Origin of the sequence: Bradyrhizobium sp. Ce-3, from assembly GCF_022835695.1 — a bacterium.
GTDB lineage: Bacteria > Pseudomonadota > Alphaproteobacteria > Rhizobiales > Xanthobacteraceae > Bradyrhizobium.
On record NZ_BQUV01000002.1, the window covers coordinates 1 to 110,230 of the forward strand.

Here is a 110,230-nt window from a genome sequence, read left to right on the forward strand (position 1 = left end):
GAACGGGCGGGAGACCGAGCCGGCTCACGGCGTCAAGCGCCAAGGACCCAACGGCTTCCCGCCCACCCCATCATGACAGACTTTCCAGACACAGGGACCCATAACCACGAATGGTTATCGTTGAACGACGTCGCGACGACGAATCCCGATCACAACACCCGCCGCGGAGTATGGGTCCCGGCTTTCGCCGGGACGACGGCGGAGAGAGTGTCGCGCGCCTCACTACTTCGCTGCCAGCGGCACGTAGTCGTATTCGCCGACGCCTTGCAAAATCAAAAACGTCAGCGACGTCGTGCCGGCGTTGGTGACGAGGTGAGGGCGGGTGGGTCTCACGGCATAGACTTCGCCGACCCTGAGGTTCACTTCCTCTTTCGGCTCCTGCAGGAACAGCCGCATCTGGCCTTCGAGCACGTAGAACGTGTCGGAGATGTTGCTGTGGGTGTGCCACGGCACTTTCTGGGTCGGCGACAACTGCAGCTCCATGATGCGGAAGCCGGGGCGGGCGGCGTGCTGGGCGCGGCGCTCGACTTCGTAGAGGTGGCTGGCATCCTTGAGCGGTTGTCCTGACTTCATGGCGGCCTCCCGGAGATGTTGTTGTGGCGCGATGGTAGTTCGGTTCGGCCGCTTGCGAAACGGCCCGAACAGGCATGGCGGGCAGGACGCGCGCGCGCAGGTCGATGCGATGGGCTCGGGTTCGCAGCGGAAGCGACGGCGTCGTGATGGTTGCGTGACATCACGACGTCGGGGCGAGTTCGAGTTCCGTCAAACGTGAACGCGCGGTTCAGCAAGCATTCACGTGGCGGCGAAAAAACTCACCGACTTGGTAAGTCCAACTCAGCAACAAAGGGAAACTCGCATGGAACGCCGGGATTTTCTGAAGATCGCGTTCGGTGTTGCCGCCTGCGCGGCCGCCTTCACAGCGACTGTCCAGGCCGCGCCGCTCGCACCGCTTCCTCTCACCCAGGACGCACGCTCGCCGGCAGGCAGCGATGCGCATCCGGCCGTCACCACGGGTGACGAAGTCGGTCGCCTGAAGCCCGAGGAGGTGCGCTGGCATCACGGTCACCGGGGCTGGCATCACTGGCACTGGCATCACCGGCATTGGCACCACAGGCATTGGGGGTGGAGGCATCATCACTGGCGCGGGCATCATCACTGGCACAGGCATCATCACTGGCGGCGCTGGTGATTGAACCGCCTGATATCCGCGCGAGACGTAGTTTCAAGTGCAGTGGTTCAACGGAAAGGATTGCTGATGAGAATTCTTGCTGCGTCCGTGGTTGCGTTCGGCCTTGGTCTGGCGGCGATGTCGGCGTCACATGCGATGCCGATCGCGCCGCTCGATCCGGCTCAGGCCGCATCCGACAACACCATTCGCGTTGCCGGCGGCTGCGGCCCGGGCTGGCATCGCGGTCCCTATGGCGGTTGCCGTCCGATGTATAATTGCCCGCGCGGCTGGCATTCCGGCCCGTTCGGCCGCCGTTGCTTCCGTAACTGGTAGGCCATCTAGCGCGGCAAGCAGCGTCGCTACGTCCGCCGCGCTGATCAAAAAAGAAAAACCCCGCGCGAAGCGGGGTTTTGTTTGTTCGGATGATGTCGCGATCAGATCGGGCGGCAACGGCCGTAGCGCCAGGCGAAGCCGTAGGGGCAGGCGCGCACGCGCGGCGCCACCACGACCGGGCCGGGTGCGACGACGACGGGGCGCTCAACCACGACCGCGCCCGGCGCGACGACGACCGGACCACGATTCCGGACGCAGCCGCCATAGGGACCGCGATGCCAGCCCGGGCCGCAGCCACCGGCAGCATCAGCGGCACTGATGCCGGCGAATGCGGTCGTCACCAAAACGGCTGCTGCAAAAAGATACTTCATGACTTCTCCTTTTATTTGGGCCGCGCTGCGGCACCGCAACAAACTTTCGCCTACCGATTCGCCCGGCCGGATCATTACAGAAGCCGTGCCCGATGTCGCCGACCATAATGTTGCGGGCTGAATGCGACATGAATGTTGCAGGCCTGCGTCAGCGCGCCGCAAGCACGCGCAGCATCAATTCGAAACATTTCGCAGGCGCGAGCAGAACAGAGCGCACCGAAGCGAAAGCGCGGAATGTATCGGGGAGCGAAACTAGCTGGTTCTACTCGCCGGCGCCGAACAGCGCCGCGAACCGCTTCTCGCCGTTGCGCGAGAAATTGACCACGCGGCTGCCCGGCGCAGCGTCGCGCGCGGCCCACTTCAGTTCGGTGAAGCGGTCCATCATCGCCGCGCCCAGCGTGCCCGCGAGATGGTGGCGCCGCTCGCTCCAGTCGAGGCACGCCTTGCACACCGGACGGCGCGGATGCGTCAGCGCGTCGGCGTCGATCTGCAGCTCCTCGGCCATGAAGCGCTTGCCTTCGCCGGTGAGCTCGATCGCCTGCTTGCTCTGGCGCACCAGCTTCTGCCGCCTCATGCTGTCGAGCATCTGCACGCCGAGATCGCCGGCGAGATGGTCGTAGCAGATCCGGGCGCGGCGCAGCGCAGGATCCTTCGGCCCGGTGCGCACGCGCATATGGCCGGCGCGGGCGGCGATGCCCTGCAGCCCCTCGAGCACATCGGCGACGTCGGGGTCGGAGAGGCGGTAGTAGCGATGGCGGCCCTGCTTCTCGGGCTCGATCAGCCCGCCGGCCTCGAGCTTGGCGAGATGCGAGCTCGCTGTCTGCGGCGTGATGCCGGCTTCCTGCGCCAGCTCGCTCGCGGTCAGCGCGCGGCCGGTCATCAGCGCGGTCAGCATGTTGCAGCGGGCGGGGTCGCCGACCAGAGCGGCGATCCGGGAGATGTCGGGTCCTGCTTTCATAGTTCGATGATAGCCGAAGCATCGAGGTCGGGCAAGGCGGTAGTCTTCAGCATCGGACGCATGTCGTCATCGCGAGCGAAACGAAGCGATCCATCGGGGCCATTCGCCGAGTCATGGATTGCTTCGCCGACGCTCGCAATGAGCGAAAAGCCAGGAGGCCATCAATGACCATCACCGTCTTCATCCGCTACCAGCTCGATCCGTTCAAGCGCGCGATGTTCGAGGAGTATTCGCGCAACTGGCTCTCGATCATCCCGCGCTGCGGCGGCGATCTGCTCGGCTACTGGATGCCGCACGAGGGCACCAACAACATCGGCTTTGCGCTGATCTCGTTCGAGAGTCTCGCCGCCTACGAGGCCTATCGCGCGCGGCTGCGCCAGGACAAAGAGGGCATGGCGAACTTCAACTTCGCGGAAGAGAACCGCTTCATCCTCGCGGAGGAGCGCACATTTCTGCGCAAGGTCGAGGCCTGATGCGGCCCCCGCGATTCACGAAACACACTGGCGTGCCGCCATGCGCATGCCTATCTCTGCGCGGCCAATGATTTTAGGGAGCGACCCATGCCACCACTGCCAACTGCTGACAAACGCGCCGCCTTCAAGAAGCTGCATGAGAGCGGGTGCTTCATCATCCCGAACCCGTTCGATGTCGGCAGCGCCCGCGCCCTGCAACATCTCGGCTTCAAGGCGCTGGCGTCGACCAGCGCCGGCTTTGCCTGGACCATTGCCAAGGCCGACAACCGCGTCACCATCGATGACGTCTGCGATCATCTGACCGCGCTGTGCGCGGCGGTCGATATTCCCGTCAACGCGGATTTCGAGGGCGGCTTCGCCGTCGAGCCCGACAAGGTCGCCATCAATGTCGCCCGCGGCGTCAAGACCGGCGTCGCCGGGCTCTCGATCGAGGACTCCACCGGCGATGCGGCCAACCCGTTGTTCGAGCACAAGCTCGCGGTCGAGCGGATCAGGGCGGCGCGCAAGGCCATCGATGCCGACAACAGCGGCGTGCTGCTCACCGGCCGCTGCGAGGCGTTCCTGTGGGGCAAGAAGGATCTCAATCTGGTGATCGAGCGGCTGCAGGCCTATTCGGAAGCCGGGGCGGATGTGTTGTATTCGCCGGGTATCTCGACCAGGGAGGAGATCACCGCGGTGGTGAAGGCAGTGGCGCCGAAGCCGGTCAATCTCTTGATCGGCGGAGCGTCCGAGCTGACGCTGCAGGCGGTTGGCGACCTCGGCGTGCGCCGGATCAGCGTCGGCGGCGCGCTGGCGCGGATGGCCTGGACCGGCGTCATGAAGGCTGCGAAGGAGATGGCCGAGAAGGGCACCTTCACCGAATTCGCCAACGGTTATCCCGGCGGTGAGCTCAACAAGATGTTCAAATAGACGTCACGCAAAAAAAGCAGCGGGCCGCTGGGGCCCGCTGCTCGCGCCTGGTCAATTGCGTCACGCGTTACTCGGCCGTTAGTTGCTTGGGCCGTTACTTGGTCGTTACTTGGCATTCTCGGCCGGCGGGGCCGCCGGCTTATTCATGTCTGACTTGTTCATGTCGGACGGCGGGTTGGCCGGTTGGGCCGGCGCCGCGCCCGTCGTCGTGCCGGGCTGGCTGTTCGGCTTCGGCGTTACGTCGCGCATGCCCGAAGGCGGCGCGGCCGGATTGGCCGGCTGCGTCTGCGCGGTCTGTGCCGGCGGCGTCGTGCTCGCCTCATGCACCGACGTATTGTTCAATCCGTAGAACAGCGCGCCCAGCACGACGGCCACCGCAACTGCGAACATCGCGACCTTGGTGCCGCTGGCCGGTCCCTCCTGGAGTTCCGGATCCGGCTGCAGCTCGTTGTCCAGGCTGTTGAAGCGCGTCTGACGGCGGACCTCGTCCTCGGTCAGGTTGGCGCGATACGGATCGTCAGGGTTGTAAGCCATTGCAAAGTTCCTCCGTTAGCACCTCAAAGCTAAACGCAGGGGACAATGGCTGGCGCGTGAGGATGTTCCGCGCCAATGTTGCAACCTGTTCATGCTGGAACCGCCGATCCCTGGAGCGTTTTCGAGCGAAGTGGATACCGGTCCGCGTGAAGAAATCGCGTCAAAACAAGAATCTAGAGCCCCATTCCGATTCAGTCGGAACGGGATAGGCTCTAGGTTCCGAACCTGTTTGATGAGGCCTTTTCAATGTGGACCATGCCGCCCACCGATTCGGTGCTGCACGTGCTCTCGTTCATCGCCGTTGCGGCGCAGTCGATGACGGCGGCGCTCGCGGCCGGCAGGCGCAGCATGGATTGGGCCGGTGTCTGCATGCTTGGGGCGATCACCGCGCTCGGCGGCGGCACCATCCGCGACGTGCTGCTCGGGCATTATCCGCTGGTCTGGGTGGCGCACCCGATCTATCTCGCGATCGCCGCAGCCGGTGCCTTTGCCACCATCCTGCTGGCACGGCTGGTGCACCGGCTCAACCTTGCATTCCTGGTGCTCGATGCGATCGGGCTCGTGATCTTCACCATGGCCGGCTGCGATGTCGCCTGGCAGGTCGACGCTTCGTTGCCGATCGTGATCGTCGCCGGCATGATCACCGGCTGCGCCGGCGGCGTGCTGCGCGACATCCTCTGCAACGAGGTACCGCTGCTGTTTCGCAGCGAGCTCTACGCCAGCGTCTCGGTGGTGACGGGGCTGTTCTATGCGACCGCGTTCGGACTGAACCTCAACCCACCGGCCTGGACCGTGCTGACCTTCGTGTTCGGATTGACGTTCCGGATGCTGGCGATCCGCTACAAATGGGAGATGCCGAAATTCGTGTTCTCGGGCGAGGAGCGTTGATCGGCTATTTCGTCGCCCGCGCCTTAGCGACCTCATCTGTCGTCACGGCTGGCGCCGCATTGCCCCAGGAATTGCGGATGTAGGTCGCGACATCGGCGACCTCCTGGTCGGTGAGCTTTGGATAGGCCGGCATCGAGCCCGCGTTCGGCGCGCGCGGCGTGGTCACGGTCTGCGCGCCGTCGAGGATAATGCGCAGCGTGCTCGCGGGATTGGCCGATTGCAGATTGGCGTTGCCGGGCAGCGGCGGATAGATCCGCGGCGCGCCCGAGCCGTCGAGCTCATGGCAGGCGACGCAGGCGCCGCGATAAATCCGCTCGCCATTGCTCATCTGCGCTGATGACGGCGGGGTGAGCGCAGGCTCCGGCGCGCCGGCGGGCAGGCTCTTGAGATAGACCGCGATCGCGCGCACGTCGCCGTCGCTCATCTTAGAGGTCGAATTGACCACCACCTCGGACATCAACGGACCGGCATGGCTGTGCCCGTTGCGGCCGCTCTGCAGATATTCGGCGATGTCGTCAGCGCTCCAGGACTTCAGCCCGCTACGCGGCGCGCCGTCGAGCCTCGGCGCGAACATGCCCTGGACCATGCTGCCACTGAGCGCCTGGTCACGCCTGTCGGCGCCGAAGGCGTTCTTCGGCGTATGGCAGGCGCCGCAATGGGCGAGGGCCTCGACGAGGTAGCGGCCGCGATTCCATTGCGCAGGCTTGCTCTGATCCGGCTGGATGATGCCCGATGTGAAGAACAGCGTGTTCCAGCCGCGCATCAGGACGCGATAGTTCAACGGCCAGCGCAGCTCGGGCGGCGGCGCCCTGTTGCTGACCGGTGCCAGTGTGGCGAGATAGGCGCGGATCGCCAGGATGTCGTCGCGGATAAGCTTGGTGAAGTAAGGGTAGGGGAAGGCGGGATAGTAATGCGCACCGTTCGGCGCGACGCCCGTCCGCAGTGCGCGCAGGAAGTCGTCGTCGCTCCAGCCGCCGATGCCGGTATCGCGGTCGGGGGTCAGGTTCGGCGAGAACACCGCGCCGAACGGCGTGTCGATCCGCTTGCCTCCCGCGAACGGCTTGGCAGGGTCGGCGGTGTGGCAGCTCGCGCAGTCGCCGGCGATCGTGAGCGCCTTACCGCGGGCGACGATGTCGTCGGTTGGCGCGGCAACGCATTCGCGGGCCGCGAACGCACCGCACAACAGCAGGCCGGCCAGAATCGCACCGGTCGTTCGAAATCGTCGCCGCATCCATTCACCCTCTGCACCTTCCGGTCCACAAGACGCGTTACGCCGTTTCGCCGCGGGCCTGTCCTGCGACAGAAACCGAAACGGCCTCGCAATATTCCCGGCACGAAATTGCGATTTTTGAGCGACCGGCGTTGTCGCCCAGAATTGTGCTGCGCGGGTCGGAAAATCCGACATAGACTGGTTCTAACAAGTTCGGATGACTAGCTAAAAAGCAGCCGTCGCGACCAGCGCAAAGAGGGCTAAATGGGAATCAACCAAGGGCCTATCAGCCTCGACCAGAAATACACCCAGGGCACCGGCCACGTCTTCATGACCGGCATCCAGGCGCTGGTTCGCCTGCCAATGGCGCAGATCAGACGCGACCGCGCCGCAGGTCTCAACACGGCAGGTTTCATCTCCGGCTATCGCGGTTCCCCGCTCGGCGGCTACGACCAGCAGCTGTTCGCCGCCCGCAAGCACCTCGAGCAGTACAACATCAAATTCCAGCCGGGCGTGAACGAGGATCTGGCGGCCACCGCGATCTGGGGCTCGCAGCAGCTCGGGCTCTCGGCCGGCGCCAAATATGATGGCGCGGTCGGCATCTGGTACGGCAAGGGCCCCGGCGTCGACCGTTGCGGCGACGTGTTCCGCCATGGCAATGCGGCGGGCTCCGCCAAGCATGGCGGCGTGCTCTGCCTTGCCGGCGACGACCACGGTGCAAAATCCTCCACCGTCCCGCATCAATCCGACCACGCCTTCATCTCCGCGCTGATGCCGTATCTCTACCCCTCCAGCATCCACGAAATGATCGAGATGGGCCTCCTGGGTATCGCGATGTCGCGCTACTCCGGCTGCTGGGTCGGCATGAAGGTGATCACCGAGACGGTCGAGACCACGGCCGAGATCGACCTCACCGACGAGATGACGCCGTTCATCATCCCGGCCGATTTCGAGTTGCCGCCGGGCGGGTTGAACATCCGCTGGCCCGACGACCGCTTCGAGCAGGACCGGCGCTTACAGGACTACAAGGGCTTTGCGGCGATCGCCTTTGCCCGCGCCAACAAGGTCAACCGCATCACCATGGATTCGCCGAACGCGCGCTACGGCATCATGGCGTCCGGCAAGAGCTATGAGGACATCCGCCAGGCGCTGCGCGAGCTCGGCATCACGCCCGACGTCGCCGCCAAGATCGGTCTCCGCCTCTACAAGATCGGCATGCCCTGGCCGCTGGAGCCGGAAGGCGTCCGCAACTTCGCGGTCGGCCTCGAGGAGATCTTCATCGTCGAGGAGCGCCGCGAGATTGTCGAGAACCAGGTCAAGCAGGAACTGTTCAACTGGCGCGACGACGTACGCCCGCGCATCGTCGGCAAGATGGACGACCACGACAAGCGCTTCCTGACTTTTGCCGCCGAGCTCAGCGTGGCCTCGCTCGCAAGCTCGCTCACCGAGCGGCTGCTTCGACTTAATCTCAACCCTGAAATCGCCGAGATGCTGCGCGCCAAGGCCGACTGGTTCAACGGCCGGCAGTCGTCGCAGATGCAGGCGACTGCGCCGGTCAGTCGCACGCCGTATTTTTGCTCGGGCTGCCCACACAACACCTCGACCAAGGTGCCGGAGGGCAGCCGCGCGCTCGGCGGCATCGGCTGCCACTTCATGGCGCTGTGGATGAACCGCTCCACCGAGACCTTCACCCATATGGGCGGCGAGGGCGTGCCGTGGGTCGGCATCGCGCCGTTCACCAACGAGAACCACATCTTCGCCAATCTCGGCGACGGTACTTACTTCCATTCCGGCATTCTCGCGATCCGCCAGTCGATCGCCTCCAAGGCCAACATCACCTACAAGATCCTGTACAACGACGCCGTCGCCATGACCGGCGGCCAGCGCCACGACGGCGACCTGTCGCCGCAGCAGATCACGTTCCAGCTCCACGCCGAAGGCATCCGCGAGATCTACCTGGTCTCGGAAAATCCCGCTGCCTATCCGGCCGATACCATTGCGCCCGGCGTCAAGCTGTTCCATCGCGACGAGCTCGAGAACGTCCAGAAGATGTGCCGCGACACCAAGGGCACCTCGGCGATCGTGTTCGTGCAGACCTGCGCCGCCGAAAAGCGCCGCCGCCGCAAGCGCGGCCTGATGGAGGATCCGGCGCGCCGCGTACTGATCAATCCCGCGGTCTGCGAAGGCTGCGGCGACTGCTCGGTGCAGTCGAACTGCATCTCGGTCGAGCCGCTGGAGACTGAGCTTGGGCGCAAGCGCACCATCAACCAGTCGACCTGCAACAAAGACTATTCCTGCGTGAAGGGCTTCTGCCCGTCCTTCGTCACGGTCGACGGCGGCGCACTCAAGCGTCGCGCGCCGACCGAGCTTGGCGATATCGGCGCCTTGCCGGAGCCGGCCTCGAAACCCGCGCTCGACAGGCCCTACAACATCGCGGTCGGCGGCGTCGGCGGCACCGGCGTGCTCACGATCGGCGCGCTGCTCGGCATGGCCGCGCATATCGAGGGCAAGGCTTCGATGATCCTCGACATGTCCGGCCTTGCCCAGAAGGGCGGCGCGGTGCTCAGCCACGTCCGGCTCTCCGAGCACACCGCCGACGTGACCTGCTCGCGCATCGTGACCGGCACGGCCGATCTGGTGCTCGCGGCCGACGAGGTCGTCGCGGTCTCCAAGGACACCATCACGCTGTGCGAACCGAGCCGCACCGTCGGCATCATCAACAGCCACATCATCCCGACCGCGGATTTCATCCTCAACCGCGACTTCAACTTCCAGACCCGCAAGGTCAACAGCGTGCTGGAGACCGAACTGCGCAAGGACTCAGCTTTCTTCGACTTCACCAAGCCGGCCGAAGCGCTGCTCGGTGACAGCATCGCCACCAACATCATGATGATGGGCTTTGCCTATCAGCGCGGGCTGTTGCCGCTGTCGGCGGACTCGATCCAGCAGGCGATCGAGGTCAACGGGGTCTCGATCAAGATGAACACCCAGGCGTTCCAGCTCGGGCGCCTGGCCGCGGCCGATCCGGCGCGCCTCGCCGCGATGATGAAGGGGCAGGATAGCGACGCGGCCCCGGTGAAGTCGCTGGACGCGATGTCGCTCGACGAGATCATCACCCATCGCATGGCGCTGCTGACCAGCTACCAGAATGCGCGTCTGGCAAAACGCTACCGCAAGCTGGTCGACCAGGTCCGCGACGCCGCCAGCAAGGGCGGCTATGGCGAGGCGCTGCCGCGCGCGGTCGCGATCAACTATGCCAAGCTGCTCGCCTACAAGGATGAGTATGAGGTGGCGCGGCTGTTCACCGATGGCCGCTTCGAGAAGCAGCTGCGCGACCAGTTCGAGGGCGACTTCAAGTTCAACTTCAATCTCGCCCCGCCGATCCTTGGCGGCGGGCTCGACGCGCAGGGCCGTCCGAAGAAGCGTGCCTTCGGGGCGTGGATGATGTCGGCCTTCAAGGTGATGGCACGATTCCGCTTCCTGCGCGGCACGCCGCTCGACATCTTCGGCTACAACGCCGACCGCAGGCTCGAGCGCGACCTGATCGCGGGCTACGAGAAGGATGTCGCGACGGTGCTCAGCCTGCTGTCGCCGCTCAATCACGACATCGCGGTCGAACTGCTGTCGTTGCCCGACCGCATCCGCGGCTACGGCCCGGTGAAGGACAAGGCGGTCAAGGACGCAAAGGTTCGCTACGCGCAACTCGCCGCCGACCTCGCCAACCCGCCGCCGGCACCGCGGCAGATGGCTGCGGAGTAGGGGTCTCCACATATTCGATGTCGTCCCGGCGTAGGCCGGGACCCATAACCGCCGCACTTCGTTGTTGCGCAACGCTGGGCCACAGCTGACTCCCACCACACGACCCTGTGGTTATGGATCCCGGCTTTCGCCGGGACGACACCGGTTTTGGGGCGCGCATATTCGCGCTCTTTGACAGTCTCGCCTGACGGAATATTTCCGCGCTTGCCAAGGTCGCGTCGCCGGTTCAGAAAAACGCTGGAGCGAGAAACGCCAGCGGAGAGCGATTTGACCATCAAGGGCAAGGCCTACATTGCCGGGATCTACGAACATCCCACCCGGCATGCACCCGATAAATCAACAGCACAGCTGCATGCCGAGGTCGCCAAGGGCGCGATCGAGGATGCCGGGCTCACCAAGGACGACATCGACGGCTATTTCTGCGCCGGCGATGCGCCGGGCGGGCTGTGGCCGATGGTCGATTATCTCGGTCTCAACACCAAGAAGCTGCGGCACATCGATTCCACCGAGACCGGTGGCTGTTCCTATCTGATCCATCTCGGCCACGCCGCCGAGGCGATCGCCGCCGGCAAGTGCTCGGTCGCGCTGGTCACGCTGGCGGGCAAGCCGCGCACCGGCCCGATGCCGCCGCGCGCCTCCGGCGCCGAGGCCGATTTCGAATCCGCTTACGGGGCTACCACGCACAATGCCTATGGCATGTGTGCCATGCGCCATATGCACGACTACGGCACCACCTCCGAGCAGCTCGCCTGGATCAAGGTCGCGGCCTCGCATCACGCGCAATACAATCCGCATGCGATGTTGAAAGAGGTCGTCACTGTCGAGGACGTCTTGAACTCGCCGATGATCTCCGATCCGCTGCACCGGATGGATTGCTGCGTCGTCACCGACGGCGGCGGCGCGATGATCGTCACAACGCCGGAGATCGCCAAGAGCCTGAAGAAGCCGCTGGTGCGCCTGATCGGCCACGGCGAGGCGGCGAAGGGCCCGCGCGGCGGCAAGGACCTCGACCTGACATACTCCGCCGGCGTCTGGTCCGGCCCGCGCGCCTTCGAGGAAGCGGGCGTGACGCCCAAGGACATCAAATACGCCTCGATCTATGACAGCTTCACCATCACGGTGCTGATGCAGCTCGAGGACCTCGGCTTCTGCAAGAAGGGCGAGGGCGGCAAGTTCGTCGCCGACGGCAATCTGATCTCGGGTGTCGGCAAGCTGCCGTTCAACACGGATGGCGGCGGGCTGTGCAGCAACCATCCCGTCAACCGCGGCGGCATGACCAAGATCCTCGAGGCTGTGCGCCAGCTGCGCGGCGAGGCGCATCCCAAGGTGCAGGTGAAGAACTGCGACCTCGCGATCGCCCACGGCACCGGCGGTCTGCTCGGCGTTCGCCACGCCGCCTCAACCTGTATTCTGGAGCGTGCGTGATGTCTGAAGCCAAGAAGTACAATGCCCCGGTGACCAATCCGGAGACCGCACCGTTCTGGGAAGCGGCGAAGGCGGGCAAGTTCATGATCAAGCGCTGCACCACCTGCGGCGAGGCGCATTACTTCCCGCGCGCAATCTGCCCGTTCTGCTTCTCCGACAAGACGGTGTGGGAAGAATCGAGCGGCGAGGCGACGGTCTACACCTACAGCCTGATGCGGAAGTCGCCGACCGGTCCGTATGCGATCGCCTATGTGACGTTGAAGGAAGGCCCGTCGCTGCAGACCAATATCGTCGATTGCGATCTGGAGACGGTGAAGATCGGCCAGAAGGTGAAGGTGGTGTGGAAGCCGACCGACGGCGCCCCGCTGCCGTTCTTCACGCCGGCCTAGAAAGTACCTTCTCCCCTTGCGGGGGAAGGTGGCAGCCGAAGGCTGCCGGAAGAGGGGTGTCTCTCCACGAATAGAGACTTTCCGCGGAAGCAACCCCTCTCCCAAACGAGTCTGCGTTTGATGCCGGTGCAGCCCTCTCCCGCAAGGGGAGAGGGCGCAATCACGGGCAGCGCTGAAGCAAGAAGGTTCGGGGAGAAACAACAATGCCGATCGTGTACGAACAACTGATGGCCCTGAAAAATCTCGGCCAGAAATACAGCTACGCCGACCGCGACGTGATGCTGTACGCCTATGGCATCGGCCTCGGCGCCGATCCGATGGACGAGAACGAACTCGCCTTCGTCAACGAGGGCGTGCTGACACCGCGCCCGCTCAAGGTGGTGCCGACGTTTGCCTCGGTCGCGGCCTGGGGCGCCGGCCCCGGCGAGATGAACCTCAACCGCGTGATGGTGGTCGACGGCGAGCGCGACATCACCTTCCACAAGCCGTTCGCGACCGCGGCCCAGATCACGGCCGACTCGACCGTGCTCGACGTGTTCGACAAGGGCAAGGACAAGGGCGCGGTGATCCGGCACCAGACCGTGCTCAGGGATGAGAAGGGCGACAAGCTCGCGACGCTGGTGGCCTCGCGCTTCGCCCGCGGCGATGGCGGCTTCGGCGGCCCGTCCGACGGCCAGCCCGAGCCGCACAAGGTGCCGGAACGCGCGCCGGACCAGGTGGTCGATATCACCACGCGACCCGACCAGGCATTGATCTACCGCTTGTGCGGCGACCGCAACCCGCTGCACTCCGATCCGGAGTTCGCCAGGAAGGCCGGATTCCCGCGGCCGATCCTGCACGGCATGTGCACCTACGGCATCACCTGCCGCGGCGTGCTGCAGACCTATGCCGATTACGATCCCTCAGCCTTCAAGCAGCACGCGGCGCGGTTCTCCTCGCCGGTGTTTCCCGGCGAGACCGTGACCATGGAGCTGTGGAAGGACGGCAATGTGGTGTCGTTCGAGGCCAAGGTGAAATCGCGCGGCGTCACCGTGATCAAGAGCGGCAAGACGGTGCTGGCGTAACAGACACCGTCATTCCGGGGCGCGAAGCGAACCCGGAATGACGGTGACAAAAACAACAAGGGAGAAACAACCATGGGATTGCTCGACGGCAAGGTGGCGCTGATCACGGGCGCCGGCGGCGGACTGGGTGAGGCCTACGCAAAACTGTTTGCGCGCGAGGGTGCGGCAGTCGTGGTCAACGATCTCGGCGGCCCGCGCGACGGCTCGGGCTCCGACAAGTCGATGGCCGACAAGGTGGTCGACGCGATCAAGGCCGAGGGCGGCCGCGCGGTCGCCAACGGCGCCGATATCTCGACGCTGGCCGGCGGCCAGTCGGTGTTCGACGACGCGATCAAGCATTTCGGCCGCGCCGACATTCTCGTGAACAATGCCGGCATCCTGCTCGACGAGACCTTCCACAAGGCCAAGGAAGCAAATTGGGACAGGGTGATGAAGGTGCATCTGAAGGGCACCTTCTGCTGCACCCAGCCGGTGTTCAAATGGATGCGCGACAATGGCGGCGGCGTCATCGTCAACACCTCCTCGACCTCGGGCCTGATCGGCAATTTCGGCCAGACCAATTACGGCGCCGCCAAGGGCGGCATCTGGGGCCTCTCCAACGTGCTGGCGATCGAGGGCCGCAAGTACAACATCCGGATCTGGACGCTGGCGCCGGGCGCGCTGACCCGCATGACGGCGGACCTGCCGCGCTACAAGGAGAACCCCGGTGCGGCGCTTGGGCCTGACGGCATCGCGCCGGCCGTGCTCTATATGGTCAGCGACCTGTCGGGCGACCAGACCGGCAAGGTGCTCGGCGTCTCCGGCCCGCGCGGCGTCCGCGAGATGCGGATGATGGAAATGGAGGGCTGGACGCCGCCATTCACGGGATGGAAAGCCGAAGATATCGTCACCCACGCCGAGGACATCTTCTTCTCCGAGGAGGAGATCAAGAAGTCGGCGCGGCGGTTCAAGTAGCCCGCGACCGGGGCTTGTGGCTTCCCCGATGCGCGATGGCGCATCGGGGAATGACGCTGTATAGAGGCGGAAACAGATGAGGCACCCATGACCAAACTCACCGCCCAGGCCGCCGGCACCTTTGCGATCGCGCCGACCCCGTTCCACGACGACGGCCGCATCGATGAGGCATCGATCGATCGGTTGACCGATTTCTATACCGAGGTCGGCTGCGACGGCGTCACGGTGCTGGGCATCCTGGGCGAGGCGCCGAAGCTCGATGCCGCCGAGGCCGAGCAAGTCGCCCTGCGCTTCGTCAAACGTGCCAAGAAGCTGCAGGTGATCGTGGGTGTCTCGGCGCCGGGCTTTGCCACGATGCGCTCGCTGGCGAAGAAGTCGATGGATGCGGGTGCCGCGGGCGTCATGATCGCGCCGCCGCCGCATCTGCGCACCGACGACCAGATCACCGGCTATTTCAAGCAGGCGCAGGAAGCTGTTGGAGACGACATTCCCTGGGTGTTGCAGGACTATCCGTTGACGCTGACCGTCCAGTTCACGCCGGCGGTGATCCGCAAGATCGTGACGGATTCGCCGTCCTGCGTGATGCTCAAGCATGAGGACTGGCCGGGGCTGGAGAAGATCTCGACCTTGCGCAACTTCCAGAAGGACGGTTCGCTGCGGCCGCTGTCGATCCTGGTCGGCAATGGCGGCCTGTTCCTCGATTTCGAGATGGAGCGCGGCGCCGACGGCGCGATGACCGGCTATGCCTTCCCGGAGCTACTGATCGACGTCGTCAATCTGTCGAAGGCCGGCAAGCGCGATGCCGCGCATGATCTGTTCGACGCGCATCTGCCGCTGATCCGCTACGAGCAGCAGCCCGGCGTCGGCCTCACCGTGCGCAAATACGTGCTGCAGAAGCGCGGCATCATCTCCTCCAGCGCCCAGCGCAAGCCGGGTTCCGTGATCACGCCGCAGGCGAGGGCGGAGGTCGACTATCTCCTGTCCCGTGTGGCGCGCGTCGACCGCCGCGCCAATCTGCAACCGCAATCCAGTGCAGCAGGCTAAGTATGACCGAGATCGTTGCTCCGCGCCTTGCCTCGACCGTGCTGCTGCTGCGCGACGGCAGCAGCCGTGAAATCGAAGTCTTCATGATGGTGCGCCATCACCAGATCGAGTTCAATTCGGGCGCGCTGGTGTTTCCGGGCGGCAGCGTCGACAAGAACGACAAGGAGATCGCCGCCGATCCCGCGCTCTATTCCGGCGGGGACGGGCTCGATGGCGACGCGCTCGGCTTCCGCATTGCGGCGATCCGCGAGACCTTCGAGGAGAGCGGCATCCTGCTGGCGCGGCCGCTGGGGTCGAAGGACCTGGTCGACGCCGGGCGCGCCAACGAGATCGCGACAGCGCATCGTGCGGCGCTGAACGAGGGCAAGATCAGCTTTCTCAAGGTGCTGACCGACAACGGCATGGTGCTCGCGCTCGACGAGCTCGTGCCGTATGCGCACTGGATCACGCCGGAGGGCATGCCGAAGCGCTTCGACACCTGGTTCTTCCTGGCCGCCGCGCCGCCCGAGCAGCTCGGCGCGCATGACGGCAAGGAATCGACCGACTCGATCTGGGTGTCGACGCGGGAGGCGCTGGAGGGCGGCGAGAGCGGCCGTTTCAAGCTGCCATTCCCGACCACCCGCAACCTGATCCGGCTCGGCAAGCAACCGAACGTCGGCGCCGCGCTCGCCGACAGCAAGGGCAAGCCGATTGTCGCGGTGATGCCCGTGATGACCAAGACCGCCACCGGCCGCCAGCTCCGCATCCCCAAGGAAGCCGGCTATGACGGCGAGGTGTTCGACGTCGGCGCGCTGGGGTAGTAGGTCGTCATCCGTCATCCTGAGCGATAGCGTGGACATGACTCACAGACCGCGCAACACGCGCGATGTCGTCCCGGCGTAGGCCGGGACCCATAACCACCGAACTGTATTGTCGCGCGACTCTGGGGCCACAGCTTCTTCTAACAACAGAACCCTGTGGTAATGGGTCCCGGCCTTCGCCGGGACGACGATGAATCGCTTCCTGCACACTTCGGCCTGTAGCGAAATATCGTCGCTTTCAGCGGAAGTAGGCTCCGTCTCCACATCAAGACGGAATCCCTCCCATGACGACCACAACGCCCCGCCAGCCCAGCATGGCCTTCGAGCTGGCCCTGCTGCTCGCGCTCGCCGCGCTCTGGGGCGGCTCCTATACTTTCATCAAGCTTGGGGTTGCGACCATCCCGCCGATCACACTGATCGCGGCGCGCACGGCGATCGCGGGGCTGTTGCTCGTCGTCATCATGCGGATGCGGGGCGTGACGATGCCGACCGATGGTGCGACCTGGCGCCGCTTCGTCTTCCAGGCCTGCCTCAACAGCGTGATCCCATGGACGTTGATTGCCTGGGGCGAGCGCTTCGTCGATGCCGGGCTCGCCACCATCCTCAATTCGGCCTCGCCGATCTTCACCTTCCTGTTCACCGCCGTGATCACCCGTCATGAGGCGGCAAGCCCGCGCAAGCTGTTCGGGGTCATCGCCGGGATGGCCGGGATCTGCCTGATCGTCGGCGTCGACGCCTTCCGCGATCTTGGGCAGGGGATCGTGGCCGAGGTCGCGATCGTCGCCGCCACCATCTGCTACGCCTGCGCCGCGATCTTCAGCCGCGGCTTCAAGGGGCTCGATCCGACGGCGCCGGCCGCGGGCTCGCTGCTCGCGGGCGCCGCGATCCTGATCCCGCTCAGCCTTGCCGTCGAACGTCCCTGGACGCTGTCGCCGTCGACCAGCTCGCTGCTCGCCTTGCTGGCGCTGGCGGTGTTCTCGACCGCGATCGCCTTCGTGATCTACTTCCGCCTGATCCAGACCCTGGGCTCGGTCGGCACCACCGCACAGGCCTATCTGCGGGTGCCGATCGGGGTTGCGCTCAGCGTCGCATTCCTGGGCGAACGGCTGAGCCCGACGGCGTGGATCGGGCTCGCCTGTGTCGTGCTCGGCGTCGCCGCGATGACGATTCCGGCGCGGAAGGCAGCGACCGCCTGAGGTCATCGCCGCGATAACGCTTCCGGCGCTGCCGGCATCATCAAGGCGGGCGTGGCGTTCTGGGCGGGGGCGTCGAGGAGGCCGGCCTCCCGCCGGACCAGGCCGGCGCTGCCTGTACCGGAATCGGCCACCGGCGCCCGAGGTGATGCCGGTCACACCGCCGGCTGGCTGGGCCGTGCAGCATGTTTCCCCAAAGCCCGTAAATTCCCGTATATTGGGGCGCATTGGACCCCGGCCTTGATGACATGACCGCTGAATTGCCGCCGAATTCGCAAGCGCCGCGTGCGTTCTCCCTCTCGATTGGCCAGCTGACGTTCGGCAGCTTCCTGCTGGTGCTGGCTGTGATCATCATCACATCCACCGCCAGCGTGATCGCGATCCGCCACATCGATACGACCTTCGCCGAGCTGCAGCGGCTGCAAAGCGTCGGCGACATCGCCGAGGATATCGACCGCCGCACCAACGAGCTGCGGCTGGCGGCGCGGGACTTCGTTACCGAGCCCGGGACCGGCAGCCAGTCGGCCCAGGTCGCCCAGGCGGCGCAGTCGCTGAGCGAGATCCTGAAAAAGACCCGGATCGAGCTGGCGCCCGAGCAGCAGGACATGATCGATGGCGTCACCCAGCGGCTGGCGACCTATCGCAGCGGGATCGAGCGCATCTCGGCGCTGCTCAGCCGCCGCGCCGAGATCGTCGCCGGGCTGCCGCCGCTGCGCGACGCCTTCGACAAGGCGGTCACCGACAGCAATGATGCGGCGCTGGCGAACACGCTGTCGCAGATCCAGAGTCGCATTGCCACCGCGCTGCTGGCGCACAACACCTCCGCCGCCGAGCAGGCGGCGCAGAGCATGCGGGCGATGACCATCGCCGATCCCAACCTGCGCGGTGCAGTCGACAAATATGCCGAGGCGATCAGCGCGATCTCGGTGCGCGAGGGCCAGATCGCCGACATCGACCGCGAGGTGCTCGGCGCGGAAGGCCGCCTGATTCAGAAGGTGACCGAGCTGCTCCGCGAGCTCAGCTCCCGCCGCGGCCACGTGCTGGCGCGCGATTTCGCCCGAACGCTGGCTGAAGCCAAGTGGCAGAGCATCGTGCTCGGCACCGCGGGCGTGCTGATCGGCCTGTTCGCCTCGGTGCTGGTGGTTCGCCGCACCGTCCGCCCGCTTGCCCGGATCGCGGGCTCGATCCGCAAGGTCGCGGGCGGCGAGAAGAGCGCGTTCATTCCCGGCGCCGACCTCGACAACGAGATCGGCGACATCGCGCGCGCCGCCGAGGTGTTCCGCCAGACCCTGGTCGACGCCGACAGCGCACGCGAGGCCGCGCTGCGCGCGCTCGCCGAGCAGCGGCTCGCCGAGGAGAGCTACCACAAGCTGTTCGAGGCGTCGGTCGAGGGCATCTACGTCACGACGCCGGGCGGCACGCTGCTCAACGCCAATCCGGCGCTGGCGCGGATGATGGGCTATGCCACGCCGCAGGATCTGATCAAGGGCATCGATGACATCGCCACCACGGTCTATGTCGATCCGGCGGCGCGCGAGCAGTACATGCAGTTGATGCAGCGCGATGGTACGGTGCGCGACTACGAGTATCAGGTGCGCTCGAGCGACGGCACCGTGCTGTGGCTGTCTGACTCCGCGACCGTTGTGCGCAACGACGAGGGCGAGGTGGTTCGCTACGAGGGCACGGTGCGTGACATCACCGACCAGAAGCGTGCCGAAGATGCGATCGCCGAAGGCCGCCGGCTGCTGCAGATGGTCATCGACACGGTGCCCGCCGTCATCAACGTCAAGGAGCGCAATTTGCGCTACGTGCTGATGAACCGCTACATGGCGGGCATCTTCGGCATCGAGCCGCAGGACGCGATCGGCCAGACCACCGCCGAGCTGATGTCGCGTTATGGCGCAGCCAAGACCGACGAGAACGACAAGCGCGTGCTGTCGGCGCGCCGCGAGCTCGGCTTCTATGAAGAGGAATACAAGGACGCCGCCGGCAACATGCGGCAATGGCTGGTCAACAAGCTGCCGATCCTCGACGCCCAGGGTGACATCGAGAACATCGTCACGGTGGCGCTCGATATCGGCGAGCGCAAGCGCTCCGAGCAGGAGATGCGCAAGGCGAGGGATTCCGCCGAGGCCGCCTTGCGCAATCTCCGGGAAACCCAGAATTCGCTGATCGAGGCCGAGAAGCTCGCCGCCCTCGGCCGCCTGGTGGCCGGCGTCGCCCACGAGGTCAACAACCCCGTCGGCATCAGCCTGACGGTGGCCTCCGCGCTGGAGCGCAAGACCGCGAATTTCGGCGCCCAGGTCGAGCGCGGCGATTTGCGCCGCTCCAGCCTCAACGATTTCCTGAACACGGCGCGGGACGCCTCGTCGCAGCTGGTCGCCAATCTCAACCGAGCCGCGGAGCTGATCCAGTCGTTCAAGCAGGTCGCCGCCGACCGCAACTATTCCGACCAGCGCACCTTCGATCTCGGCGACCTCACCGAGCAGGTGGTGATGAGTTTGCGGCCCGGCCTGCGCAAGCACAATCTGACCCTCAACGTCGATTGCGAGCCGAACCTGATCATGAATTCCTATCCCGGACCGTATGGCCAGGTGCTGACCAACCTGTTCCTCAACGCGGTCGCGCATGCGTTCCCGGACGGCAAGGCCGGCGAGGTCGAAATCCAGGTCCACGCCGCCGGCGGCGACAATGTCGAGGTGATCTTCGCCGACAATGGCTGCGGCATGAGCCTCGACGTGCGCCGCCGCGCCTTCGATCCGTTCTTCACCACGCGGCGCGACCAGGGCGGCACCGGGCTCGGGCTGCACATCGTCTACAGCATCGTCACCAACCGCCTCGGCGGCCGGCTCTCGCTCGATTCCGCGCCGGGCAACGGCACCCGCATTCAGATGATCCTGCCGCGCGTCGCGCCGCTGGAGCAGGCCGCGGAGTAGAGCGCGACGATGAGCCGGTGGCGCCGGCCGCTTATTTGCTCCCGTCACCCTGAGACGCGCGCAAGGGCGCGCTCCTCCAGCGACAAAGGCGAAGCCTTAGCGCGGGGGTGACGGGTCGAGCAGCGAGTCTCGAGAAGCTAATTGATATCCGCGAGCTTGTGCAGCGTTGCGCCGAAGATCAGGCTCGCTTTGCCGACCAGCGCGGTGCCGCTCATGGTGCCGCGGGTATCGGTGAAGGTGCCGGAGACGCCGATGCCGACCGGCGCGGGTCCGCCGAACAGCGGGTTGTCGGTGTCGCGCGGCGTAGTGTGGCGTTGCACCAGGACCTCGCCCTTGAACGCGTCACCCTTCACCGTGTAGCTGCCGGTGTAATAGAGATAGGCATCGCCACCGAGAATCTGCCCGTCGCGGAAAAGAATCACTCCGCTGCCCTTGCCGACGCGTCCGTCCAGCAGGGTGACATGGATTGAGTATAGCCCGTTCTTCATAACGTCCCATCGACCGGCTGCCGCGCCCGCAGCAATCCGGATTGGTTTTTTATGCCAAAGCGAGCAACCTCGTGCAATGCGGCAGGTTGATTCCGGGGGTGTCCGGAGTGACCGTAGACCCTCGGTTCCTGCCAGCCGGTGTGACGGCGCGATGACAGCGGACCGTGCGCGCGAATCGAACTGGCCCGCGAAATGCATAGCTCTGGTTGCACTGGCCGGTGAGTGCTGGAGCAACATACATGACAGACAGGATGGAAGCTGGCGGCCGCGTTGCGGGCCGGTATGACGATCCCGGAACCCTGGTCCGCCGTCGCCGCGGCCGGATCCGCGTATCTCTGCCGCTTGGTCTGGTCGCGCTGTTGTCGGTCGCCGCCGCGCAACTCGCGCAGGCGCGCGATCCCGACGGCCGCTACGCCAATTCGCCGCTCAAGGAATGGTTCGACGGTCTGCGCAGCGGCAAGGGGCCATGTTGTTCCGATGCCGACGGCAGCGCGGTCAGCGACGTCGACTGGGAGTCGAAGGACGGGCACTATCGCGTGCGCCTCGACGGAGCCTGGATCGATGTCCCGGACGAGGCCGTGGTCAGGGAACCGAACCGGGCCGGCCGCGCCATGGTATGGCCGATCAAGAGCTACATGGGCGTGACGATCCGCTGCTTCATGCCCGGCAGCATGACGTAGCGCGGCGCGCCGCTCGGAAGCTCACACGTATTTCTTGTCGCGCTCGAGCAGCTCGATCGAGATGCCCTGGGGGCCGCGGATGAAGCAGATCCGCACGCCGGGGCGGATCGTGGTCGGCTCCTTGGTGAACTCGACGCCCTTGGCCTTGATCTCGGCTGCGACCGCGTCGATGTCCTTCACGGTCAGCCCGAAATGATCGAGCCCCTGATAGGGCGTCACCGGCGGGGCGTTGACGCCGTCGCCTTGTGTCACTTCCGCGATGAACACCTTGGCGCCGCCGAGCTGGACGTCGATGCGGCCGGGGCCGCGGATGATCTCGCCGCCGAGAATGTCGCGCAGCCAGGTCGCGGTGGCCTCGGGATCGGGGCTGCGCAGGTGAACATGGTCCCAGGTGACGACAGGCATTGCGATCTCCTTGTTGTTCTCGCGCCGCTTCGATGCGCGGCACTCGCTCTCGGGCGGCGCGAACTTAGCGAGCGGGCGGCCGCGATGCCATCCCTCCAGCCTGGCTGTCGCAAGATTGTCGTCCCGGAAGGAAACCATTCCCTCGGTCAGCGATTGTTCTCACGAGGCCGCTCGACCTGCGGCCATCGCCCGGAGGGCGATCGGTGCGGGGGCCGGGTGGTATGCTCGGCTGTGTGGCGGCCCGATCAGGCTGCCAGGGTGAGGGCACGACGATGCGGATCGGCTTGGCGTCGTTTCGGAGGTTGGCCGCCGGACGTCTCGGTGAAGGCGGCTTCTACGCCAGCCTGTTGTTGCCGCTGATCGCGCTCGCCGGGATTGCCGCCTGGTTCATGCTTCCCGAACCCAGCGACGCCGGAGACCAGGACGTCTGGCCGGTGTCATCTGCCGCGATCCGCACCGCGCAGGATGTCGCGACCGGGCCGCAATCCGCCCGAACCGCAAGTCAACCCGCAAAGGACGCGCCGGCAGATGAGCCGGTCACGGTCGGGGCGGCCTCCGCCCCGCCGGTGGCCGAGGAGGCCGGCTCGCCCGGCCCCGGATCGGAACGGTTGCCGCCGGACAAGCTGCGGATCGCCTCGCAATCGTGGCGGCGCGGCGGGCTGGGTTCGAAGGCGCTGGTTACCCTGACCCTGCGCAATGCCAATGATTTCGCGGTCAAGGACATCGAGATCGCCTGCGCCTTCATCCGCCGCGACGGCAGCCTCGTGACCGAGCGCAAGCGGTTGATATCGGACACCGTGGCCATGCGGAGCCGCAAGACCTACCCGCAGATGCTGATCGGGTTCGTGAACGTGAACGCAAACAAGGCGAAGTGCACGGTCGTGACCGCCAGCCGCGTCTAATCCCGGCATCCCGAAAAAGTGACCGGGAATTGACTGGCCGGGTGAACCGTAACGGCCGGGCAGGAACTAACTAATAAGCCGACCGTTAGAGAACGACCCGGAAGCGCGGATGGCGACTGTCCGGGTGATCATGCGCAGACGATGAATTCGTTGCGCGATGACTGATGTCGTCGCGTCGAGATGAACCGCGCCCGTGGCGCGGGGGGAGCCACCAAATGCCTGTAGCGCGTTATTTCCTGTTCGTTGGTGGCGTGCTGCTTGCGCTGCTCTTCGTCGTCAACGCCGTGGTACCCCAGGAGGCCGCGATTCCCGGCCAAAGCCAGGCCATCTCGTCGCCGGGCGTTGACAAGACCATGGTTCGCATCAGGTCGACCCAGAAGCTGCCTGAGCGGGTGGTCTACGACACCAACCAGCCGATCATCGTTCCGGCGCAGCTGAACGCGGTTGCCGCGGCCGTTCCGCCGGCAGCCAGTGACGCGTCGGCGCAGGTCCGCGTCCGCAACACGTTCGCCCAGTTCATTCCGCCGGAGAAGGCCGACGCGCAGAAGGCCGTGGCCGAGGCGAAGCCGGCCGAGCAGCCGGCCCAGGCCCAGGCGCCGAAGAAGCGCAAGGTCGCGCGCTACCACAGCCATCCCCAGCAGCCGATGCGGCTGGCCCAGCCCGGCATGTATCAGCCCTACCGTGTCGCGCAGCAGCAGCCGCGCATGGGCTTCTTCGGCGGCTTCGGCACCTGGTAACCAGGCGGCCGCCCCAGCCGGCAATCGATCTGCCGCCGCAAGCACCTGCGGCGGCATTTTCATGTCCGCGGAATCCGACGCGTGCCAGGCGCGGGAAGCCGGCCGGCCCGCCTGATAAGCCTAGCGCCTATCCCGTTCCGATTGAATCGGAACGGGGCTCTAGGTTCTTGTTTTGACGCGTTTTCTTCACGCGAACCGGTACCCACTTCGCTCGAAAACGCTCTAGCGCGGCAGGCGCGGAATCTTGTCGGCGAAGCCGTTGTAGCAGGTCAGCCGCTCGTCCTCTTCCTTCACGAAGCGGCATTCGTTGACGCCCTTGGCGGGGGCGGCCTTCGGCTTCGGCTGCGGCTTGAAGATCTCGTCGTAGCACATCAGCCGCTCCTTGGTGGCGTCGTCGATGTCCTGACAGGCCTGGAGCTTCTGCGCGACCGATTGCGGCTTGCCGGGGGCGGGCTGCTTCTCGCCCTTCTTGGCGGCCGATTTCTTGCCGACCTGGACCAGCGGCTTGTCGCCGACCATCGGCTGCGCGGTCGCCGGCTTGTCGGCGGCCGCCGGGGCCGGGGTAGTGGTGCCTTGGGCAAGCGCGGCTGCCGGGCAGAGGAGCGCCAGCGCGAGGATGATATGTCTCATGTTGAAAATGTCCGAAATGGCGTGATGACCGGAAGGATGGCGCCGGGGATCGGAAAAGCCCGGCAAGCGCCGAGGCTTATCGCAAGTCTTGCCCGAATCCTACCCCCAGCGAGGGCCCGCCCGGCACCGATCCACCGGCAAAAGCAACGGCAATTCGTCGCTGCTCGGCCGCAACGGAGCGTGATTTGCCTTTGCCGGGCCTGGCGGCTATGACCACGCCATCTGCGCGACTGGCGCTTGGATGGACCACCATCGGGGAGCGCAGAGACTGAACGCCGCGCGCCTGGGCACCGCTTCGAAACGGAGGTGCCATGACGGCGAACATTCTCGATGGGCATGTCCATGCCCAGATTGTCATCGACAAGGTTGCAAGCGAACTGGACCGGCTGCCCCGCGCGCCGGGACTAGCGGTCGTGCTGGTCGGCTGCGATCCGGCGAGCCAGATCTATGTGCAGAGCAAGGTCAGGATGGCCGAGCGGCTTGGCCTGCGCGGCGAGGTCGAACGCTTGCCGGACGACGCCAGCGAAGCCGACCTGCTGGCCAGGATCGCCGCGCTCAATGCGCGCGACGATATCGACGGCATCCTGATCCAGCTGCCGTTGCCGGCGCACGTCGACGCCTTGCGCGTGATGGCGGCGGTCGATCCGGCGAAGGATGTCGACGGCCTGCACGCGCTGAATGCGGGCCGGCTGTTTCACGGCGACGATGCGCTGGTGCCGTGCACGCCGCTCGGCTGTCTGCGGCTGATCAAATCGATCCGGTCCGATCTCACCGGTTGCCATGCCGTGGTGATCGGCAGCTCCAACATCGTCGGCAAGCCGATGGCCGCGCTGCTGCTGCAGGAGCAGGCGACCGTGACGCAGACCCACATCCACACCCGCGGCATCAGCAGGATCTGCCGGCAGGCCGATATCCTGGTCAGCGCGGTGGGGAAGGCTGGCCTGGTGCGCGGCGACTGGATCAAGCCGCAGGCCATCGTCATCGACGTCGGCACCACCCGCGTCGAGAAGCCGGACGGCGGCTACGCGGTGTGCGGCGATGTCCTCTTCGACGAGGCGGTGCAGGTCGCCGGCGCGATCACACCGGTGCCGCGCGGCGTCGGGCCGATGACGATCGCCTGCCTGATGGAGAACACGGTGAAGGCGGCCAAGGCGAGGGCGGCGCGGCTGCAATAACGGAAGATGTTTCCGGCGAATGCGCGAACGGCCGGTGCCGCTCGCGCATGTCATCGTGCCACGAGCTCCCGGGCGCAAGGTTCATGACGTCCGGAGTAATGGAAAGCCCGCAGCATTGGCCTATCGTCCCGCGACGGATGGAGGCACGTGATGCTGTATGCGGAAGATCTCACCGAAGGCCAGACATTCAAGCTCGGCAGCTACACGATCGGCGAGGCGGAGATCCTGGAATTCGCCGGCAAATATGATCCGGTGCCGATCCATACCGATCCCGTCGCGGCGGCGGCCGGCCCGTTCGGTGGCCTGATCGCAAGCGGCTTCAACACCATTGCGATCTATCAGCGGCTGGTCGTGGAGGCGATCTGGAGCAAGGTGGCGGGGATTGTCGGACGGGGCTTCGAGATTCGCCTGCCGGCCCCGGTCCGCCCCGGAGCCACGCTGACCGGCCAATCTGAGATCCAGAAGATCACCATCAGGCCGGAGCGGCGCGACGCCGTCGTGATCTTCAGAACGGAGCTCGTCAACGACGAACAACGTCCCGTGCTTGTCCTGGTGCTCGATGCGCTGATCCACATGCGACCGGCGGAGCAGGGGCGGACATGACGTCCGTCGCGCGGATTGTCGGTCGAGCAATGTCCCGCATCCTCGGTTCTGGATTCCGTGCCGGCGACGCGCGGCACCCGATCTGGCCGTCACGCAATGCTACAGCTACTATGGCTACCCGGCGGCAGAGCAGCAAGTTATCGATGACGTGATCAGCTCCGCGCGGCTGGGCATCGGCTGAGACGGACATACACGCGTGAAACGCAGCAAGCAGACGCACGGGCAGATCGAGGCCAAGCGGCGCAAGGCCGAGGAATGGCGCCGCTTGCAGGCGCAGCGCGCCGCTGAACGGCAACATCTTCGCGACTACAAGATTGCGCTGGCGCGCGACCAGGTTCCGGTGGATACGGCGAGGCTGGCGCCATCGAACAGCTATTCGACCCCCGATTTCGTCGCGCGCGGAACCTATCGACCGGAGCCATTCGTCTGCAAGGACTGCGGCGTGGCCGAGGTCTGGACGCCGTTGCAGCAGAAATGGTGGTACGAGACCGCCAAAGGCGACGTGTTCACCAGCGCCGTGCGCTGCCGGGCCTGTCGCACCAGGGAACGTGCCCGCAAATCCGCAGCGCGCCGCGTCCATCTGGAAGGGCTCGCCAGGAAGAAGAAGCTTCCCGCATCGTGAGCGGCGCATATGCGCCGCATTTGGGGCATCGATGGATCCTGAACCCGCACACGCGCGGTCAATGCGTCGCGCCTGCGGAACGTTTCGCGGCCTGATCGGTTCGAGACTTCGAAGCCCCCGACGAGGGGCGCGGGCGGGGAGGAACCAGCCAAGGAAATTGCCAAGGAAACCTGTCAACGAAACCTGACAAGGCAACCACGCGGCCGGAACCAAAAAGAAGGAGCAGCGGATGAAGCTTAATGCCACTCAAGTCAAGCAGACCATGACGCAACTGAACGCCCAGGTGCTTCCGGACGATCACCCGGCGGTAGCGCAACTGAACACCGTGTTCGGTGACCACACATTCTTCGTCGACACCAGCGGACTCAAGGTCCTCGAGCCCGCCCAGTCCTCCGACATGTCGGGGCAGACGGGCGAGGTGGTGAGCCTTGCCGAGTGGAGCGATCCGGAGCTGACGTCGCTGCGGCCGCACGAGCCCGAACCGACCGGCGTGCTCATCACGCTTGAACCCAGCAAGCACTGAAGCGTTTTCGAGCGAAGCGGGCACCGGTTCGCGCAAGGAAAACGTACCCCAACAAGGGGATTGGAGCATGATCCGATTTCAATCGGATCGTGCTCTGATGGCTGCAACATTCACGGCCATCGGCCCTCTTGATGGCGACGGCCCCTAAGCGTCACGTCAAGAGGTGCCGAAAGTCACATGGCAAATCAGCGCCGCCTGCATATGCATTGGATCGAGGTGGGTATCCAGGGCGGTGAGGAGCAGATGGGGATCGTGCGGCGCTGGAGCTCTGACGAGGACGACAAGCTCAGAGAACTCGCCAGGGCCGGCAAGAATGCGCTCGAGATCAGTAACGAACTGACCCGCAGCGCTTCGGCGGTGCGCCGGCGCGCCGAGGTTCTGTCGGTCCTCATCATGGCGAAGGCGTTTCGCGCGCGGCCGTCCCATGTCGCCACCCATCTCGAAAGGGTCGCAATCGACGCGATTCGCAATCGCCGTCCGTTTCCCGCGGGCGTCGGCCCGAGCACCATTGCCGGAATGATCGAGAAGGGCTGGATCGTCCCCGAGATGGGGCGGAGATATCGTGTCACCGACGACGGCGTGGAGGCGGTGCGCCGCAAGATCCCGAGCGGGTGAACGGGCGGCGGCACGACGGCGATGGACGGACGCGCGATCAGCGGCGGAAGGCAAGATTCTCCGCCCGGGAAGGGCGTTCGCGCCGTTGAAGGAGGAGGAGACCTGCCGCCAGCGGTCTTCCGCCCCTCCAACCAGCCGGGCTGACCGCACCGATGCTCAACGTCCAGCAAGCTCCAGAAGACCGATACCAGCGTTTCGCCGACCTTGCGCCGTTCGTTCGTGAAGCGATCAGCACCATCGCCGCATTGACGCCGTCTCAGCGGCTCGATGTGGAATTCCTCGAACGTGAGTTCATCCCCGCGCTGGGGCTCAATGACGAACTGCTTCACGAGCAGCCGCCGGAGCTTGCGCCGAGTTTCGGCAAGGGTCTTCACCTCTGGCAATATCCGAACCAGCTCGCGCCGTATCTGGCCTGGCTCGCGCGCAACGCGTCCGGCATTTCCTCCTACATGGAAATCGGCTGCCGCTGGGGCGGCATGTTCATCCTGGTTGCGGAGTGGCTGAAGAACAGCGGCGCCGATCTCAGAACCGTCATCGCGCTCGATCCGATCGCGCCGACGCCCTTCATCTCGACCTATTTCGATCTGCTGCAGGAGCAGGCCGGCATCGAGCCGGTCTATCTCCAGGCCTATTCGACGTCACCGCTGGTCGGCGCCCATGTCGACCGGCTGAAGCCCGACTTCGTCTTCATCGACGGAGATCACAGCCTGCGCGGCGCGATGCAGGATCACCTGCTGGTGCGCTCCCATGCCAGCATCATCGTGCATCACGACATCCATTCGCAGGCCTGCCCGGATACGACGCTGCTCTGGAAGGCGCTCAAGCAGTTCGAGGCGCCGAGCTTCGATATGTTCGAATTCACCGGCCAGTATCCGTCGGTGAACGGTTCGTTCCTCGGCATCGGCGCGATGAAGCGGCGGCAGGCCTGAGGTGTCGTCCTAACTGACGCGCGGCGCCGAAGCCGACGTAGCGTTGACCGCGCGCGGCGAGGGACGGCGCGCCTCCAGATACGAATTGCCCCACACCCACAGCGACCGGATGACGGGCTCGAGCGAACGCCCGAGCGGCGTCAGCGAATACTCGACGCGCGGCGGCACCTCCGGATAGATCTCGCGGTGGATCAGGCCCGCGGTTTCGAGTTCGCGAAGTTGCCGCGTCAGCATCCGCTGTGAAATCCGCGACAGCCGCCGCCCGAGCTCGTTGAAGCGGATGGTGTCGCCGAGCAGGTGATAGAGGATCACGGCCTTCCACTTGCCGTCGATCAGGTCGAGCGTTGCCTCGACGGGGCAGCCGACCGCGCAGTCATAGCTCTTCGCATCAAGCCCCTTCATGGTTCACTCCCTGATACTACCGGACATTCCTGTGCGTAATTGTCAGCGCCCAAATTAGCGCGCAACGTCGATCCCGCAAAGCCGAACCTTGCCGATCACGGCCGGTCCGGTACGCAACGACACAACAACGACACAGGGAGGGGACCCGCGTGAAGCGAGGGATTTTGTTGATCGCCGCGATGACGGCGAACGTGATGCTATCAAGCGCGCGTGCGGACGAGGCGGTCCGCGCCGAGATCGTGGCGCGATTGCCCGAGTCGGTTGGCAACATCGCCATGACGCCGGACAACCAGCTGATCTTCAGCCATCACCCGTTCTTCAGTCCCGAGATCAGGGTCGCGAAGCTGACGTCGCCGACGACGTTCCAGCCATTTCCGAACGCGGAGTGGAATACGCCGCGGAAGGGCACCGACCAATATCTCGACAACGTGCTCGGGCTCCGGTCCGACGAGAACGGCGTGGTCTGGATCATCGACATGGGATTCCGCACCAACATCACGCCCAAGCTGGTGGGATGGAATACGCGCAGCGACCGGCTCGAACGCATCTATTACATGCCCGATCCGGTGACGCGACCGGGATCGCAGCCGCAGGACATCGTGATCGACCAGAAGCATCGCAAATTCTACATCGCCGACGAGAACATCGGCCCCGGCGGCGACGGATCGCATGCCGCGATCATCGTCATCGACATGGATACCGGGCGCGCGCGGCGCGTGCTCGACGGCGACCCCTCCACGATCCCCGAAGACCTGCCGATCACGGTGGACGGCAAGGATCTCACGGTGTCCGGCAAGGACGGCAAGCCGTCCATCATCAAGGTCGGCTGCGACGGTATCACCATGGATGTCCGCTCCGAGTGGGTCTACTTCGCGCCGCTCAGCGGCCGCTCGATCTACCGCGTGCGCGTGGCCGACCTGAACGACGAGAAGCTGACGCCGGCCGAACTCAGCGCCAAGGTCGAGCGCTATTCAGACAAGCCGAACAATGGCGGGCTCTCGATCGACTATGCCGGCAATCTCTATCTGACCGCGGTCGAGAGCAAGTCGGTCGGCGTCGTCGGGGCCGATCGCAGATATCGCACCTATCTGAGCGACGCTGAGATGGTCTGGCCCGACGGTATCACGGCGTCGGCGGACGGCTACATGTACGTGTCGGCGTCGCAGATTTCCGCGGCCGCGATGTTCCACGGCGGCAAGGGTGAGAACAAGGCCCCGTATCTGATCTATCGCTTCAAGCCGCTTGCTGCGGGCTACGTCTCGCGCTGACCGCGCATCGAGCGTAACCGCCCGGCCTGTGCTCGCAGGCCGGGCGACACCTGCAATCACGAAGCTGCCGGCCGTTCGCCCAGATTGAGCTTGCTCTTGTCGCCGTCGGCCCAGGCCAAGGTCTTCGGGTCCATCACGCGGAACCAAAGCCACGGGATCGCGGCGAGCCCGAACATCCCGGTGTAGCCGTTCGGCAGCCGCGGGAGTTTGTCGAAATCGCGCAGCGACTGGTAGGGCCGCATCGGGTTGGCGTGGTGATCGGAATGGCGTTGCAGATGGAACGTCATCAGGTTCGAGACGATGTGGTTGGTGTTCCAGGAGTGGCGTGGCTCGACCGCCTGGTAGCGGCCGTTCGGCAGCTTCTCGCGGAGCAGTCCATAGTGCTCGACATAATTGGCCTGGGTCAGCGCGTACCAGCCGAGGAAATGGTGCGCGACGATGAACGGCGCCACCTTCCAGCCGAACAGCGCAATCAGGACGGCCGCGACCACGAGCGTCAGCGCGAAGCCCTGCAGGATCTCGTTGTGGACCGACCAGACCGGCTCGCCGCGCTTGGTCAGCCGTTCGGCCTCGTTGCGCCAGCCGCGCTTGAAGGCGCCCGGCAGTTCGCGCGTCGCGAACGCATAGATCGATTCGCCGAACCGCGCGCTGGCGGGGTCCTCGGGGGTTGCGACCCAGGTGTGATGGCCGCGATTGTGCTCGACGCGGAAATGCGCGTAGCCGACCGCGCAGTTGGCGAGCATGCCGAACATGATGTTGAGCCGGTCAGGCTTGTGGCCGAGCTCGTGGCCGATCAGGAGCGCGCCGCCATTGATGGTGCCGACGCCGAGCAGCAGGGCGACGTAGGACCACCACGGCAGATCCTGCGTGCCGAAGAAGGCGATCAGGGCGACGTAGTTGATCCAGGGAAACACCACGGTGATGCGCGCCAACCGCAGGTAATAGGGATCGGCCTCCATCGCGGCGACCACTTCCGCCGGCGGATTGTGGGTGTCTTCGCCGAACACGACATCGAGCAGCGGGATCAGGATGAAGATGAAGACGAACGGAATCAGCGTCACCAGCGGATTGTGCGTCTGCAGAAACCACCAGTAGGACAATAGCGGGATCAGCGGCGGGATGAACGAGAGCATCCACAGATAGCGCTTGCCGTCCCGGTAGGTGATCGTTTCGCCAGCGGCATTGGTGCCCGTGAAGATCATCGTTTCCTCCAGCATCCCGTTCGAGCGGCATTCGCCGTCGTTCCGCCAAGCATGCCGCGAGGCGGGCCTGCGCCGCCAGTTCCCAACAGGCCAATTTTGTGGCATTTTGCGCCAAACCTGTTCGGCTGGACGTTCGCAAGGGAGGGGCGCCAACGCAATGCAGGGATCGGAGGCCGATGCCCTTCGCACGCCGGTGTCCGCAGCCTACGCGCGGGCGCTGGTGCGAGCCTTTGGCAAGACGCGAGGCGAGCGCGACGAACTGCTGAAGGGCACGGCAATCCGGCAGGATGCGCTCGACCAGCCGGGCGAGCACATGCCGGTGTCCGCGCTGGTGGCGCTGGCCGCCAACATCACGCGCCGGCATGGCGAGCTGTGGCCCTTGTCGGCTGCGGCGGTCTGGTCGACGTCGCTGCAGGGAGCGCTCGACGTCGCGACCCGCACGGCGCCGACCATCGCCGATGCGTTGACCACCGGCGCCCGCTACGGGTCGACCCGCGCACCGTTCGTTCGCAACCACCTGCGCCGGACCGCGCGCTCGATCCAGATTGAAATCTCGCCCGCGGTCACGATGGATCAAGCGCTGTGGCGCGCCGTGGCGCTGGCGGTCGGCCTCAACGTGCACGCGGTGTATGTGCAGTTGCTGGAGGATTCGATCGGCCAGGCGACGCTGCAGTTTCCCTGGCCGGCGCCGGCGGGCGTGGAGCTGCTGGCGTCGCATTTTTCCTGCGCCGTCGAATTCAACGCGGCCGCCTTCCTGTTCGAGGTGCCGAAGGAGCTGTGCGCGCGGCCGTCGCCGTTTGCCGATCCGGAGCTGCACGCCAAGGCGATCGAGGCGCTGGAGGCGATCGAGAAGCCGCGCTCGGACAACGCGGCGCTGGCGCGGACGGTCGAGAGCCTGATTGCGGCGCGCCTGCCGCAGCGGCTCGGCGAGGAGGAGGCCGCGCGCCTGGTCGGCACCTCGCGGCGAACGCTGGTGCGGCGGCTGGCGGAGGCGGACTGCGCCTTCCGGCCGCTGCTCGATGGCGTGCTGCGCGAACGCGCCCGGACAATGCTCGCGGCGGGCACCCGGTCGCGCGACGAAATGGCGGCGGCGCTGGGCTATACGGATGCGACGAGCTTCAGCCGGGCGTGCCGCCGGTGGTTTGGCGAGAAGGGCGCGCGATAGCAGCAGCCTGCACCGGCGAATTGCTTCGCCGTGCTTCGACCATCCGGCGGGCCGCCGCGCTGGAGAGCGCTAACCGTTATTGCCGCCGTTTCTCTGGTCCTCCGGTCTTCGCGCCTGTGCCGAGCGAACCTCTTCGGCATGCGCCTGGGTCTTGTTGCTGATGCTCTTGCCGAGGACGTAGCCGGCGATGGCGGCGAGCAACGTTCCGATCTGCTCGCTCCCCAACAGATGCATCACGCCCAAGATGGTCGCGGCAAAGATAATGACGACGATTGCCGTAAACTCCAGGACGAATTCCGGGCCGCGTCCGCGAAGCGCGGACAGATCGACGCTGATCGCCCGCTTTGCCTGTTCGCGGCCTTGCTCCCGAACACTCTCCAGATCTCCCTGATAGAGATTCCAGGCCTTTGAGCTCGCGCGCTGTACCCATCCCAGCACCTCATTCCGATAGGATTCCAGCAAGGCCTCGAACCTCTGTTCGTCTTGCCGGGCGGTTTCCGGAAACCCGTCGCCGGTGGGAGCTGCGGCGGCCACGTTCCTGCCTTGCGACGAGAGAAACGGCGGCGGCGTTTGCATCAGCCGCTTGACGTCGAGCAGCGCATAGGTGCGGTGGGGTCTTTGGCCTGCCAATGTCGTCAGCTCGGCACCGGGCTCAGGCTTGGGATTCTGATCGATCCATTCCTGACCGCGTGCACTCGGCCGGTCGGTGAGTTCGTACCAGTACTCGGCCTGATCCCATTTCACCCGGAATGGCTGGCTGAGCCGGGCCGTCTCGATGTCCGTGATGACGTCCCGGAAGATGTTCGCGAAGTAGCCGGCTTCCTCGATCCGTCGCTGCCAAAGGAAGATGATGAAGAACAGCGTCGCCATCAGGCAAAGCAGAAAGAAGACGATCAGGAAGCGATGAACCTCCTCCGAGAGCCACCACTGGCTTGAAGGCCCGGCGTTCGGTACCGGCGTCGCTTTCTGGCCCGGTGTCGGGGCCGGCGATGGCGTCGATAGCGGTGACGCTGTTGCAGAGGGTGATGAGCTTGGCGTCGGCGTCGATGGCAACGTCTGCTTGTCCGGCGCAGGCGATGCTTCCGCATGTGCCGTTCTGTCTCGTTTGTGTTGCGAGTGTGCCGCCGCTGTCGTCTCAAATTGCAATGAGCTCAGCGAAGCAACGAGTGCAAGGAGAAGCGCAAGGCGGACGCAACGCATGGATCACTCCTGCCGTTCTCGGGTTCGTCCTTCTTCGGCGATAGCCGGACCTTCAAGGCGGCCCGGCGAAATACTCCGCGATCTCCCTCAGCTAGGGCGCCGGCCTGCGGCCGAGCGACGAACTGAGTTGATTGGTAACGTGCTGACTGAGCGAGATGTCCGACGGCGTGAAGCCGTTGGCGCCGGTCGGTCCAAAGGTCAGGAGCAGCTCGTGGGTCCGCGTGCGGTTCAGATTCAGGATCGGCGTTCCGCCGCCCGACAGCGGGACAAGCTTGAATTGGGGGCTGATGCCGCCACTGGAGACGACCGCGAATTTGAGGTCGTAGCTGTAGACGTCAACCTTGTCCGGCTTCTTCGTACCCAACGGCGATGAGTGAAGATAATCGGCCGCTTCCACATTGTCCTTCAGGAACCGGGCGATACCGAGTTCGGAATTCAGGAACGGAGAGCTCCCCGGATCGATCGGCCAGCCCTCGCAAACTTCCTTGTTCTTGCCGGGGCCCGCGATGTTGCCGACCCTCCAATAGGTATAGGTCGCATCCGTGCGCGTTGCCGTCGACGATAGCTCGCCGGAAATACCGACGCCCCAGCTCTGTCCGATCGTAATGCCTGAATCCGTGCCGTTCGGAAGTGTGCGATTGTAGGTGAGGTTCGGCGTGAAGCTCGAACTCTCCGCGATCGTCAGCGTCAACTGCAGTTGAACGCCATAATCGTCCGGTATCGGCTTTCCGAGGCTGGTCCGAATCGTATTGACCTCGCGGATAGCAGCGATCGTCTCGCAGAAAATCTTGCGCTTGATGTCGAGCACCATCTTGGTGCCGACGTCCTGGGCCTCCCACGCCTCGGTAAGCCTGGGCGGAACGAGGCCGCAGCCGGCGAGGGAAAGAATCGATAGCAGAGCGGCCAGGCTCGCTTTGCCAAGCGGGTTGAGCAGGCGAGACATGGCTCAGTCGGGCAGCTTTGGATCATCCGGCTGGAGCCGCTTCACCAAATCGCTTGCGTCCCCATGAGGTACCGACGTGATCGTCACATTGAAGCCGGGGCTGGTCTTCTTGACCTGCACATGGGCCTGGTCGCCGGCCGATTCAGCGAGGTTGGGAAGCAAATCGCCCGACACACCGTTCAGCACAAAGGTGAAGCTGTCGCCGGTGTTGACGATCCGGATGGAATTGGGACGCGGAAGGCACACGTTGCCCCAAAGAATTTCGCCGGCATGGCAAGGAGGCGGATGGGGAGGCATGACTATCTCCTATTCACTATCTCCTAGTTCGCAATGACGCCATCACAACACGAAATTCGTGTCTTCTGCAAGCAACAGTAGAGTGAGCGCGGGCAGATTCTTTGTTTCGCGCGGCCGCCATCTGCATGCCTGACAAGCGAAGCGAGATCGGCGTGCGGCACATCGAGATGCTGGCCGCAGCGTTCGGCAGCGAAGGGACGAGCGGCGTCGGAATTGCCCGATGACGCCGAAGCGCTCGGCATCCGCCTCGCGGAGATCGGTCCGGAGTTCCGCGACCTTGGCAACTACATCGATCTCGGCCGGATATTCCGTTACCGCATCTAACTCGATCCGCTCGAGCGGTTGCCCCAGGCGACCATGCTGCAGTTGAACGGTCGAGCGGACGCCCATGGCCGCCATTGGCGCTTGTCACGTCCAAGTCAGAGAGCCAAACCATCGCCGCCGGCCCGGCGCGCGATCCATGCACGGGCGCGGTTCATCTACAGCGAGCAGGCGCTCTCGACATCGTATTCGACGTTGACGCAGGCGCCGGTTGCGTCGCCATGGGCCTATGCGGCGATCTGAGCTGGGGCGCGGCTAGGGGCCGTCGAGATCCTGCTGTCTGACCAGGTCCGTCATCAGGACGAGCAATTCGCGGCCCATTCGATCGCCGTCGATCTCGGAGGGATCGGCGAGCAGGCCTTCAATCTTCCGGCTCCAGTCCGGGCCGGCAGAGACGCCGGCATAGGCCATCGACCAATCGGGGAAACGCCGCGCTGGCGCGGGCCTGAAGGTCAGCAGGGTGACGTCCCGATGCCGCGGATCGCATTCGATCGCGCTGAAGATGTCCTCGACCGCGGCCGGCTCACCTTCGAGGGTCTGGCAAAAATAGCCCTCGCTGAACAGCAGGGCGCCGGTCACGCCGAGCCTGGCATTCTTCGATCGCGACTGCGCCAGGATGCTGCGGATGATCTCGCGCGCAGAACCGTCACGTACATTGCTGTTGCTGCGACTGACATAGATCAGGGCATGCACGGACTGCGACATCTTCTGCGTTGCCTCGGGGCGTTAACGGGAGAGGAGCTGCCCGACAGGGCACACAGCACAAATGAAAAGGGGCCGCGTCGCGCCAACGGCCCCACCGGGAAAATCTGCAAAAGGTGGTCTTGATCGAAATCAGCCCCGGTATCCGGGGTTGTTAGCGCGGTTCCCGACTAAAGCGGAATCCGGGGAAACACGGTGGCCCGACACCATGCTGGTTTCGGCCGTCGGTGCAGCAACGGCCTGCATCGTCTCGCGTCGCGTGCTTGCTCGACGTCGCTCAATCCTGCGGTGTCGGCGGCGAGGGGCTCCTGCCCATCCCGTCAATGCGTATGCAGGGCGTCGTATGCGTGGGCAAAAAACACAGCCGCGCTAAGGAGCAGCAGCGCGATGATCATCACTTCCATCATGACACTTCCCCTTATTTTGTTTGGGGAGAGGCTACCGGCCAAATGTTTCGGCACGGTTTCGCGCGCTGATGAAAATGGTTTCGCGGCTGCCCTGAGGGAAGGTGTCGATTTGGCAAGTCCCTAAGGCCGGCACAGGGGCGCAAGGGCCACGGAGACGTCTAAACGCTGGCGCGCTCGGAGAGATTCGAACTCCCGACCCTCGGAATCGAAATCCGATGCTCTATCCAGCTGAGCTACGAGCGCGTTGCGGGTCGATTATCAGACTTGGGCTGTCGGGGCCAGCCGGGACGCCGCGTCGCCCGCGGGGCCGGCCGGTCCGCCGCGCCGCTCAGAAGCAGGGATGCCGGCGGCGGTCCTGGCCGATATAGGCGGCCGAGCTCTGGTAGCACTTGTTGGTCGAGGGGCCGTCGTAAAAGGCGAAGGTGCCGGCGGCCGGGCCCGGGCCGTAATTGTGCAGATAGCTGATCTGGTAGGGCAGGCCCCAATGAGCGTGCCGGTGGTGGTGATGCCGGTGGTGCGGAGTGGCGGCCAGGTCCGCGGCAGCGGCCGGGACGGTCAGGGAAACGGTTACGATGAGGGCGGCGAAAAACTTGGTCTTGGTCATTGGCGGCCTCCGGGCATTCACGCTGGAATCGGCTTCCTGAGCCGGTCCAGAATCCGTCTGGGGGTCCATTTAACCCGGAATCCGGGCAAAAGCTGCGGGAAATCCGTCACAGCGCGCCAAATTTTGCCTTTTTGGGGATGCTTAACGGATTGCCAACACAGTCCGGCCAGAGTCTTGCGGTCAGGTCCGGCCGGGCCGCCTTTCCCTTGGTTTTGAACATTTCATGCGCATCACGCTCCTTGCCGCCTTGCTGCTCCCGGTTCTGGCTGCGACGCCGGCGCGAGCCGTGCTGCATATCACGCGCGACCATGGCGGCTATGTCGAGGAGTACAAGACCAAGTACAAGCAGATCCGCGACCGCCGCGAGCGCGTCGTGATCGACGGCATCTGCAACTCGGCCTGCACGCTGGTGTTCGGCATCGTGCCGCTGAACAAGATCTGCGTGACGCCGAAGGCCAGCATCGGCTTCCACCAGGCCTATTACGACAAGGCCTTCACCTTCGGCATCAAGGTCACCAGCCTCGAGGGCACCTCCGATCTGATGTCCTATTACCCCGATACGGTGAAGGACTGGATCCGCCGCAATGGCGGGCTGACCACCGAGATGAAGAAGATCAAGAACGGGATCGATCTCTGGAAGATCGTCGATCCCTGCCCGGAGGAGTGGTAGGCGCACCATTCCGCCGCCTGCGGTCTTGCACCTCAGGTTTTGGGCCTGACCTCGCCATCCGACACCAGCAGCACTGACGCCTTCGACTTGTCGAGCACGGCGGCCGCGACGCTGCCGAAATTCAGCCTGTCGCCCTGGATGCGGTCGACGCCGATCACGACCAGATCGGCCCGGCTTGCCGCGATCTCCTGCAGGATCGCCACCTCGGGTGCGGTGTTGGCGCGCAGCCGCGTCGCGACATTGATGTCGTAGCGCGCAGCGGTCGCCGCGATGTCCTTCAGGATCGCTTCCTCCGGCGCCAGCGACATGCTCGGGCTGGTGCGGCGGGCGCCCTTGTCGCGGGTGGTCGAGACATAGACCACCTGCAGCGGCTCGCTCGCGAGCCGCGCCAGCGCGATCGCAATCTCGGCGCCGCGTCGCGAGACGTTGCTGCCCGACACCGGCACCAGGATCTTGCGCGCATTCGCGGTCGGTTCGCTCCGGTGCACGCCCTTGGCGGCGGTGATCGCCAGCGGGCCGTCGAAGCCGGAGGTCAACTCGTCGATCCGCCGGTCGAAGCCGCCGTCGCGGCCTGCGACCTCGTCCATGCCGACCACGAGCAGGTCAAAGCCCTTCTTGGCCTCCTCGGCGATCGCCTCCGCCGCCGTCTTCTCGCTGATACGGCTGACGACGTCGACATTGCCGCCGCCGTCGGCATCGGCCTCGGCGCTGGCCTTGGCCGCGTTGGCGACCGCGGCCTCGGGGCTTTCCTCGTCGGCGCGGTGCTTCTCCTGCGGCCGGGCGTTCGCGCCGACATGCAGCAGCGTGATCGGCAGGCCGCGCCCGCCGGCGAGCAGCCCGGCGAGATGCGCGGCGAACGTCGCGTTGCTGCTCTCGTCGACCGCGAGCAGCAGCCGCTCGAGATTGGCGACGAAGCCGCGCTGCTCATATTCCTCACGCTCCAGCCGCTCCTTCTCATCCTTGCCGAGCGGCAGCCGCGCCAGTGCGCCGCGCAGCATCGGCGGCATCGCCATCGTGGTCAGGATCGCCATCGTCACGATCATCGAGAACATGGTCTGGCTCAGCACGCCCATCGACAGGCCGATGGTCGCGATGATCACCTCGGTCGAGCCGCGCGCATTCATGCCGCTCGCCAGCGCGTAGGATTGCTGCCGGGTCAGCCCGCCGAGCGCGCCGCCGACAAAGGCGCCGCCGAACTTGCCGATGCTCGCGATCAGGATCAGCGCGGCGGTGAGCCCCAGCACCGCCGGGTCCTTCAGCACGGTGAGGTCGGCGCTGAGACCGGCGAGTCCGAAGAACACCGGCATGAACAGGCTGGAGATCAAGCCGCGCAGCCGCTCGTCGATCTGCCGGGTCAGGATCGGGGATTCCCCGACCAGCACGCCGGCGATGAAGGCGCCGAGCACGGTATGCACGCCGATCAGATGCGTGATCATCGCCATCCCGCTCATCAGCAGCAGGATCACGGTGATGACCGCCGCCGAAGACACCAGATTGTCGTTGGCCCAGCGGATCAGGCGGAACACCAGCCGGCGGCCGATCGTGAAGCTGATGGCGAGAAAGGCGAGGGTGCCGAACAGCGCCTGGGCGATCGACAGCAGGTCGAGGCTGCCGCGCGAGGCAAGGCTGAAGATGACGGCGATGATGATCCAGCCGATGGTGTCGTCGATGATCGCGGAGGCGACGATGATCTGGCCGACATTGCGGCGCATGAAGTTCATCTCGCGCACCACGACGGCGACGATCTTCACCGAGGAGATCGACAGCGCGGTGCCGAGGAACAGCGAGGCGATCAGCCGCTGCTCGGGGTGCGGCAACAGGCTCTGGGGCAGGAATTCGCCGAGCACGAAGCCGCAGACGAACGGCACCGCGATGCCCGCGACCGAGATCGTGGCCGCCGCGCGGCCGACCTTGCGCACCAGCTTGAGGTCGGTCTCCATCCCGGTCAGCAGGAGCAGCAGCAGGATGCCGAACTGCGCGATGCCGTCGAGCAGCGCCTTCTGCTCGCCGGACGGCGGAAAGACGACGTCATGCGCCGACGGCCACAGCCAGCCGAACAGCGACGGGCCGAGCAGCAGGCCGCCGAGCAGCTCGCCGATCACCGAGGGCTGGCCGATCCGCTGCATCAGCTCGCCGAGGCCGCGGCCGACCGCGATCAGGAGCGCGATCTGGGCGAGCAGGATGAACTCGGAAGGTTTGCTCGCTTTGTCGCCCTCGGCGTCGGCTGCCGTGACGGTCGCAAACAGGATGATGACCGCCCAGATCGTCGGTTGAAGCCGCCGCCTGCGGATCAGCATCGCGTCTCCGATTCCAGATTCCAGCGCGGCTCGGCTCGCTTGCCGCACGCGGTCAACGCCCGGGTTCCGAAAGCGATCCACGGCGGTCGGATTTTGGAACCGAGGCCCGCGTCGTTCGTTTCGCTCATGATGCGTTCATCCTCATGATGCGATTGTCTCCATGAGCGAGGCCGGCCGCGGGAGCGGCTCCGTCTCGGCTCGCACGCACAGGAGGCTGCGATGGCAACCAGGTCGAATCTTTCGAAGGCTGAACTCGCGCGCAGCGTTGCCGGCGCCGCGTCAGCGTTGGTGCTGAGCGCGCTCGCTGTGTTCGTTGCCGCACATCATCTGAGCGGCGGCTAGGCCGGTCACTAAAGCAGGAAGGTCCCGATCAGCAGGCCGGCCGCAAAGGCCCAAAGCCCGAGGGTGCAGGCCGAGATGACCCGGGCGAAATTGCGCAGATCGACGTCTTGCATCGCAGTGCGGGTCTGATGCGGCACGTGGAGGCACCCCCGGCGGTGGCAGCCTTTGACCGCTGCCGCCAGAAGCCTGTTCCCGGGAGGTGCCCAAATGAAGGCAACCGGCAGTGCCGCCGATCACGCATTTGCGAGGAGTTGCCCTCAAACACCCAGTATGCCGGTCATGCCGCCCGCCGCTTGCGGGTCCGCCTGTCTATCCCTCGTCGTTCGGCTCAACGACCTCGAACCTGGACCGGCTGAAGCGGCCCAATCCGCCGAGCTCGTAATAGCCGTCTCGTTCGATATCCCTGGTCACTTCGTAGACGCGTCCGAGCGAGAGCGTGTCTCGCTGCAAGGTGTTGTCGACGCACCGAACGTGAAGAGTCTTGCCGGCCTCGGCCATGCGCTCATCCTGAATTGTTGGTCTGGTTCGGCGTTACGTATCGCGCAGCGCCGCGATCGCAACCGGTCTCCCCGCCATGGACCGATCACGAAATTTCGTTCGGCAATTTCCACTCCGGCGCCGGATCGCAGACTTCGCCGTCGCCGGGAATCTGCTTCATGTGGTAGCCGGCCGGAAGCACCATGCCCGGTGCCGCGTCCGCGACCGGAACATCGAAGACCAGCCCCGAGATCAGAGCATGCTCCCAGGCCTGCTTCTCCGTCGGAAAAGTCTGGTCGATTTGTCTGTCACGATCGAACAGCGCGTAGGGCATCTGGCATCCTCGCTGCAGGCGGCTCGTGTATCGCCTGCCTGCATGAAAAAAAAACGCCTGGCGCCGGGCGGCGTTCCTAAATCCGGCAGGACGAGAGCCGCTGCGGTCCACAGCAGCCATAGAATCGCTGTCCCATGCAGCCCAGGATCGCGAAGGCGGGGGAGTCACCGCCATGTCCGCGCTGCCCAGGAACCGGACGCCCGCGCAGGGAATGGATTTCGATCTCCCGAACCGCTACGTAGCTTGACGATCCCGGCCCTCACACCAATTGGCGTCACCTCATGCTGACCGCATTGCCCCTCGCTCTCAGTTTGGTCCTGCTGCTCGCGCTGTGCGGGTGGATGTCCTATCGATTAGGCTTTCGGGACGGACGCGAGCAGGGCTTGACCGATTCCTATGAGCTCTACGTGACCAAGGCGGGTGCGGCGACGGACGGGCGGCCCGGCAAGCAAGGACCCGACCAGATGCCGTTCAGGATCTCGTCCAGCGCGCGTGTCGCGATCGGATCAATGGTTTTTGCGCTGGTGTCGAGCGCCGTCCTTTATTTGGTTCCTGCGAGCCCGCTCGATCCGCACCTCGTCCGCGGTGCCTTCCGCCTCTACCAGGGACATGCCTATCTCATCCCCGTCAAATACGTGGACGGCGCGCTCGATGCCGCCCGGCTGTATGAAGACGACAAGCTGCTTGGGCCGGCGAACAGCGTCCAGCAGGAGATCATCGACAAGGGCGCCGGCCGCTTCTCGTTTTACCGGGATACCTGGAATTATTTCGGTCCCGCCCTAATGTTCTCGACGAGCGACAACAGCGACCCGAACACCAACGGCAGGAAGTACCGCCTCAGGTGAGGTGATCCGGAGGCGTCCGACGCCGCCGGACAGGGCGCATTGCCAAAACATCGAAAACAACCCCATGCACAGTAGCCGGCGGCGTGCCGGCATTCGACACGACGACTTGACATGTCGGGCAACTCAGCTGCATCATTCTATTATTCCGAAATAGCATAGCTCAGCGCCTCACCGGCTTGTGGGATGTGGCCGTAGCCATGCGCGCTTGCCCGGCGCTCGCAGGGACGACATTGGCTTGGGGCCTGCGTCCAGCAACTCCGCCGAACTTCGCGATTGCCGGCTGCCTCATCTTCGGGCAATGACTGCGGGCAATGAACAAGAGCTTCGAGGAAACTGCCGCTCGCCTGGCGCCGGCGATCTTTGTCGTGCTGTGGAGTACGGGATTCATCGGCACCAAATACGTCGTCAACAATGCGGAGCCGCTGACCTATCTGGCGATCCGGATGGCGTTGGTGGTAGCCGTGATGGCGCTCATCGCCGCGGTCGCACGGCCGAAATGGCCGGACCGCACCGGCATCTTCCACAGCGCGGTGGCCGGCATTCTGGTGCACGGCTTCTATCTCGGCGGCACCGCGATTGCGATCGCGCATTCGATTCCGGCCGGGCTCTCGGCCTTGATCCCGGGCCTGCAGCCGATCCTGACCTCGACCATCGCCAACCGCTGGCTCGGCGACCGCGTCACGCCGCTGCAATGGGGCGGGCTGCTGCTCGGCCTCGCCGGCGTCGTGCTGATCCTGCACAACCGGCCGATGACGGGCGAGGCGGGGTGGGGCTGGCTTGCCTCCGGCGTTTCGCTGATCAGCATCACCCTGGGCACGCTCTATCAGCGCCGCTACTGCAACCAGATTGATTGGCGCGCCGGCAATCTCGTGCAGTACGTCGCGGTGACGATCTTCTTCGGCATCGGGGCCTGGCTGTTCGAGAGCAATGTCGTGCATTGGACCAGCGAGTTCGTGCTGGCGCTGGCCTGGCTGGTGTTCGCGCTCTCGATCGGCTCGATCGGGCTGCTGTACTGGCTGATCCGTCACCACGCCGCGACCTCGGTCGCGAGCCTGTTCTATCTGGTGCCGGCGGTGACCGCGCTGATGGCCTATGTTCTGTTCGGCGAGAAGCTCGACCATGTCGCGATCGCCGGCATGGCTGCCTGCGCCGCCGCGGTGCTGGTGGTCAACCGCCGTGCCTGATCCTTGTTCTAATCCTTGCCGCGGATCTTGGCGTAAGCCGCAAGCGCGCGTTCGCGGCCTTGCTTGTGGTCGACGATCGGCTGCGGATAGGCCTTGCCGAGCTCGACGCCGGCGCTCGCAAGCTCGATCGGCGTCGCGGTCCAGGGCTGATGGATCAGGTCATTGGGGAGCTGCGCCAGCTCCGGCACCCAGCGCCGGACATAGGCGCCGTCGGGATCGAACTTCTCGCCCTGCAGGATCGGATTGAAGACGCGGAAATAGGGTGCGGCGTCGGCACCGGAGCCGGCGACCCATTGCCAGTTCGCCGGGTTGGAGCCGGCATCGGCATCGACCAGCGTGTCCCAGAACCATTGCTCGCCGGCGCGCCAGTCGATCAGCAGGTGCTTCACCAGGAACGAGGCCACCACCATGCGCACCCGGTTGTGCATCACGCCGGTGTGCCAGAGCTCGCGCATGCCGGCGTCAACGATCGGGTAGCCGGTGAGGCCGCGCTGCCAGGCTTTCAGCGCACGCGCGTCGCGCTTCCACGGGAACGCGTCGAAATGCTCCTGCAAATTCCGCGCGGCGAGGTCGGGCACGTCGAACAGCAAATGGCGGCAGAACTCGCGCCAGCCGAGCTCGCTGAGGAACTTATCGATGTCGCCGGCGAGGCGCGGGTGCTCGGCGGCGGCGAAACGGGCCGCATACCAGAGCTGGCGCGGGCTGATCTCGCCGAAACGCAGATGCGGCGAGAGGCGCGAGGTGCCGTCGCGGCCGGGCCGGTCACGGTCGTCGGTGTAGCCACGAATGCCGTCATCGAGGAACGCCTTGAGCCGGGCCTGCGCCGCGGCTTCGCCCGGGGTCCAGGTCTCGCGCAAGCCGCCGGCCCAGTCCGGCCTGACAGGCTCGAGCTGCCAATCGTCGAGCGTCTCGCTCGCGATGTCGCGGATCGACGTGAGCTTTTTCGGCGCCGGCAGCGGCTTGGGCGGATCGCCGAGGCTCTGCACGCGCCGCCAGAACGGCGTGAAGACACGCAAGCCGCGATTGTCCTTGTTGCGGATCGCCTTGGGTTCAACGAGCAGGTCGCCGGGGAAAATTTGCGAGTCCACGCCGTCACTTGCGAGCGCGGATTCAACATCGCTCGCAATCGTTTGATGCGGCGTCTGCACGATCTCGTTCCAGAACACGGCGCGCGCATTGGTCTCGCGCGCCACGGCGGCGATCACGGACGCGGCCGGACCTGTGCGCAGCACCAGCGTTCCGCCGATCGCCTCAAGGCTCTTGCGCAGTGCGCGCAGCGACTGCGCCAACCACCAGCGCGCCGCGCCCCCGAGGGGGCGCGCGGCCGGCGGCTTCAGGGCACGGCTTTCGTCGTCGCGGACATAGAGACCAACCACGGGCGCGCCGCGGCTGGCCGCTTCGTGCAGGGCCGGGTGATCCGACAGCCGCAGATCGTCGCGGAACCAGACGATAACAGGCTGTGCGCGGGCCACCCGGACGCTGTCTGCCGGCCGTTACTTCGGCTGCGGCACGATGCGGATGTAGGGCTTCGGTTCTTTCCAGCCCTGCGGATAGATCGTTTTGGCCTCGTCGTTGTTGACCGAGCCCGCGATGATCACGTCCTCGCCCTGCTTCCAGTCGGCCGGGGTGGCGACGCGATGCTTGGCGGTGAGTTGCAGCGAGTCGATGACGCGCAGGATCTCCTGGAAGTTCCGGCCGGTGGTCATCGGGTAGACCAGCACCAGCTTGATCTTCTTGTCGGGGCCGATGATGAAGACGTTGCGGACGGTCTGATTGTCCGCCGGCGTGCGGGTGAGGGGATCGCCGGAGGTCGAGGCCGGCAGCATGTCGTAGAGCTTCGAGACGTTGAAATCGGTGTCGCCGATCATCGGATAGTTCGGCGCGGCGCCCTGGGTTTCCTTGATGTCCTCGGACCATTTGGCGTGGCGATCGACCGGGTCGACCGACAGGCCCATCAGCTTGACGCCGCGCTTGTCGAATTCGGGCTTCAGGCGGGCGAGGGTGCCGAGCTCGGTGGTGCAGACCGGGGTGAAGTCCTTGGGATGAGAGAACAAAAGCGCCCAGCTGCTGCCGATCCAGTCGTGGAACTTGATCTTTCCTTCGGTGGTTTCGGCTTCGAAGTCGGGGGCGACGGCGCCAATCTGAAGTGCCATGATTTTACCTCATCTCTTTGATGTTGCTGCTAAAATTGTATTTGAGGTGGTCGGTTCCAGTATAGGACGCGAAAAGGCTTAAGTGAACGGCTTCTGAAAGAAGATGAAACATTTCTCCTTGAGGGTGGAATTCCAAGCAACTTGTTTTGATCCGTACCCCTGCGGCGAAATATCAACTGCGGCACAAAGGTTTGGAAAATGCCCAGATAATGCCGCTTATCGCCGTCATCACGCCGGACCCGGCTGCTATAGGACTGAACCGTGACAGCTTCCAAAGCGACCAAATAGCAACCATCTAAAAATCTCGGAACCCAAGTTCCGAATCATTAACCACTCGTTTACGCCCGCATGGAAAAGCTGGCCTAAGATAGGAATTGAAAGCTCCCACAATGTCTACCCCAAGTACCAAGACCGCTGAGGCTCTCAGCGGTGCGTTGCATCCGTCCTGCCGCAAGACCGCCGCCCATGCGCTGACCATCGTGCGCGACGGCGTCATCACCGGCGAAGGCCCGACCACCAAGGGCCGCATCCATTTCTCCCGATCGCTCGATGCCGATGACGCAGCCTGGTGCGCGCGCATCCTGACGGCGGCCGCGGTCGAGCATCAGCCGGTCAGCCGGGCCGAGATCGAGGCGCTGTTCGCGATCAACGAGGCGGCTGCCGAGCGCAGCGACGGCGGCCGGTTCGACGACCTGCTCGCCAAGGCCATCGCCCATCACGCCGCCTCCGAGTCGGGCCTGCCGGTGCCGCCGCGCACCGTGGCGCTGTCGGCGGACACCGACATCGGCCGCTGGGCGCCGACGCAGGGCACCAAGATGGACACCAAGGTTCTCGAGTGGATCGCCGGCCGAATGCGCGGTCAGCGCCGCACCGGTCGTGCGCTGGCGGCAATGGTCGCGACGCTGGTCGGCGCGACTGCGCTTCCGCTCGCGGCGCAGCTGCCCAACGTGTTCGACATCGGGATGATGTAATCGTGATCATCCGGGATGATGCCTGCATCATCCCGGACGAAACGGCTTCAAGCGAGAGCGGCGGGGATCACTTCCCCGCCGTTTTCTGTTTGCCGTCGCTCTCCTCGAGCCCGAGCGTCCGCCCCGGGAACCCGGCAACGTCGAAATAGCGGGTCGAGAGCACGCGCTGGAATTTCAGCACGGTGCGCAGGCCGTTGGCCGACGGTTTCTTCGACATCAGGGTGCCCTCGGCCATCTTCGGCACGATGCCGTTCGGCAGTGCCTCCGACATCACCCGGCCGATCAGCCCGCCATTGTTCGGCGCGCGCAGGCCGAGCAGTTGCGCCGCGGTCATGCCGACATCGGCATTGCTGACCGGCAGCGGATCAACATAGCCCGCCTTGAAGTCGGGGCCGATCGCCGCGGTGAAGTTGTAGGTGTCGCCGCGGCTGAAGCTGCCATGCATGCCCTGGCCCTGGCGCAGCACGGTGTCGGCGATCTGGACCGAGCAGTTGGTCGGGATCGGGCAGCCGCTCGACCAGGAGCGGAAGTTGACCACGATCGACGGGTTCGGCGTCACCGCCTTGCCCTTCAGATTGAGGTTCGACATCGGCAGCGTGCCGGGGAAGTTGCCGAGCTTGTCGTCGACGAAGAGACCGCTGACATAGTCCTGCTCGAGCAGCGCCTTGATGACGCGGTCGGCGAGCTTCTTGTCGCGGTTCGGCAGGTAGATCAGGTCCGAGCCGCCATTGGTCGCGACCACGACGTCGGGCTTGGTCGGATCCTGGCCGAGCACGCCGTTGCCGGCCTTCGGGTGGGCGTTGTCGGCGACCTTGGCGTTCTTGTCGTTGGGGTCGAACAGCGGCAGGTTCAGCGCCTTGGCGAGATCGATCGCCAGGAAGCCCATCGGGAGGAAATCCTTCGGCGTGTCGTCGTAACTGATCTTGGCCGAAGGGCTGGTCTTGCTCTCCTTCGAGATCGTCGAGAAGCCGTGGTCGGAGGAGACCATGATGTTGGTGGTGGCGGACAGCCCGAGCTCGTCGAGCGCCTTGCGCAGCTGGGCGAGGTTGTCGTCGGCATTCTTGATGCCGGCCATCGAGGTCGGGCCGTTGATGCCGGGGGTGATGGTGTTGAGGCTGTCGCCGGTGTTGTGCTGGCTGCCATCCGGATCGCGGGACCAGAACACCAGCACGAACGGCTTGTTGCGCGCCTTGAACATCGGAAGCACGACCTTGGTCGCGACATCGGCCATGTAGGCCTGCTGTGCAATGTTGGCGACGGTGGTGCCGGGCGTCTTGGCGTCGCCCGCCTTGGCATTGTCGCCGCGGCTCGGCGTGGCGAGCGGCAGGCCGGCCTTGGTCAGCGCGTCCTTCATCTCGTCGGAGAGCGGCACGCCGGTCTTGCCGCCGGTGGAATCGTCGACCACGATGGTGTTCTTGCCGCGATCGGTGTGGTCGAACAGCAGGGTCGGGCCGACCTTGCCGATGGCGGCGGTGCTGAAACCCTGGCCGCGCGCCATCTTCAGCAGCGTTTCCTCGTTGAGATAGTCGCCGTTGAAGTGATCGTCGATATCGGCGAGCACGGCGTCGTTCTCGATGAACGGCACCACGGTGTCGCCGGCGGGCACCGAGGTGTAGCCGGTGAAGATCGTGTTGGAGAAGGTGCCGGTGTCGCCGAGATAATGGCCGGTCGACAGCGCCGAGCTGTTCGCCATCGTGAAGGTCGGGAACAGGGAGTGCGAATTCTTGAAATGGACGCCCTTGTCGCGGATCTCGGCCATCGCCGGCGCGGTCTGCGGCGTCACGATGCCGCCGCGCAGGCCGTCAGGAACGAACAGGATGAGGTTGCGCGGCTTGGCGTTTTGCGCCGAGGCGGCGCCCGCTGATAGCGCGATCATGCTCGCGGACAAGAGTGTGATGGCTCGGCGCATTCTTTATTCCCCCTGATGATGCCCGCGACAGATCGCCGCCGCCTTCGTTTAGTTTTGCCACATGACAGAATTGTTACATGAATTTCTCCACGCCAAAACAGCTCGATTTCGGCTGCGGAATGCCGGTCAACATGCCGTCATTCCGCAGGCTGGGTCGCGGTTCTCTCATTCTGCGCGGCGCTGCCGGCATGCCCGTACCGTGCATAGAGCGCGGGCAGCACGGCAAGCGTCAGCAGGGTCGCGCTGATCAGGCCGCCGATCACGACGGTGGCGAGCGGCTTCTGCACCTCGGCGCCGGTGCCGGTGGCGAATGCCATCGGCACAAAGCCGAGCGAGGCGACCAGCGCGGTCATCACCACGGGCCGGAAGCGGGTGAGGGCGCCTTGCTCGATGGCCTCCCGCATCGGCACGCCCTGATCGCGCAATTGCCTGATGAAGCTCAGCATCACGAGCCCGTTCAGCACCGCAACGCCCGACAGCGCGATGAAGCCGACTGCCGCCGAGATCGAGAACGGCATGCCGCGCAGCAACAGCGCGGCGATGCCGCCTGTCAGCGCCAGCGGTACCGCGCTGAACACCAGGAGCGCATCGCGCACTGACCCCATCGCCGCCAGCAGCAGCAGGAAGATCATGGCGAAGCAGGCCGGCACCACGACGGCGAGGCGCTGGCGCGCCGCCGCGAGATTCTCCGACTGCCCGCCCCAGGTCATCCAGCAGCCGGGCGGCAGCTGCACCGATTGCGCCACCCTTGCCTGGGCTTCCTCGACCACCGAGCCGAGATCGCGGCCGCGGACATTGGCCGTCACCACGATGCGGCGCTTGCCGTTCTCGCGGCTGATCTGGTTCGGCCCCTCGGTGAAGGAGAATTGCGCGACGCGGTTGAGCGGCAGGCTCTGTACCGGCGAACTCGGCGTCGCCTTCGGCAAGGCGACCGGCAGATTGCTCAACGCCTCGAGATCGGAGCGCACGCTCTCCGGCAACCGCACCACGATGTCGAAGCTGCGATCGCCCTCGTACACGACGCCGGCATCCTGGCCGCCGACCGCGGCACCGATCACATCCTGGACTGCCGAGACACTGAGCCCACGCCGCGCAATCGCCGCCTTGTCGACCTTGATCTCGAGCACGGGCAGGCCGCTGGCCTGCTCGACCTTGACATCGGTCGCGCCCCGCACGCCGCGCAGCGCGGATGCAACCTGGTTGGCGGCCTTCTGCATCGGCTCGAACTCGTCGCCGAACACCTTGACCGCGATGTCGCCGCGAACGCCGGCGAGCAATTCGTTGAAGCGCATCTGGATCGGCTGGGTGAACTCATAGACGTTGCCGGGCAGGCGGCCGACCGCCTTCGAGATCTCCTCGATCAGCTGCTCCTTGGTCAGCGATGGATCGGGCCACTGCGCGCGCGGCTTCAGGATGATGAAGGTGTCGGACGCGTTCGGCGGCATCGGGTCGCTTGCCACCTCCGCGGTGCCGGTCTTGGAGAAGACGAATGACACCTGCGGGAAGCGGCTGACGGCCTTTTCGACCGAGAGCTGCATCGCCTGCGACTGCGACAGCCCCGTGCTCGGAATCCGCAGCGCGTGCATGGCGATGTTCTTCTCGTCGAGCGAGGGGATGAACTCCTGGCCGAGGCGGAAGAACCCGAACAGGGCGGTGGCGAACAGCACCACCGCCACGGCGATGATGGGCAGGGGCGTTGCCACCGCGCGCCGGAGCAGCGGGCTGTACCCGCGCTTCAGTGCGGCGACGAGCCAGTTCTCCTTCTCCTGCACGCGGCCGGTGATGCCGATCGCGATCAGTGCCGGCACCAGCGTCAGCGACAGCACGAACGCGGCCGCGAGCGCGAGGATCACGGTCAGCGCCATCGGCTCGAACATCTTGCCCTCGACGCCGGTGAAGGTGAGCAATGGCACATAGACCAGCAGGATGATGGCCTGGCCGTACAGGCTCGGCTGCACCATTTCGACGGCGGAGGCCCGCACGGTCGCCAGCCGCTCGTCGCGCGTCAGCACGCGGCCGAGCGCGTGCTGCTTCTCGGCAAGGTGACGCAGGCTGTTCTCGGTGATGATGACGGCGCCGTCGACGATCAGGCCGAAATCCAGCGCGCCGAGGCTCATCAGATTGGCGCTGATGCGCCCTTGCCACATGCCGATGGCGGTCATCAGCATCGCGATCGGGATCACCAGCGCCGTGATCAGCGCCGCCCGGAAGTTACCGAGAAGCACAAAGAGCACCGCGATCACGAGCAGCGCGCCTTCTGAGAGGTTGCGCGCGACGGTGCCGACCGTCGCATCGACCAGCTGGGTGCGATCGAGCACGGTCTCGACCTTGACGCCCGCCGGCAACGACGGCGTGATCGCGCGCAGCTTGGCGTCGACCGCGGCCGACACCGTACGGCTGTTGGCGCCGATCAGCATCAGGGCGGTGCCGACCACGACCTCGCGGCCGTTCTCGCTGGCGCTGCCGGTGCGCGTCTCGCCGCCGATCGAGAGCGTTGCGAGGTCGCGGATCCGGACCGGGACGCCGCCGCGCGTGGTGACGACGACGGCGCCGAGTTCCTCGATGTTCTCGAGCCGGCCGCCGGAGCGGACCACGAAGCCTTCGCCATTGCGTTCGATATAGCGTGCGCCGCGGCTGACATTGTTGGTCTCGATCGCCTTGGCGACGTCGGCGAACGTCAGCCCGAGCGCGATCAGCTTCGCCGCATCGGGATGGACCTGGTACTGCTTGAGGTAGCCGCCGATCGAATCGACGCCGGCGACGCCCGGCACCATCTTGATCTGCGGCTTGATGATCCAGTCCTGCACCGTGCGCAGATAGGCGTCCTTCTCGACCTCGCTCTGCAGCACCTGGCCGTCCGCCGTCAGGAAGCGGCCGTCGCTCTGCAGGCCCGGCGCACCGTCGGTCTGCACCGTCTGGCCGGAGTAATGCACGGTCCACATGTAGATTTCGCCGAGGCCCGTCGAGGTCGGCCCGATCCGCGGCTCGATGCCTTGCGGCAGGCGCGCGCGCACTTCGGTGAGGCGCTCGCCGACCTGCTGGCGGGCGAAATAGATATCGGTGGCTTCGCTGAACACCGCCGTGATCTGCGAGAACCCGTTGCGGGAGAGCGAGCGTGTGCTTTCCAGCCCCGGCGCGCCGGCCAGCGCCGTTTCGATCGGGAAGGTGATCTGCTTCTCAATTTCCGCCGGCGACAGCGCCGGGGCCACGGTGTTGATCTGGACCTGCTTGTTGGTGATGTCAGGCACCGCGTCGATCGGCAGCTTGGTCAAGGCGAGGCCGCCGAAGAACATCAGGATCGCCGCCAGGGTGACGACCAGCCAGCGCCGCTGGATCGCCAGACCGATGATGCGCTCAATCATGGCCGTGCTCCGCCTCGTCCTTCTCGACCTCGGCCTTCAGCGTGAAGGTGTTCTGCACCGCGATGGTCTCGCCGGCGGCAAGGCCGCTGACGATCTCGATATCGTCGTCGTCCTCGCGGCCGGTCCGTACCGACCTCGCCTCGAAGCCGTCGGCATCGCGCACGAACACGGTCGGTGTTCCCTTGATGGTTTGGATCGCCTGCTTCGAGACGATCACGGTCGACGCCGCGCCTGACAGTGGGACCTCGGCGGTCACGAAGGTGCCCGGCTTCCAGCGGTGATCCTTGTTGGGCAGGGTCGCGATCACGCGGGCGTTGCGGGTCTCGCGGTCGAGCAGGGGGCTGACGAAGATCACGCCGGCATTGGCTTCATCCTCGGTGCCGATGGCGCGGATCTTCACCGAAACGCCTTCGCGGACCGCGTTGATGTCCTCCGGCGAAACCGCCAGATCGACCCAGATGTCGTCGAGATTGACGATGACGTAGAGCTCGCTTTCCTGGCCTTCGCGCCCGATCAATCCGCCGAGATCGACGCGCCGCTCGGACACCCGGCCGCTGATCGGCGCACGCAGGAACTGGGTCCGCAGGCTTTCCGGCGGCTGGTTGGGCAGATCGGCGATCTCGCTATCCGACAGTCCGAGCGCAAACAGCTTCTGCCGCGCGCCGTCGAGCTTGATCTGGGCGTCGTTCGCGCTCAGCCGGGTGCGCAGGAACTCGTTCTCCGACACGATGCGGGTCTCGACCAGCGTCTTCTGCCGGGCGTACAGGGTCTGCTGCAGATCGTTGGTCAGCCGCGCGGCGAGGTATTCGCTCTTGGCGTCGGCAACCTCGCGGCTCTCGATCGCGGCGACGATCTCGCCCTTCTCGACCACGTCGCCGAGACGCTTGCGCAGTTCCGTGACGGTTGCGAGCACACGGACCGAGACGCGGCCGATATGGTCGGCGTCGGGGATCAGCGATCCCGGCGCCAGGAAATGCCGCTTCAGCATGCCGCCGCTGGTTTGCGCGAGCGTGATGCCGGATTCGCGAATCTGGTCATCGCTCAGCTCGATATGTCCAGGCGCTTCATGCTTGGCCCCGGATTTCTCTGGATCAGCGGTCGCAATCTCCTGCGACGCCGGGAATTTGAGCGGCCAGCCGATGCCTCCGGCGGCCAGAAAGACCAGTGCAATGCCGGCGGCGACGCCGGCGAAAAATAGAACAACCCGTTTCATATGCGCCTCTCCGCAGCGCCGGCCATTCGGCCGTGCGCTGTCGCGACATCGATCTGTGCGGAAGCGTGCGCGCTGCCCAATGGCAGTCGCGCACGGCCGGTCATGCCGACCGGATCAGGCGCGGGGTGGTTTGAAGGGAGAGAGGCGCTCGGCCGATGCCGGCAGCTCGATGCTGCCGTCCCCATAGCGATGCGGCGCATAGGCGATGGGGAACGCGGTTTCCTGCGCAGCGACCGAGGCGACGTGCGTCAGGCAATGATCGCCATGCGGCGAAGCCGGATGGGCGGGAGCCTTGCCGCCGGTGTCGTTGATCGACTGTGCGATCGCGAAGCCGGCAGCTGCATCGTCATCGCCGTCGAAGGCCCAGCCGTGGAAGAACGACAGCACGAGCGCAAGCGAGATCAGTCCCGCAAGCAGGCTGCGCCAGCGGCGCGATCCCGTTGCGCGAGAGGAAGACTGAATCATGCTGCGCGAAACGTCCATGGCGCCTACTTAGCGCCGTGGCCGCGTGCATTCAAGTTTGTCGCCGCGACACATTGGCCGTGGATGCTATAACATTACACGCTGTCGGCGGTTCGGCGCAGCAACCACCGGCGCGCGGCGACGACGGCCCAGATCGCTTCGACGAGGCCGAACGGCCACGCGCCCTGCAGGAAACCGTAGGCCGAGCCGAGAGCGCAGGACACCGCGAAGGCCAGGATGAACCACGGGCTGCGATCTTCGGCTGCGTAGCAGACCAGCATCATGGTGACGGCAAACAGGCCGAACAGCGTCAGCGCATCCATTCCGCAGCAGAACTCCGGTTTCAACGGTGTTGATATCTGAGCATGCCTGGGATGGAATATCCATCCAGCGTCGCCGTCGCCCGAAAGGACCGCCTCCATGAAGCGCATGCATGTTCACGTCGCCGTCAAGGACATCCCGCAATCGGTCGGCTTCTACTCGGCGCTGTTTGGCGCCGAGCCTTCGGTCGTCAAATCCGACTATGCCAAATGGATGCTCGACGACCCCAGCGTCAACTTCGCGATCTCGACGCGCGGCCGCGAGCCGGGCCTCGATCATCTCGGCATCCAGGTGGAGAGCGCCGAAGAACTCGGCGAGGTCTATGGACGGCTGCGCATGGCGGGCGGCGAGGTCATCGAGCAGGGCCAGACCGTGTGCTGCTATGCCAAGTCGGAGAAGTCATGGATCGACGATCCCGCGGGGATCGCCTGGGAGACCTTCCACACCACCGGCGAGAGCATCGTCTATGGCGACGGCAGCGGCGAGCGGACCGCACGCGTCGCGCATGAGAAGGACGGCAAGCAAGGCGCGTGTTGCGCCCCGCAGGGCCAGGCGGCAGCGCCCGAGGCTTCGGCTTGCTGCAAGTCGTGAGCGCCGCGCCTGCGCGCTCGCATGCCAAGGGGGCGAAGCACTTGTAGCCCGGATGAAGCGCAGCGAAATCCGGGAGCGCACCAACCGCTGAAATATTTCCCGGATTGCGCTTCGCTTCATCCGGGCTACGCATCACGAGTGGAGGCGCCCCGTCGGCGCAACCGGCTACCGCTGTAAGCAAAGGCTTAATGCCTGCGACATATTATCCCGGCGACTATTCCCCTCCGTGCTAACAGCCCCTTAACCATGCGGCTTTTGCCAATCAAGGACCCTGAGCGGTCCTGGCGTCTCATCAAGGCACAATGGAAGAAGGACGCTGAAGGCGTCGGAGAGGATTTTGCCACCTTCGGCGGCATCGCTGCCTTTGAAGCTCTGACCGCCAAAGAAGACCCCCAGGGACTCTATCACCTGATCGACGGGGAACGGGTCCATGCGGTCTGCCAGGTCAGGCGCCTGCTGATGAGCCGCTATTCGGCGCCGGCCCTCAGCGCGCGCTTCATCAATGTGTCTCCGATCTACGATCTGGGCCTCGCGAATACCGGCGACTATGCGCAGATGCTCGTGGCGCTGTTCTCCGGTGTCGTCTGGCTGTCGCGCGATGCGTTGTCGGCGAACCACATCCGGTTTCTCTTGAAGAGCCCGGGTGACTCCCAGTTCTTCGCCGCGCTCAAGGCGGTGACGCCGTTCTCGCCATTCTCGAAATTCACCATCGAAGGCGCGCTGATCGAGTGCAGCCTGAGGGAGACGACGACAGCGTCGCCTGCGGCGGTCGCGTCCTGAGCATTTGCCGCCGATCGCGTGCAGGTGCGCATTCACCTTAACCGTCCGATAACTGATTTTCCTAACGACCCCTTGGGTTGTGCTCCCGTACAAGGGCACGCGCAGGGGCAGGAAAATGTCGGTTGTTTCAACGAACAGCGTGATGCCGGAACACCGGCGGCTGTCGATCAAAGGTGTGTTGCGCGCCATCAGGATGGGTGCCGTTCAGTGGCTCGTCCTGAGTGCCGCGCTGCTGGTGCTCGCGATCACGCTCGGCACCGGCTATCTCGCGCTGCAGTTTCGCGAGCGCGCGCTGGAGATGTCCGAACGCGAGCTCAATAACACCGCGCTGCTGCTGTCACGGCATTTCGACCAGCAGCTCACCGACCTCCAGCATGTCCACGACGACATCGTGAACTATCTGCGGTCGGAGCAAGTCGAGACCGCCGATCAGTTCGAGAAGAACATGTCGCTGCTGAGCGCGCACGAGATGCTGCGCACGCGGCTGGCGGCGCTGCCGCATGTCGGCGGGCTCAATCTGTTCAGTGCCAAGGGATGGCTGATCAACTCGTCCGAGATGTGGCCGGTGCCCGACGTCAGCATCTCCGACCGGCGCTATTTCCAGGAGTTCACCTCGGGACGGCCGACGTCGCCCGTCATCGTCGAGCCGGCGATGAGCAAGGTGACCGGCAACTGGACCACGATCTTCGCGCGCAAGATCACCGGGCGCAATGGCGAGATCATCGGCTTTGCGAGCCGCGGCGTCGAGCCGAGCCATTTTGAGGATTTCGTCGCCTCGCTGGCGCTGAGCGGCGACACGGTGATTTCGATGATCCACCGCGACGGCACCATCATTGCGCGCTATCCGCAGGATGTCGACGTGATCGGCCGCAACATCATCGACCTGCCGGTGTTCCAGAAGGTCATCAGCTTTGGCGGCAACATGTCGGGGCGGTTCCTTGGCGCTTCAGGCGAGGAGAACGTCGGTGCGGTCAGATCGCTGTCGCATTTTCCAATCCTGATCCTCGCCACCACGAAGACCTCGAGCGCGCTGGAGGACTGGCGCGCCCAGACCAAGCTGCAATTCTGCGCGGCCGTGCTGGCGGTGCTGATCATCAGCTTCGCAGTCTTCCTGATCGTCCGCCAGCTGCAGCGGCAGCACGATGCGGCGCAGCGCCGGCTGTCCGAGAAGAGCCAGCATCTCGACACCGCCATCAACACCATGACGCAGGGGCTGCTGCTGTTCGACGCCTCGGCGCGGCTCGTGATCTGCAACCAGCGATACATCGACATGTTCGGCCTGTCGCCCGATGTCGCCAAGCCCGGCTGCTATCTGCGCGATCTGATCCTGCACCGCCAGGCGATCGGCTCGTTCGTCGGCGATGTCGACGAATACTGCACGCGGTTCACCAATCCCAAGGGTGACGAGATCCGGGACTCGGTCATCATGACGCCGGACGGCCGCAGCATCCGCCTGATCTACAAGCGCGCGCCCGACGGTGGCTGGGCCACCACGCTGGAGGACGTCACCGACGGGCGGCGTGCGCAGGCGCAGATCGAGTATCTGGCGCACTACGACGCGCTGACCGGTCTGCCGAACCGGACGCTGTTCCAGCGCCACGCGGAAGCGTTGTTGCGCGAAGCGGCGGTGCGCGAGTTCGCGATCCATTACATCGATATCGATGAGTTCAAGCGGATCAACGACACGCTGGGCCATCTGATCGGTGACGAATTCCTCCGGCGCGTCGCCGAGAAGCTGCGCCAGTCGGTCGGGTCGAACGATTTCATCGCACGGCTCGGCGGCGACGAGTTCGCGATCGTCCAGCACGACATCATGTCGGATGACGATGTCAGCGACCTGGTCGCGCGCGTCTATCAGTCGCTGCGCACGCCGTTCGATTGCCTTGGCCATTGGCTGTCGAGCGATGCCAGCATCGGCATTGCGATCGCGCCGCGTCACGGCTCCGATCTGTTCGGCCTGCTCAAATGCGCCGACCTCGCCATGTACGCCGCCAAGGCGGCCGGCCGCAGGACCTATCGGTTCTTCGATCCGGCGATGGAGAAAGAGGCCAATCTGCGCCGCGCGCTGGAGGCCGATCTGCGAACCGCGTTGGCCGGCGGCGGCTTCGAGCTGCACTACCAGCCGCTGGTCGATCTGCGCAGCGACGAGGTGACCGGCTGCGAAGCGCTGCTGCGCTGGCGCCATCCGGTGCGCGGCATGATCTCGCCGGCGGACTTCATCCCGGTCGCCGAGGAGACCGGATTGATCGAGGAGATCGGGCAGTGGGTGCTGCGCACCGCCTGCATCGAGGCCGCCTCCTGGCCGGCGCATGTGCGCCTCGCGGTCAACGTCTCGCCGATCCAGTTCAAGTCGGAGACGCTGGCGCTGAAGGTTGCGGGTGCGCTCGCCGAGAGCGGGCTCGACCCGCGCCGGCTCGAACTCGAGATCACCGAGGCGGTGCTGATCGCCGATGACGACGCGGCTTTGGTCACGCTCGGCCAGCTCCGCGCGCTCGGTGTCCACATCGCGCTCGACGATTTCGGCACCGGCTACTCGTCGCTGCAATATCTGCAGCGCTTTCCGTTCGACAAGATCAAGATCGACCGCAGCTTCGTCAAGGAAGTCACCCGCAACAGCGGCTCGGCCTCGATCATCCGCGCGGTCGTCTCGATCGCCGCCGACCGCAACATGATCACGACCGCCGAGGGCGTCGAGACCGATCAGCAGCGCGATACCGTGCAGATGCTCGGCTGCACGCAGATGCAGGGTTATTTGTTCAGCAGGCCGGTTCCGGCGCAGGATCTCCGGACACTGCTCGCGGCTGATGACGTTGAAGACGCCGCCTGAACGGCTGTCGCGCCGGTCAGGAACAATCCGCGCCGTCTCCGATTGGGAGTGAAGGCTCCTGAAAGGCGAGGCGGCGCAAATGAAGAGCAAGCTCGTATCCGATGCACCGAACGCGCAAGTTCATGTCGTCGTGCTCGACAGCGGCGAGGAGGCGTTCGCCGCGCTGACGAGATTCGCCAATGATGCGAAGCTGACGGCGGCATCGCTCACCGCGATCGGCGCGTTCGAGCGGGCGACGGTCGGCTGGTTCGATTTCGAATCCAAGAGCTACCGCAAGATCGAGATCGACGAGCAATGCGAGGTGCTGTGCGCGGTCGGCGATATCGCAACCGGCGACGACGGCAAGGCGAGCCTGCATACGCATATCGTGCTCGGACTGTCTGATGGCTCGACGCGTGGCGGGCATCTGCTTGCCGGGATCGTGCGCCCGACGCTGGAGGTCGTGATCACGGAAGCGCCGGCCAGCCTGCGGCGCCGGAAGCGGCCGGAGCTCGGCATCGCCCTGATCGATCCGGCCGCCGGGTAGTAATTCGGCCGCCTTACTTACCCCTCCCGTAGTAAGTTCCTAAAAATCGACCTGGCCGCCCTGACGGTGCGGAACCGAAGTCGTGGAACCGCGTTCCATGACGGGGCTCGACCGGCAGGCAATCAATGAAGACCGCACTAACGTCCGCGGCCATGCTGCTGTTTACCTCATGCATGGCGAACGCAGAGAGTGGCCTTGCGTCCTATTATCATGGCATCGGCAAGCGCGGCGAGATGACCTGCGCGCATCGCAAACGGCCATTCGGCAGCATGGTCACCGTGTCCTATCGCGGCAGGTCGATCCAGTGCCGGGTCAACGACCGCGGCCCGTTCATTCGCGGGCGGATCATCGATGTCTCGACCACGGCGGCGCGTGCGCTCGGCATCCTGCAGCTCGGTGTCGCACACGTCGTGATCGAGTAGAGGCGCTGGCGGACGCGCGGTCAGGGCTTCGAAGCGGTCGCCCGCTGCTCGGCGATCGCCTTGCGGAGCGTGCGCGACAGCGCTTCGACCGAATAGGGCTTCTGGATCAGCTCGAAGCCGCTATGCGCGTTCTCGGCGAGCACGTTGCTGTAGCCGCTGGTCAGCACCACCGGCAGGCCGGGAAAGCGATCGCGGATCACGCCGGCGAGCTCGACGCCGTTCATGCCGGGCATGATCACGTCGGAGAACACGAGGTCGGCGGCGAACTCGTTCTCGGAGAGGATCGACAGCGCGGCGTTGGCGTTGGCCGCGCGCTTGACCGAATAGCCGAGATCCTCGAGCAGTTCGGTGGAGAACTGGCCGACATCGTCGTTGTCCTCCACCACGAGGACGCGATAGCCGCGGCCGATCGAGGTCTGCTCGGTGCCGGCACTGGCCGCGACCTTGGTGTCCACGGGGCGCATCGCCTGCGGCAGGTAGATGGTGAAGGTCGCGCCGTGTCCCGGCATCGAGGTGACCTCGATGTCGCCGTCGGACTGCTTGACGAAGCCGAAGGCCTGGCTCAGGCCGAGACCCGTTCCCTTGCCGACCTCCTTGGTGGTGAAGAACGGCTCGAAGATCGCGTCGAGATTTTCCGGCGAGATGCCGGTGCCGGTATCCTGGAGCGACACCGTCACGAAATCGCCGCTGCGCGAGGCCTGGGCGCGCAGGGCAGGGATGTGCCTGACCTTCCTGACGCCGATGGTCAGCTGGCCTTCGCCGTTCATCGCGTCGCGGGCGTTGACCGCAAGGTTGATCAGCGCGGTCTCGAACTGCCCGATATCGGCGATCGCGAAACAGTCGGGATCCTCGATCCTGACCTCGATGTGAATCCGGGCGCCGACCAGCGGGCGGATCAGCTGCGTCACGCTGTCGACCTGGGTCCCGACATTGAACACTTCCGGATTGAGCGGCTGCCGGCGCGCAAACGCCAGGAGCTGCGCGGTGAGTTTCGAGGCCCGCTCCACGGTCTCGGAGATCGCGTCGATATAGCGGCGGCGGCGTTCGTCCGGCAGCTCGCGGCGGCGCAGGAAGTCGGTCGCGGAGCGGATGATGGTGAGCAGATTGTTGAAGTCGTGCGCGACGCCGCCGGTGAGCTGGCCGACCGCCTCCATCTTCTGCGATTGCCGCAGGGCTTCTTCGCCGCGCCGCCGCTCGGTGATATCGACGGCCTCCGGCACCGCGCCGACGATGGTGCCGTGCTGGTCCTGCAGCGGCCGCATCGCGAAATCGAAATAGCGCTCGCCGATCGGCAGCTGCAATTGCAGCTCGATCTTGACCTCCTCGCCGCGCGTCGCGGTCGCGAAGGCATTCTGGATCACGCGCGGCATGCCGTTGGTCGCGGCGAACCACGGCGTGTCCCAGAACGGCTTGCCGACGACGTCGGCGGCCTCGGCGCGGATGCCGGCCAGCGCGGTCTGGTTGGTGTAGAGCAGATCGCCGGCGCGGTTGAGCAGCATCTGATATTGATGGCTGGTTTCCAGGATCGCGCGCGTCTGGGCTTCGCGGGATTCGAGCTGCGCGGTGCGCTCCAGGATGCGCCGCTCCAGCGACTCGTTGAGCTTGCGCAGCTCGATCTCGGCTTCCTTGGCGGCGGTGATGTCATGGGCGACGCCGATGAAGCCGATATGCTTGCCGTTCGGGTCCCAGCGCGGCTGCGATTCCGAGCGTAGCCAGCGCCAGTCGCCGGCGGCGTTGCGATAGCGCGCCTCGAGCACGAACGGCTTGAGCGAGAGCTCGCCGGTGATCTGCTCCTGCAGGATGTTCGGCAGATCATCCGGATGCAGCGCCTTGCGCCAGTCGAACACCACCGCTTCCTCGAACGGCAGGCCGAGGAAATCCAGATAGGCCTGGTTGGCGAAGGAGCGGGTGCGATCGAGCTTGGTCACCCAGATCGGCACCGGCGCGCTGTCGGCGATCAGGCGGAAGCGCTCCTCGCTTTCCCGCAACGTCTCCTGCGCCAGCATCTGATCGGTGACGTCGAGATCGGCGCCGACCAGCCGCAGCGCGCGGCCGCCGCGATCGCGCTCGATCTTGGCGACGACGCGGATCCAGCGGCTCTCGCCGTCATTCGGGCGGATGATGCGGTATTCGGCGGTGTAATCCTCGCCGCCGGCCTTGAGCACGCCGAACAGGTGGTTGATGGTGCGTTCGCGGTCGTCGGGATGGATGCGCGCGACCCAGTTCTCGTAGGTCTCGTTGACCTCTTCGGGCGGCAGGCCGTGCACCAGCAGGTATTCGGGAGAGCGGCGGTTGTGCACGCCGTCGCGGAAATCGATCTCGAGCCCGCCGACCCGCGCGATGCGCTGGATCCGCGCCAGCTCGGCCTCGCGCTCCTGCAGCTCGCGATGGGCGCGGTCGCGTTCGCGCGCGATCTCCTCAAGGTGCTGCCGCAGCCGTTCGGCCGCCGCAGCTTCGGGAAGCACATCAGAGGGATCGGGTGGGGTCATACGCGCCGGCAACCTCTGAGCGCAGTTTCACACAGGAACCGCGGGCTTTTCCAGCTTGATTTATCGCGATCGCTTGACCTTCACTTGGTTTTGGGCGGACGGCAATTATAGGCCCGGCGGAACCCGGCCGCCTGCGCATCCTCCTCCGAGCAGAACCAGCGATCCGGATTGCCGAGGCCCGGGTAACTGCGGCACGCCTGCAGGTGGTAGATGCCGACATTGCCGGTGACGCGCGCGCGCACGGCGTACTTGCCCTTGATGTTGCAGCTTGCCGGCATCGGCAGCTCGTCGGGGAAGAGCGCATTGCGGATCTGCGTGTCACGATCGGCCGGGCAGGCGTTGCCGAGCAGGGCGCCATCCTTCTTGGCGTTGCGGAAATCGCGCGGGGCGACGAAGCAGCCCTTCCAGAGCCCGGCGCGGCCATCCTTGGCGGTGGCTTCGTCCGGCTTGAATCGGCCAGTGGCCGACCCCTCGACATTGAGGGCGTAACCCTTCTGGATCAGCACCTGGCTGAGGCTGGTCGGATCGCCCTCGATCTTGCAGACGCCGAGGCGGCGCTTCTTGAAGCTCGGATCGACGCCGATATCGTCGCAGTGAATTGGCTTGCCGCCGATCAGCTTGGTCAGCTGGTCGCGCGCTTCGATCCCGCAGGCCCAGACGTCGGCATGTTCGTCGATACAGAGCTGATCGACCGCCGGCGCGTCGATGCCGTCGAGCCGGTAGGTCGTGTTGCCGAGCTGAACCGTGCCGGCGTCCTTGATGACCGCTGATGCCGCAGGACCGGCGGTCGCGGGCTGGCCAGGGATTGCAGACAGGCAGGTCAGGAGAAGCGTCGTGGCGACCGGATTTCGAAACCGCATTTTTTCACTTCGGATATTTGGCGGGCAGCCGGTCTTCTAGCACAGCCAGGTACGATCCAACCAAGGCTGTTCACGCGAGGGGGCGTGCGCGCCGTCACATCGCGATCGGCATTCCGCGACGTAGAACGGCCGGACATTGCCGTCGATAAGGATGCTGACATGGCCGAGTTCATCATCAACCTCATTGCCGATGTCATTACCGACATCTGGACCCTGCAAAGCCTCGCGCGCTGGCGGCGGAAGAGGAAGGCCGCCCAGGAGCGCGCGTCCGATCAAAGATCCGATTGACTTGATGAGAACAAAATAGGAACATGATGCGCCACCTGAATCCCGGATACCGCATGATGTCTGCACGGCCCGAATCTGACGACGATGACGGGCTGGAAGCGGCTGTCGACCAGGCCATTTCCGCCTGCGGCGGCAATCTGCGCGCCACCATCCGGGCGCTGATCGTTGCCAATGAATTCCTCGAGAATGAGGTCAGCGAGTTGATGAAAGCGGTGGCGAAGGCGCATTCCCGCGGCCGCTTCAAGACCTATTCGGGCTGAGATACCCCTCAGGCTACCGCCAAGGACTGGCCAGGCACTGGCCGAGCACGGGGCTGGGTCTGCATTAGACCGTTGCCTCTGGGGCAATTTGCTGTACCAACGGAGTGGTTACGCCCAATCGCCCGTGCCAGATTGCGCGGGGAGGAATCCTGCCAAAAAGCCCAAGCAAGAAGAGCATGTTCAAACGAATTCTGATCGCCAACCGCGGCGAGATCGCCTGCCGGGTCATCAAGACTGCGCGCCGTATGGGGATTGAGACGGTTGCCGTCTACTCCGAGGCCGACCGCGACGCGCTGCATGTCGAGATGGCCGACGAAGCCGTGCTGATCGGCCCGCCCGCGGCAGCCGAGAGCTATCTTCTGATCGACAAGATCGTCGAGGCCTGCCGCAAGACCGGCGCGCAGGCGGTGCATCCGGGCTACGGCTTCCTGTCCGAGCGCGAGGCATTTCCGCGCGCGCTGGAAGCCGCCGGCATCGTGTTCATCGGCCCGAACCCCGGCGCCATCGCTGCGATGGGCGACAAGATCGAATCCAAGAAGGCCGCTGCGAAGGCGAAGGTCTCGACCGTGCCGGGCCATCTCGGCGTCATCGAGGACGACAAGCATGCCGTCCAGATCGCCGACGAGATCGGTTATCCCGTGATGATCAAGGCCTCCGCCGGCGGCGGCGGCAAGGGCATGCGCATCGCGCATTCGAAGGGAGAGGTCGCCGAAGGCTTCAACCTCGCCAAGGCCGAGGCGAAATCGTCGTTCGGCGACGACCGCGTGTTCATCGAGAAGTTCATCGTGGATCCCAGGCACATCGAGATCCAGATCCTCGGCGACAAGCATGGCAACGTGATCTATCTCGGCGAGCGCGAGTGCTCGATCCAGCGCCGTAACCAGAAGGTCATCGAGGAGGCGCCGTCGCCGTTGCTCGACGAGCAGACCCGCCGCAAGATGGGCGAGCAGGCAGTCGCGCTGGCCAAGGCCGTCAACTACGATTCGGCCGGCACCGTGGAGTTCGTCGCCGGCCAGGACAAGAGCTTCTACTTCCTGGAGATGAACACCCGCCTGCAGGTCGAGCATCCCGTCACCGAGCTGATCACCGGCATCGACCTCGTCGAGCAGATGATCCGCGTCGCCGCCGGCGAGAAGCTGGCGCTGGCGCAGAAGGACGTGACGCTGACAGGCTGGGCGGTGGAATCCCGCGTCTACGCCGAGGATCCGTTCCGCAACTTCCTGCCGTCGATCGGCCGCCTGGTGAAATACCGTCCGCCGGCCGAGGCCAGCCATGACGGCATCACGATCCGCAACGACACCGGTGTGCAGGAGGGCGGCGAGATCTCGATCCATTACGATCCGATGATCGCCAAGCTCGTCACCCACGCCCCGTCGCGCGCCGCCGCGATCGAGGCGCAGGCAACCGCGCTCGACGCCTTCTATGTCGACGGCATCAGGCACAACATCCCGTTCCTGTCGGCGTTGATGAACCATCCGCGCTGGCGCGAAGGCCGGCTCTCGACCGGTTTCATCGCGGAGGAATTCCCCAAGGGATTTTCCGCGCGCGCACCGGAAGGCGAGATCGCGCGCCGCCTCGCGGCCGTGGGCGCTGCGATCGATCACGTGCTGGGCGAGCGCAAGCGGCAGATCTCCGGCCAGATGGGCGGTCGCGTGGTGCAGCGCGAACGCCGCCGCGCGGTGTGGCTCGATCGCGCCGAGATCGCGCTCGATGTCGCCCGCGAGGATGACGCCATTGCGGTGCGCTTCATCGGCGCCGATGGGCTGCCCGGCAATCCGCACAATCTGGTGTCGAGCTGGGCGCCGGGCGAGCCGGTCTGGCAGGGCACCATCGACGGCAATTTCGTCGCGGTGCAGGTGCGGGCCATCAACAACGGCTTCCGCCTCGCGCATCAGGGTTTCGAGGTGCCGGTCTATGTCTTCACCGAGACCGAGGCGACCTCGGCGCGGCTGATGCCGGTGGTCTCGGCCGCCGACACCGGCAAGAAACTGCTATGCCCGATGCCGGGTCTCGTGGTCTCGATCGCGGTGACCGAAGGGCAGGAGGTCAAGGCCGGCGAGACGCTCGCGGTCGTTGAAGCGATGAAGATGCAGAACGTGCTGCGCGCCGAGCGCGACGGCACCGTGAAGAAGATCCACGCTGCCGCCGGCGCCACGCTCGCGGTCGATGCGCTGATCCTGGAGTTTGCTTAGACTCGTCACTGCGAGCGAAGCGAAGCAATCCATATCTCCTCAAGCCGTGGATTGCTTCGTCGCTTCGCTCCTCGCAATGACGCGGGTGGAGACTACACCATGGCCTTCCGCAAGCGCCGCGAAGCACTGCGATCGATCCTCAACGGATCAACCTGCATCCGCCCGGGCTCGGTCTACGATGCGACCTCGATCCGGATCGCGGAGGACCTCGGTTTCGAGCTTGGCATGTTCGGCGGCTCGGTGGCTTCGCTCGCCGTGCTCGGCGATCCCGACATTGCGCTGATCACGCTGACCGAGTTCGCCGAGCAGATACGCCGGATGTCACGGGCGTCGACGCTGCCCGTGCTCGTCGATGCGGATCATGGCTACGGCAATGCGCTCAACGTTCGCCGCACGGTTCAGGAGGTCGAAGCCGCCGGTGCCGCCGGCCTCACCATCGAGGATACGCTGCTGCCGCAGGCGTTCGGCCAGGCCAAGCCGCAGCTGATCTCGCGCGAGGAAGGCGTCGGCAAGATGAGGGCCGCGCTCGACGGCCGCAGCGATCCGTCGCTCGTCATCCTGGGCCGGACCGGCGCCGTCTCGATCACGGATCTCGACGATGCGATTGCGCGCGCCAGGGCCTATGAGGCGGTCGGTGTCGACGGATTGTTCTTCACCGGCATCAAGTCGCGCGGCGAGCTCGAGGCGCTGTCGGCCGCGACGACGCTGCCGATCGTGCTCGGCGGTGCGCCCGAGGAGATGACGGCGCCGGATTATCTGGCAAGCCGGCGCGTCAGGATCGCGCTGCAGGGCCACGCGCCGTTCGCGGCCGCCACCCAGGCGGTCTACGAGACGTTGAAGGCGCTGCGTGACGGCACCTCGCCGAAGCACCTCAAGGGCATCGCCTCATCCGAACTGACCGGACGCGTGATGCGCGAGGCGGAGACCAAAGCGCGCAGCGGCGAGTTCCTCGGCCTGAAGAAATGAGCGGCGTGATCCGCCACGTCACGATCAGCGGCCGCGTCCAGGGCGTCGGCTATCGCGCCTGGGTCGATGCGCAGGCCAACGCGCGCGGCCTCGAAGGCTGGGTCCGCAACCGCCGCGACGGCAGCGTCGAGGCGGTGTTCGCCGGTGCCGACGATGTTGTCGCCGACATGATCAAGGCGTGCGGCCGCGGACCATTCTCGGCGCGCGTCGATCGCGTGCAGGCCGATGCCGGCACGGCCGACCTTTTGAACCTGCGCGGGGCAGGCGAGCGGTTCGCGTTCCTGCCGACGGTGTGACGCGTGGCCTACGCTGCCGAGATCACCAGCGCCTGAATCTTCCCGTCGATAGGGCCATTGCCAAAGCGGCGTGCCAGCGCTTCTGCCACGCGCTCTGTTGCGGCCTCGAGGCTGGGTTGACCCTGCGCCTCGATCTCACCGCGCGTCGGCGTGCCTTGGCAGTAGGCGATGGCGGCGTCCCGTGCTGAGGCAGCGGGACTTCGTTTGGTGACCAGCTCGATGGCAATGTCGCGAAAGCCGGCAGCGGTCAGGTCGGCGCGGATCCGCGCGGGATCGTGATAGCCATGCGGCGTCCGCGCCATGAACTGCGGCGGGTCGCCCGGAAACACCAGGTGCATCGTCTGCTGCATGACGTCGGCGAAATCGTTCTCCTCGATCTTGTCCCAGACATTGAAGAAGAAACGCCCGTCGGGCCTGATCACCCGCCGCGCCTCGGCGTAACCCTTGACGCGGTCGGGGAAGAACATCGCGCCGAACTGGCAGGCGACGATATCGAAACTCCCATCGCCAAATGGAAGTGACAGCGCGTCGGCCTGCTGCCAGCTGATGTTCGCCTTGCCCGCGAGGTGGGTTTTCGCCTGCGCCAGCATCGGCTCGTTGAGGTCGGTCGCGGTGATCTTCGTATCGGGCAATTCCGTCGCCAGAACGGTCGTGACCGCACCGGTGCCCGCCGCGATCTCCAGCAGGTCACGCGGCCGATGGCTTTTGATGCGCTGCGCGAGGTCATTGGCATAGGGCGCGAAGATCATCGGCACCATGAGGCGGTCGTACAGCTGCGGGACCGAGCCCGCGAATACCTTGTCGGAAAGGGGGGCCGTCATATGCGTTCCCTCGAAAAGCGGAATGGCCGTCGTGGCCGTCGCGGGCTGAAGCCGCGTCTGAAGTATGGACCGGCGATCCGCACCGGCCAACGGCCCGAATGGTGCCCCAACGCCAATTTCGCGGCCGGCCGCAGCCCTTGACTTTCACTCCGAACAGTCTGATATTTCTGTCATGACAGAAATAACCGCCAAGAAGAAACTCCCTGCCGCCGTCGAGCGCTTCATCCTGCATTGGGGCGACATGGGCGACCAATGGGGCGTCAACCGCTCGGTCAGCCAGATCCACGGGCTGCTTTATCTCGCGGAAGCGCCGATGACGGCGGAGGACATCGCCGACACGCTCGGCATGGCGCGCTCCAACGTCTCCAATTCGATCAAGGAGCTGCTGTCCTGGGGGTTGATCCGCCGGGTGCCGATCCTCGGCGACCGCCGCGACCACTTCGAGGCCGAGACGGATATCTGGGAGGTCGCCGCCAAGATCGCGGCAGGCCGCAAGGAGCGCGAGATCGATCCCGCGCTGGCGGCCCTGCGCGCCTGCGTCTCCGACGCGGCCGACGATCCCGCCATCAGCCCGCTCGCCAGCAAGCGGCTGAAGGAGATGCTGACATTCACCGAGCTGGTCGACCGCTGGTACACGCAGATGCTGAACGTACCGCGGCCGCGTCTGGTCGCGCTGGTCAAGCTCGGCGAGAAGATCGTGAGTTTCCTGCCCACGGGCAGGGCCAAATAGGGGCTGCGGCGTAACGGGAGTGTGCGATGGCGTCAGCAAGGATATCCACCTTAAAGACAGCGCCGGCTTCCGATACCAAACTGCTCGACGATCACCGCTTCCGCACACTGCTGACGGATGAGGATTGGGGCCGCCTGCCGGTTGCGATCTGGCGCCGTTTCTCGAAGCGGTTCGAGGACGGCAACACCGTCGTCTATGTCGGTGAGGTCGAGGAGGCCTTCAGCAGCCGCGCCGGCTGGTGGCTGGCACAGGCCGCGCGGCTGATCGGCGGACCGCTTCCGACCGGCACCGAGACCGGCGTGCCGATGATCGTCACGGTCACCGAGGACGCGGCCAGCGGCGGTCAGATCTGGACCCGGATCTGCGCGCGCCGCGACGGCTTCCCGCAGGTGATTCATTCCGCCAAGCGTTTCGCCGGGTCGACCGGGCTCGAGGAATATGTCGGCTTCGGCGTCAGCATGGCGCTGCGGATCGCGGTCGAGCACGAAGCGCTGGTGTTTCGCAGCGTCGGCTATTCGTTGCAGCTCGGCCCGTTTCGTCTGCGGCTGCCCGATTGGCTCACGCCGGGCGATCTCACCGTGACCCATTCCGATCTCGGCTGCGGCGACTTCCGCTTCACGCTGGAAATCATCCACCCGCGTTTTGGCCGGCTGATCCGTCAGTCCGCCGTGTTCAGGGAGGCCTCGTCATGACGCCGCTGCTGTGGACCTTGGTCGCCATCCAGATCGCGATGGGCGCATTCGACACCTTCTATCACCACGAATTCACCGAGCGGCTCGCCTGGCGTCCCTCGCAGCGCCATGAGCTGCAACTGCACAGCGTGCGGAACGTGCTCTATGCGCTGCTGTTCCTGGTGCTCGGGTGGCTCGAGGTGCACGGCATTCTGGCGATCGCCATCATGGCCGTGCTGGTCGTCGAAATCGTCATCACGCTGATGGATTTCGTCGAGGAGGACCTGAGCCGCAAGCTGCCGCCGAGCGAACGGATCAACCATACGCTGCTGGCGATCAATTACGGCGCCATCCTGGTGCTGCTGGTGCCGGTGCTGATCGGCTGGGCGATGCTGCCGACCGCCGTCGTGCCGGCTTCAGCGGGCCTGCTTAGTTTGTTCGCGACGGCGGCGGCCTTCGGTGCCGCGCTGTTCGGCGCGCGGGATTTTGCCGCGGCGAGACGCCTCGGACGGATGTCGAGCGTGCCGCCCGCAACCCTGGTTGAGAGATTGCCGGCGCGGCAGACCGTGCTGGTCACCGGTGCGACCGGCTTCATCGGTAGCCGTCTCGTCACGAGCCTCGCCGCGTCAGGCCATCAGGTGATTGCGCTGATCCGCAATCCGGCGAAGGCCGACATGTTGCCGCCGCCGGTGACGCTGATCACGAGCCTCGACCAGTTGCCCGCGGACTGTCGGATCGACGCCATCGTCAATCTCGCGGGCGAGCCGATCGGCAATGGTCTGTGGACCGAGGCCAAGCGCCGCAGGATCATCGCCTCGCGTATCGACATGACGGCGGAGGTGGTCAGGCTGATCGCGCGGCTCGAACGCAAGCCGTCGGTGCTGGTGAGCGGCTCCGCGATCGGCTGGTACGGGTTGTGGCAGGACCAGGTGCTGACGGAGTCGGCGAAATCCCATGCCTGCTTCAGCCATGAACTGTGCGAGGCCTGGGAGAATGCGGCGAAGCCGGCCGCCGATCACGGCGTGCGCGTGGCTTACTTGCGGATCGGTCTTGTGGTCGGCACCGATGGCGGCTTCATCACGCGGATGCTGACGCCGTTCGAATTCGGGCTCGGCGGACCGCTCGGCTCCGGCAAGCAATGGATGTCGTGGATCGAGCGCGACGATCTGGTGCGCCTGATCGCGCATGTGATCGCCAAGCCCGAGCTGTCCGGTCCGATCAATGCGACCGCGCCGATTCCGGTCACCAACACCAAGTTCACCGAGGAGCTGGGACGGCGCCTGCATCGGCCCGCGATCTTCCGCGTGCCTGCCGCGCTGCTGCGCACGGTGGGCGGCGACTTCGCCAACGAGCTGCTGCTCGGCGGCCAGCGCGTGCTGCCGAACAAGGCGCTGAGCAATGGCTTCGTGTTCCGGCACGAGACCCTGCGCAGCGCCTTCGAGGCGATCTTGTAGAGGAAGGCGCGATGTCGAGCGGCACCTGTTCCCGTGCACTGGTCGGATGGCTGGCCGCGTGCGCCGCTGCAACTGTGGTCATGAGCGCTTTTGGAATCATGGTCATAGCGGTCGAGATGAGCCGCGATCCGAACTCGACGCTGCCTCTCGGAGACAGTCCCATCATTTTGCTTCTCGCATTGATCGACTTCATCCACGTTTGCGTATTCACCGCGATTCCTTCGGCCTTCGTCATCTGGCTGAGTAGAAAATACCAGATCCGTTCGGCCGTGTTCTTCGGCTGCGCCGGCGCCGCAATCGGAGCCGTGTGCATAGGTGTGCTCGATCGGTTTCTCGCGGTGACAATACCGGGGCGCGGCGGCCTGTTCGGCCAACTCGCTACCGTGTGGACGTCGGGTTTCGGCGGTCTATGTGTCGCGGCCGGGCTCGCGGCGGGCCTGACCTATTGGCTTGTCGCCGGAAAGCAGCTCGCAGCCGTGCACCCGGTGTGATCCGGTGTGCCTGCATGAGACCTCGCGCGGCGCGTTCGAGGGGATCTGGTGAGGAGGAGCGGATGTCCAGTAGCTGTTCCCGTGCATTCGGAGCCTGGCTTGCGGGCTGCGGCGCCGCGACGGCGGTGATTGCAGCCATCGGGCAGACCTGGCTGATGTTCGCTTCGCGCGGCGACGTCGCCCGGCTCCTCTACGGCATTGTGGTGCTCCTGATTCCCTCGGCCGTGGTGTTCATCATCACTTGTCTGCTGACCGCCATCCCGGCGGCGATCGTGATCTGGCTGAGCGAGGAGTTCGAAATCCGATCGGCCGGATTCTTCGCCGGCGCCGGCGCTGCGATCGGTGCGTTGAGCATCACGGTGCTGCTGCGGTCTCCGGTGGTGTGGACCTCCGGAGTTGTTGGCCTGTTCGTCGTGGCGGGATTTATTGCGGGCCTGACCTATTGGTTCGTCGCGCAGGAGCTGGAGGCGAACGAGCATTCGCCGTAATGCCACGGGGTCGTCTCGCATTACACGGCGGATGCCACGCTCCGGAACGTCGCCGCGAGTGTCCGCAACGCCGCCAGCTTGGCGGGATCGCTGACCTTGGAGTACAGCATCACCTTTGACGCGCCGAGCCGCGGCAGCTTGTACGCGGGACCGATGTCGATCAGGCCCGGCGGCGCGATGCGGCGGACGAGGGGCGCTGCGGCTAGGCCCGCAAGCGCGGCTGATACCACCGCGGTGACGCCGCCGCCGACGAAGCTTTCGCTCCAGGCGATGCCGGCCTTGTCCAGCGCGCGCACGGCCAGCGCCCGCACGCCGCAGGGTGGTGCCAGCGTCGCCAGCGGCAGCGCATCGCCGCGCGGCCAGACGAAGCGCTTGGCGGCGAACCAGCCGAATTCGTCTTCGGCCAGCTTCTCGCCGCCGCGCCGGCTGCCTTCCTGGCGCACGATCACGGCGTCGAGCTCGCCGGCATCATAGGCATCGAGCATCGCGCGCGAGAAGCCGATCGTCACGGATAGTGCAAGCTGCGAGGCCATCGCATGCAGCCGTTCCAGCAGCGGCACCAACTCGGGGCCTGCGGCATGATCGCTGATCCCGAGCGTGAGCTGCTGCCGCGCCGGCTTCTCGCCGGACAGAGCGCGATCATGCACCTCGATCAGCGCACGGGCGTGATGCAGGAACGCCGCGCCGTCGGCGGTGAGCCGCACCGCGCGCGGCGAGCGCTCGACCAGCCGCTTGCCGAGCAGGGTCTCTAACCGCTGCAACTTCATGCTGATCGCGGCCTGCGTGGTGCCGAGCGCCTCGGCGGCGCGGGTAAAGCCCTGCAGCTCGGCGACGAGGAGGAAGGCCTGCACGGTGTCGATATCGAGGGTCGCTGTCATGATCAATGATCGTTATCATTGCTATATACATAGATAAGATATCAAGATGGTGCGCAAAGGTCTAGCTAGATGAGGCGCGATTGATCCGCGCCAACCCAATTCAAGGAGACCGATCATGCCGCTCATCACCGTCACCTACGCAACGTCCCGCGAAAGGCCGTTACTGAAGTCAGACATCGCCGCCGCCGTGTCGGATCTGACGGCTGGGATCCTGCACAAGGATCCCAAGGTCACCGCGATCATCGTGAAGTCGACCGATGCCGCCGACTGGTTCGCAGGCGGCAAGTCGCTCGCCGAACAGGGGCTCGCGAGCTACTGGCTCGACATCCATGTCACCGAGGGCACCAACACCAAGGACGAGAAGGCGGCCTATCTCGCCGCGCTGTTCAAGCGGATGGGCGAGCTGCTCGGGCCGCTGCACACCGAGAGCTACGCCCATGTCGACGAGGTGAAGGGCGATGCCTACGGCTTCGGTGGCCTCACCCAGGAGCGCCGCTACATCGCCGGCAAGCTCGAGGTCGCGCCGCAGAAGGCGGCGTGAGTTCTAGCCGGCCGCCTCCGGCAGGCGCGCCGCGGTGTCGCCGAACACCTCGGAAAAGGCCTGCCGGAGCGCGATGTCGACATCGGCCATCGTGACCGGCAGTCCGAGATCGACCAGCGAGGTGACGCCGTAGCGGGGATCAACCACGCCGCAGGGCACGATCGCCTGGAAGTGGGAGAGGTCGGGCTCGACATTGATCGCGATGCCGTGGAACGAGACCCAGCGGCGCAGCCGTACGCCGATTGCGGCGATCTTGTCCTCGTGGCCGTGCCCCTTGTCCGGGCGTTTCACCCAGACCCCGACGCGGTCCTCGCGGCGTTCGCCGCGGACGTTGAAAGCGGCCAGCGTTCGGATGATCCATTCTTCCAGCGAGGCGACATAGGCGCGCACATCGGGTCGGCGCCGCTTGAGGTCGAGCATCACATAGGCCACGCGCTGGCCCGGGCCGTGATAGGTGACCTGGCCGCCGCGGCCGCTCTGGAAGGTCGGAAAGCTCGGGGCGAGCAGATCACCGGCCTTGCCGCTGGTGCCGGAGGTATAAAGTGGCGGGTGCTCCAGCAGCCAGACCAGCTCAGGCGCTGATCCGTCGGCGATCGCCGCCACCCTCGTGTCCATCGCGGTGAGGGAATCAGGGTAGGGCACCGGACGGTCAGCAATCCGCCATTCGACCGCTTCGCCGCCCGAGGGGCGCGCAAAGGTCGTTAGATCGAGGCTTTGGCGGTCATTAACCATTAGCTAACCCTAACGTGGTCAGGTGAACCCACAATTTAGTTCCCGTTCGGCGGTTCAGAAGTGCCCACGCTCGATAAAGTCAGCGTCGATCTCATGGTGGTCCTCGGTACCACCACCATGCCGATTCACCAGGTCATGCGGCTGTCCCGCGGCGCCATCATCGAACTGGATGCCACCGAGGCCGACGAGGTCAAGATCCTCGCCAACAACCTGCCGGTGGCCAGCGGCGTGGTCCTGGTCGACCGCAACCGGATTGCGGTCGAGGTCAAGCAAATGCTGCCGAAATCTCCCGGCGTTCGCAGTTAATTCCTGCATTAATCGCCTTGTCCCTGCATCGATGATTTGTTACATGGCCCCGTCGATGCGGCGGCGCCTCAGGGTTCCATCCGGCATCCCAGCGCTCGTGGCGGAATTGGTAGACGCGCTGCCTTGAGGTGGCAGTGGGTAACACCGTGGGGGTTCGAGTCCCTCCGAGCGCACCATAATCCCACATTTTCCATTGAAATGACTGGGCTTTTTTCCGGATGTTAGCCGGGAATGGCACCACTGCGTTCCAGCGCGGTGTCGGTACCTTGTTCGCGCCTGCGACCGGCAATATGTCGTTGAGGGGCTGATTCTGATCAAACGTGACGATCCCCCATGCCGCTGACCCCGAGCTTTCCCGATTCGCTTGCGCGACCGCGCTCCAATCCCGTTTGAACAGGCTGCTTCCCCGTCTTACGTCAACTCTGCTGGATTCCTCGAAACCGCGGATTGGATCACAGCGCCGTCGCCCCGAGTGCGAGCAAGAGGGCCAACGGTGTGATCCGGACCCGGCACTTCAAGACATGAAAGCGAGCCGAGGACCGTCATCGACCGCGTATCCACGCATGATTTCGGCGGTGTTGGCGTCTGCAGGAAAGAAGGATTCGATGGATAATTCATCCGGCGTTGCGTCGCTGGCCGTATTGAACGTCGCGAGAATCATCAGGAACGCGAGCTCGCCGAATCTTGTCGACAACCGTAACGACGTGGCAATCTCGATAGCAGCGTCGAATCCGCTTTCCGCGAGGACGGGGCGCGGATAACTCTCCACCTCCTCCAGCAATTCTGCAGAACTCGCGCTGCCGTAACGTTCCACATCGAAGCGCAGCCGATTTAGCAATCGCGACCGCACCACATTGTAATTTCGAAGTGTCGGCGCAAGCCCGTCCGGGTGCAGGCAGACGCGCACCACATTGAGTTTCGGCTCCAGCAGGTGCGAGACTACATCCGACAGCAGCACTCCGACACTGCGATTGGCCGCCACGATGTCGTATCTCCGATCGATGACGAACGCGGGATACGGTTCATGAGCCCGCAGAATCTGGCGCAGGGCGACCGCGATGCGTTCCATTTCCGGAGCATCGAGTGACCTCGTCTCGCTAATCGGAGCAAATCCCGCGCACAGCAGCAACTCGTTGCGCACCTGGATCGGCAGGTCGAGCACCCTGGCAAGTTTGAGCACCATATTCCGGCTCGGAGCCGCCCGCCCTGTTTCGACGAAACACAGGTGTCGAGTTGATATCTCTGCGCGATTCGCAAGCTCGAGCTGGCTGAGATGCCGGCGGTCTCTCCAGACGCGCAGAAGTTCTCCTGAGGATTTGCGACCACCTTGGTACCACATGAGCCGAACCGTACGCGGCGTGTCGCGTGGTGTCATTTACCTGCGAGGTAAATGCTTATCCGCATCGTGTCATGCTCCAAAGATCTCTTTCGCCGACACGCGGGACTGCTGACGGATCAAGCGGAAATCCGAGCCTTAAATTTCAAGCATTGACCAGCGAAGTAATCGACACCGCGCGACTTCGGATGCGACGGTCCTCTGGATCACACGTGGAGCGCTGCAGAAACGCGGGCAGGTGGCCCGGATCTCGGCGATTGCACAGCAACCAAATCCAAGGGGGGAGACCGTGTTGACGAACCGAAAAGATCTTGAAGCGCTCGTAAAGCAATATGCCGCCGCGAAGGAAGCGCATGACCTCGATGCGACCGTTGCGATGTACGCCGAGGACGGCACCTACCAAAGCATCGGATTCGGCCCGGTCGTAAAAGGTCATGCCGAACTGCGTAAATTCTTCGGCGCCTTGTTCACGGCCGTGCCGGACTACCACGGTGAGTTCGTCGGCGCGAGTTACGGGGGCGACTCAGCCGTCGTTTGGGGCAGCTGGGGCGGGACCCTCGCCGGTGACTTCCTTGGGCTCGGAACCAAAGTCGGGAATAAGCTGGATATCCCGGCGGCATTCGTATGCACGTTTCGCGACGGCCTGCTCGTCAAGGAAGTCGGGTACTTCGACACGGCGGAATTCTGCGCCCAAGCAGGTATCAAGTTGAGCGTAGCCAGGCCGGGCCTTGGTTCCAACTTCGCCCAAGTCTACAAAGAGTTCTGGCAGGCCCCGGACCGAAGCTTGACCAAGTCGGCGATCACTGACGACATTTTAGCCAACTGGCCAGGACCCGACGGCATCGGGAAGGGCAGCGTTTTCTACCAGAAGCAGATTGACCGCGTGATCGCGTCGATGCCCGATATCAAGCTCGAAGTGATCGACTATCTCGCGGAAGGCGAGCTCACATTCCTCGAGTTCAGAGCATACGGCACGGTTGGCGGCAAGCCTGTCGAATTCTTCGGAATCGACCGCTTCAAGGTCTCCGAAGACTCTCGAGTCTACGACTCGAAAGTTTGCTTCGATCCGACGGTGATGCAACGTGCGCTCTGGCTTTCCGAACTCTCTTCCCTGGAAAAATCCGAATAGCCATCTCAGAGGAACACTCTGACATCAATCATCGCCGGTGCATCTCGTCGGTTGGTTCGAGGCTCGTGTCCAACGCAACCTCGAATGAGCTGATGAGGCCGGAAAGCAAGGCTGGATTTCGATTGCCTTCCTGCAATTGACTGCGCCTGCTTATTCCCTGCCGCGATGTGGTGGTCCCCTCGTGGCAGGCGGTTAAGCAGGCCTATCGCCGCTCTGCGCTGCGGGCGGCTGGATCGCGCCCCGGGGCCAACGGCCGCCATCGAGCCCGCGGTGGGTGCGGCACCAGCAACACATGCAGCGTGCGCGGGATCGGCTGGCCCCGAGGCTCAGGGTTAATCGCGCCGTCGCGTTAGGGTTATCGCGATGTAAATGCGGCGCGCCGTTCGAATTTGATTTAACTGATTGCCGGTCGGTGCGAAGCCCCAGGCGGGTTCGTCGAACCGCCACTGTAGCTGGATTGCCGGTGCTACTCCCTGATGTGCTCGAGAGCACCGTTTCAGGTTTGCCGTCCGATAACGGACGGCGCGACCAATAAGAAACTGACGCGCCTCCGCGGCCATGCTGCGCGCGCGACGTCGCTGCTCACACACTCGAAGGGAGATCGCTTATGGACCTCGTGACCAATCCGGCAACCGATCTGATCGAGTCGCTGGCATCGAAGGTGTCCGGTCGCAACCGGGCCAGGAAATATCAGGAATTCATCGATCTGCTGCAACCGCGCAGCACCGATACCATCATCGACATCGGCGTCACCGATACCGATTACTGGTCGACCGACAATTATCTGGCCAAGCACTATCCCCATCCGGAACGCATCACGGCCCTCACGCCCGAGAAGATGGAGCACTTCAGCCGCAACCATCCGCAGATCAAGGTCGTCAATGGCGACGGCTGCGATCTGCAGTTTGCCGACGCCAGCTTCGACATCGGCTATTCGAACGCCGTGATCGAACATGTCGGCAGCCGCGAGCGGCAGATTCAATTCGTCCGCGAGATGCGGCGGGTGTCGAAGCGCGGCTATCTGACGACGCCGAACCGCCTGTTCCCGATCGAGGTGCACACGCGTCTGCCGCTGCTTCATCTCATGCTGTCCAAGCCGCAGTTCGATCGCTGCCTGGAATTCATCGGCAAGGGCTGGGCGGCGGGCGACTACATGAACCTGCTGTCGCGCAGCGAGCTGGAATCCGTGCTGCAGACGGCGGGCGTCACCAATTATCAGATCAGGTCGATGCGGCTGGTCGGTCTCCCCCTCACTTACACCGTGACCTGGATGAATTGAGCGGCGATGCTCGTCGCGCGGATCAGCTCCAGACCTGAAGCCGGCTGGTGAAGCTCTGCATCGTGAACAGCCCCTGGGCGGCGGCGAGCGCAGCCGACGCAGTGTCGTTGTTGTGGCTTGTGGCGGTCGTCCGCGACAGCAACTGGGCGAGCGGATCGAGCGACGCCAGCTGATAGGTCTTCGCCAGCGGAACCAGCAGGCGCTCGCGGGCGGACGCGTGTAGCCCGGATTCGGCGAATCCAATCAAGGCATCGACGCCGTTCCCTAGCAGTTGCGAGGTCTGGCGCATGGTGATGTCGGCGGGCGGCGGTGGCGCAAACTGGGCGACCGTGCGGCGCAGGCCGGCCATGATGCGCGACACCACATCGCCAGCCTGCGCCGGGCTTCGCTCGGGGAAATCCAGCGACGACTGCGTCTCGCCCCACAGCGCCATCGGCTCAAGCACCATCCTGCCGGCCTCGGGCCGGGCCATCGCGACAATCGCAAACGGCCGCTTGTTGCCGGCGTCGCCGAGCGCGGCCTCGAGCGCCGCGATGCGGCGCGCGCCGAGGCCGCGTCCTTCGTCATCGTGATCGAGCGTGAGCGACAGCCAGGCGCCGCTTGCATCCATCAGCGGCCAGCGTAGCCGCTGCGTCAAATCGTCGAACGCCACGGGCGCGATCCGGCTCGGCAGCAGCACCACCGGCTGCGCCGCGACCGCAGGCGAATCGAGCGACGGCGCGAAGCAGCGCGAGAGATGGCCGGCCAACATCGGCCAGGACAAATGGACGAGATCGGCGAGCGGCGCATTGTGATCCACCGTCCACGCCGCAACCGACTCGCGGTCCGGCTTGAACGGCTGGATCGCTTCGGCGCGGCTCGTCTGCGACAGCGAGAGCCGGCCGGTTGACGACGCCTGTGCGCCGGACAGGCGGAAGCTCGCCGACGCCAGCCGCGCCAGCGTCTGGCCCCAGATCGCCTGGTTGCGATACGCATCGCGCGGGTCGAAGCGCGTATCGTGCGTCGTTCCCCGGGCGAGCGTGGTGGTGAAGCGCCGTCCGGTTGCCGGTTCGACGAAATGGCCAGTGACGCCGACCGCGCCGGCGATGGTCTCGAATATGGTCGCGCCAAGGCCGATCAGGTTGATGTCGCCGATCGGCTCATATTCGGCGCGCACCGTTCCGGCCAGCCGGCGCAGGCGCGCATCGTCATTGGTCTGCGACAGCGCATGGAGCAAGGCGTGGCTGAAGGCGATCTCGCGCAACAGCTCCGCCGCATCATGATTCACATTGCGTAGGCGGCGCTGCTCCAATCCTTCGGCGATGCGCCGCAGGCTCGTCGAAAGCCTCGGCATCGCCTCGGCACGGCTCGACACCGCAAGCAGCATCAGCCGCTCCTCAAGCGCGCGTGAGGGGACCGCAAACCCTTGCGCATAGGCACGGCAGAGCGTGTCGCGCATGACGGCGAGCAGGGGGCCGTCCGGTACGAACCCTTTCTGGTCGGTAGCGGGCTCCGGCTCGTCGAGCTCGATGGCGTCGTGGCCGAAATGGCGGCGTGCCGCGAGGATCGCGGCGGCGTGGCCGGCAGGGCGGCGGCGCTCCGGCAGGCCGGACACCACGGCGTTGAAATCACCCTCGGCCGGGATCGCGACCTCGATCTCCTCCGCATTCGACTTGAGCATCACCCGCAGCGAGAGCTGTCCGGGTTCGATGGTCGTGGTCTCGGCCAGCGCCAGCAGCCGGATCGCCTCGCGCAGGCCGGTCTTGCCGACGGCGCCTTGCAACACCTTGCGATCAAACGCCGCAAGCCGCGCCGGCCAATCGATCTCGACGGCAGGAGTAGCCGGTGGCTCTCCGGCCTGCGTCCGCAGCGCGAAGACCACCGCGATCTTGTGCCGGCAGATCGTCGCAGCCGGACAGCTGCAGCGCGCCTTGGCGAGCCCCTTGTCGTCGAGCCGAACCGTGGCGCCCTCGACCTTGCCGACGATTTCATCGGCACCGATCGCCTCAAATTGCACATTGGCCGCATCGGCACGGCCGCGGCGAACGATGCCCTTGGACGCCATCGCCTCCAGCGTGGTGTCCTCGATCTGGGCATAGAGTGGGATGAGGTCGGACATGATCGTCGGCCGTTAATCCATGACGCCAACGAGCCATTCGGCGAAGCGGTCGGGCGTCATCGCCGCGACGTGCATGCCGAGGCCCACCAGCTTCTCGGCGGTGGAACGATCGAACACGGCAGCGCCGTCGGTATCGAGCGCGGCGAGGCCGATCAGCTTGACGCGGGCCTCAGTGAGGCGGCGGACGCAGCGCAGCAGCTCGGACAGCGAGCCGCCTTCCTCGAAATCGCTGATCAGCGCGATCACGGTGCGGCTCGGATTGGCGACGAGGGTTTCGCAATAGGTCATCGCGCGCGCGATGTCGGTACCGCCGCCGAGCTGCACCGACAGCAACAGGTCGACCGGATCGGCGAGCTTGTCGGACATGTCGACGATCGAGGTATCGAAGGCGACGAAGCGAACCTCGACGGCGGGCAGGCCTGCGAGGATCGAGGCCATCACGGTGGCGTGGATCAGCGAGTTCAACATCGAGCCGCTCTGGTCGACGCACAGGATGATCGTCCACGGCATGCGCCGCTTCTGGCGCGAGACGAAATGCAGCCGCTCGGCGATGATGGCCTTACGCTCGGGGTCGAAGTGCCTGAGATTGTCCCGGATGGTACGGCGCAGATCGAGATTGGCTGCCGAGCGCAGCTTGCCGCGGCGGAAGCGGTCGCGGCGGCCCGACAGGGCGCGCTCCAGCTCGGCCTTCAATTTGCGCTTGAGGTCCTCAACCACGGCATCGACGACGCGGCGGATCGCCTCGACCAGGTTTCGGTCGGCCTTGCCCTTGAAGGCGAGCAGCACTTTCATCAGGTCGAGATTGGGCTGCAGCTTCTCCAGCGCGGCCGGATCGGCGAACAGGCCGGCGAGGCCGAGATCGTTCAGCGCATGGCCCTGGATGGTTTCGAACACCGACGCTGGAAACAGCCGGCGGCTGTCGGTGAGCCAGTCGGGGATCGTGATCTGGCTTGGATCGAGCGAGCCCTTGCGGCCGCTGCCGAGACGCAGGCCGCGCTGGCGCCCGCGCTCCGCATAGATCCGCTCCAGCAGCTGATCGCGACGGCGATCCTCCGCGCTGAGGCCGGAGCTGCCGAGCCGATTATCCGCATAGCGACCGAGCGCCATGCGCCAGCGCAGCAGCCGGCGGGTCTGCTCGGCGGACAATTGCGTCGGCTTGTCGTTCGGCGGCGTCATGGCGCGGGCTCCAGCCATGCTGCGAGGCCGTCCTCGCGCCATTGATTGCGCAGCCTTTCGCTGAGCGCCAGATGGTCCGCCAGCACGTGGGTGCTAGGGGCCTGTCGCAACAAAGCGAGGTCGTGGTCGCCGGCGCCATGTGCGGCGGCGACGATGGCGGCCACCCGATCGGTCTCCTGCGGGCTCAATTCGGCAAATGCCATGCGCAGCTGCGGCAGCAGCGCGAGGAATCCCGGATCGTCGACGGCGCCGAACAGATTGTCGATCGCCGTGATGACGCTGCTGTCATTGACGAACAGCTGCGGTGCCAGCGCCATCACGCCGGACAGCGTGCGGATCGCTTCGCCAGGGCGCGCGAATGCGCCCGCCAGCGCCGCCGACAGACGTCGCCCGGCCTCGGCCTCGTCGATCAGGCCGATCACCGCGGCAACCGCGATGACCGCGCCGTTCAGCTGCGGATCGAGCTGTGCCGACATCAGATGCTGCACGGCATCGCGGAGCGGCTGCGTCGGAAATGGTGGATCCGGATCGGCCATCGCCTCCGTCAGCGCCGCCAGACTGGCGACCGCTTCGCCGGCATTGTCGGCGTTGACTGCGGCGAGGTCAGGCAGCAGCTCGGCGATGCGGCGGGCCAGCCGGTCGAGCAGGGCAGGGAGCAGGGCGGCGAATGCGCTGATAGCAGCGTCGGACTGCATCCCCCTGGCGCGGCTGTCGAGGGCCTGGCCGATCACCAGCGCGTTGGCGAGGCGCAGCAGATGGGTGTCCGCGCCGACTGCGACGCTGACGGCCGCGACCAGCGCCTCGGCCGCGCTGCCGATCCCGGCATCGAAGGCGATGGCCAGGAGGTTGAACGCCGCCTCGGCGTTGTTGCACTGGCCTTCGGTCTCGAGGTCGGCGAGGCGCCGGATCAGGATCGTCGCGGCTGCGTCTCTCACGGTTTCGCCGTCGGCCGCGCGCTCGATCAGCGCGGCCTCGACGGCGGGCGACCAGGAGTAGGTCCAGGTCTCCATCAGCATATCGGCGCGAAACCCGTGTACCCTGTCGGGGCCCTTGACGCGCTCGGCGAAGGGCGCTGCGACCAGCCGCATCGCGTGCAGGAACCGGCTGGTCTGGCCGTGGCGCGGCTTGCGGTAGATGTCGAGCTCGCGCGTCTTGGGCACGGCGTCTTCGAGCGAAAGGCCAAGACTCCGTGCTTCCACGCGCGCACGTTCGACCAGCGGCGGCAGCCGGCTGCCGGGTGGCAGGTCGCCGAGCCGGTCACCCTGGAGGAACGTCCGGAAGGCGGCGAGCAGCGGATGGGCGCCGACCTCGATCTCCTCCTTGATCGCGGACGATTGCAGGGCGTCGAACAGCTCGGTTCGACCCGGCTCGGACAGGCCGCGCAGCTCGGCGAGCCGGGTCGCAGTCTCGATCATGGCGCGCAAGGTCGGAAACGCGAACGCCAGCGCCGGTTCGTGTTCGATCAGGTGCGCGCGAAAGCCGACCAGGATCTCCTCGGTCAGCGAGCTCTTGGCATCGTCATCCGCTCCGGTCAGGCGCTCCCAGACCCGCTCGTAGAAGCCGGGCAACGGCAGGCCGGCGCCGTAGCCGTTCAAGCGATCGAGCGCGCGGAAGTCGTAACGGACCAGCCAGGCATTGGAGCGCGCCGCCGCGCCGGCAGGTCGCGACGTCTCCAATGCGGCATCGATCAATGCCGGCGTATGAAAGCCGCCGGTGACGATGACGATCGGGCCGGCGCGCGCTGCGATCGCCTCCTGAATGCAGGCGCGCATCATCGCTTCCCGCACCAGCGTTCCGTCGGTGCGCAACTCATCCGGGTCCGATGCGGCACGCAGCGCGGCGCAATAGGCGCCGACGCCGGCAAAGAAGCCGCGCCAGTCGGTGCCGCGGGCGCGCGCCTCGAACAGTCCGTCCCACAGTCCGAGTCCGTCGCGAAACCCGGTCCGCGCGCACATCGCCTCGACATAGGCGCCGCGATCGAACATCGTCTCGCGCATCGGCAGCAACGGCTGGTCCGGCCGGTCGCGGCGGTCGGACAGCATCGCGGCGTGGCGCGACGGCAGATCGATGAAGCGGACGGTGGCGCCGAGCTCGGTCGCCTGCTGGATAGCGACGAATTCGGGCGAATGGCGGCAGATCGGATAATAGGTCGTGCCGCCGCGGCCTTTCTCCGCGTTATCAGGCAGCGCCACCATGGCAACCGGCGGCACAACGCCCGGCGCGAGCATCTCGCCGATCAAGGGCTCGAAATCAACCGGCCCCTCGATCAGCACGGCAGCCGGCCGGATCGCGCGCAGTGCTCCCCGCAGATGCAGTGCGCAGGCCGGCGAGTGATGGCGGATCGGAAAGAAGTAAAGGCCGCGTTCGGCGTCAAACAGCCGGAGAGCGGTCGCGGCCGGATCGAGTGCGTTCATGCCGCGAGCCTCAGCCCTCGTCCTTCATCGCCTTCACCGCGCCGAGAAAATCCGACCACACCTTGCTGCGGCGGGCGCGCTCCTTGACGATGTGATCGACATAGGCGCGCACCTTCTTCACGTCGTCCACATTGTCCTTGACGATGACGCCATGCAATTGCCGGCCGATATGGGCGCCGCCGACGTCGCCGGTGCCGAGAAACGCCGCTTCCAGCGCGGCGGCATGGGCGATGTTGACGGCCTCCGCCGTCGACATCACGGCCGACGGCTTCGACAGCGGCACGTTGTCTTTGGTTTGACCGCGGCGCAGATCCTGGAAGGTGGTGACGAGAAGGTCGGTGACCTCGTCCGGGAAGTTCACGGAGATGTCGGCCTGGCCGAGCCGCTTGCCGACTTCCTGGCGGATCAGTTCGATCTCCAGCGCCGGATCGGTCAGCGGCAGCACAGTCTCGAAATTGAAGCGGCGCTTGAGCGCGCTCGACATCTCGTGCACGCCGCGGTCGCGCAGGTTGGCGGTGCCGATCACCGAAAAGCCGGGCGCTGCGTAGACGCTCGCGCTCTCGCCGAGCTCCGGCACTGTCATCATCTTTTCCGACAGCACCGAGATCAGCACGTCCTGAATCTCGGGCGGGCATCGGGTCAGCTCCTCGATCCGGACGACGCGGCCGAGCCGCATCGCTTCCATCACCGGGGAGGGGACCAGCGCGCGCGGCGTCGGGCCCTCGGCGATCAGCAGCGCATAGTTCCAGCCATAGCGGACATGATCCTCGGTGACGCCGGTCGATCCCTGCACCACCAGCATCGAGGAGCCGCTGATCGCGGCGGCCAGCAATTCCGACAGCATCGATTTGGCGGTGCCGGGTTCGCCCACCAGCATCAGGCCTTGCTCGCTCATCAATGCGACCAGCGCACGCTCAACCAGCGCATCGTCGCCATAGAACTTGCGCCGGACCGAGAGCTTGGCGTCGCCGAGGATGAAGCTGCGGACCGCGCGCGCGGAGAGCGCCCAGCCCGGCGGCCGTCTGCCCTGATCGGCGGCCTTCAATGCCGCGAGCTCGTCGGCGAAGCGGGCTTCCGCGCTGGGGCGCAGTTGCAGTGCGTTCTTCTGTTCCATTACCAGGCCGTCCTGTTGCACCAGTCCTCGGCATATCCGCTGCCGGCGCTCGCGATCTGATGCAGGTCGTTCCAGACCTCGCTCAGCAGCACCGGCGGTACTTCGTTGAGTGCGATCTGCGCACCATAGCCCGATCGGCCGCCCTTGCGGGCCCGCACGAACTTGGCTGCCAGCAGCGCCACGGCACGATTTTCCTCGGGCAGCGGCGATCCCGTGAACTCGATCACCGCATTGATTCCGATGCCGCCGAACGGCTTGATGTATTGCGTGAACCAGCCGCCATCCTCGGCCTGCGCGCGCTCATAGCCGAGCTTCTGCGCGGCGCTGCGCAGCTTGAACGCCTCGATGATGTGGCCGTTGCGGTCGTCGATCGAATTGCCGGTCGCGCTCGCCATTACCGGGCGGTCCAGCTGGTTGAACAACGGCGCGACCTTGTAGTCGGCGAGATGCTGCTTCCAGGCCTCGCTCTGTTCGGCGGATAGCAGCGAGCGATGCGCGAGCTGGACGCCGATCAAGGATTCCGGATCGACGGCGTTGTCGGCGCTGTCGGTCAAGGAAAGGTCCTCGAGCGGCCGGAACGATGCGACGACGTCGCCTTGCGGGTCGAGGCCGAGCCAGATCAGGCGTTGCACCAGCCGCCCGACGATCGGATGCTCGAGCAGGAAGCGTCGCCATTCGGCAAGCTGCCAGCGCCGGCCGACACAGAGCGCCTCGTAGAGCCGCTTGGCCTGGAATTCGTGGACCTGCTTCAGTTCCTTCTTGGCATTCGAGAGCGCCTTCTTGGCCTCGGAAGCGCTCTCCTTGTCGGGGCCTTCGCTGATCTGAGGCAGGTTCTTCACCACCTTGCCGTCGGGATTGTAGAGCGTGAGCACGTCTTCCGCATCGAGCTTGGCCTGGTAGACGCGGGTGCCGATCTCGAGATCGAGAAGACCGCGCTCGTCGAGGCCCGCGGTCGGGATGGTGCGGTCGGCCAGCTCGTCGGTGGTCCAGCCGCGCTCGTCGGCGATGCGTTCGACCAGGGACTGCGCCAGCACCTGGACCGAATTGGTGCGATGGCGGCGGGCGATCGACAGCAACATCTGCAATGCGGCCGACGACGTGTTGCCGCTCAGATATTCCGTGAGCGCCTTGACCTGCGCGACCCGGGTATAGTGATCGCGCATGTAGGTGCGGACGATCTGGACCGCGAAGGTGCCTTCCGCACGTGCCGCGAGTCCGAGGATGCCGCGGTCGGCGTGGGCGTTGTTGAGATAGATCGAGAGCCGCTCGGCGCGCAGATCGGCAAACGCCTTCTCATAGGTATAGGAGCGGTAGAACTCGTTGTTCCAGCGCTTGGCGTAGCCCTGATAGGTATCGTAGCGCGCCTGGGCGCCGGCCTTGGCGTAGGCGTTGGCTTCGTCCTCCGAGCAGTGCGTCGCGTCGTAGCGCAGGAAGCTGCCGAGGATGTGACGCCCGAGTGCCTCGGCACTCTCAGGCGTCAGCTCATCGAGCCAGAGCGAGAACAGCGTGTTGCCGCCGGGCTGGGTGAGCTTGCCGGCGAGGGCGATCCACCAGCGCGGCACCTCGGGCGGGACCGCGGTGCCGTTCGCCCAGTTCAACGCCGGGAGGCTGTCGAGTGGAAACCAGCCGATATCCTTGACCTTCTTGCCCTTCAGGCCGGCGGTTGCTTCCTTGATCAGGATCTCCGGCGAGACGTAGCTGGAGATGTCGACCTTGAGCCGGCGCAGGGCGCCAAGCGCGGCAGCCCGCACCAGCTCGGACTTCTCCTTGCCGAGCGATGTCTTGAGCGGTTCGATGGCGCTCTCGGCGCCGATCGCACCCAGCATCTCGGCGACACCGGAGCGCACGTCCTGTTTGCTGTCGGAAAGGAACGGCACCAGACGTTGCTCGATTCCGTCGATCTCGAGCAGCAATGCGCGTGCCGGCTTGTTGAGCGATTTCTTCGACGACAGCGCGTGGGTCAGCACTGTGTTGAAGTAGCGCGCCGGCAATTTCGGGAACAGGCGAAGCAGGCCGAGTGCATTCAGGATCGGCGGTTCGCGAAAATCCGTCGCGGCTACCTGGCCGAGCGCCTGGTCGAGCACGTCGAAATGAGCTGCGAGATAGGGCCAGATCGCCTGCGCCGGCAGGTCCTCGGAGATGCCGGCGTTCAGCGCCTGGACGGCAAGTGTCTTCGCTTCCAGACCAGGCTGCATCAGGGTTGCCAGGGTCCGCAGATCGAGGCCATTGGTCAGCCGCGCGTGAATGGCACCGTGGATCGCTCCATGGCCATTCATCAAATTCGACAGCAGCCAGCCGTGATTCCTTGTCGCGCCGGCGAGCAGCGCGCGGGCGCGGCAAAGGTGCCACAGCGTGAGCTCCGGATTGTTGAACGGCGGTTCGGCCGCGGCATCGCTGCCGTAGGGCGCGAAGGGAGAGAAGTTGCCGATTTTGGCGGCTGCGGCTTCGTCGATCGGGCTGCTCGCGGCGAGCAGCGCACAATACCTGTCGACGACGGTCGGATCGATCGGCTGGGGCGGCACGGGTGCCTTCCAGTTCTTCCGCTGTTCGGCAGTGGCCTTGTCGTGGCGCGCCTTCTGGTCTTCGTAGTTCTTCAGCCAGCGGGCGTGCGCCTTGTCGAGAAGACCCTGATATCCGGCCTTGACGCTATCGGGCAGTGGCGTCGGCCCCGGTGTCGCGGCGAGCGGCGGTGCAAGCACTTCGCTGCCATCGGCGGCGAGGTAGCCCTCGGCGCCGTCGCCACTCAATGTGCGCGGGATCGCGGCCGCGTCGTCGCGAACGACGGATGATCCCAGTCCAAGCTCGATGATCTTGCGGACCGTCTTGGAGGTTTCCTTGGCAAGATGTGCTTCGAGCAGCGGGCGCGCCTGTTCGCCGATGACCAGCGGCAGAATCTGCGCGGCCTGCGCGCGCGCCGTCGGGTTGCCCTCGGCGAGAGTTTGCGTGACGCTGGCGGCGAGGGTCTCGGGAGGCGAGGCGAGCAGGGCATTCTGCGCCGCCTCGCGGACCGCCTTGCTGGTCGACAGAAGATACTGCTGGTAGATGAAGTCGAAATACGCGTCCCTGACCAGGTCGAACTGCTTCAGGATATGGATCACGATGGCCTGCGACGGGCGGTCGTATTTGGCATATGCCGCGGTGACGGCCTGCCGGTCCGCAACAAGGCCGTTCTTGAAGTCGAACCTTGTCGCGATATCGTGGTTACGCAAAGCATGCTGGTTGATCTTCTCCAGCACCAGCAGGTCCAGCGCGATGACGACGGCGTTGTCTTCCGCGTCGCGCCAGTTCAGCACCGCGTTGAGATCAGTCGGCTGCTTCTGATCCGGATTCGGGCCGATCGCGCCGCGGGCGAGAAAGCCGCGGAGCCACAGCGGGCTCGGTCCCGGATGGGCGTACAATCCCCAGCGCGAACCCTTTTGTGGCACGATCAGGACCTCGAGGTAGCGGCGGATCCAGGTCGCCTCGGGTCCGTGCTGCCGCTTGAACAGATTGGTGCTGGCCGCGAGCGCCTTGTTCACCACGGCCTGAGCTGCCGCCGGAGCGTTATAGGGCGCGTACTGGGCGAGGGCGGTCTGCACCGCATTCGACTGTTGCTCGAGCTGCAGCAGCACGGAGCCCCCTTCGCCGGTCAGAACATAGGCAATGGTGCGCTGCGCGAGGTCGGGGCTGATGGTCTCGAGCCGCTGCAGGTCGGTCACGATGTCGGTGACGGTCGCCTTGTCGGCTGCGGTAGCGGGAAGGGCCGGCTTGCCGATGCCGATCACCGATTTGAGAAAATCAAACATGCCTGAAATCTGGATCGAGCGGGGGGCCTGTCACCGCCGACAGCATCGGCGTTGACGCGAGCATCTCTTGCAATTCGACAGGATTCATCCGGGCATTGTAGCGTCCGTAGATCACGACTGCACGAACGAGCACGCAACTTGATCAACACGCGGCGGGGCTGGTTCCGAGTAGCATCTGATTCCGCAGTATCGTCTAAAGATCATGGCTCAATTCTGATCTGCGTTCTTAGGATCGTCGCAACGCTCTCGACAGGCTTTGCGCTGTCTGGATGATGCGGCCTTTGCCGCTGCTGGCGCTCGGGTTGGAAAACGCCTATAGGGGCGAGCCGCCGCATCGGCGCGCAATCATCTCGGCAAGCCGTTGAAGTTGCAGTCATCTTCCGCAGGCTCCCAGCGACGGACGATTTCGCGATCGGGGCTGCGGTCCTGTAACACGACCCGCGTAGTGTCGCGGAGGCATGGCCTTGCCGGTTCGGCGCTGTCAGCCGGAAGCCAATGCCTCTCCCGATCGCGCGGCCGCAAGCCTGCCCCACCCGGAGCGCCTGATGATCTTTGCCAGCTACGTCTATCGTGTCGTCTCCAACTTCGTGTTCCTGGGGCTGGTCTATTTCACGCTCAACCTTCTGGAGAAATACCAGCAGCGCGCGACGGTCGCGATCCTGGTGCTGATCTATGCGACGATGCATGCCCTCTCGGGTCTGCGCTCATTCTATTTCTTCCAGCGCATCGAGCGCCTGGAGGGCGAGACGCGGCGGTTGGCCGCAGCGGCCGGCGAGGGGCCCAATGCGGCGGCCTCGCGCAAGCAGATCGTCGCCGATGTCACCGAGCTCAGGCATTCCGGCGAGATCAAATCCTATATCGACATTTTCTTTCTGGCGCTGGTGATCCTGCTCTGCGTCGCCAAGATCGTGGCCAGCTAGGTCACATCAATCCGGCACGCGCTTGCTGGCCGCCGAGGCTTCGGCGCGCGGGGTGCGCCTGGCGACGTGGACTGAAGCATTGTTCGCGGCCGGCGGCGCGACCCGCATGGGTGCCGCGTGGACTCTGCCGTGACCCGAAACGGGCGGCTGATGCGCGGCCTGCCGCGGATGCCTGGCCTGGCGCGCGGAGATCGCCTGCGCGCGCGGTGCGCCGGCGGCCGGAACAACGGCGCGCTGTGCAAGGCGGCGACTGGCGGCCGAGCGGGCTGCGAGCAAGGTCAGGTCCAGCGCCTCGGGAACGCGAAACACGTCGGCCGCCGGGATCGGCAGGGTCGAGACGGCCGCGAGCTGGGTGAGTTGCGGCTGCGGCCACAGCGTGCGGACGGGCGCCGCGACGCGCGCCCGCTGCGCGTGGTCGAGAATGTCGGCGTCGCGCCAATCCAGGTCGGCAAACACCGGGGCCGGCAGCGTCCGCGTCGCGGTGAACACGAAGTTCGGAATTTTCGGCCAGCGCGTGATCGCCACCGTCTCGGTCGGCGGACGCATGAACCATTGCTGCGGCTCGGTCGGCGTCGCCGGGCGATCTGCGGTCGCGGGGACGACGTGCACGATGCGATAGCCGCGCTCCCTCAGCGTGTTGAGGATGCGCGGCAGCGCCGCGACGGTGCGCGGCTGGATGTCGTGCAGCAGCAGGATGCCCTTGCGCTTGGCCTCGATGCGCTGGATCGCGAGGTCGTAGACCCGCTGCGGCGAGATGTGGCGCCAGTCGTCGGCCGGGAAGTCGGCGCTCCAGACCTGGATGCCCTGCGATGCCAGATAGGCCTCGGGGATCTCGGCGCGCATCAGGCCGGGGATCCGGAAGAACGGTGCCAGCTTGCTCCGGTCGCCGTTGAGGGCTGCGAGCGTCGAGGCGATGCCGTCGTCGACTTCCTGCTTCACCCGCTCGAGCGGCATCTTGTTCATCGTCAGCGGATGGTTCTGGCTGTGCGTGCCGACGGTGTGTCCGGCCGCGATCAGCTTGCGCACGCCCTCCGGATTGAAGCGGGCCTGTGAGCCGATGGTGAAGAAGGTCGCCTTGACGCACTGGCTGGCGAGGGTGGCCAGCACCTGGTTGCTGTATTTCGGCAGCGGCCCGTCGTCGAAGGTCAGCACCACCTCATGGTCGGCGAGCGGCAAGGTCTCCGGATACTGCATGGTGCCGATCCGCGGATGCTCCATGGGATCGACCACCAGGGTCCGCGAGGTGCCGAGTGCGTTGGGGTTGGGACAGTCCGCGGCGGCGAGGGCGGTGTGCGGCGTCATCACGCCGCAGCCCAGGAGCGCCGCGCCGATCGCGGTCCGCGACCGCTTCCGGATCATCACCAGGACGTTTGCAATCATTGAATCTCGGCCGCATTCCAAACGCACTGACGAATCCTTAGGTACGGCCCCATGAATGCCGCCTTAACGGTCTGTAATCCAGCTTTGGTCCCGGGTTCAATGTGTCCGGTCGGACACGGTCTTCATCGCCGGCGGGACGATGTGGACGACGTGATAATTATGCTCACGCAGGTACCGTAAAAAGGCGGGCAACATCTCGGCGGTCCGCATTTGCGGGTCATGTAGCAGGATAATTCCCTTGCGGTGGGCCTCGAGCCGCCCGGTGAGCAGCTTGAGTTCCTCCTCGGGGGTCATCTTGTTCCAATCGCTGGCCCAGAAATCGGCTCCGAACACCGCGATACCGCGCTTTTCCAGGCGATCCAGCAGGCTGGGCGTCGACTCGAAATAGGGGAACCGGAAGAACGGCGTGCTCGGGACCGTGCTTGCGGTGCCGCGCAGGGCGGTCTGGACCGCTTCGATCCCCCGATTGATGTTCGCCTCGGCCTGATCTGCCGGCATTTTGTTGAGATGCGGATGGTCCCAGCTGTGATAGCCGATGCTGTGGCCGAGGCGCGCGATCTTGCGGACCATGTCGGGATGCTCGGCCGCGTTGCGGCCGACCATGAAGAAGGTGGCCTGCACGCATTCGGTCGCCAGCGCCGTCAGCACCTTGTCGGTGACGCCAGGTGTCGGCCCGTCGTCGAAGGTCAGCACCACCTCGCCATCCCGCAGCGGCAGGGTCTGCGGGAAGCTCTTCAGCCCGACGCGCGGATAGGTCGCAGGATCGACCTCGAGCACACGTGAGGTGCCGAGCGCATCCTTGCGCGCGCACTCGGCGGCCTGTGCCGAGCCGGTCAGTGCGCAAGGTGCGAGCGCGAGCAGCGCCGCGACAATGTTCAGGATCGGTCGCGGTGCGCTCGACATCTTTCTCATTGCACTGGGCCCCACCGATTAGGTAATCCGTTCCGCATCAATCAGACCAGATTTTCCCCTCCTGTCAAACCGGCGAAACACGGCATGGCCGAGAATATCGACGTTGCCGAGCCGGCCGAGGCCGACCCGCTCGCCCGGATGCCGATGCGGGACGAGGAGGGTCAGCTCCGCCCCGAATTCGTCGCTGGCATCACCCGGGCGATCCACGCCGCCGACCGGCCGCTGCTGTGCGAGGTGGTGGCGGAACTGCACGAGGCCGATCTCGGCGACCTGATCGCGGCGCTGGAGCCGGACGACCGGGTCACCCTGGTCGAGATCACCGGTACCGATTTCGACTTCTCGGCGCTCAACGAGGTCGACGAGACGGTCCGCGAGGAGATCCTCGAGGAACTCGAGCCGGAGACGGTCGCGGAGGGCGTCCGCGAGCTCGAATCCGACGACGCCGTCGAACTCCTGGAAAGCCTCGACGAGGAGGACCAGGAAGAGATCCTGGAGAAGCTGCCGGCGGCCGAGCGCGAGGACATCGAGCGCAGCCTGCTGTATCCGGAGAATTCCGCCGGCCGGCGGATGCAGACCGAGTTCATCGCGGTGCCGCCGGATTGGAATGTCGGGCAGGCGATCGACTACATGCGCGACACGCCCGATCTGCCGGACCGCTTCTACGAGATCTACGTGGTCGACGCCGACAAGCATTTGCTCGGCGCGGTGCCGCTCGACGTGCTGCTGCGCACGCGCCGCCCGGTTCCGATCAAGGACCTGGTCGACGAGGACCGCCGCCGGGTCTCCGCGCTGGAGGACCAGGAAGAGGTCGCGCGGCTGTTCGGCAAGTACAATCTGGTCGCCGCTCCCGTGGTCGACACCACCGACCGGCTGGTCGGCGTCATCACCATCGACGACGTCGTCGACGTCATCGAGGAGGAGGCCGACGAGGACCTCAAGGCGCTCGGCGGCGTCACCAGTGACGAAGAGCTGTCCGACACGGTGTGGACCATCGCCCGCGGCCGCTTCAACTGGCTGCTGGTCAATCTCGCCACCGCGTTCCTGGCCTCGTCGGTGCTCGGCCTGTTCGAGGGCCAGCTCGAGAAGATGGTGGCCCTCGCGGTGCTGGCGCCGATCGTGGCGAGCCAGGGCGGCAACGCCGCGACCCAGACCATGACGGTCGCGGTGCGCGCGCTCGCCACCCGTGAGCTCGGTGCGTTCAACGCGACGCGCGTGGTGCTGCGCGAGGCCATGGTCGGGCTCGTCAACGGCCTTGCCTTTGCCGTGATCACCGGCATCGCCGCGGTGGCCTGGTTCAAGATCCCCGGCCTCGGCATCGTGATCGGGCTTGCGATCATCTGCAATCTGGTCGCCGGCGCGCTCGGCGGCATCCTGATCCCGATGGTGCTGGAGCGGGTGCGGGCCGACCCCGCGGTCGCCTCCGGCACCTTCGTCACCACCGTGACCGATGTGGTCGGCTTCTTCTCATTCCTCGGCATCGCCACACTGTGGTTCGGGCTCAAATAGGCCGGCAGTGCGGGCCGGCTTATCGTTAATCGCGCCTTAACGGGGTTGGCGGATGATGCTCCTATCTCCAAGGGGGCCATCACGGGGGCCATCATGCAGCGGTTGCGGCTCAAGGCGGACGGACGGATCGTCGAATTGCGCGACGGGCAGGAAATCCCGCTCGCGCCGGCGCACCTGCCCGAGGCGGCGATGCAGCCTGCGGCCGCGCAACCGGCCGTACGCGACCTGCGCCGCCGCGCCCAGCTCACCCAGCTCGAATTCGCCGCCAAGCTCGGCGTGCCGGTTGAGACCATCCGCAACTGGGAGCAGGGCAAGCGCGCCCCGCGCGGACCGGCCCGCGCGCTGCTCGCGGTGATCGCCCATTCGCCGGAGACGGTGTTCGCCGCACTGTCGAGCGAGCCGACCGCGGCTTGAGCTGATCGTCGCACGCTCCGTTCATTGTCGGCTGATTGATCGCTCTCGCTGGCCAGAACATCGCTGTCGTCCCGGCGCAGGCCGGGACCCATAACCACCGCATACGATTGTGAACGGGATCGCCGTCCGCGGGGGCGCGCTGCCAAAATATCGAAAACAACCCCATGCACAGTAGCCGGCGGCTGCCGGCTTTCGGCACGGTGACTTGACACGTCGGGCAACTCAGCGGTATTCTTCTATTATTCCGAAATCGTGCGACTGTGGCCAGCCGAGACGACGGCGTGTGTGGCGCCCACGCTCCCGCACGGCGTCACGGGGCTTGCCAGTAAAGCGGATTAGCCGCTTTAATCGAGGCATTGCACAACGTGATCATTTCAAAGCGTGGATTTCCCATGAAGGCCATCGAGCAGATCATTGCCGGCTACGTGTCGCTGAAGAATCGTCAAGCGCTTGAGCAGCTCCGAGACCATCGCCAGCACCTGCTGGACGATGTTCGAACCCACAGCGTTCCGGGCTTCAGGCCATCGGTCGTGAGTGACACCCTCTCCGAGGAGATCGAACTCATCGAGGGAGCATTGGCTCGACTCGACGAGAACGGATAGCTCGCGACCGCAACGTCAGGCCGGAAGCGCTCAAGCATCGTTCAACCACAGCACGGCTGCTTGGCTGCCGGAGCGCAGCAGGACTGCTGCTCCTGCAGCCATCGGTCGCGCGGCTTGCAGCTCGAGGGGCGCGCCGAGAGATAGACACGGACTGCGGCGTCGCCGGTATCCATACGCTCCGCGCGATAGATCTGCATCGGCCGGATGCCGTCGCTCACCTCGAAGGTCAGCTTGGCTTGCGGATCGAAGCCGGCGGCCTCATCGACCTTGCGGATGATCGCCAGAAACTTGCCCGCCGGCATGTGGCCCCGGTTGTCCTCCTCGATGTCCCAGAGCTGAATGAAGGTCTCGCTCCAGCTCTCTGGGTTCGCGCCGCAATCGAGTCCCCTGAATGAGGCGGTTTTGACTTCCGTCACGTGATAGCTGGGCCGGACATCGCGACCATCGTAATTGAAGATCAGCGGCTTCTCCCTGTGGACCTCGAGGCTGGAAAGGAGCGTAGCCGACGAGAGCTCCTCCACCGCCAGCAGGGCGCCGACGATCGATCGGGTATTGGCAAGCGGGTCCATGGCTGCTATCCTCATTTCAATGATTGTTGAATTGTAGGATTATCGAAAGATGGAGGAGCGTCAAGCCCGAACCGCGTTCGCCGCGCTGTCGCAGGAAACGCGGCTGCGGATCGTGCGACTGTTGGTCCAGGCCGGCCCCGATGGCATGGCAGCAGGGGCGATCGCCGAGGCGGTCGCGGTGTCACCATCCAACGTGTCCTTCCATCTGAAGGACCTTGAGCACGCCGGCATGATCGTGCCGCGCCGCGAGGCGCGTTCGATCATCTACTCGGCGGACTTCAACGGCTTGCGCGATCTCATCGCCTTCCTGATGAAGGATTGCTGCGCGGGCCACCCGGAGATCTGCGCGCCGGCGCTCGCTGAGGCCCAATGCAGGCCTTCCGCCGCCAAGAATTCCACCGCCAAGAAGAAGGCGCAGGCCTGATGCGGGGCTTCGACCTGCCGCGACGCCTGGCAGCCGAGGGCCTGGGGACCCTGTTTCTGGTCGCGACCGTCGTTGGCTCCGGCATCATGGCCGAGACCTTGACCAAAGACGTCGCATTGGCGCTGCTCGGCAACACGCTTCCGACCGGCGCCATTCTGGTGGTGCTGATCACGGTCCTCGGGCCGGTATCCGGTGCGCACTTCAACCCGGCGGTGACACTGGTGTTCACGCTCAAGGGCGAACTCCGTCCGCCGCACGCCGCGCAGTATGTCGCAGCGCAGGTGCTCGGCGGAATCCTCGGCGCGATGGTTGCGCATGCCATGTTCGGCCTGCCGCTGCTGGAATTCTCGGCGAAGGCGAGGACAGGCTTTCCGCAGTGGTTTGCGGAATTCGTTGCCGCGTTCGGATTGATCGCAACGATTGTCGGCGGCTTGCGGTTTCGTGAGGCCGCGATTCCGTGGCTGGTCGGGCTTTACATCACGGCCGCATACTGGTTCACCGCATCCACGTCGTTCGCCAATCCGGCCGTTGCCATCGCGCGGTCATTCACCAATACGTTCTCCGGCATCCGCGCGCAGGATCTGCCGGGATTTATCGTCGCCGAGGTTCTGGGGGCGGTGGCCGCACTGGCAATCATGACATGGCTGTTGCGGCAGGCTGAAACGAAGATGGAAGCGATCCAATGACCATCACGATCTACCACAACCCCGATTGCGGGACGTCACGCAACACCCTGGCCATGATCCGCCAGAGCGGGGAAGATCCCGAGATCGTCGAGTATCTCAAGACGCCTCCCTCGCGCGACACGCTGGTCGCGCTGATCGCCGCGATGGGCATCACGCCGCGAGCGCTGCTTCGCGAGAAGGGCACGCCTTATGCCGCGCTCGATCTTGCCAATCCGAAATGGAGCGACGACGAGCTGATTGATTTCATGATGGCGCATCCGATCCTGATCAACAGGCCGATCGTGGTCTCGCCAAAGGGGGTGAAATTGTGCCGGCCGTCCGAGGCGGTTCTTGATCTCCTCGTGGTCGCCGACATCGGCCGGTTCGTCAAGGAAGACGGAGAAGTGGTAACGCCGAAGACACCGGGCACGCGTGCTGGATGAGCCGCCGCGCGGACAATGTGCTGATTGTCGCGCTCGGCACCACGCAGACCCTTGCCTGGGCGTCGAGCTACTATCTGCCGGCTATCCTCGCTGACCCAATTGCGCGTGACCTCGGCATCTCGACGAACTGGCTGTTCGCCGCGTTCTCGATGGCGTTGGTGATCTCCGGATTGCTCGGTCCGCGCGTCGGCCGCCAGATCGACCGGGTGGGTGGGCGAGACGTGCTCTGCGCGTCCAACCTCATTCTGGCTTCCGGTCTGATCCTGCTCGGGCTTTCACAGGGCGGCGTGCTGATGGCCGTGAGCTGGCTGCTGCTCGGCGTCGGCATGGGCCTCGGCCTGTATGACGCGGCGTTCGCGGCGCTCGGGCGCATCTATGGCAACGCAGCCCGTCGCTCCATCACGGGAATTACCTTGATCGCCGGATTCGCCAGCACGATCGGCTGGCCGCTCAGCGCGTGGGGACTGGCAACGATCGGCTGGCGCTGGACCTGCTTCGGCTGGGCGGCTGCACACATTCTGATCTGCCTGCCGCTGAACGGTTTGCTGATCCCCAAGTTGCAGAGAGAGCATCGGGTCGCAGCCGACACGCCGAAGCCGCATATTCCGATCGACCGCGCGATGGTGCTGCTGGCCTTCGCCTTCGCGGCCGCCTGGAGCGTCACGTCGGCGATGGCGGTTCACTTGCCGCGAATTCTCGAGTCGTTGGGGGCGACGCAGGCGCAGGCGATCGCGGCGGGCGCGCTGATCGGTCCGGCGCAGGTGGCGGCGCGCATTGTCGAAGCGAGCCTGCTGAAGCGTTTCCATCCGCTGTGGTCCGCACGATTGGCCTGCATCACGCACCCGCTGGGCGCCTGCGTGATCGGCTTGTTCGGCGGAGGCTTTGCCGGAATCTTCGCGCTGCTGCACGGCGCAGGGAACGGGATCCTGACGATCGCGCGGGGCACGCTGCCGCTGGCGATATTCGGTCCAAAAGACTACGGCTACCGCCTGGGATTGCTCGGCGCGCCGTCGCGGCTGTCGCAAGCGATCGCGCCGCTGGCATTCGGTTTCCTGATCACACCGCTCGGCGGCTATACGCTCGCCGTCACATCGGCCTTGAGCTTGGCTGCGCTCGTGGCGTTGTTCGCACTCAAGGCCGAGAGAGCCTCTTCGCCGTAGCGTCGCTTCCCTTCATCCGCCGGACCGTCTCGATGAAGGCCTTGATGATCGGGGAGTGACTGCGGCCGCTGTGATGGGCGATGCTGTACTGGGTCTTGATGGTGCGGTCGCTGATCTCGAGCGCGCGCAGGTTCGGATGCGGTACGAATTCGAAGTCGGCGACGACGCTGATGCCGAGGCCGCGCTCGACCGCCTTCCAGACGCCCTCGCGGCTCTCGATCTCGAACACCGGCTCGATGCTGATGCCTTCGGCCTGCATCGTCGCCTCGAAGGCGCGCCGCGTGGTCGAGCCGCGTTCGCGCAGCACGATCGGCTGGTCGGCGAGCTCGCGCAGCCTGACCGACTTGCGCTTGAACCAGGGATGATCGCGGTTGACGAACACGATCACGCGGTGGGTGCGGTAGGGGATCATGGTGACGCGCGGATCTTCCGGTACCTCCGCCAGGATCGCGACGTCGGCTTCGAAGTCGACGATGTGGCGGAAGGTGCGCTCGGAATTGCCGAGCAGGGTCGAGATCTGCACCTCCGGGTGATCGCGCTTGAATGCGGCGATGATCTCGGTGGCATGAAACGGCCCGACGGTCGCTACCCGCAGATGGCCCTTGGTGGCCTTGCCATGCGCGGCCAACAGGTCGTGCGCCTCGTCGCAGAACGTCATGATGCCGCGGGTGATCTCGAACAGCGCGCTGCCCGCTTCGGTGAGCTCGGTGTGCCGCGGCTTGCGGATCAGGAGCTCGACGCCATAGGTCTCCTCCAGCTCCTTGACCTGGATGGTCAGCGTCGGCTGCCCGACATGGAGCACGCGCGAGGCCGCGGTGAAGCCGCCATGGGCGGCGACCGCATGGAAGGCGCGGAGCTGGCTGAACACTATTGACATAATCAATAGAACGCATCCGTAGAATGAATTTGTCAATAGCAGCCGGCGCCGTACCTTCGCGCCAAATGGAGGACGCGTGGATGGCCTGGACTTATTCCAACCCGGTAAGAGTTGAATTCGGAGCCGACAGCTTCGACAAGCTGCCGGCGCTGATCGGCAAGCGCGCCTATGCGCTCGTGACCTATGGCGAGCCGGTCTTCGACGAGCTCGAGCGCCGGCTGCGCGCTGCGGCGGGGCCGTCCGTCCTGACCATCCGCGACGTTGCGCCCAATCCGGATTACCGCCTGCTCACCGAGCAGACCGCGCGCTTCGCCGGGCTCGCCAGATCGCCCGAGGTGATCGTCGCGCTCGGCGGCGGCTCGGTGATCGATTCCGCAAAGGTGTTCGCGGCCGCCGGCGGCGACTTCGCGACGGTGAAGACCTATCTGGAGACGCAGCAGGGCGCCGAGCGGCTTTCGGCGATCCCGATCATCGCGGTGCCGACCACCGCGGGCACCGGCAGCGAGGTGACGTGCTGGGGCACGGTGTGGGATGAGGCCAACGGCAAGAAATATTCGCTGGCGCGCCCGTCGCTCTATCCGACCCATGCGGTGATCGATCCGCGGTTGATGCTCGGCAAACCGCAGCTGCTGACCATCAGCACCGGCCTCGACGCGCTGTCGCATGCGCTGGAGAGCATCTGGAACGTCAACAACAACCCGGTGTCGGCCAACCATGCGGTGGCGGCGGCGCGTGGTGTCCTCGACGTGCTGCCGAGGCTCGCCAACGATCTCGGCAATCTCGAGCTGCGCAGCCGCATGGCGCAGGCGGCGCTGTTCGCCGGGCTGGCGTTCTCCAACACCAAGACCGCGATCGCGCATTCGCTGTCCTATCCGATCACGCTGCGGCATGGCGTGCAGCACGGCATCGCCTGCTCGTTCTCGCTGCCGATGGTGCTGCGCAGCATGAAAGGGGCGGGCGGGCTCTGCGAAGACAGCCTGAAGCAGATTTTCGGCGCGGACCTGGCGCGCGCGGCCGACGATCTCGAGGACTTCATGGCGCGGCTCGGTATCTCCTGCAATCCGGCCGCCTACAGGATCGAGCGCGCCGAGTGGCACGCACTGATCGCGGATTCTCTCGAAGGCGAGCGCGGCCGCAATTTTCTGGGATCGAAGGAACGGCTGATCGAGGCATCGCAGACGTTGCGGATGCCGAGCGCGGTGAGCGCGTGACGGCGGCGCAGTGACAAGGAGAGAACTCATGCAAGACAACAAAAAGATCATCACCGTCAACGGGCGCCGTTACGACGCGCCGACGCGACCGACGGTCGTGATCTGCCTCGACGGTTCGGAGCCGGGTTACGTCGAGCAGGCGATCGAGGCCGGCGTCGCGCCGACCTTCGCGCGCTTCATGAAGGAAGGCGCGCATGTTCATGCCGCCAGCGTGATCCCGAGCTTCACCAATCCGAACAACCTCTCGATCATCACCGGACGGCCGCCCGCGGTGCACGGCATCGCCGGCAATTACTTCTACGACACGGCGAACGACGCGGAAGTCATGATGAACGATCCGAAATTCCTGCGCGCGCCGACCATCCTGGCCGGCGTTCATGACGCCGGCTACAAGGTCGCCGCCGTCACCGCCAAGGACAAGCTGCGCACCTTGCTCGCGTACGGATTGGACTATTCCAGCGGGCGCGCCATCGCGTTCTCGTCGGAGAAAGCCGACCAGGCCACCAGGGCCAACAACGGCATCGACAACGTGCTCGACTTCGTCGGCCTGCCGCTGCCCGAGGTCTATTCGGCCGATCTGTCGCGCTTCGTGTTCGCGGCCGGCGTCAAGCTGGTCGAGCGCCACCGTCCGGACCTGATGTATTTGTCGACCACCGACTACATCCAGCACAAGGTCGGGCTCGGCACCAGGATCGCCAACGACTTCTATGCGATGATCGACGGCTATCTCGCCAGGCTCGATGCGCTCGGCTGCAACATCGTGGCGACCGCCGATCACGGCATGAACGACAAGTTCTTGCCCGACGGCAGGCCCGACGTGATCTACCTCCAGGATGTCATGGACGACTGGATGGGGAAGGGCGCCGCGCGGGTGATCCTGCCGATCACCGACCCCTATGTCGCCCATCACGGCTCGCTCGGCTCGTTCGCGACGATCTATACGCCCGTTGGCGCCGACGTCGACACGCTGCTGATGCGACTACGCGATACCAAGGGGGTCGAGGTGGCGCTGACGCGCAAGGATGCCTGCGCCAGGTTCGAGTTGCCGCCGGACCGGATCGGCGACATCGTCGTGATCTCGACCAAACACAAGGTGCTCGGCACCAGCGAATCCCGCCACGACCTTTCCGGTCTGACCGAGCCGCTGCGCTCGCACGGCGGGCTGACCGAGCAGCGGGTACCGGTGATCGCCAATCGCAGGATCGCGCTGCCGGAAGGTCAGGCCCTGCGCAACTTCGACGCCTTCGACGTCGCGCTCAACCGCATCCAGTGACATCCGGACCTTAAGGACACCACGATGAACATCCAGAGCCCGGCCGTTCGCCACGAGCAGATGCGGATCGCAGGCAGCCTCATCGACACCGACGAGCATGTCGAGGTCTTCAATCCCTACACCAACAAGGTGGTGGGCACCGTCCCGGCGGCGCGCCCCGAGCATGTGCGCAGCGCCTTCGCCAAGGCGGCCGCGTTCAAGCCGAAGCTGACGCGCTACGAGCGCCAGCGCATCCTGCTGCGCACCGCCGAGATCTTGGCGAGCCGCAAGGAGGATTTCGCGCGGCTGATCACCGCCGAGTCCGGGCTGTGCTGGAAGGACTCGCTCTACGAGGCCGGGCGCGCTTACGACGTCTATTCCTTTGCCGGGCAGCTCGCGATCCAGGACGATGGCGAGACGTTCTCCTGCGACATCAGCCCGCAGGGCAAGGCGCGGAAGATCTTCACCACGCGCACGCCGCTGCTCGGCGCGATCTCGGCGATCACGCCGTTCAACCATCCGCTCAACATGGTGAGTCACAAGATCGCACCGGCAATCGCCACCAACAACCGCGTGGTGCTGAAGCCGACCGAGCTGACGCCGCTGACCGCGCTCGCGCTCGCCGATGTCCTGTACGAGGCCGGGTTGCCGCCCGAGATGCTATCGGTGGTGACGGGCAATCCGCATTCGATGGGTGACGCCATGATCACCGATCCCGAGGCCGATCTCGTGACCTTCACCGGCTCGGTCAGGGTCGGCAAGCACATCGCCGACCGGGCGGGCTACAAGCGCCTGGTACTCGAGCTCGGCGGCAACGATCCCCTGATCGTGATGGAGGACGCCGACCTGGAGAGGGCGGCCGAGCTCGCGGTCACCGGCGCCACCAAGAATTCCGGCCAGCGCTGCACGGCCGTGAAGCGCATCCTCTGCGTCGAGGCAGTCGCCGACGAGTTCGCTGATCTGGTGCTGCAGAAGGCGCGCAAGTTGAAATGCGGCGATCCGATGGATCCGACGGTCGATGTCGGGACCGTGATCCATGAGGGCGCAGCCAGGGAATTCGAGCGCCGGGTCAATGCGGCGGTCGCGGACGGCGCCGAGCTGCTGCACGGCAACGACCGCAACGGCGCGCTGTATCCGCCGACGGTGGTCGACCGGATTCCCTACACCAGCGAGCTCGTGATGCAGGAGACCTTCGGTCCTGTCATTCCGATCATCCGGGTTCCCAACGACATCGAGAGCGTGATCCGGATCTCGAATGCGACCGCGTTCGGCCTGTCGTCCGGCGTCTGCACCAACCGGCTCGACTACATCACCCGGTTCGTCAACGAGCTCGATGTCGGCACCGTCAATGTCTGGGAAGTGCCGGGCTACCGGATCGAGATGTCGCCGTTCGGCGGGATCAAGGACTCCGGCCTTGGCTACAAGGAAGGCGTGCAGGAGGCAATCAAGAGCTTCACCAACGTCAAGACCTATTCGCTGCCCTGGCCCGTCTAGGAAAGCGTCGATCCGAAGGGAGAGCCGCACGCGCGCAACAAGAACGGCGCGGCGGCCGGGGTGAACAACACAACAATCATCAGGGGAGGCTGCAATGTCGATCACGTTCAGTCCGTCGAGCGTCGGCTCGGTCGGAGTCCAGAATCCGGAGCTTGCGACGTCGTTCCGCCGCGCGCAGTGGCGGATGCTGTTCGCGGCGATGTTCTGTTATCTGTTCTTCTACACGGGGCGGCAAACCTTCGGCTTCGCCATTCCCGGCATCCAGGCCGAGTTCGGCGTCAGCAAGGAGGCGCTGGGCTGGGCCAGCGCAGCGCTCTTGTGGTGCTACGCGGTCGGGCAGGCCATCAACGGCAATCTCGGCGACAAGTTCGGCGGCCGCCGCGTCATGAGCGCGGGCGCGATCCTCTCCTTCATCATGAACTGGGCCACCAGCCTCTCGACCGGCATCGTCAGTCTCACCGCGTTCTGGGGCATTAACGGCTACTTCCAGTCGATGGGCTGGGCGCCGGGCAGCCGCCTGCTGTCGAACTGGTGGGGACGCCACGAGCGCGGCACGGTCTACGGGCTCTACACCTTCGCAGCCGGTCTCGCCTCGGTGCTGTCGTTCGTCACCTCGCTGGTGGTGGTCGGCTATTTCCAGCTCGACTGGCGCTGGATCTTCCGCATCCCGGTGGTGCTGCTGCTGCTCGGCGGCATCGCGTTCTATCTGATCGCGCGCGAGAAGCCCGAGGACATGGGCTTCGCCTCGCCGCATGACGAGGCCGACGACGTTGCGGCAACCGAGGCCGCGGTCGATGCCAATGAGGGCTCGCTCGCGCGCTACAAGGCGGTACTGTCGAACTGGCGCCTGCTGGTCGCCGGGGTCTCGATCGGCTTCCAGAACGCAGCGCGTTACGGTCTTCTGGTGTGGGTGCCGGTGCATTTCCTCGGCAGCAACTGGGCCAAGGCCGGCGCCAGCTCGGCGATCGATCCGCGCTGGATCAGCATCGCGCTGCCGGTCGGCATGGCGGTCGGCGCCTTCAGCAATGGCTGGGTCTCGGACAAGGTGTTCGGCTCGCGCCGCTACCTCGCCATCGTGCTCTATATGGTGCTGGCCGCGGTCACCGCATTGTGCATGTACGCGATCCCGACGACCGAGATCTATCTCGGCATGACGGTGCTGTTCCTGTGCGGCTTCTTCACCTACGGTCCGCAATCCTCGTTCTGGGCGCTATGCCCGGATCTGGTCGGCCACAAGCGGGCAGGGACCGCGACCGGGGTGATGAACTCCTTCGCCTATCTGTTCGCAGGTCTCGGCGAGCCGATCATCGGCCACTTCATGGACAAGCATAACCAGACCTCGCTGGTGTTCCTGGTGGTCGCGATCTGTGCCACCTCGAGCGCTGTGGTGGCGGCGTTTATCCGCCGCTGACGAACGATCCACATCCGCGGCTGACCACGTGTCCGCGCTTCCGACGGGAGGCGCGGACCACTGTTTTTGGAATGAGCAAGAACGCCATTGTGCGTGCGATCGCCGGAGCCGCAACGCGGGGACCAATTCCGCGAAATTGCCCGGCTCGAGCGGTGTCCTGACGCTCAATTTCTCATCACCGGCTGACCAATGTCGATGCATTGAATAGAAAATATATAGTAATATCATAATGATGCAATAAATTGCATGCAGAATGCAAAATGTGCTTGTGGCCTCGACTGCCTTGAAGCAAATTTCGCGCGGGGCAGGAGAGGCCAAGGACCTTCAGGGACGAAGGTCGCGCCAGGGGCAAAAACAATCTGCCGGGAGGAAGCAAGCAATGAGCGATCAGGTGTCCACCATCGCAATGGCAGATACGGCGAAGCCCAGCGGAGTGCGCTGGAAGATCTTCCTGCTGATGCTGTTTCTGATCTCGATCAACTATATCGATCGCGCCTCGCTGTCGGTCGCGATGCCCGTCATCGCCAAGGAGTTCGATATCGATCCGGCGATGCAGGGCTTGATCCTGAGCTCGTTCTTCTGGACCTACGCGCTGATGCAGGTGCCGGGCGGCATGCTGGCCGATCGCTTCAAGCCGCGCATCGTGATCGCGCTCGCGACATTGTTCTGGGGCTTTTTCCAGGCGCTGGCGGCGCTGTCCACCAGCTGGATGCTGCTGCTGTTGACCCGGCTCGGGCTCGGCGCGTCGGAAGCGCCGATCTATCCGGCCGGCGGCAAGCTCAACGCGATCTGGATGACGCAGACCGAGCGCGGCCGCGGCGCCACCTTGCTGGACGGCGGCGCGCCGCTCGGTGCTGCGCTCGGCTCGATCGTGATCGCCTGGCTGATGGCGGCGTTCAGCTCCTGGCGGGTCGCCTTCGTCGTCGCCGGCGTCGGAACCATGCTGTGCGGGCTGTGGGCCTGGTACTACATCCGCAACGCGCCGCGCGAGCATCCCTCGGTCAACGAGGCCGAGGCGCGCTATCTCGAGGAGGCGCATGCGATCGAGGACGCGGCGACGCCGCCATCATCGGGCGCCAGCTGGATGGCCTATTTCCGCTTCCGCTCGGTGTGGTGCATGTGCCTCGGCTGGATGTTCTTCAATACCACCTTCTACGGGCTGTTGACCTGGATGCCGACCTATCTGTTCAAGGTGCACGGCTTCGACATCAAGGCGCTCGGCGGCGCGTCGTTCATCATCTTCTTCGCGGGCTTCGTCGGCGAACTGGTCGGCGGCTGGATCGGCGATGGCTGGCGGGAGCGGGGCGGCGCGCCCAACACCGTGTTCCGCACTCTGTTCGGGATCGCGGCGATCATGGCGACGGTGTCGATATTCCTGGTCGCCTACGTCACCAATGCGGTTGCGGTCGTGGTTCTGCTGTCGACCACGCTGTTCTTCCTGCGCTGGTGCGGCATGTACTGGGCGATCCCGTCGGCGCTGGCCGGCCGCGGCAAGTCCGGCTTCCTCGGCGGCTGCATGAATCTCGGCGGCAACATCGCCGGCATCACGACGCCCTTGATCGTCGGCTTCATCGTGCAGGCCACCGGCTCCTACTTCCTCGCGCTGATGTATTTTGCCGCCGCGGGCATTGCGCTGTTGATCTGCTCGACCCTGATCGATTACAGCCGCAAGCTGCCGGTCTAAAACCAGGACGGCCGAATCCTGCCAAGGGTTCGGCCGGTTGATGAGGCCTTCGAATGACACGTCCTATCCGGCTCGGCATGCTGACGCCGTCGTCGAATACCGCCCTCGAGCCGATCACCTATGCGATGCTGTCAGGCGTCGACGACGTTACCGCGCATTTCGCGCGCTTCAGGGTGACGGAGATCGCGCTGTCCGAGCAGGCGCTGCGTCAGTTCGACGCCAGCGAGATTTTGCGCGCGGCAGAGTTGCTTGCCCATGCCAAGGTCGACGTCATCGCCTGGAACGGCACCTCGGCAAGCTGGCTCGGCTTCGATCGCGACGAGAGCCTGTGCGAGCAGATCACGGCGGCGACCGGGATCAAGGCCTGCACCACGGTGCTGGCCTATCGCGACCTGCTGCGGCGGATCGGGGCCAGGCGCATCGGGCTGGTGACGCCGTATCGGACGGACGTGCAGGACAAGATCATCGCCAACTGGAATGCGGCGGGGCTGCACTGCTTCGCCGAGCGGCATCTCGCATTGCAGGACAATTTCTCCTTTGCCGAGGTCAGCGAGGCCGAGGTCGCAGGCCTGATCAAGCAAGTGGTGCGCGAAGGTTGCGATGCTGCCGTCGTGCTCTGCACCAACATGCGCGGCGCTGGCGCCGCCGAGCGGCTGGAGCGCGAATTTGGCGTGCCGGTGCTGGATTCGATTGCGGTGACGCTGTGGGCATGCCTCACCGCTGTCGGCTGCGACCCGTCGCGCGTGCATGGCTGGGGCAGTCTGTTCACGAACCCCGATCTGTGCGCGGCGACCGCGATCTCCCATCAAGACAATGAAGGCGTGCGGTGACTGAAGCCAAGACCGAGACGAAGCCGAACAGACGTAGCAAGGAACCCAAGCGCGCGATGACGGCGCTGCAGCGCCGCCGCCTGCGCGTGCCGCGAGTCGGACTGCACGAGCAGGCGGCCGCGCGGCTGCGCACCATGATCGTGCGCGGCGAGTTGGCGCCGGGACAATCGCTGGGGGAGGCGGACCTGTCCGACGCGCTGGGCATTTCGCGCACCCCGCTGCGCGAGGCGCTGAAGCAATTGGCGAGCGAAGGCCTGGTCGAACTCAGGCTCAACCACAGCGCCGTGGTGGCGCCGTTCCGCCGCGCCGAGCTGACCGAACTGTTCGAGGCGGTCAGCGGCATCGAGCGCTGCGCCGCCGAGCTCGCCGCGCTGCGCATGGAGAACGCCGACTTCGAGCGGCTCGCCGCGCTGCAGGACAAGATCGAGTGGCACCACGGCCGCGGCGAGTTGCGCGATTATTTTGAGGTAAACCAGCAAATCCATTCCGCGATCGTCGGTTTTGCCCGCAATGCGGTGCTGAAGGCGACGCATGAGGCGCTGCTGGCGCGGGCCGAGCGGGCGCGCTTTTTCGCGCTGTCGGTGCTCGGGCGCTGGGATGAATCGGTGCGCGAGCATCAGGATATTTTGTCAGCGCTCAAGCGCCGCGACGCGGCACGGGCCGGACAAATGCTGGCGCACCATGTGCGCCGCACCGGCGAGATCGTCGTCGAGACGCTGGATCGCGAGGCGGACGATGCTCCGGCGCCGGCCGCACCCGCGAAGGCGCGCGTCCGCAAGACCAGGAAGGTTGCGCCATGAAGATCCTGCTGCTCAATCCCAACACGACGGCTGACGTGACCGACCTGCTCCATGCCGCCGGCACCAAGGCGGCCTCCGCCGATACCGAGCTCGTGCCGGTCACCGCAGCGCGCGGCGTGCCTTATATCGCGACCCGCGCCGAGGCGCAGATCGGCGGCGCGATCGCGCTGGAGATGCTGGCCGAGGCCGGCCCCGGCATCGATGCCGCTGTGATCGCTGCGTTCGGCGATCCCGGCCTGTTCGGCGCACGCGAGCTGTTTTCGTTTCCCGTGGTGGGCCTCGCCGAGGCTGCGATGCTCACCGCCTGCATGTTGGGGCGGCGGTTTTCGATCGTGACCTTCGCCGGCGCGCTGGCGCCGTGGTACGAGGAGTGCGTCGCGATGCACGGGCTGAGTTCACGTTGCGCCGGCATCCGCGCGCTGGGTGGCAGCTTCCAGTCGATCTCCGAGGTACAGGCCGAGAAGGAGGAGCTGCTGGTCGCGCTTGCCAACCGGGCGGTCGAACAGGACAGCGCCGACGTCGTCATTCTGTCAGGCGCGCCGCTCGCCGGCCTTGCGGCGAAGGTCCGCGACCGCATTCCGGTGCCGGTGGTCGATCCAGTCGCGGCCGCCGTGCGCCAGGCGGAAACGCTTGCCGTGCTCAAGCCGCGCAAGGCGATCGCCGGCACCTTCCGCCGTCCCGATCCTAAGCCGACCATCGGGCTCGCCGAGCCGCTGGCCGCCATCATCGAACATCGCTCACCGAAGAAGGGGACAGACTGATGTCCTTCGACACCATCATCCGCGGCGGCACCGTCGTGACCGCTGCCGACACCTTCGCCTGCGACGTCGGCATCCGCGACGGCAAGATCACGGCGCTCGGACATGATCTCGGCGATGCCACGACCATCATCGACGCCACCGACCGCCTGGTGCTGCCCGGTGGCATCGACAGCCACGTCCATTTCGCCCAGCCGTCGGGCGACGGCATCGTGATGGCCGACGGCTTTGCTTCCGGTACCCGCTCGGCGGCATTCGGCGGCAACACCACCGTGCTGCCGTTCTGCCTGCAGGAGAAGGGCCAGACGCTGCGCGAGGCGCTGAAGCATTATCATTCGCTGGCCGAGGGCGAATGCCATGTCGACGTCGCCTTCCATCTGATCGTCACCGATCCGACCGAGCACGTGCTGGGTCAGGAGCTGCCGGCGCTGGTCGAGGACGGCTACACCTCGCTGAAGGTCTTCATGACCTATGAGGGGCTGGCGTTGTCAGACCGCGAGCTGCTCGAGACCATGTCGGTGGCGCGCGAGACCGGCGCGATGCTGATGGTGCACGCGGAGAATTTCGACGCCATCCGCTTTCTCACCGACCGGCTGGAACGCGCCGGCAACACTGCGCCGCGCTTCCACGCGACCTCGCGGCCGATCCCGGTCGAGCGCGAGGCCACCCATCGCGCGATCTCGCTGTCGGAGCTGGTCGACGTGCCGATCATGATCGTGCACGTCTCGAACCGCGAGGCGATGGACGAGATCCGCCGCGCCCAGCAGCGCGGCCTCCGGGTGATGGGCGAAACCTGCCCGCAATACCTGATGCTGACCGAGAAGGATCTCGATCAGCTCAACATGGAAGGCGCGAAATACGTCTGCTCGCCGCCGCCGCGCGACGTCGCCAGCCAGCAGGCGTGCTGGGAGGGATTGCAGCAGAAAGTGTTCTCGGTGTTCTCGTCGGATCATTGCCCGTTCCGCTACGACGACCCGCAGGGCAAGCTCGCGCCAAAGGGGCGCACCAGCTTCCGCTGGGTGCCGAACGGCATCCCCGGTGTGGCGACGCGGCTGCCGATCTTGTTCTCCGAGGGCGTGGTCAAGGGGCGCATCGACCTCAACAGCTTCGTCGCGTTCAGCGCCACCAACCATGCCAAGATCTACGGCCTCTATCCGCGCAAGGGCACCATCGCCGTCGGCTCCGATGCCGACATCGCGTTATGGGATCCAAAGCGCAAGGTGACGGTCCGCCACGAGCTGATCCACGATGGCGCGGATTACACGCCGTATGAAGGCCTCGAGGTAACCGGCTGGCCGGTGCTCACCATGGTACGCGGCAAGGTGGTCGTCGATGACGGCACGCTGGTCGGTAGCAAGGAGCACGGCACATATCTGCCGCGCGCCAAGCCACCGTCCGCCGCAACCATTCCGTGATACGAAGGGCGTAACCCGCGAACCAGAAGGCAGGAGACCACCATGCCCTACGCGACAACCGATGATGGCGTCCGTCTTTATTTTGAGGAAACCGGCTCCGGCCACCCGGTGATCCTGGTCCACGAGTTCGCCGGCGATCTGCGCAGCTACGAGCCGCAGATGCGACATTTCGGCAAGCGCTTCCGCACCATCGCCTACAATGCGCGCGGCTTTCCGCCGTCTGATGTGCCCGAGCAGGTCTCGTCTTATTCGCAGGCGCGCGCAGCCGACGACATCCTGGCGGTGCTCGATCACATCGGCGCGCCGAAGGCGCATATCATTGGCCTCTCGATGGGCGGCTTCGCGACCTTGCATTTCGGACTGCGTCATCCGGCGCGGGCATTGTCGCTGTGCATCGGTGGCTGCGGCTATGGCGCCGAGCTCGACAAGCGCGAGACGTTTCGCGCCGAGGCCGACGTGATCGCCACCATGATCCGCAAGGAGGGCATGCCGGCGTTCGCCGAGCGCTATGCTTACGGGCCGACACGCGTGCAATATGAAAACAAAGACCCGCGCGGCCACGCCGAGTTCAAGACCATGCTCGCCGAGCACTCCGCGGTGGGGTCGGCCAACACCCAGCAGGGCGTCCAGAAGGAGCGTCCCTCGCTCTACACGCTGGTCGAGGAGATGAAGCGCACCACGGCCCCGACGCTGATCATCACCGGCGACGAGGACTGGCCGTGCCTGCTGCCGGGCATTCTGATGAAGCAGAGCATTCCGTCGGCCGCGCTCGCCGTCATGCCGAATTGCGGCCACGCCATCAACATCGAGGAGCCCGACGAATACAACCGCATCGTCGGCGATTTCCTGGCGCAGGTCGAAAGCGGCCGCTGGCCATCACGTGATCCCCGAGCCGTCAGTGCTTCGATTACGGGAATGAAGGACTAGGACGTCCATTCATCAACGGCGGCTTTGGGGGCAGGGACGTTCGCTGCTCGCGGAAGCATCTCTGGCTTTGGGTAATACGTCACGGCTCCCGGACGTCCGTCGGCGACGGGGGGCCACGGGATTTTTCAAGAAATTGTGCCTATTGAAACAGCGAGCGCAATTCGATTTTGGCGTTCGCATCGCAGTCGTCTTCAGCTATTCTCAGCATCCTGGAATTTCCGGACTCCAATGGAGGGGACGGGATGAGAATGCGGGCGCTAGGTACGACGGCTTCCGGCTCTGAGCCAGGGTTTCCCAACCCAAAGATCCGCTCCGTGCCGGAGATCAATTTTATCAACGGTCCGAACGTGCAATCCGTTCGAACGGGGGGATTGATTGCTCGCTGTTTCCGCACGACCTGCCTTGAACCGAAGCCTGACGTCTTCCTGGGTTTTTGTGCCGAAGACATCTACATGGTCAGGCTCTTTCTGAAGGCACATCCCGCAAACACGTTGGTCCGGGGACGGCGGCGCATTAACCTGCCTCCGCGGGGCTCCATGGAAAGTGCGATCAGGCACGTTTGCGAGCCCTTCTCCTGGAAGATGAGCCACGCGGTCGATGTCATCAATTTTGAAATTCCAACAAGGGCAATCCACGACTACCTGCAAGGCGGCCGCTCTCGTCAAATCGGTCAATTGAAGGTAGATCAAAATTCAAGCTTGGCCGATCCGACGATCGCTTCATTCGGCCTTGCAACGCTTCAGGTCCTCGGCGCGGAGAAGCACTTCACCCAGTTCTTCGTGGATCATATCGTGGACGGCCTCTGCAAACATGTCGCGCTTCGATATTTTGGAGCTGATGATCTCGAGGTGCGACGCGGCGGATTGTC

At 65.3% G+C, this 110,230-nt stretch carries 109 protein-coding genes, 2 tRNA genes and 1 riboswitch (1 of these 112 cut by a window edge); of the genes, 69 read left to right on the plus strand and 42 right to left on the minus strand.

Annotated features, from left to right (window positions below; translation table 11 throughout):
* Positions 1-222 precede the first annotated feature (222 nt).
* Entirely contained in the window at positions 223-573 is a 351-nt protein-coding gene (locus tag BRSPCE3_RS06285; RefSeq protein ID WP_244064967.1) for a cupin domain-containing protein, read from the minus strand.
* Between the two features lie 283 nt (positions 574-856).
* On the opposite strand from BRSPCE3_RS06285, the gene BRSPCE3_RS06290 reads away from it, so the two are divergent.
* Positions 857-1,189, plus strand: a complete 333-nt coding sequence (locus BRSPCE3_RS06290) for a twin-arginine translocation signal domain-containing protein (protein WP_244064968.1) — start codon at positions 857-859, stop codon at positions 1,187-1,189.
* 66 nt (positions 1,190-1,255) lie between these two features.
* Entirely contained in the window at positions 1,256-1,501 is a 246-nt protein-coding gene (locus tag BRSPCE3_RS06295) for a GCG_CRPN prefix-to-repeats domain-containing protein (protein ID WP_244064969.1), read from the plus strand.
* A gap of 101 nt (positions 1,502-1,602) precedes the next feature.
* Here the strand turns inward: BRSPCE3_RS06295 and BRSPCE3_RS06300 are convergent, their stop codons facing one another.
* Entirely contained in the window at positions 1,603-1,872 is a 270-nt protein-coding gene (locus BRSPCE3_RS06300; RefSeq protein WP_244064970.1) for a GCG_CRPN prefix-to-repeats domain-containing protein, read from the minus strand.
* Between the two features lie 262 nt (positions 1,873-2,134).
* Positions 2,135-2,830: a helix-turn-helix transcriptional regulator gene (locus tag BRSPCE3_RS06305; protein WP_050402286.1), complete on the minus strand. Its 696-nt coding sequence runs from the start codon at positions 2,828-2,830 to the stop codon at positions 2,135-2,137.
* A gap of 164 nt (positions 2,831-2,994) precedes the next feature.
* On the opposite strand from BRSPCE3_RS06305, the gene BRSPCE3_RS06310 reads away from it, so the two are divergent.
* Positions 2,995-3,303 carry an NIPSNAP family protein gene (locus tag BRSPCE3_RS06310; RefSeq protein ID WP_244064971.1) on the plus strand — a complete coding sequence of 103 codons (309 nt, stop codon included), beginning with the start codon at positions 2,995-2,997 and terminating at the stop codon, positions 3,301-3,303.
* A gap of 87 nt (positions 3,304-3,390) precedes the next feature.
* Positions 3,391-4,212: an oxaloacetate decarboxylase gene (locus tag BRSPCE3_RS06315; RefSeq protein WP_244064972.1), complete on the plus strand. Its 822-nt coding sequence runs from the start codon at positions 3,391-3,393 to the stop codon at positions 4,210-4,212.
* A gap of 105 nt (positions 4,213-4,317) precedes the next feature.
* Here the strand turns inward: BRSPCE3_RS06315 and BRSPCE3_RS06320 are convergent, their stop codons facing one another.
* The gene (locus tag BRSPCE3_RS06320) at positions 4,318-4,746 is read right to left on the minus strand and encodes a hypothetical protein (protein ID WP_244064973.1); all 429 of its coding nucleotides are present in this window, start codon (positions 4,744-4,746) and stop codon (positions 4,318-4,320) included.
* A gap of 246 nt (positions 4,747-4,992) precedes the next feature.
* Between BRSPCE3_RS06320 and BRSPCE3_RS06325 the strand changes: the two genes are divergently transcribed.
* Entirely contained in the window at positions 4,993-5,634 is a 642-nt protein-coding gene (locus tag BRSPCE3_RS06325; RefSeq protein ID WP_244064974.1) for a trimeric intracellular cation channel family protein, read from the plus strand.
* A 4-nt stretch (positions 5,635-5,638) separates the two neighbouring features.
* On the opposite strand, the gene BRSPCE3_RS06330 is transcribed toward BRSPCE3_RS06325, so the two are convergent.
* Positions 5,639-6,865, minus strand: coding sequence for a cytochrome c (locus BRSPCE3_RS06330; protein WP_244064975.1), 1,227 nt, complete (start codon positions 6,863-6,865; stop codon positions 5,639-5,641).
* Between the two features lie 243 nt (positions 6,866-7,108).
* Between BRSPCE3_RS06330 and BRSPCE3_RS06335 the strand changes: the two genes are divergently transcribed.
* The 9 genes from BRSPCE3_RS06335 (at position 7,109) to BRSPCE3_RS06375 (ending at position 20,408) form a co-directional block, all read left to right on the plus strand.
* Positions 7,109-10,603 (plus strand): indolepyruvate ferredoxin oxidoreductase family protein, encoded by a 3,495-nt coding sequence (locus tag BRSPCE3_RS06335; protein ID WP_244064976.1) that lies wholly within the window; start codon positions 7,109-7,111, stop codon positions 10,601-10,603.
* Positions 10,604-10,870: 267 nt separating this feature from the next.
* Positions 10,871-12,028, plus strand: a complete 1,158-nt coding sequence (locus tag BRSPCE3_RS06340) for a thiolase domain-containing protein (RefSeq protein ID WP_166297284.1) — start codon at positions 10,871-10,873, stop codon at positions 12,026-12,028.
* Positions 12,028-12,417: a Zn-ribbon domain-containing OB-fold protein gene (locus BRSPCE3_RS06345; RefSeq protein ID WP_021080623.1), complete on the plus strand. Its 390-nt coding sequence runs from the start codon at positions 12,028-12,030 to the stop codon at positions 12,415-12,417. Before BRSPCE3_RS06340 ends, BRSPCE3_RS06345 begins: the two co-directional genes overlap by 1 nt.
* Before the next feature lie 203 nt (positions 12,418-12,620).
* On the plus strand, positions 12,621-13,481 hold the full coding sequence (locus BRSPCE3_RS06350; RefSeq protein WP_244064977.1) for a MaoC family dehydratase: 861 nt from the start codon (positions 12,621-12,623) through the stop codon (positions 13,479-13,481).
* Between the two features lie 72 nt (positions 13,482-13,553).
* Complete coding sequence (locus BRSPCE3_RS06355; RefSeq protein WP_244064978.1) at positions 13,554-14,435, plus strand: SDR family oxidoreductase; 882 nt, start codon at positions 13,554-13,556, stop codon at positions 14,433-14,435.
* Between the two features lie 87 nt (positions 14,436-14,522).
* Positions 14,523-15,479, plus strand: a complete 957-nt coding sequence (locus BRSPCE3_RS06360) for a dihydrodipicolinate synthase family protein (protein ID WP_244064979.1) — start codon at positions 14,523-14,525, stop codon at positions 15,477-15,479.
* A 2-nt stretch (positions 15,480-15,481) separates the two neighbouring features.
* Positions 15,482-16,279 carry an NUDIX hydrolase gene (locus BRSPCE3_RS06365; RefSeq protein WP_244064980.1) on the plus strand — a complete coding sequence of 266 codons (798 nt, stop codon included), beginning with the start codon at positions 15,482-15,484 and terminating at the stop codon, positions 16,277-16,279.
* A gap of 284 nt (positions 16,280-16,563) precedes the next feature.
* Positions 16,564-17,475 (plus strand): DMT family transporter, encoded by a 912-nt coding sequence (locus BRSPCE3_RS06370; RefSeq protein ID WP_244064981.1) that lies wholly within the window; start codon positions 16,564-16,566, stop codon positions 17,473-17,475.
* Positions 17,476-17,720: 245 nt separating this feature from the next.
* Positions 17,721-20,408 carry a PAS domain S-box protein gene (locus tag BRSPCE3_RS06375; protein WP_244064982.1) on the plus strand — a complete coding sequence of 896 codons (2,688 nt, stop codon included), beginning with the start codon at positions 17,721-17,723 and terminating at the stop codon, positions 20,406-20,408.
* 137 nt (positions 20,409-20,545) lie between these two features.
* Here BRSPCE3_RS06375 and BRSPCE3_RS06380 read toward each other — a convergent pair whose 3' ends face one another.
* On the minus strand, positions 20,546-20,896 hold the full coding sequence (locus BRSPCE3_RS06380) for a GrlR family regulatory protein (RefSeq protein WP_026192881.1): 351 nt from the start codon (positions 20,894-20,896) through the stop codon (positions 20,546-20,548).
* 239 nt (positions 20,897-21,135) lie between these two features.
* Between BRSPCE3_RS06380 and BRSPCE3_RS06385 the strand changes: the two genes are divergently transcribed.
* Positions 21,136-21,576, plus strand: coding sequence for a hypothetical protein (locus BRSPCE3_RS06385; protein WP_244064983.1), 441 nt, complete (start codon positions 21,136-21,138; stop codon positions 21,574-21,576).
* Positions 21,577-21,597: 21 nt separating this feature from the next.
* Here BRSPCE3_RS06385 and BRSPCE3_RS06390 read toward each other — a convergent pair whose 3' ends face one another.
* Positions 21,598-21,981, minus strand: coding sequence for a VOC family protein (locus tag BRSPCE3_RS06390; protein ID WP_097675182.1), 384 nt, complete (start codon positions 21,979-21,981; stop codon positions 21,598-21,600).
* Between the two features lie 350 nt (positions 21,982-22,331).
* Between BRSPCE3_RS06390 and BRSPCE3_RS06395 the strand changes: the two genes are divergently transcribed.
* The gene (locus BRSPCE3_RS06395) at positions 22,332-22,883 is read left to right on the plus strand and encodes a hypothetical protein (RefSeq protein ID WP_244064984.1); all 552 of its coding nucleotides are present in this window, start codon (positions 22,332-22,334) and stop codon (positions 22,881-22,883) included.
* Between the two features lie 215 nt (positions 22,884-23,098).
* A complete protein-coding gene (locus BRSPCE3_RS06400; RefSeq protein ID WP_244064985.1) occupies positions 23,099-23,620 on the plus strand; it encodes a hypothetical protein in 522 nt (173 codons plus the stop codon).
* A 222-nt stretch (positions 23,621-23,842) separates the two neighbouring features.
* Here BRSPCE3_RS06400 and BRSPCE3_RS06405 read toward each other — a convergent pair whose 3' ends face one another.
* Positions 23,843-24,250 (minus strand): hypothetical protein, encoded by a 408-nt coding sequence (locus BRSPCE3_RS06405; RefSeq protein ID WP_244064986.1) that lies wholly within the window; start codon positions 24,248-24,250, stop codon positions 23,843-23,845.
* Positions 24,251-24,466: 216 nt separating this feature from the next.
* Positions 24,467-24,546, plus strand: a riboswitch (ZMP/ZTP riboswitch).
* Between the two features lie 15 nt (positions 24,547-24,561).
* Between BRSPCE3_RS06405 and BRSPCE3_RS06410 the strand changes: the two genes are divergently transcribed.
* From BRSPCE3_RS06410 to BRSPCE3_RS06435, 6 genes are all read left to right on the plus strand, one after another.
* Positions 24,562-25,425: a bifunctional 5,10-methylenetetrahydrofolate dehydrogenase/5,10-methenyltetrahydrofolate cyclohydrolase gene (locus BRSPCE3_RS06410; RefSeq protein WP_244064987.1), complete on the plus strand. Its 864-nt coding sequence runs from the start codon at positions 24,562-24,564 to the stop codon at positions 25,423-25,425.
* Between the two features lie 150 nt (positions 25,426-25,575).
* Positions 25,576-26,028: a MaoC/PaaZ C-terminal domain-containing protein gene (locus tag BRSPCE3_RS06415; RefSeq protein ID WP_244064988.1), complete on the plus strand. Its 453-nt coding sequence runs from the start codon at positions 25,576-25,578 to the stop codon at positions 26,026-26,028.
* Positions 26,029-26,224: 196 nt separating this feature from the next.
* Positions 26,225-26,650: a zinc-ribbon domain containing protein gene (locus BRSPCE3_RS06420; protein WP_244064989.1), complete on the plus strand. Its 426-nt coding sequence runs from the start codon at positions 26,225-26,227 to the stop codon at positions 26,648-26,650.
* A 229-nt stretch (positions 26,651-26,879) separates the two neighbouring features.
* Positions 26,880-27,173 (plus strand): hypothetical protein, encoded by a 294-nt coding sequence (locus tag BRSPCE3_RS06425; RefSeq protein WP_244064990.1) that lies wholly within the window; start codon positions 26,880-26,882, stop codon positions 27,171-27,173.
* Between the two features lie 177 nt (positions 27,174-27,350).
* A complete protein-coding gene (locus BRSPCE3_RS06430) occupies positions 27,351-27,788 on the plus strand; it encodes a hypothetical protein (RefSeq protein WP_244064991.1) in 438 nt (145 codons plus the stop codon).
* A gap of 152 nt (positions 27,789-27,940) precedes the next feature.
* Positions 27,941-28,717: a class I SAM-dependent methyltransferase gene (locus BRSPCE3_RS06435; protein ID WP_244064992.1), complete on the plus strand. Its 777-nt coding sequence runs from the start codon at positions 27,941-27,943 to the stop codon at positions 28,715-28,717.
* Positions 28,718-28,726: 9 nt separating this feature from the next.
* On the opposite strand, the gene BRSPCE3_RS06440 is transcribed toward BRSPCE3_RS06435, so the two are convergent.
* A complete protein-coding gene (locus BRSPCE3_RS06440; protein WP_244064993.1) occupies positions 28,727-29,119 on the minus strand; it encodes a helix-turn-helix domain-containing protein in 393 nt (130 codons plus the stop codon).
* A gap of 149 nt (positions 29,120-29,268) precedes the next feature.
* On the opposite strand from BRSPCE3_RS06440, the gene BRSPCE3_RS06445 reads away from it, so the two are divergent.
* Complete coding sequence (locus BRSPCE3_RS06445; RefSeq protein ID WP_244064994.1) at positions 29,269-30,387, plus strand: major royal jelly family protein; 1,119 nt, start codon at positions 29,269-29,271, stop codon at positions 30,385-30,387.
* A gap of 56 nt (positions 30,388-30,443) precedes the next feature.
* Here the strand turns inward: BRSPCE3_RS06445 and BRSPCE3_RS06450 are convergent, their stop codons facing one another.
* Positions 30,444-31,589 carry an alkane 1-monooxygenase gene (locus tag BRSPCE3_RS06450; protein WP_244064995.1) on the minus strand — a complete coding sequence of 382 codons (1,146 nt, stop codon included), beginning with the start codon at positions 31,587-31,589 and terminating at the stop codon, positions 30,444-30,446.
* Here BRSPCE3_RS06450 and BRSPCE3_RS06455 point away from each other — a divergent pair.
* Positions 31,579-32,754, plus strand: a complete 1,176-nt coding sequence (locus tag BRSPCE3_RS06455) for an AraC family transcriptional regulator (protein WP_244064996.1) — start codon at positions 31,579-31,581, stop codon at positions 32,752-32,754. The two genes, BRSPCE3_RS06450 and BRSPCE3_RS06455, sit on opposite strands and share 11 nt — an antisense overlap.
* A 69-nt stretch (positions 32,755-32,823) precedes the next feature.
* Here BRSPCE3_RS06455 and BRSPCE3_RS06460 read toward each other — a convergent pair whose 3' ends face one another.
* The 6 genes from BRSPCE3_RS06460 to BRSPCE3_RS06485 all read right to left on the minus strand — a co-directional run bounded on the left by BRSPCE3_RS06460 (position 32,824) and on the right by BRSPCE3_RS06485 (position 37,228).
* Positions 32,824-33,954: a hypothetical protein gene (locus tag BRSPCE3_RS06460; RefSeq protein WP_244064997.1), complete on the minus strand. Its 1,131-nt coding sequence runs from the start codon at positions 33,952-33,954 to the stop codon at positions 32,824-32,826.
* Between the two features lie 91 nt (positions 33,955-34,045).
* Positions 34,046-34,897 carry a hypothetical protein gene (locus BRSPCE3_RS06465; RefSeq protein ID WP_244064998.1) on the minus strand — a complete coding sequence of 284 codons (852 nt, stop codon included), beginning with the start codon at positions 34,895-34,897 and terminating at the stop codon, positions 34,046-34,048.
* A gap of 3 nt (positions 34,898-34,900) precedes the next feature.
* On the minus strand, positions 34,901-35,194 hold the full coding sequence (locus BRSPCE3_RS06470) for a hypothetical protein (RefSeq protein WP_244064999.1): 294 nt from the start codon (positions 35,192-35,194) through the stop codon (positions 34,901-34,903).
* Positions 35,195-35,770: 576 nt separating this feature from the next.
* Positions 35,771-36,220 carry a BLUF domain-containing protein gene (locus tag BRSPCE3_RS06475; protein ID WP_244065000.1) on the minus strand — a complete coding sequence of 150 codons (450 nt, stop codon included), beginning with the start codon at positions 36,218-36,220 and terminating at the stop codon, positions 35,771-35,773.
* A 570-nt stretch (positions 36,221-36,790) separates the two neighbouring features.
* Positions 36,791-36,867: transfer RNA gene (locus BRSPCE3_RS06480), tRNA-Arg, on the minus strand.
* Between the two features lie 85 nt (positions 36,868-36,952).
* Positions 36,953-37,228, minus strand: a complete 276-nt coding sequence (locus tag BRSPCE3_RS06485; RefSeq protein WP_244065001.1) for a hypothetical protein — start codon at positions 37,226-37,228, stop codon at positions 36,953-36,955.
* A gap of 223 nt (positions 37,229-37,451) precedes the next feature.
* Here BRSPCE3_RS06485 and BRSPCE3_RS06490 point away from each other — a divergent pair, with 223 nt between their 5' ends.
* Positions 37,452-37,898, plus strand: coding sequence for a hypothetical protein (locus tag BRSPCE3_RS06490; protein ID WP_244065002.1), 447 nt, complete (start codon positions 37,452-37,454; stop codon positions 37,896-37,898).
* A gap of 32 nt (positions 37,899-37,930) precedes the next feature.
* On the opposite strand, the gene BRSPCE3_RS06495 is transcribed toward BRSPCE3_RS06490, so the two are convergent.
* Complete coding sequence (locus tag BRSPCE3_RS06495) at positions 37,931-40,195, minus strand: cation:proton antiporter (RefSeq protein WP_244065003.1); 2,265 nt, start codon at positions 40,193-40,195, stop codon at positions 37,931-37,933.
* Positions 40,196-40,414: 219 nt separating this feature from the next.
* On the opposite strand from BRSPCE3_RS06495, the gene BRSPCE3_RS35995 reads away from it, so the two are divergent.
* On the plus strand, positions 40,415-40,537 hold the full coding sequence (locus BRSPCE3_RS35995; protein ID WP_283843086.1) for a hypothetical protein: 123 nt from the start codon (positions 40,415-40,417) through the stop codon (positions 40,535-40,537).
* A gap of 8 nt (positions 40,538-40,545) precedes the next feature.
* On the opposite strand, the gene BRSPCE3_RS36000 is transcribed toward BRSPCE3_RS35995, so the two are convergent.
* The 3 genes from BRSPCE3_RS36000 to BRSPCE3_RS06505 form a co-directional block, all read right to left on the minus strand.
* The gene (locus BRSPCE3_RS36000; protein WP_283843087.1) at positions 40,546-40,674 is read right to left on the minus strand and encodes a hypothetical protein; all 129 of its coding nucleotides are present in this window, start codon (positions 40,672-40,674) and stop codon (positions 40,546-40,548) included.
* A gap of 172 nt (positions 40,675-40,846) precedes the next feature.
* Positions 40,847-41,035 (minus strand): hypothetical protein, encoded by a 189-nt coding sequence (locus BRSPCE3_RS06500; protein ID WP_244065004.1) that lies wholly within the window; start codon positions 41,033-41,035, stop codon positions 40,847-40,849.
* An 85-nt stretch (positions 41,036-41,120) separates the two neighbouring features.
* Entirely contained in the window at positions 41,121-41,468 is a 348-nt protein-coding gene (locus tag BRSPCE3_RS06505) for a hypothetical protein (protein ID WP_244065005.1), read from the minus strand.
* A gap of 161 nt (positions 41,469-41,629) precedes the next feature.
* Between BRSPCE3_RS06505 and BRSPCE3_RS06510 the strand changes: the two genes are divergently transcribed.
* The gene (locus BRSPCE3_RS06510) at positions 41,630-42,193 is read left to right on the plus strand and encodes a hypothetical protein (protein ID WP_244065006.1); all 564 of its coding nucleotides are present in this window, start codon (positions 41,630-41,632) and stop codon (positions 42,191-42,193) included.
* Between the two features lie 311 nt (positions 42,194-42,504).
* On the plus strand, positions 42,505-43,377 hold the full coding sequence (locus BRSPCE3_RS06515; protein WP_244065007.1) for a DMT family transporter: 873 nt from the start codon (positions 42,505-42,507) through the stop codon (positions 43,375-43,377).
* Positions 43,378-43,385: 8 nt separating this feature from the next.
* On the opposite strand, the gene BRSPCE3_RS06520 is transcribed toward BRSPCE3_RS06515, so the two are convergent.
* On the minus strand, positions 43,386-44,849 hold the full coding sequence (locus BRSPCE3_RS06520; RefSeq protein ID WP_244065008.1) for a deoxyribodipyrimidine photo-lyase: 1,464 nt from the start codon (positions 44,847-44,849) through the stop codon (positions 43,386-43,388).
* A 21-nt stretch (positions 44,850-44,870) separates the two neighbouring features.
* Positions 44,871-45,530, minus strand: a complete 660-nt coding sequence (locus BRSPCE3_RS06525; RefSeq protein WP_244065009.1) for a peroxiredoxin — start codon at positions 45,528-45,530, stop codon at positions 44,871-44,873.
* A gap of 389 nt (positions 45,531-45,919) precedes the next feature.
* Here BRSPCE3_RS06525 and BRSPCE3_RS06530 point away from each other — a divergent pair, with 389 nt between their 5' ends.
* A complete protein-coding gene (locus tag BRSPCE3_RS06530) occupies positions 45,920-46,501 on the plus strand; it encodes a hypothetical protein (RefSeq protein WP_244065010.1) in 582 nt (193 codons plus the stop codon).
* A 67-nt stretch (positions 46,502-46,568) separates the two neighbouring features.
* Here the strand turns inward: BRSPCE3_RS06530 and BRSPCE3_RS06535 are convergent, their stop codons facing one another.
* The 5 genes from BRSPCE3_RS06535 to BRSPCE3_RS06555 form a co-directional block, all read right to left on the minus strand.
* Positions 46,569-48,410: an alkaline phosphatase family protein gene (locus BRSPCE3_RS06535; RefSeq protein WP_244065011.1), complete on the minus strand. Its 1,842-nt coding sequence runs from the start codon at positions 48,408-48,410 to the stop codon at positions 46,569-46,571.
* 137 nt (positions 48,411-48,547) lie between these two features.
* Positions 48,548-51,772: an efflux RND transporter permease subunit gene (locus tag BRSPCE3_RS06540; protein ID WP_244065012.1), complete on the minus strand. Its 3,225-nt coding sequence runs from the start codon at positions 51,770-51,772 to the stop codon at positions 48,548-48,550.
* Positions 51,765-52,985, minus strand: a complete 1,221-nt coding sequence (locus BRSPCE3_RS06545; RefSeq protein ID WP_244065013.1) for an efflux RND transporter periplasmic adaptor subunit — start codon at positions 52,983-52,985, stop codon at positions 51,765-51,767. Before BRSPCE3_RS06545 ends, BRSPCE3_RS06540 begins: the two co-directional genes overlap by 8 nt.
* A gap of 114 nt (positions 52,986-53,099) precedes the next feature.
* On the minus strand, positions 53,100-53,468 hold the full coding sequence (locus BRSPCE3_RS06550; protein WP_244065014.1) for a hypothetical protein: 369 nt from the start codon (positions 53,466-53,468) through the stop codon (positions 53,100-53,102).
* A 74-nt stretch (positions 53,469-53,542) separates the two neighbouring features.
* Entirely contained in the window at positions 53,543-53,770 is a 228-nt protein-coding gene (locus BRSPCE3_RS06555) for a hypothetical protein (RefSeq protein ID WP_212023510.1), read from the minus strand.
* A gap of 97 nt (positions 53,771-53,867) precedes the next feature.
* Here BRSPCE3_RS06555 and BRSPCE3_RS06560 point away from each other — a divergent pair, with 97 nt between their 5' ends.
* From BRSPCE3_RS06560 to BRSPCE3_RS06580, 5 genes are all read left to right on the plus strand, one after another.
* On the plus strand, positions 53,868-54,359 hold the full coding sequence (locus BRSPCE3_RS06560) for an ArsI/CadI family heavy metal resistance metalloenzyme (protein ID WP_244065015.1): 492 nt from the start codon (positions 53,868-53,870) through the stop codon (positions 54,357-54,359).
* A gap of 255 nt (positions 54,360-54,614) precedes the next feature.
* Complete coding sequence (locus BRSPCE3_RS06565) at positions 54,615-55,139, plus strand: hypothetical protein (protein WP_244065016.1); 525 nt, start codon at positions 54,615-54,617, stop codon at positions 55,137-55,139.
* Positions 55,140-55,254: 115 nt separating this feature from the next.
* A complete protein-coding gene (locus tag BRSPCE3_RS06570; protein ID WP_244065017.1) occupies positions 55,255-57,966 on the plus strand; it encodes an EAL domain-containing protein in 2,712 nt (903 codons plus the stop codon).
* A 79-nt stretch (positions 57,967-58,045) separates the two neighbouring features.
* Positions 58,046-58,492 carry a PPC domain-containing DNA-binding protein gene (locus BRSPCE3_RS06575; protein WP_244065018.1) on the plus strand — a complete coding sequence of 149 codons (447 nt, stop codon included), beginning with the start codon at positions 58,046-58,048 and terminating at the stop codon, positions 58,490-58,492.
* 125 nt (positions 58,493-58,617) lie between these two features.
* Positions 58,618-58,914, plus strand: coding sequence for a septal ring lytic transglycosylase RlpA family protein (locus BRSPCE3_RS06580; RefSeq protein ID WP_244065019.1), 297 nt, complete (start codon positions 58,618-58,620; stop codon positions 58,912-58,914).
* 20 nt (positions 58,915-58,934) lie between these two features.
* On the opposite strand, the gene BRSPCE3_RS06585 is transcribed toward BRSPCE3_RS06580, so the two are convergent.
* Together BRSPCE3_RS06585 and BRSPCE3_RS06590 are read right to left on the minus strand one after the other, a co-directional pair.
* Positions 58,935-61,403: a PAS domain-containing protein gene (locus BRSPCE3_RS06585; protein ID WP_244065020.1), complete on the minus strand. Its 2,469-nt coding sequence runs from the start codon at positions 61,401-61,403 to the stop codon at positions 58,935-58,937.
* Between the two features lie 80 nt (positions 61,404-61,483).
* Complete coding sequence (locus BRSPCE3_RS06590; RefSeq protein WP_244065021.1) at positions 61,484-62,263, minus strand: thermonuclease family protein; 780 nt, start codon at positions 62,261-62,263, stop codon at positions 61,484-61,486.
* A 159-nt stretch (positions 62,264-62,422) separates the two neighbouring features.
* Here BRSPCE3_RS06590 and BRSPCE3_RS36005 point away from each other — a divergent pair, with 159 nt between their 5' ends.
* From BRSPCE3_RS36005 to BRSPCE3_RS06610, 5 genes are all read left to right on the plus strand, one after another.
* The gene (locus BRSPCE3_RS36005) at positions 62,423-62,551 is read left to right on the plus strand and encodes a hypothetical protein (protein WP_283843088.1); all 129 of its coding nucleotides are present in this window, start codon (positions 62,423-62,425) and stop codon (positions 62,549-62,551) included.
* Between the two features lie 53 nt (positions 62,552-62,604).
* Positions 62,605-62,811, plus strand: coding sequence for a hypothetical protein (locus tag BRSPCE3_RS06595; protein WP_016840474.1), 207 nt, complete (start codon positions 62,605-62,607; stop codon positions 62,809-62,811).
* 176 nt (positions 62,812-62,987) lie between these two features.
* A complete protein-coding gene (locus BRSPCE3_RS06600; RefSeq protein WP_244065022.1) occupies positions 62,988-65,003 on the plus strand; it encodes an acetyl/propionyl/methylcrotonyl-CoA carboxylase subunit alpha in 2,016 nt (671 codons plus the stop codon).
* 99 nt (positions 65,004-65,102) lie between these two features.
* Complete coding sequence (locus BRSPCE3_RS06605) at positions 65,103-65,969, plus strand: oxaloacetate decarboxylase (RefSeq protein ID WP_244065023.1); 867 nt, start codon at positions 65,103-65,105, stop codon at positions 65,967-65,969.
* The gene (locus BRSPCE3_RS06610) at positions 65,966-66,265 is read left to right on the plus strand and encodes an acylphosphatase (RefSeq protein ID WP_244065024.1); all 300 of its coding nucleotides are present in this window, start codon (positions 65,966-65,968) and stop codon (positions 66,263-66,265) included. Before BRSPCE3_RS06605 ends, BRSPCE3_RS06610 begins: the two co-directional genes overlap by 4 nt.
* 8 nt (positions 66,266-66,273) lie before the next feature.
* Here BRSPCE3_RS06610 and BRSPCE3_RS06615 read toward each other — a convergent pair whose 3' ends face one another.
* Entirely contained in the window at positions 66,274-67,023 is a 750-nt protein-coding gene (locus BRSPCE3_RS06615) for a class I SAM-dependent methyltransferase (RefSeq protein ID WP_375709870.1), read from the minus strand.
* Positions 67,024-67,258: 235 nt separating this feature from the next.
* On the opposite strand from BRSPCE3_RS06615, the gene BRSPCE3_RS06620 reads away from it, so the two are divergent.
* From BRSPCE3_RS06620 to BRSPCE3_RS06640, 5 genes are all read left to right on the plus strand, one after another.
* A complete protein-coding gene (locus BRSPCE3_RS06620) occupies positions 67,259-67,816 on the plus strand; it encodes a GbsR/MarR family transcriptional regulator (RefSeq protein WP_244065025.1) in 558 nt (185 codons plus the stop codon).
* A 26-nt stretch (positions 67,817-67,842) separates the two neighbouring features.
* Complete coding sequence (locus tag BRSPCE3_RS06625; protein ID WP_244065026.1) at positions 67,843-68,508, plus strand: DUF4166 domain-containing protein; 666 nt, start codon at positions 67,843-67,845, stop codon at positions 68,506-68,508.
* Positions 68,505-69,941, plus strand: a complete 1,437-nt coding sequence (locus BRSPCE3_RS06630) for a TIGR01777 family oxidoreductase (RefSeq protein WP_244065027.1) — start codon at positions 68,505-68,507, stop codon at positions 69,939-69,941. The genes BRSPCE3_RS06625 and BRSPCE3_RS06630 overlap by 4 nt, the downstream gene beginning before the upstream one ends.
* An 11-nt stretch (positions 69,942-69,952) precedes the next feature.
* Positions 69,953-70,432: a hypothetical protein gene (locus BRSPCE3_RS06635; RefSeq protein ID WP_244065028.1), complete on the plus strand. Its 480-nt coding sequence runs from the start codon at positions 69,953-69,955 to the stop codon at positions 70,430-70,432.
* Between the two features lie 62 nt (positions 70,433-70,494).
* On the plus strand, positions 70,495-70,920 hold the full coding sequence (locus tag BRSPCE3_RS06640; protein ID WP_244065029.1) for a hypothetical protein: 426 nt from the start codon (positions 70,495-70,497) through the stop codon (positions 70,918-70,920).
* 20 nt (positions 70,921-70,940) lie between these two features.
* Here the strand turns inward: BRSPCE3_RS06640 and BRSPCE3_RS06645 are convergent, their stop codons facing one another.
* Positions 70,941-71,798 (minus strand): LysR family transcriptional regulator, encoded by an 858-nt coding sequence (locus BRSPCE3_RS06645; protein ID WP_244065030.1) that lies wholly within the window; start codon positions 71,796-71,798, stop codon positions 70,941-70,943.
* A 115-nt stretch (positions 71,799-71,913) separates the two neighbouring features.
* Here BRSPCE3_RS06645 and BRSPCE3_RS06650 point away from each other — a divergent pair, with 115 nt between their 5' ends.
* Positions 71,914-72,339 (plus strand): 4-oxalocrotonate tautomerase family protein, encoded by a 426-nt coding sequence (locus BRSPCE3_RS06650; protein WP_244065031.1) that lies wholly within the window; start codon positions 71,914-71,916, stop codon positions 72,337-72,339.
* 3 nt (positions 72,340-72,342) lie between these two features.
* On the opposite strand, the gene lipB is transcribed toward BRSPCE3_RS06650, so the two are convergent.
* The gene (lipB, locus tag BRSPCE3_RS06655) at positions 72,343-73,071 is read right to left on the minus strand and encodes a lipoyl(octanoyl) transferase LipB (protein WP_244065032.1); all 729 of its coding nucleotides are present in this window, start codon (positions 73,069-73,071) and stop codon (positions 72,343-72,345) included.
* Between the two features lie 60 nt (positions 73,072-73,131).
* Here lipB and BRSPCE3_RS06660 point away from each other — a divergent pair, with 60 nt between their 5' ends.
* The gene (locus BRSPCE3_RS06660; protein WP_021080574.1) at positions 73,132-73,377 is read left to right on the plus strand and encodes a FliM/FliN family flagellar motor switch protein; all 246 of its coding nucleotides are present in this window, start codon (positions 73,132-73,134) and stop codon (positions 73,375-73,377) included.
* A 91-nt stretch (positions 73,378-73,468) separates the two neighbouring features.
* Positions 73,469-73,553, plus strand: a tRNA-Leu gene (locus BRSPCE3_RS06665).
* Between the two features lie 338 nt (positions 73,554-73,891).
* On the opposite strand, the gene BRSPCE3_RS06670 is transcribed toward BRSPCE3_RS06665, so the two are convergent.
* Positions 73,892-74,716: a helix-turn-helix transcriptional regulator gene (locus tag BRSPCE3_RS06670; protein ID WP_244065033.1), complete on the minus strand. Its 825-nt coding sequence runs from the start codon at positions 74,714-74,716 to the stop codon at positions 73,892-73,894.
* A 289-nt stretch (positions 74,717-75,005) separates the two neighbouring features.
* On the opposite strand from BRSPCE3_RS06670, the gene BRSPCE3_RS06675 reads away from it, so the two are divergent.
* The gene (locus tag BRSPCE3_RS06675; protein ID WP_244065034.1) at positions 75,006-75,842 is read left to right on the plus strand and encodes a nuclear transport factor 2 family protein; all 837 of its coding nucleotides are present in this window, start codon (positions 75,006-75,008) and stop codon (positions 75,840-75,842) included.
* Between the two features lie 607 nt (positions 75,843-76,449).
* Entirely contained in the window at positions 76,450-77,121 is a 672-nt protein-coding gene (locus BRSPCE3_RS06680) for a class I SAM-dependent methyltransferase (protein WP_244065035.1), read from the plus strand.
* A gap of 22 nt (positions 77,122-77,143) precedes the next feature.
* Here BRSPCE3_RS06680 and BRSPCE3_RS06685 read toward each other — a convergent pair whose 3' ends face one another.
* From BRSPCE3_RS06685 to BRSPCE3_RS06705, 5 genes are read right to left on the minus strand one after another with little or no spacing between them, the layout of a single operon-like run.
* Positions 77,144-79,219 carry an SWIM zinc finger family protein gene (locus BRSPCE3_RS06685; protein WP_244065036.1) on the minus strand — a complete coding sequence of 692 codons (2,076 nt, stop codon included), beginning with the start codon at positions 79,217-79,219 and terminating at the stop codon, positions 77,144-77,146.
* A 12-nt stretch (positions 79,220-79,231) separates the two neighbouring features.
* A complete protein-coding gene (locus tag BRSPCE3_RS06690) occupies positions 79,232-80,413 on the minus strand; it encodes a VWA domain-containing protein (RefSeq protein WP_244065037.1) in 1,182 nt (393 codons plus the stop codon).
* The gene (locus BRSPCE3_RS06695; RefSeq protein ID WP_244065038.1) at positions 80,392-82,809 is read right to left on the minus strand and encodes a DUF5682 family protein; all 2,418 of its coding nucleotides are present in this window, start codon (positions 82,807-82,809) and stop codon (positions 80,392-80,394) included. Before BRSPCE3_RS06695 ends, BRSPCE3_RS06690 begins: the two co-directional genes overlap by 22 nt.
* Before the next feature lie 10 nt (positions 82,810-82,819).
* Positions 82,820-83,923: an AAA family ATPase gene (locus BRSPCE3_RS06700; protein WP_244065039.1), complete on the minus strand. Its 1,104-nt coding sequence runs from the start codon at positions 83,921-83,923 to the stop codon at positions 82,820-82,822.
* Positions 83,923-87,708 (minus strand): DUF4132 domain-containing protein, encoded by a 3,786-nt coding sequence (locus tag BRSPCE3_RS06705; protein WP_244065040.1) that lies wholly within the window; start codon positions 87,706-87,708, stop codon positions 83,923-83,925. The genes BRSPCE3_RS06700 and BRSPCE3_RS06705 overlap by 1 nt, the downstream gene beginning before the upstream one ends.
* 545 nt (positions 87,709-88,253) lie before the next feature.
* Between BRSPCE3_RS06705 and BRSPCE3_RS06710 the strand changes: the two genes are divergently transcribed.
* A complete protein-coding gene (locus BRSPCE3_RS06710; RefSeq protein ID WP_244065041.1) occupies positions 88,254-88,628 on the plus strand; it encodes a hypothetical protein in 375 nt (124 codons plus the stop codon).
* Positions 88,629-88,634: 6 nt separating this feature from the next.
* On the opposite strand, the gene BRSPCE3_RS06715 is transcribed toward BRSPCE3_RS06710, so the two are convergent.
* Together BRSPCE3_RS06715 and BRSPCE3_RS06720 are read right to left on the minus strand one after the other, a co-directional pair.
* The gene (locus BRSPCE3_RS06715; protein WP_244065042.1) at positions 88,635-90,008 is read right to left on the minus strand and encodes a polysaccharide deacetylase family protein; all 1,374 of its coding nucleotides are present in this window, start codon (positions 90,006-90,008) and stop codon (positions 88,635-88,637) included.
* 96 nt (positions 90,009-90,104) lie between these two features.
* Complete coding sequence (locus BRSPCE3_RS06720) at positions 90,105-90,920, minus strand: polysaccharide deacetylase family protein (RefSeq protein ID WP_244065043.1); 816 nt, start codon at positions 90,918-90,920, stop codon at positions 90,105-90,107.
* Between the two features lie 84 nt (positions 90,921-91,004).
* On the opposite strand from BRSPCE3_RS06720, the gene mgtE reads away from it, so the two are divergent.
* The 3 genes from mgtE (at position 91,005) to BRSPCE3_RS06735 (ending at position 93,442) form a co-directional block, all read left to right on the plus strand.
* On the plus strand, positions 91,005-92,426 hold the full coding sequence (mgtE, locus tag BRSPCE3_RS06725; protein ID WP_244065044.1) for a magnesium transporter: 1,422 nt from the start codon (positions 91,005-91,007) through the stop codon (positions 92,424-92,426).
* Positions 92,427-92,519: 93 nt separating this feature from the next.
* Complete coding sequence (locus BRSPCE3_RS06730; protein WP_244065045.1) at positions 92,520-92,840, plus strand: DNA-binding transcriptional regulator; 321 nt, start codon at positions 92,520-92,522, stop codon at positions 92,838-92,840.
* A gap of 392 nt (positions 92,841-93,232) precedes the next feature.
* The gene (locus BRSPCE3_RS06735; protein ID WP_244065046.1) at positions 93,233-93,442 is read left to right on the plus strand and encodes a hypothetical protein; all 210 of its coding nucleotides are present in this window, start codon (positions 93,233-93,235) and stop codon (positions 93,440-93,442) included.
* A gap of 41 nt (positions 93,443-93,483) precedes the next feature.
* Here BRSPCE3_RS06735 and BRSPCE3_RS06740 read toward each other — a convergent pair whose 3' ends face one another.
* Entirely contained in the window at positions 93,484-94,011 is a 528-nt protein-coding gene (locus BRSPCE3_RS06740; protein WP_244065047.1) for a DUF6428 family protein, read from the minus strand.
* 49 nt (positions 94,012-94,060) lie between these two features.
* On the opposite strand from BRSPCE3_RS06740, the gene BRSPCE3_RS06745 reads away from it, so the two are divergent.
* From BRSPCE3_RS06745 to BRSPCE3_RS06760, 4 genes are read left to right on the plus strand one after another with little or no spacing between them, the layout of a single operon-like run.
* Positions 94,061-94,435, plus strand: a complete 375-nt coding sequence (locus BRSPCE3_RS06745; RefSeq protein ID WP_244065048.1) for a helix-turn-helix transcriptional regulator — start codon at positions 94,061-94,063, stop codon at positions 94,433-94,435.
* Positions 94,435-95,121: an MIP/aquaporin family protein gene (locus tag BRSPCE3_RS06750; RefSeq protein ID WP_244065807.1), complete on the plus strand. Its 687-nt coding sequence runs from the start codon at positions 94,435-94,437 to the stop codon at positions 95,119-95,121. The genes BRSPCE3_RS06745 and BRSPCE3_RS06750 overlap by 1 nt, the downstream gene beginning before the upstream one ends.
* Positions 95,118-95,543 carry an arsenate reductase (glutaredoxin) gene (gene arsC, locus BRSPCE3_RS06755; RefSeq protein WP_244065049.1) on the plus strand — a complete coding sequence of 142 codons (426 nt, stop codon included), beginning with the start codon at positions 95,118-95,120 and terminating at the stop codon, positions 95,541-95,543. Before BRSPCE3_RS06750 ends, arsC begins: the two co-directional genes overlap by 4 nt.
* Positions 95,540-96,703 (plus strand): MFS transporter, encoded by a 1,164-nt coding sequence (locus tag BRSPCE3_RS06760; RefSeq protein ID WP_244065050.1) that lies wholly within the window; start codon positions 95,540-95,542, stop codon positions 96,701-96,703. The genes arsC and BRSPCE3_RS06760 overlap by 4 nt, the downstream gene beginning before the upstream one ends.
* Here BRSPCE3_RS06760 and BRSPCE3_RS06765 read toward each other — a convergent pair.
* A complete protein-coding gene (locus BRSPCE3_RS06765; RefSeq protein WP_244065808.1) occupies positions 96,675-97,580 on the minus strand; it encodes a LysR substrate-binding domain-containing protein in 906 nt (301 codons plus the stop codon). The two genes, BRSPCE3_RS06760 and BRSPCE3_RS06765, sit on opposite strands and share 29 nt — an antisense overlap.
* Positions 97,581-97,660: 80 nt before the next feature.
* Here BRSPCE3_RS06765 and psrA point away from each other — a divergent pair, with 80 nt between their 5' ends.
* From psrA to BRSPCE3_RS06820, 11 genes are all read left to right on the plus strand, one after another.
* Positions 97,661-98,791, plus strand: a complete 1,131-nt coding sequence (gene psrA / locus BRSPCE3_RS06770) for an iron-containing alcohol dehydrogenase PsrA (protein WP_244065051.1) — start codon at positions 97,661-97,663, stop codon at positions 98,789-98,791.
* Positions 98,792-98,819: 28 nt separating this feature from the next.
* Positions 98,820-100,064, plus strand: coding sequence for a phosphonoacetate hydrolase (gene phnA, locus BRSPCE3_RS06775; RefSeq protein ID WP_244065052.1), 1,245 nt, complete (start codon positions 98,820-98,822; stop codon positions 100,062-100,064).
* 24 nt (positions 100,065-100,088) lie between these two features.
* Complete coding sequence (gene phnY, locus BRSPCE3_RS06780; protein ID WP_244065053.1) at positions 100,089-101,537, plus strand: phosphonoacetaldehyde dehydrogenase; 1,449 nt, start codon at positions 100,089-100,091, stop codon at positions 101,535-101,537.
* A 94-nt stretch (positions 101,538-101,631) separates the two neighbouring features.
* Positions 101,632-102,948: an MFS transporter gene (locus BRSPCE3_RS06785; RefSeq protein ID WP_244065054.1), complete on the plus strand. Its 1,317-nt coding sequence runs from the start codon at positions 101,632-101,634 to the stop codon at positions 102,946-102,948.
* 379 nt (positions 102,949-103,327) lie between these two features.
* On the plus strand, positions 103,328-104,632 hold the full coding sequence (locus tag BRSPCE3_RS06790; protein ID WP_244065055.1) for an MFS transporter: 1,305 nt from the start codon (positions 103,328-103,330) through the stop codon (positions 104,630-104,632).
* Between the two features lie 53 nt (positions 104,633-104,685).
* Positions 104,686-105,462, plus strand: coding sequence for an aspartate/glutamate racemase family protein (locus BRSPCE3_RS06795; RefSeq protein WP_244065056.1), 777 nt, complete (start codon positions 104,686-104,688; stop codon positions 105,460-105,462).
* Positions 105,459-106,262, plus strand: coding sequence for a GntR family transcriptional regulator (locus tag BRSPCE3_RS06800; protein ID WP_244065057.1), 804 nt, complete (start codon positions 105,459-105,461; stop codon positions 106,260-106,262). The genes BRSPCE3_RS06795 and BRSPCE3_RS06800 overlap by 4 nt, the downstream gene beginning before the upstream one ends.
* Positions 106,259-107,023: an aspartate/glutamate racemase family protein gene (locus tag BRSPCE3_RS06805; RefSeq protein ID WP_244065058.1), complete on the plus strand. Its 765-nt coding sequence runs from the start codon at positions 106,259-106,261 to the stop codon at positions 107,021-107,023. The genes BRSPCE3_RS06800 and BRSPCE3_RS06805 overlap by 4 nt, the downstream gene beginning before the upstream one ends.
* On the plus strand, positions 107,023-108,435 hold the full coding sequence (gene hydA, locus BRSPCE3_RS06810; protein WP_244065059.1) for a dihydropyrimidinase: 1,413 nt from the start codon (positions 107,023-107,025) through the stop codon (positions 108,433-108,435). Before BRSPCE3_RS06805 ends, hydA begins: the two co-directional genes overlap by 1 nt.
* 42 nt (positions 108,436-108,477) lie before the next feature.
* Entirely contained in the window at positions 108,478-109,362 is an 885-nt protein-coding gene (locus BRSPCE3_RS06815; RefSeq protein WP_244065060.1) for an alpha/beta fold hydrolase, read from the plus strand.
* Positions 109,363-109,676: 314 nt separating this feature from the next.
* Positions 109,677-110,230, plus strand: the 5' portion of a protein-coding gene (locus tag BRSPCE3_RS06820; RefSeq protein WP_244065061.1) for an AraC family transcriptional regulator. The gene runs 334 nt beyond the window's last position; 554 of the gene's 888 nt are visible here — the first part of the coding sequence; it begins with the start codon at positions 109,677-109,679; its stop codon lies beyond the right edge, outside the window.

What these genes read in the sequence shown, in the direction of transcription:
- BRSPCE3_RS06285 (WP_244064967.1), bottom strand. Translation starts at nt 573, where the DNA reads ATGAAGTCAGGACAACCGCTCAAGGATGCCAGCCACCTCTACGAAGTC.
- BRSPCE3_RS06290 (WP_244064968.1), top strand. Translation starts at nt 857, where the DNA reads ATGGAACGCCGGGATTTTCTGAAGATCGCGTTCGGTGTTGCCGCCTGC.
- BRSPCE3_RS06295 (WP_244064969.1), top strand. Translation starts at nt 1,256, where the DNA reads ATGAGAATTCTTGCTGCGTCCGTGGTTGCGTTCGGCCTTGGTCTGGCG.
- BRSPCE3_RS06300 (WP_244064970.1), bottom strand. Translation starts at nt 1,872, where the DNA reads ATGAAGTATCTTTTTGCAGCAGCCGTTTTGGTGACGACCGCATTCGCC.
- BRSPCE3_RS06305 (WP_050402286.1), bottom strand. Translation starts at nt 2,830, where the DNA reads ATGAAAGCAGGACCCGACATCTCCCGGATCGCCGCTCTGGTCGGCGAC.
- BRSPCE3_RS06310 (WP_244064971.1), top strand. Translation starts at nt 2,995, where the DNA reads ATGACCATCACCGTCTTCATCCGCTACCAGCTCGATCCGTTCAAGCGC.
- BRSPCE3_RS06315 (WP_244064972.1), top strand. Translation starts at nt 3,391, where the DNA reads ATGCCACCACTGCCAACTGCTGACAAACGCGCCGCCTTCAAGAAGCTG.
- BRSPCE3_RS06320 (WP_244064973.1), bottom strand. Translation starts at nt 4,746, where the DNA reads ATGGCTTACAACCCTGACGATCCGTATCGCGCCAACCTGACCGAGGAC.
- BRSPCE3_RS06325 (WP_244064974.1), top strand. Translation starts at nt 4,993, where the DNA reads ATGTGGACCATGCCGCCCACCGATTCGGTGCTGCACGTGCTCTCGTTC.
- BRSPCE3_RS06330 (WP_244064975.1), bottom strand. Translation starts at nt 6,865, where the DNA reads ATGCGGCGACGATTTCGAACGACCGGTGCGATTCTGGCCGGCCTGCTG.
- BRSPCE3_RS06335 (WP_244064976.1), top strand. Translation starts at nt 7,109, where the DNA reads ATGGGAATCAACCAAGGGCCTATCAGCCTCGACCAGAAATACACCCAG.
- BRSPCE3_RS06345 (WP_021080623.1), top strand. Translation starts at nt 12,028, where the DNA reads ATGTCTGAAGCCAAGAAGTACAATGCCCCGGTGACCAATCCGGAGACC.
- BRSPCE3_RS06350 (WP_244064977.1), top strand. Translation starts at nt 12,621, where the DNA reads ATGCCGATCGTGTACGAACAACTGATGGCCCTGAAAAATCTCGGCCAG.
- BRSPCE3_RS06355 (WP_244064978.1), top strand. Translation starts at nt 13,554, where the DNA reads ATGGGATTGCTCGACGGCAAGGTGGCGCTGATCACGGGCGCCGGCGGC.
- BRSPCE3_RS06360 (WP_244064979.1), top strand. Translation starts at nt 14,523, where the DNA reads ATGACCAAACTCACCGCCCAGGCCGCCGGCACCTTTGCGATCGCGCCG.
- BRSPCE3_RS06365 (WP_244064980.1), top strand. Translation starts at nt 15,482, where the DNA reads ATGACCGAGATCGTTGCTCCGCGCCTTGCCTCGACCGTGCTGCTGCTG.
- BRSPCE3_RS06370 (WP_244064981.1), top strand. Translation starts at nt 16,564, where the DNA reads ATGACGACCACAACGCCCCGCCAGCCCAGCATGGCCTTCGAGCTGGCC.
- BRSPCE3_RS06375 (WP_244064982.1), top strand. Translation starts at nt 17,721, where the DNA reads ATGACCGCTGAATTGCCGCCGAATTCGCAAGCGCCGCGTGCGTTCTCC.
- BRSPCE3_RS06380 (WP_026192881.1), bottom strand. Translation starts at nt 20,896, where the DNA reads ATGAAGAACGGGCTATACTCAATCCATGTCACCCTGCTGGACGGACGC.
- BRSPCE3_RS06385 (WP_244064983.1), top strand. Translation starts at nt 21,136, where the DNA reads ATGACAGACAGGATGGAAGCTGGCGGCCGCGTTGCGGGCCGGTATGAC.
- BRSPCE3_RS06390 (WP_097675182.1), bottom strand. Translation starts at nt 21,981, where the DNA reads ATGCCTGTCGTCACCTGGGACCATGTTCACCTGCGCAGCCCCGATCCC.
- BRSPCE3_RS06400 (WP_244064985.1), top strand. Translation starts at nt 23,099, where the DNA reads ATGCCTGTAGCGCGTTATTTCCTGTTCGTTGGTGGCGTGCTGCTTGCG.
- BRSPCE3_RS06405 (WP_244064986.1), bottom strand. Translation starts at nt 24,250, where the DNA reads ATGAGACATATCATCCTCGCGCTGGCGCTCCTCTGCCCGGCAGCCGCG.
- BRSPCE3_RS06410 (WP_244064987.1), top strand. Translation starts at nt 24,562, where the DNA reads ATGACGGCGAACATTCTCGATGGGCATGTCCATGCCCAGATTGTCATC.
- BRSPCE3_RS06415 (WP_244064988.1), top strand. Translation starts at nt 25,576, where the DNA reads ATGCTGTATGCGGAAGATCTCACCGAAGGCCAGACATTCAAGCTCGGC.
- BRSPCE3_RS06425 (WP_244064990.1), top strand. Translation starts at nt 26,880, where the DNA reads ATGAAGCTTAATGCCACTCAAGTCAAGCAGACCATGACGCAACTGAAC.
- BRSPCE3_RS06430 (WP_244064991.1), top strand. Translation starts at nt 27,351, where the DNA reads ATGGCAAATCAGCGCCGCCTGCATATGCATTGGATCGAGGTGGGTATC.
- BRSPCE3_RS06435 (WP_244064992.1), top strand. Translation starts at nt 27,941, where the DNA reads ATGCTCAACGTCCAGCAAGCTCCAGAAGACCGATACCAGCGTTTCGCC.
- BRSPCE3_RS06440 (WP_244064993.1), bottom strand. Translation starts at nt 29,119, where the DNA reads ATGAAGGGGCTTGATGCGAAGAGCTATGACTGCGCGGTCGGCTGCCCC.
- BRSPCE3_RS06450 (WP_244064995.1), bottom strand. Translation starts at nt 31,589, where the DNA reads ATGATCTTCACGGGCACCAATGCCGCTGGCGAAACGATCACCTACCGG.
- BRSPCE3_RS06460 (WP_244064997.1), bottom strand. Translation starts at nt 33,954, where the DNA reads ATGCGTTGCGTCCGCCTTGCGCTTCTCCTTGCACTCGTTGCTTCGCTG.
- BRSPCE3_RS06465 (WP_244064998.1), bottom strand. Translation starts at nt 34,897, where the DNA reads ATGTCTCGCCTGCTCAACCCGCTTGGCAAAGCGAGCCTGGCCGCTCTG.
- BRSPCE3_RS06470 (WP_244064999.1), bottom strand. Translation starts at nt 35,194, where the DNA reads ATGCCTCCCCATCCGCCTCCTTGCCATGCCGGCGAAATTCTTTGGGGC.
- BRSPCE3_RS06475 (WP_244065000.1), bottom strand. Translation starts at nt 36,220, where the DNA reads ATGTCGCAGTCCGTGCATGCCCTGATCTATGTCAGTCGCAGCAACAGC.
- BRSPCE3_RS06485 (WP_244065001.1), bottom strand. Translation starts at nt 37,228, where the DNA reads ATGACCAAGACCAAGTTTTTCGCCGCCCTCATCGTAACCGTTTCCCTG.
- BRSPCE3_RS06490 (WP_244065002.1), top strand. Translation starts at nt 37,452, where the DNA reads ATGCGCATCACGCTCCTTGCCGCCTTGCTGCTCCCGGTTCTGGCTGCG.
- BRSPCE3_RS06495 (WP_244065003.1), bottom strand. Translation starts at nt 40,195, where the DNA reads ATGCTGATCCGCAGGCGGCGGCTTCAACCGACGATCTGGGCGGTCATC.
- BRSPCE3_RS35995 (WP_283843086.1), top strand. Translation starts at nt 40,415, where the DNA reads ATGGCAACCAGGTCGAATCTTTCGAAGGCTGAACTCGCGCGCAGCGTT.
- BRSPCE3_RS06500 (WP_244065004.1), bottom strand. Translation starts at nt 41,035, where the DNA reads ATGGCCGAGGCCGGCAAGACTCTTCACGTTCGGTGCGTCGACAACACC.
- BRSPCE3_RS06505 (WP_244065005.1), bottom strand. Translation starts at nt 41,468, where the DNA reads ATGGCTGCTGTGGACCGCAGCGGCTCTCGTCCTGCCGGATTTAGGAAC.
- BRSPCE3_RS06510 (WP_244065006.1), top strand. Translation starts at nt 41,630, where the DNA reads ATGCTGACCGCATTGCCCCTCGCTCTCAGTTTGGTCCTGCTGCTCGCG.
- BRSPCE3_RS06515 (WP_244065007.1), top strand. Translation starts at nt 42,505, where the DNA reads ATGAACAAGAGCTTCGAGGAAACTGCCGCTCGCCTGGCGCCGGCGATC.
- BRSPCE3_RS06525 (WP_244065009.1), bottom strand. Translation starts at nt 45,530, where the DNA reads ATGGCACTTCAGATTGGCGCCGTCGCCCCCGACTTCGAAGCCGAAACC.
- BRSPCE3_RS06530 (WP_244065010.1), top strand. Translation starts at nt 45,920, where the DNA reads ATGTCTACCCCAAGTACCAAGACCGCTGAGGCTCTCAGCGGTGCGTTG.
- BRSPCE3_RS06535 (WP_244065011.1), bottom strand. Translation starts at nt 48,410, where the DNA reads ATGCGCCGAGCCATCACACTCTTGTCCGCGAGCATGATCGCGCTATCA.
- BRSPCE3_RS06540 (WP_244065012.1), bottom strand. Translation starts at nt 51,772, where the DNA reads ATGATTGAGCGCATCATCGGTCTGGCGATCCAGCGGCGCTGGCTGGTC.
- BRSPCE3_RS06545 (WP_244065013.1), bottom strand. Translation starts at nt 52,985, where the DNA reads ATGAAACGGGTTGTTCTATTTTTCGCCGGCGTCGCCGCCGGCATTGCA.
- BRSPCE3_RS06550 (WP_244065014.1), bottom strand. Translation starts at nt 53,468, where the DNA reads ATGGACGTTTCGCGCAGCATGATTCAGTCTTCCTCTCGCGCAACGGGA.
- BRSPCE3_RS06555 (WP_212023510.1), bottom strand. Translation starts at nt 53,770, where the DNA reads ATGGATGCGCTGACGCTGTTCGGCCTGTTTGCCGTCACCATGATGCTG.
- BRSPCE3_RS06560 (WP_244065015.1), top strand. Translation starts at nt 53,868, where the DNA reads ATGAAGCGCATGCATGTTCACGTCGCCGTCAAGGACATCCCGCAATCG.
- BRSPCE3_RS06570 (WP_244065017.1), top strand. Translation starts at nt 55,255, where the DNA reads ATGTCGGTTGTTTCAACGAACAGCGTGATGCCGGAACACCGGCGGCTG.
- BRSPCE3_RS06575 (WP_244065018.1), top strand. Translation starts at nt 58,046, where the DNA reads ATGAAGAGCAAGCTCGTATCCGATGCACCGAACGCGCAAGTTCATGTC.
- BRSPCE3_RS06580 (WP_244065019.1), top strand. Translation starts at nt 58,618, where the DNA reads ATGAAGACCGCACTAACGTCCGCGGCCATGCTGCTGTTTACCTCATGC.
- BRSPCE3_RS06585 (WP_244065020.1), bottom strand. Translation starts at nt 61,403, where the DNA reads ATGACCCCACCCGATCCCTCTGATGTGCTTCCCGAAGCTGCGGCGGCC.
- BRSPCE3_RS06590 (WP_244065021.1), bottom strand. Translation starts at nt 62,263, where the DNA reads ATGCGGTTTCGAAATCCGGTCGCCACGACGCTTCTCCTGACCTGCCTG.
- BRSPCE3_RS36005 (WP_283843088.1), top strand. Translation starts at nt 62,423, where the DNA reads ATGGCCGAGTTCATCATCAACCTCATTGCCGATGTCATTACCGACATC.
- BRSPCE3_RS06595 (WP_016840474.1), top strand. Translation starts at nt 62,605, where the DNA reads ATGATGTCTGCACGGCCCGAATCTGACGACGATGACGGGCTGGAAGCG.
- BRSPCE3_RS06600 (WP_244065022.1), top strand. Translation starts at nt 62,988, where the DNA reads ATGTTCAAACGAATTCTGATCGCCAACCGCGGCGAGATCGCCTGCCGG.
- BRSPCE3_RS06605 (WP_244065023.1), top strand. Translation starts at nt 65,103, where the DNA reads ATGGCCTTCCGCAAGCGCCGCGAAGCACTGCGATCGATCCTCAACGGA.
- BRSPCE3_RS06610 (WP_244065024.1), top strand. Translation starts at nt 65,966, where the DNA reads ATGAGCGGCGTGATCCGCCACGTCACGATCAGCGGCCGCGTCCAGGGC.
- BRSPCE3_RS06615 (WP_375709870.1), bottom strand. Translation starts at nt 67,023, where the DNA reads ATGGTGCCGATGATCTTCGCGCCCTATGCCAATGACCTCGCGCAGCGC.
- BRSPCE3_RS06620 (WP_244065025.1), top strand. Translation starts at nt 67,259, where the DNA reads ATGACAGAAATAACCGCCAAGAAGAAACTCCCTGCCGCCGTCGAGCGC.
- BRSPCE3_RS06625 (WP_244065026.1), top strand. Translation starts at nt 67,843, where the DNA reads ATGGCGTCAGCAAGGATATCCACCTTAAAGACAGCGCCGGCTTCCGAT.
- BRSPCE3_RS06630 (WP_244065027.1), top strand. Translation starts at nt 68,505, where the DNA reads ATGACGCCGCTGCTGTGGACCTTGGTCGCCATCCAGATCGCGATGGGC.
- BRSPCE3_RS06635 (WP_244065028.1), top strand. Translation starts at nt 69,953, where the DNA reads ATGTCGAGCGGCACCTGTTCCCGTGCACTGGTCGGATGGCTGGCCGCG.
- BRSPCE3_RS06640 (WP_244065029.1), top strand. Translation starts at nt 70,495, where the DNA reads ATGTCCAGTAGCTGTTCCCGTGCATTCGGAGCCTGGCTTGCGGGCTGC.
- BRSPCE3_RS06645 (WP_244065030.1), bottom strand. Translation starts at nt 71,798, where the DNA reads ATGACAGCGACCCTCGATATCGACACCGTGCAGGCCTTCCTCCTCGTC.
- BRSPCE3_RS06650 (WP_244065031.1), top strand. Translation starts at nt 71,914, where the DNA reads ATGCCGCTCATCACCGTCACCTACGCAACGTCCCGCGAAAGGCCGTTA.
- lipB (WP_244065032.1), bottom strand. Translation starts at nt 73,071, where the DNA reads ATGGTTAATGACCGCCAAAGCCTCGATCTAACGACCTTTGCGCGCCCC.
- BRSPCE3_RS06670 (WP_244065033.1), bottom strand. Translation starts at nt 74,716, where the DNA reads ATGTGGTACCAAGGTGGTCGCAAATCCTCAGGAGAACTTCTGCGCGTC.
- BRSPCE3_RS06680 (WP_244065035.1), top strand. Translation starts at nt 76,450, where the DNA reads ATGGACCTCGTGACCAATCCGGCAACCGATCTGATCGAGTCGCTGGCA.
- BRSPCE3_RS06685 (WP_244065036.1), bottom strand. Translation starts at nt 79,219, where the DNA reads ATGTCCGACCTCATCCCACTCTATGCCCAGATCGAGGACACCACGCTG.
- BRSPCE3_RS06690 (WP_244065037.1), bottom strand. Translation starts at nt 80,413, where the DNA reads ATGGCTGGAGCCCGCGCCATGACGCCGCCGAACGACAAGCCGACGCAA.
- BRSPCE3_RS06695 (WP_244065038.1), bottom strand. Translation starts at nt 82,809, where the DNA reads ATGAACGCACTCGATCCGGCCGCGACCGCTCTCCGGCTGTTTGACGCC.
- BRSPCE3_RS06700 (WP_244065039.1), bottom strand. Translation starts at nt 83,923, where the DNA reads ATGGAACAGAAGAACGCACTGCAACTGCGCCCCAGCGCGGAAGCCCGC.
- BRSPCE3_RS06705 (WP_244065040.1), bottom strand. Translation starts at nt 87,708, where the DNA reads ATGTTTGATTTTCTCAAATCGGTGATCGGCATCGGCAAGCCGGCCCTT.
- BRSPCE3_RS06710 (WP_244065041.1), top strand. Translation starts at nt 88,254, where the DNA reads ATGATCTTTGCCAGCTACGTCTATCGTGTCGTCTCCAACTTCGTGTTC.
- BRSPCE3_RS06715 (WP_244065042.1), bottom strand. Translation starts at nt 90,008, where the DNA reads ATGATTGCAAACGTCCTGGTGATGATCCGGAAGCGGTCGCGGACCGCG.
- BRSPCE3_RS06720 (WP_244065043.1), bottom strand. Translation starts at nt 90,920, where the DNA reads ATGAGAAAGATGTCGAGCGCACCGCGACCGATCCTGAACATTGTCGCG.
- mgtE (WP_244065044.1), top strand. Translation starts at nt 91,005, where the DNA reads ATGGCCGAGAATATCGACGTTGCCGAGCCGGCCGAGGCCGACCCGCTC.
- BRSPCE3_RS06730 (WP_244065045.1), top strand. Translation starts at nt 92,520, where the DNA reads ATGCAGCGGTTGCGGCTCAAGGCGGACGGACGGATCGTCGAATTGCGC.
- BRSPCE3_RS06735 (WP_244065046.1), top strand. Translation starts at nt 93,233, where the DNA reads ATGAAGGCCATCGAGCAGATCATTGCCGGCTACGTGTCGCTGAAGAAT.
- BRSPCE3_RS06740 (WP_244065047.1), bottom strand. Translation starts at nt 94,011, where the DNA reads ATGGACCCGCTTGCCAATACCCGATCGATCGTCGGCGCCCTGCTGGCG.
- BRSPCE3_RS06745 (WP_244065048.1), top strand. Translation starts at nt 94,061, where the DNA reads ATGGAGGAGCGTCAAGCCCGAACCGCGTTCGCCGCGCTGTCGCAGGAA.
- BRSPCE3_RS06750 (WP_244065807.1), top strand. Translation starts at nt 94,435, where the DNA reads ATGCGGGGCTTCGACCTGCCGCGACGCCTGGCAGCCGAGGGCCTGGGG.
- arsC (WP_244065049.1), top strand. Translation starts at nt 95,118, where the DNA reads ATGACCATCACGATCTACCACAACCCCGATTGCGGGACGTCACGCAAC.
- BRSPCE3_RS06760 (WP_244065050.1), top strand. Translation starts at nt 95,540, where the DNA reads ATGAGCCGCCGCGCGGACAATGTGCTGATTGTCGCGCTCGGCACCACG.
- BRSPCE3_RS06765 (WP_244065808.1), bottom strand. Translation starts at nt 97,580, where the DNA reads ATGTCAATAGTGTTCAGCCAGCTCCGCGCCTTCCATGCGGTCGCCGCC.
- psrA (WP_244065051.1), top strand. Translation starts at nt 97,661, where the DNA reads ATGGCCTGGACTTATTCCAACCCGGTAAGAGTTGAATTCGGAGCCGAC.
- phnA (WP_244065052.1), top strand. Translation starts at nt 98,820, where the DNA reads ATGCAAGACAACAAAAAGATCATCACCGTCAACGGGCGCCGTTACGAC.
- phnY (WP_244065053.1), top strand. Translation starts at nt 100,089, where the DNA reads ATGAACATCCAGAGCCCGGCCGTTCGCCACGAGCAGATGCGGATCGCA.
- BRSPCE3_RS06785 (WP_244065054.1), top strand. Translation starts at nt 101,632, where the DNA reads ATGTCGATCACGTTCAGTCCGTCGAGCGTCGGCTCGGTCGGAGTCCAG.
- BRSPCE3_RS06790 (WP_244065055.1), top strand. Translation starts at nt 103,328, where the DNA reads ATGAGCGATCAGGTGTCCACCATCGCAATGGCAGATACGGCGAAGCCC.
- BRSPCE3_RS06795 (WP_244065056.1), top strand. Translation starts at nt 104,686, where the DNA reads ATGACACGTCCTATCCGGCTCGGCATGCTGACGCCGTCGTCGAATACC.
- BRSPCE3_RS06805 (WP_244065058.1), top strand. Translation starts at nt 106,259, where the DNA reads ATGAAGATCCTGCTGCTCAATCCCAACACGACGGCTGACGTGACCGAC.
- hydA (WP_244065059.1), top strand. Translation starts at nt 107,023, where the DNA reads ATGTCCTTCGACACCATCATCCGCGGCGGCACCGTCGTGACCGCTGCC.
- BRSPCE3_RS06815 (WP_244065060.1), top strand. Translation starts at nt 108,478, where the DNA reads ATGCCCTACGCGACAACCGATGATGGCGTCCGTCTTTATTTTGAGGAA.